Source organism: Pantoea phytostimulans, from assembly GCF_046118715.1.
GTDB classification, from domain to species: Bacteria; Pseudomonadota; Gammaproteobacteria; order Enterobacterales; family Enterobacteriaceae; genus Pantoea; species Pantoea phytostimulans.
The window spans coordinates 171,745-285,454 of sequence record NZ_CP173699.1; the positions used below are offsets into that span (position 1 = coordinate 171,745).

113 protein-coding genes, 1 pseudogene and 1 riboswitch (2 of these 115 running past the window's edge) are annotated in these 113,710 nt (G+C 50.7%); of the genes and pseudogenes, 62 read left to right on the forward strand and 52 right to left on the reverse strand.

Annotation, left to right across the window (positions count from 1 at the left end; all coding sequences use genetic code 11):
- The 3 genes from ACF2G4_RS19290 to ACF2G4_RS19300 all read left to right on the forward strand — a co-directional run.
- Positions 1-43 carry the 3' portion of a diguanylate phosphodiesterase gene (locus ACF2G4_RS19290; protein WP_409076179.1) on the forward strand. 1,175 nt of this gene lie to the left of the window's left edge, so only the last 43 of its 1,218 coding nucleotides appear in the window; its start codon lies off the left edge, out of view; its stop codon occupies positions 41-43.
- 113 nt (positions 44-156) lie between these two features.
- A complete protein-coding gene (locus tag ACF2G4_RS19295) occupies positions 157-897 on the forward strand; it encodes a nitroreductase family protein (RefSeq protein WP_409076180.1) in 741 nt (246 codons plus the stop codon).
- A 191-nt stretch (positions 898-1,088) separates the two neighbouring features.
- Positions 1,089-1,775: a DJ-1/PfpI family protein gene (locus ACF2G4_RS19300; protein WP_409076181.1), complete on the forward strand. Its 687-nt coding sequence runs from the start codon at positions 1,089-1,091 to the stop codon at positions 1,773-1,775.
- Between the two features lie 72 nt (positions 1,776-1,847).
- Here ACF2G4_RS19300 and ACF2G4_RS19305 read toward each other — a convergent pair whose 3' ends face one another.
- A complete protein-coding gene (locus tag ACF2G4_RS19305; RefSeq protein WP_215848506.1) occupies positions 1,848-2,324 on the reverse strand; it encodes a GNAT family N-acetyltransferase in 477 nt (158 codons plus the stop codon).
- A gap of 177 nt (positions 2,325-2,501) precedes the next feature.
- Here ACF2G4_RS19305 and ACF2G4_RS19310 point away from each other — a divergent pair, with 177 nt between their 5' ends.
- The 3 genes from ACF2G4_RS19310 to ACF2G4_RS19320 all read left to right on the forward strand — a co-directional run bounded on the left by ACF2G4_RS19310 (position 2,502) and on the right by ACF2G4_RS19320 (position 4,410).
- Entirely contained in the window at positions 2,502-3,293 is a 792-nt protein-coding gene (locus ACF2G4_RS19310; RefSeq protein WP_409076182.1) for an MBL fold metallo-hydrolase, read from the forward strand.
- Between the two features lie 56 nt (positions 3,294-3,349).
- A complete protein-coding gene (locus ACF2G4_RS19315) occupies positions 3,350-3,901 on the forward strand; it encodes a GNAT family N-acetyltransferase (RefSeq protein ID WP_409076183.1) in 552 nt (183 codons plus the stop codon).
- A 344-nt stretch (positions 3,902-4,245) separates the two neighbouring features.
- Positions 4,246-4,410 (forward strand): general stress protein, encoded by a 165-nt coding sequence (locus tag ACF2G4_RS19320; RefSeq protein ID WP_215848509.1) that lies wholly within the window; start codon positions 4,246-4,248, stop codon positions 4,408-4,410.
- A gap of 711 nt (positions 4,411-5,121) precedes the next feature.
- Here ACF2G4_RS19320 and ACF2G4_RS19325 read toward each other — a convergent pair.
- The 7 genes from ACF2G4_RS19325 to ACF2G4_RS19355 form a co-directional block, all read right to left on the reverse strand.
- On the reverse strand, positions 5,122-5,853 hold the full coding sequence (locus ACF2G4_RS19325) for a YoaK family protein (RefSeq protein ID WP_215848707.1): 732 nt from the start codon (positions 5,851-5,853) through the stop codon (positions 5,122-5,124).
- Positions 5,854-6,139: 286 nt separating this feature from the next.
- The gene (locus tag ACF2G4_RS19330; protein ID WP_409076184.1) at positions 6,140-6,448 is read right to left on the reverse strand and encodes a LysR substrate-binding domain-containing protein; all 309 of its coding nucleotides are present in this window, start codon (positions 6,446-6,448) and stop codon (positions 6,140-6,142) included.
- A gap of 81 nt (positions 6,449-6,529) precedes the next feature.
- Positions 6,530-6,859, reverse strand: a complete 330-nt coding sequence (locus tag ACF2G4_RS19335; protein ID WP_243079302.1) for a DHCW motif cupin fold protein — start codon at positions 6,857-6,859, stop codon at positions 6,530-6,532.
- Between the two features lie 368 nt (positions 6,860-7,227).
- Positions 7,228-7,701, reverse strand: coding sequence for a MarR family winged helix-turn-helix transcriptional regulator (locus ACF2G4_RS19340; RefSeq protein WP_409076185.1), 474 nt, complete (start codon positions 7,699-7,701; stop codon positions 7,228-7,230).
- A gap of 578 nt (positions 7,702-8,279) precedes the next feature.
- On the reverse strand, positions 8,280-9,299 hold the full coding sequence (locus ACF2G4_RS19345) for an ABC transporter substrate-binding protein (RefSeq protein WP_409076186.1): 1,020 nt from the start codon (positions 9,297-9,299) through the stop codon (positions 8,280-8,282).
- Between the two features lie 10 nt (positions 9,300-9,309).
- Positions 9,310-11,427 carry a TonB-dependent receptor gene (locus ACF2G4_RS19350; protein ID WP_409076187.1) on the reverse strand — a complete coding sequence of 706 codons (2,118 nt, stop codon included), beginning with the start codon at positions 11,425-11,427 and terminating at the stop codon, positions 9,310-9,312.
- A 191-nt stretch (positions 11,428-11,618) separates the two neighbouring features.
- On the reverse strand, positions 11,619-12,221 hold the full coding sequence (locus ACF2G4_RS19355) for a helix-turn-helix transcriptional regulator (protein WP_243079298.1): 603 nt from the start codon (positions 12,219-12,221) through the stop codon (positions 11,619-11,621).
- Between the two features lie 43 nt (positions 12,222-12,264).
- On the opposite strand from ACF2G4_RS19355, the gene ACF2G4_RS19360 reads away from it, so the two are divergent.
- The 3 genes from ACF2G4_RS19360 (at position 12,265) to ACF2G4_RS19370 (ending at position 14,317) form a co-directional block, all read left to right on the forward strand.
- A complete protein-coding gene (locus ACF2G4_RS19360; RefSeq protein WP_409076188.1) occupies positions 12,265-12,960 on the forward strand; it encodes a B3/4 domain-containing protein in 696 nt (231 codons plus the stop codon).
- A gap of 13 nt (positions 12,961-12,973) precedes the next feature.
- On the forward strand, positions 12,974-13,864 hold the full coding sequence (locus ACF2G4_RS19365) for a dihydrodipicolinate synthase family protein (RefSeq protein WP_409076189.1): 891 nt from the start codon (positions 12,974-12,976) through the stop codon (positions 13,862-13,864).
- A 126-nt stretch (positions 13,865-13,990) separates the two neighbouring features.
- A complete protein-coding gene (locus ACF2G4_RS19370; RefSeq protein WP_409076190.1) occupies positions 13,991-14,317 on the forward strand; it encodes a hypothetical protein in 327 nt (108 codons plus the stop codon).
- A 69-nt stretch (positions 14,318-14,386) separates the two neighbouring features.
- On the opposite strand, the gene ACF2G4_RS19375 is transcribed toward ACF2G4_RS19370, so the two are convergent.
- Genes ACF2G4_RS19375 through ACF2G4_RS19385 form a run of 3 tightly spaced genes read right to left on the reverse strand, consistent with a single transcriptional unit; the run spans position 14,387 to position 15,593 of the window.
- The gene (locus tag ACF2G4_RS19375) at positions 14,387-14,902 is read right to left on the reverse strand and encodes a DUF4865 family protein (protein WP_409076191.1); all 516 of its coding nucleotides are present in this window, start codon (positions 14,900-14,902) and stop codon (positions 14,387-14,389) included.
- Positions 14,899-15,288, reverse strand: a complete 390-nt coding sequence (locus tag ACF2G4_RS19380) for a tautomerase family protein (protein WP_409076192.1) — start codon at positions 15,286-15,288, stop codon at positions 14,899-14,901. The genes ACF2G4_RS19375 and ACF2G4_RS19380 overlap by 4 nt, the downstream gene beginning before the upstream one ends.
- Complete coding sequence (locus ACF2G4_RS19385; protein ID WP_215848516.1) at positions 15,288-15,593, reverse strand: carboxymuconolactone decarboxylase family protein; 306 nt, start codon at positions 15,591-15,593, stop codon at positions 15,288-15,290. The genes ACF2G4_RS19380 and ACF2G4_RS19385 overlap by 1 nt, the downstream gene beginning before the upstream one ends.
- 100 nt (positions 15,594-15,693) lie before the next feature.
- On the opposite strand from ACF2G4_RS19385, the gene ACF2G4_RS19390 reads away from it, so the two are divergent.
- Both ACF2G4_RS19390 and ACF2G4_RS19395 read left to right on the forward strand, forming a co-directional pair.
- Positions 15,694-16,593 carry a LysR substrate-binding domain-containing protein gene (locus ACF2G4_RS19390; protein ID WP_409076193.1) on the forward strand — a complete coding sequence of 300 codons (900 nt, stop codon included), beginning with the start codon at positions 15,694-15,696 and terminating at the stop codon, positions 16,591-16,593.
- A 207-nt stretch (positions 16,594-16,800) separates the two neighbouring features.
- Positions 16,801-21,426: an ATP-dependent helicase gene (locus tag ACF2G4_RS19395; RefSeq protein WP_409076194.1), complete on the forward strand. Its 4,626-nt coding sequence runs from the start codon at positions 16,801-16,803 to the stop codon at positions 21,424-21,426.
- Here ACF2G4_RS19395 and ACF2G4_RS19400 read toward each other — a convergent pair.
- Complete coding sequence (locus ACF2G4_RS19400; protein WP_243079291.1) at positions 21,410-22,324, reverse strand: LysR family transcriptional regulator; 915 nt, start codon at positions 22,322-22,324, stop codon at positions 21,410-21,412. The two genes, ACF2G4_RS19395 and ACF2G4_RS19400, sit on opposite strands and share 17 nt — an antisense overlap.
- A 95-nt stretch (positions 22,325-22,419) precedes the next feature.
- Here ACF2G4_RS19400 and ACF2G4_RS19405 point away from each other — a divergent pair, with 95 nt between their 5' ends.
- On the forward strand, positions 22,420-23,283 hold the full coding sequence (locus tag ACF2G4_RS19405; protein ID WP_409076195.1) for an oxidoreductase: 864 nt from the start codon (positions 22,420-22,422) through the stop codon (positions 23,281-23,283).
- A gap of 158 nt (positions 23,284-23,441) precedes the next feature.
- Here ACF2G4_RS19405 and ACF2G4_RS19410 read toward each other — a convergent pair whose 3' ends face one another.
- The 3 genes from ACF2G4_RS19410 to ACF2G4_RS19420 all read right to left on the reverse strand — a co-directional run bounded on the left by ACF2G4_RS19410 (position 23,442) and on the right by ACF2G4_RS19420 (position 25,618).
- Entirely contained in the window at positions 23,442-23,789 is a 348-nt protein-coding gene (locus ACF2G4_RS19410) for a hypothetical protein (RefSeq protein WP_215848519.1), read from the reverse strand.
- Between the two features lie 46 nt (positions 23,790-23,835).
- Positions 23,836-24,003 carry a hypothetical protein gene (locus ACF2G4_RS19415; RefSeq protein WP_215848520.1) on the reverse strand — a complete coding sequence of 56 codons (168 nt, stop codon included), beginning with the start codon at positions 24,001-24,003 and terminating at the stop codon, positions 23,836-23,838.
- A 163-nt stretch (positions 24,004-24,166) separates the two neighbouring features.
- Positions 24,167-25,618 (reverse strand): sugar porter family MFS transporter, encoded by a 1,452-nt coding sequence (locus ACF2G4_RS19420; protein ID WP_409076196.1) that lies wholly within the window; start codon positions 25,616-25,618, stop codon positions 24,167-24,169.
- 340 nt (positions 25,619-25,958) lie between these two features.
- Between ACF2G4_RS19420 and ACF2G4_RS19425 the strand changes: the two genes are divergently transcribed.
- Positions 25,959-26,687 carry an SLC13 family permease gene (locus tag ACF2G4_RS19425; protein ID WP_409076197.1) on the forward strand — a complete coding sequence of 243 codons (729 nt, stop codon included), beginning with the start codon at positions 25,959-25,961 and terminating at the stop codon, positions 26,685-26,687.
- A gap of 102 nt (positions 26,688-26,789) precedes the next feature.
- Here ACF2G4_RS19425 and ACF2G4_RS19430 read toward each other — a convergent pair whose 3' ends face one another.
- The 4 genes from ACF2G4_RS19430 to ACF2G4_RS19445 form a co-directional block, all read right to left on the reverse strand.
- On the reverse strand, positions 26,790-28,838 hold the full coding sequence (locus ACF2G4_RS19430; protein WP_409076198.1) for an FUSC family protein: 2,049 nt from the start codon (positions 28,836-28,838) through the stop codon (positions 26,790-26,792).
- Between the two features lie 669 nt (positions 28,839-29,507).
- Positions 29,508-30,479, reverse strand: coding sequence for a ParB family protein (locus ACF2G4_RS19435; RefSeq protein ID WP_409076199.1), 972 nt, complete (start codon positions 30,477-30,479; stop codon positions 29,508-29,510).
- 7 nt (positions 30,480-30,486) lie between these two features.
- The gene (locus ACF2G4_RS19440; RefSeq protein WP_409076200.1) at positions 30,487-31,686 is read right to left on the reverse strand and encodes an AAA family ATPase; all 1,200 of its coding nucleotides are present in this window, start codon (positions 31,684-31,686) and stop codon (positions 30,487-30,489) included.
- A gap of 1,708 nt (positions 31,687-33,394) precedes the next feature.
- Positions 33,395-34,324, reverse strand: coding sequence for a RepB family plasmid replication initiator protein (locus tag ACF2G4_RS19445; RefSeq protein ID WP_215848526.1), 930 nt, complete (start codon positions 34,322-34,324; stop codon positions 33,395-33,397).
- Between the two features lie 451 nt (positions 34,325-34,775).
- On the opposite strand from ACF2G4_RS19445, the gene ACF2G4_RS19450 reads away from it, so the two are divergent.
- Positions 34,776-36,146, forward strand: coding sequence for an aldehyde dehydrogenase family protein (locus tag ACF2G4_RS19450; RefSeq protein ID WP_409076201.1), 1,371 nt, complete (start codon positions 34,776-34,778; stop codon positions 36,144-36,146).
- Between the two features lie 4 nt (positions 36,147-36,150).
- Here the strand turns inward: ACF2G4_RS19450 and ACF2G4_RS19455 are convergent, their stop codons facing one another.
- Together ACF2G4_RS19455 and ACF2G4_RS19460 are read right to left on the reverse strand one after the other, a co-directional pair.
- On the reverse strand, positions 36,151-37,332 hold the full coding sequence (locus ACF2G4_RS19455; RefSeq protein WP_409076202.1) for an NAD(P)/FAD-dependent oxidoreductase: 1,182 nt from the start codon (positions 37,330-37,332) through the stop codon (positions 36,151-36,153).
- Positions 37,333-37,608: 276 nt separating this feature from the next.
- Positions 37,609-38,157 (reverse strand): helix-turn-helix domain-containing protein, encoded by a 549-nt coding sequence (locus ACF2G4_RS19460; RefSeq protein ID WP_409076203.1) that lies wholly within the window; start codon positions 38,155-38,157, stop codon positions 37,609-37,611.
- A gap of 102 nt (positions 38,158-38,259) precedes the next feature.
- Between ACF2G4_RS19460 and ACF2G4_RS19465 the strand changes: the two genes are divergently transcribed.
- From ACF2G4_RS19465 to ACF2G4_RS19545, 17 genes are all read left to right on the forward strand, one after another.
- Positions 38,260-38,925, forward strand: a complete 666-nt coding sequence (locus tag ACF2G4_RS19465) for an AzlC family ABC transporter permease (RefSeq protein WP_409076204.1) — start codon at positions 38,260-38,262, stop codon at positions 38,923-38,925.
- A complete protein-coding gene (locus ACF2G4_RS19470; protein WP_215848530.1) occupies positions 38,922-39,245 on the forward strand; it encodes an AzlD domain-containing protein in 324 nt (107 codons plus the stop codon). Before ACF2G4_RS19465 ends, ACF2G4_RS19470 begins: the two co-directional genes overlap by 4 nt.
- 94 nt (positions 39,246-39,339) lie before the next feature.
- The gene (locus ACF2G4_RS19475) at positions 39,340-40,248 is read left to right on the forward strand and encodes an alpha/beta hydrolase (RefSeq protein ID WP_409076205.1); all 909 of its coding nucleotides are present in this window, start codon (positions 39,340-39,342) and stop codon (positions 40,246-40,248) included.
- A 99-nt stretch (positions 40,249-40,347) separates the two neighbouring features.
- Positions 40,348-40,953, forward strand: coding sequence for a TetR/AcrR family transcriptional regulator (locus tag ACF2G4_RS19480; RefSeq protein WP_215848532.1), 606 nt, complete (start codon positions 40,348-40,350; stop codon positions 40,951-40,953).
- Positions 40,954-41,296: 343 nt separating this feature from the next.
- Positions 41,297-41,818 (forward strand): fimbrial protein, encoded by a 522-nt coding sequence (locus ACF2G4_RS19485; protein WP_332626933.1) that lies wholly within the window; start codon positions 41,297-41,299, stop codon positions 41,816-41,818.
- Between the two features lie 84 nt (positions 41,819-41,902).
- Positions 41,903-42,589, forward strand: a complete 687-nt coding sequence (locus ACF2G4_RS19490; protein WP_332626934.1) for a molecular chaperone — start codon at positions 41,903-41,905, stop codon at positions 42,587-42,589.
- A gap of 137 nt (positions 42,590-42,726) precedes the next feature.
- Positions 42,727-45,273, forward strand: coding sequence for a fimbria/pilus outer membrane usher protein (locus tag ACF2G4_RS19495; protein WP_409076206.1), 2,547 nt, complete (start codon positions 42,727-42,729; stop codon positions 45,271-45,273).
- A gap of 10 nt (positions 45,274-45,283) precedes the next feature.
- Positions 45,284-46,243 (forward strand): fimbrial protein, encoded by a 960-nt coding sequence (locus tag ACF2G4_RS19500; protein WP_409076207.1) that lies wholly within the window; start codon positions 45,284-45,286, stop codon positions 46,241-46,243.
- 340 nt (positions 46,244-46,583) lie between these two features.
- Positions 46,584-47,771, forward strand: coding sequence for a M20 family metallopeptidase (locus tag ACF2G4_RS19505; RefSeq protein WP_243079278.1), 1,188 nt, complete (start codon positions 46,584-46,586; stop codon positions 47,769-47,771).
- A gap of 20 nt (positions 47,772-47,791) precedes the next feature.
- The gene (locus tag ACF2G4_RS19510; RefSeq protein WP_243079277.1) at positions 47,792-48,640 is read left to right on the forward strand and encodes a transporter substrate-binding domain-containing protein; all 849 of its coding nucleotides are present in this window, start codon (positions 47,792-47,794) and stop codon (positions 48,638-48,640) included.
- 6 nt (positions 48,641-48,646) lie between these two features.
- Positions 48,647-49,372 carry an ABC transporter permease subunit gene (locus ACF2G4_RS19515; protein WP_332626937.1) on the forward strand — a complete coding sequence of 242 codons (726 nt, stop codon included), beginning with the start codon at positions 48,647-48,649 and terminating at the stop codon, positions 49,370-49,372.
- A gap of 9 nt (positions 49,373-49,381) precedes the next feature.
- The gene (locus tag ACF2G4_RS19520) at positions 49,382-50,068 is read left to right on the forward strand and encodes an ABC transporter permease (protein WP_243079275.1); all 687 of its coding nucleotides are present in this window, start codon (positions 49,382-49,384) and stop codon (positions 50,066-50,068) included.
- Positions 50,065-50,844 carry an ABC transporter ATP-binding protein gene (locus ACF2G4_RS19525; protein WP_243079274.1) on the forward strand — a complete coding sequence of 260 codons (780 nt, stop codon included), beginning with the start codon at positions 50,065-50,067 and terminating at the stop codon, positions 50,842-50,844. Before ACF2G4_RS19520 ends, ACF2G4_RS19525 begins: the two co-directional genes overlap by 4 nt.
- A 100-nt stretch (positions 50,845-50,944) precedes the next feature.
- A riboswitch (TPP riboswitch) is annotated at positions 50,945-51,064 on the forward strand.
- Positions 51,065-51,205: 141 nt separating this feature from the next.
- Positions 51,206-52,135 carry an FAD-dependent oxidoreductase gene (locus ACF2G4_RS19530; RefSeq protein ID WP_409076208.1) on the forward strand — a complete coding sequence of 310 codons (930 nt, stop codon included), beginning with the start codon at positions 51,206-51,208 and terminating at the stop codon, positions 52,133-52,135.
- Positions 52,135-52,332 carry a sulfur carrier protein ThiS gene (gene thiS / locus ACF2G4_RS19535; protein ID WP_215848542.1) on the forward strand — a complete coding sequence of 66 codons (198 nt, stop codon included), beginning with the start codon at positions 52,135-52,137 and terminating at the stop codon, positions 52,330-52,332. Before ACF2G4_RS19530 ends, thiS begins: the two co-directional genes overlap by 1 nt.
- A 2-nt stretch (positions 52,333-52,334) precedes the next feature.
- Positions 52,335-53,093 (forward strand): thiazole synthase, encoded by a 759-nt coding sequence (locus tag ACF2G4_RS19540; protein ID WP_409076209.1) that lies wholly within the window; start codon positions 52,335-52,337, stop codon positions 53,091-53,093.
- Positions 53,094-53,102: 9 nt separating this feature from the next.
- On the forward strand, positions 53,103-54,071 hold the full coding sequence (locus tag ACF2G4_RS19545; protein ID WP_409076210.1) for a ThiF family adenylyltransferase: 969 nt from the start codon (positions 53,103-53,105) through the stop codon (positions 54,069-54,071).
- 428 nt (positions 54,072-54,499) lie between these two features.
- Here the strand turns inward: ACF2G4_RS19545 and ACF2G4_RS19550 are convergent, their stop codons facing one another.
- Both ACF2G4_RS19550 and ACF2G4_RS19555 read right to left on the reverse strand, forming a co-directional pair.
- Positions 54,500-54,913: an ASCH domain-containing protein gene (locus tag ACF2G4_RS19550; protein WP_215848545.1), complete on the reverse strand. Its 414-nt coding sequence runs from the start codon at positions 54,911-54,913 to the stop codon at positions 54,500-54,502.
- A 75-nt stretch (positions 54,914-54,988) separates the two neighbouring features.
- Positions 54,989-55,543, reverse strand: a complete 555-nt coding sequence (locus ACF2G4_RS19555) for a DsbA family protein (RefSeq protein ID WP_409076211.1) — start codon at positions 55,541-55,543, stop codon at positions 54,989-54,991.
- Positions 55,544-55,867: 324 nt separating this feature from the next.
- Between ACF2G4_RS19555 and ACF2G4_RS19560 the strand changes: the two genes are divergently transcribed.
- The 4 genes from ACF2G4_RS19560 (at position 55,868) to ACF2G4_RS19575 (ending at position 58,552) form a co-directional block, all read left to right on the forward strand.
- The gene (locus ACF2G4_RS19560) at positions 55,868-56,137 is read left to right on the forward strand and encodes a hypothetical protein (protein ID WP_215848547.1); all 270 of its coding nucleotides are present in this window, start codon (positions 55,868-55,870) and stop codon (positions 56,135-56,137) included.
- A 129-nt stretch (positions 56,138-56,266) separates the two neighbouring features.
- Positions 56,267-56,851, forward strand: coding sequence for a flavin reductase family protein (locus ACF2G4_RS19565; protein ID WP_409076212.1), 585 nt, complete (start codon positions 56,267-56,269; stop codon positions 56,849-56,851).
- A gap of 13 nt (positions 56,852-56,864) precedes the next feature.
- Positions 56,865-57,881: an NAD(P)-dependent alcohol dehydrogenase gene (locus ACF2G4_RS19570; protein ID WP_409075993.1), complete on the forward strand. Its 1,017-nt coding sequence runs from the start codon at positions 56,865-56,867 to the stop codon at positions 57,879-57,881.
- 137 nt (positions 57,882-58,018) lie between these two features.
- Positions 58,019-58,552: a sterol desaturase family protein gene (locus tag ACF2G4_RS19575; protein ID WP_409075994.1), complete on the forward strand. Its 534-nt coding sequence runs from the start codon at positions 58,019-58,021 to the stop codon at positions 58,550-58,552.
- Here ACF2G4_RS19575 and crtB read toward each other — a convergent pair.
- The 6 genes from crtB to ACF2G4_RS19605 form a co-directional block, all read right to left on the reverse strand.
- Positions 58,491-59,420 (reverse strand): 15-cis-phytoene synthase CrtB, encoded by a 930-nt coding sequence (gene crtB, locus ACF2G4_RS19580; protein ID WP_409075995.1) that lies wholly within the window; start codon positions 59,418-59,420, stop codon positions 58,491-58,493. The two genes, ACF2G4_RS19575 and crtB, sit on opposite strands and share 62 nt — an antisense overlap.
- Positions 59,417-60,895, reverse strand: coding sequence for a phytoene desaturase (locus tag ACF2G4_RS19585; RefSeq protein ID WP_409075996.1), 1,479 nt, complete (start codon positions 60,893-60,895; stop codon positions 59,417-59,419). The genes crtB and ACF2G4_RS19585 overlap by 4 nt, the downstream gene beginning before the upstream one ends.
- Positions 60,892-62,058 carry a lycopene beta-cyclase CrtY gene (gene crtY, locus ACF2G4_RS19590; RefSeq protein ID WP_243079268.1) on the reverse strand — a complete coding sequence of 389 codons (1,167 nt, stop codon included), beginning with the start codon at positions 62,056-62,058 and terminating at the stop codon, positions 60,892-60,894. The genes ACF2G4_RS19585 and crtY overlap by 4 nt, the downstream gene beginning before the upstream one ends.
- On the reverse strand, positions 62,042-63,349 hold the full coding sequence (locus ACF2G4_RS19595) for a glycosyltransferase (protein WP_409075997.1): 1,308 nt from the start codon (positions 63,347-63,349) through the stop codon (positions 62,042-62,044). Before ACF2G4_RS19595 ends, crtY begins: the two co-directional genes overlap by 17 nt.
- Positions 63,350-63,358: 9 nt before the next feature.
- On the reverse strand, positions 63,359-64,267 hold the full coding sequence (locus ACF2G4_RS19600; RefSeq protein WP_409075998.1) for a polyprenyl synthetase family protein: 909 nt from the start codon (positions 64,265-64,267) through the stop codon (positions 63,359-63,361).
- Between the two features lie 228 nt (positions 64,268-64,495).
- Entirely contained in the window at positions 64,496-65,044 is a 549-nt protein-coding gene (locus tag ACF2G4_RS19605) for a YtfJ family protein (protein ID WP_243079266.1), read from the reverse strand.
- Between the two features lie 150 nt (positions 65,045-65,194).
- On the opposite strand from ACF2G4_RS19605, the gene ACF2G4_RS19610 reads away from it, so the two are divergent.
- Entirely contained in the window at positions 65,195-65,425 is a 231-nt protein-coding gene (locus ACF2G4_RS19610; RefSeq protein WP_332626944.1) for a hypothetical protein, read from the forward strand.
- Positions 65,426-65,464: 39 nt separating this feature from the next.
- Here ACF2G4_RS19610 and ACF2G4_RS19615 read toward each other — a convergent pair whose 3' ends face one another.
- From ACF2G4_RS19615 to ACF2G4_RS19655, 9 genes are all read right to left on the reverse strand, one after another.
- Entirely contained in the window at positions 65,465-66,736 is a 1,272-nt protein-coding gene (locus ACF2G4_RS19615) for an OprD family outer membrane porin (RefSeq protein ID WP_409075999.1), read from the reverse strand.
- Positions 66,737-66,822: 86 nt separating this feature from the next.
- Positions 66,823-68,217 carry an FAD-binding oxidoreductase gene (locus ACF2G4_RS19620; protein ID WP_332626946.1) on the reverse strand — a complete coding sequence of 465 codons (1,395 nt, stop codon included), beginning with the start codon at positions 68,215-68,217 and terminating at the stop codon, positions 66,823-66,825.
- A gap of 23 nt (positions 68,218-68,240) precedes the next feature.
- Positions 68,241-69,041, reverse strand: a complete 801-nt coding sequence (locus tag ACF2G4_RS19625; protein ID WP_215848559.1) for an ABC transporter permease — start codon at positions 69,039-69,041, stop codon at positions 68,241-68,243.
- Positions 69,038-69,880 (reverse strand): ABC transporter ATP-binding protein, encoded by an 843-nt coding sequence (locus tag ACF2G4_RS19630; RefSeq protein WP_243079261.1) that lies wholly within the window; start codon positions 69,878-69,880, stop codon positions 69,038-69,040. Before ACF2G4_RS19630 ends, ACF2G4_RS19625 begins: the two co-directional genes overlap by 4 nt.
- On the reverse strand, positions 69,877-70,848 hold the full coding sequence (locus ACF2G4_RS19635; protein ID WP_409076000.1) for an ABC transporter substrate-binding protein: 972 nt from the start codon (positions 70,846-70,848) through the stop codon (positions 69,877-69,879). Before ACF2G4_RS19635 ends, ACF2G4_RS19630 begins: the two co-directional genes overlap by 4 nt.
- 13 nt (positions 70,849-70,861) lie before the next feature.
- Positions 70,862-71,737, reverse strand: coding sequence for a creatininase family protein (locus ACF2G4_RS19640; RefSeq protein WP_332626947.1), 876 nt, complete (start codon positions 71,735-71,737; stop codon positions 70,862-70,864).
- 14 nt (positions 71,738-71,751) lie between these two features.
- The gene (locus ACF2G4_RS19645; RefSeq protein ID WP_215848563.1) at positions 71,752-72,204 is read right to left on the reverse strand and encodes a RidA family protein; all 453 of its coding nucleotides are present in this window, start codon (positions 72,202-72,204) and stop codon (positions 71,752-71,754) included.
- The gene (locus ACF2G4_RS19650; protein ID WP_409076001.1) at positions 72,194-73,420 is read right to left on the reverse strand and encodes an amidohydrolase family protein; all 1,227 of its coding nucleotides are present in this window, start codon (positions 73,418-73,420) and stop codon (positions 72,194-72,196) included. Before ACF2G4_RS19650 ends, ACF2G4_RS19645 begins: the two co-directional genes overlap by 11 nt.
- Positions 73,417-74,376: a PDR/VanB family oxidoreductase gene (locus ACF2G4_RS19655; protein ID WP_332626949.1), complete on the reverse strand. Its 960-nt coding sequence runs from the start codon at positions 74,374-74,376 to the stop codon at positions 73,417-73,419. Before ACF2G4_RS19655 ends, ACF2G4_RS19650 begins: the two co-directional genes overlap by 4 nt.
- A gap of 148 nt (positions 74,377-74,524) precedes the next feature.
- On the opposite strand from ACF2G4_RS19655, the gene ACF2G4_RS19660 reads away from it, so the two are divergent.
- Complete coding sequence (locus tag ACF2G4_RS19660) at positions 74,525-75,475, forward strand: LysR family transcriptional regulator (RefSeq protein WP_409076002.1); 951 nt, start codon at positions 74,525-74,527, stop codon at positions 75,473-75,475.
- A gap of 11 nt (positions 75,476-75,486) precedes the next feature.
- Here the strand turns inward: ACF2G4_RS19660 and ACF2G4_RS19665 are convergent, their stop codons facing one another.
- The 3 genes from ACF2G4_RS19665 to ACF2G4_RS19675 all read right to left on the reverse strand — a co-directional run bounded on the left by ACF2G4_RS19665 (position 75,487) and on the right by ACF2G4_RS19675 (position 78,517).
- The gene (locus ACF2G4_RS19665; protein WP_409076003.1) at positions 75,487-76,164 is read right to left on the reverse strand and encodes a pirin family protein; all 678 of its coding nucleotides are present in this window, start codon (positions 76,162-76,164) and stop codon (positions 75,487-75,489) included.
- Positions 76,165-76,300: 136 nt separating this feature from the next.
- Entirely contained in the window at positions 76,301-78,031 is a 1,731-nt protein-coding gene (locus tag ACF2G4_RS19670; RefSeq protein ID WP_409076004.1) for a DUF2534 family protein, read from the reverse strand.
- A 66-nt stretch (positions 78,032-78,097) separates the two neighbouring features.
- The gene (locus ACF2G4_RS19675) at positions 78,098-78,517 is read right to left on the reverse strand and encodes a DUF2946 domain-containing protein (protein WP_409076005.1); all 420 of its coding nucleotides are present in this window, start codon (positions 78,515-78,517) and stop codon (positions 78,098-78,100) included.
- Positions 78,518-78,761: 244 nt separating this feature from the next.
- On the opposite strand from ACF2G4_RS19675, the gene ACF2G4_RS19680 reads away from it, so the two are divergent.
- Positions 78,762-79,703 (forward strand): D-2-hydroxyacid dehydrogenase, encoded by a 942-nt coding sequence (locus tag ACF2G4_RS19680; RefSeq protein WP_409076006.1) that lies wholly within the window; start codon positions 78,762-78,764, stop codon positions 79,701-79,703.
- A gap of 60 nt (positions 79,704-79,763) precedes the next feature.
- Entirely contained in the window at positions 79,764-80,105 is a 342-nt protein-coding gene (locus ACF2G4_RS19685) for a cupin domain-containing protein (protein ID WP_243079252.1), read from the forward strand.
- Between the two features lie 25 nt (positions 80,106-80,130).
- Here the strand turns inward: ACF2G4_RS19685 and ACF2G4_RS19690 are convergent, their stop codons facing one another.
- Complete coding sequence (locus tag ACF2G4_RS19690; protein WP_409076007.1) at positions 80,131-81,336, reverse strand: CynX/NimT family MFS transporter; 1,206 nt, start codon at positions 81,334-81,336, stop codon at positions 80,131-80,133.
- 319 nt (positions 81,337-81,655) lie between these two features.
- Between ACF2G4_RS19690 and ACF2G4_RS19695 the strand changes: the two genes are divergently transcribed.
- The 3 genes from ACF2G4_RS19695 (at position 81,656) to ACF2G4_RS19705 (ending at position 84,127) form a co-directional block, all read left to right on the forward strand.
- Positions 81,656-82,141, forward strand: coding sequence for a heme-binding protein (locus ACF2G4_RS19695; protein ID WP_243079250.1), 486 nt, complete (start codon positions 81,656-81,658; stop codon positions 82,139-82,141).
- Positions 82,142-82,225: 84 nt separating this feature from the next.
- Positions 82,226-83,521: a sensor histidine kinase gene (locus ACF2G4_RS19700; protein ID WP_409076008.1), complete on the forward strand. Its 1,296-nt coding sequence runs from the start codon at positions 82,226-82,228 to the stop codon at positions 83,519-83,521.
- Positions 83,522-83,524: 3 nt separating this feature from the next.
- Complete coding sequence (locus tag ACF2G4_RS19705; protein WP_252515531.1) at positions 83,525-84,127, forward strand: response regulator transcription factor; 603 nt, start codon at positions 83,525-83,527, stop codon at positions 84,125-84,127.
- Here the strand turns inward: ACF2G4_RS19705 and ACF2G4_RS19710 are convergent, their stop codons facing one another.
- The 3 genes from ACF2G4_RS19710 to ACF2G4_RS19720 form a co-directional block, all read right to left on the reverse strand.
- A complete protein-coding gene (locus tag ACF2G4_RS19710) occupies positions 84,128-84,298 on the reverse strand; it encodes a hypothetical protein (protein ID WP_215848572.1) in 171 nt (56 codons plus the stop codon).
- 112 nt (positions 84,299-84,410) lie between these two features.
- Positions 84,411-84,584: a GhoT/OrtT family toxin gene (locus ACF2G4_RS19715; protein WP_409076213.1), complete on the reverse strand. Its 174-nt coding sequence runs from the start codon at positions 84,582-84,584 to the stop codon at positions 84,411-84,413.
- A 308-nt stretch (positions 84,585-84,892) separates the two neighbouring features.
- Positions 84,893-86,107 (reverse strand): zinc-dependent alcohol dehydrogenase, encoded by a 1,215-nt coding sequence (locus ACF2G4_RS19720; RefSeq protein WP_332626955.1) that lies wholly within the window; start codon positions 86,105-86,107, stop codon positions 84,893-84,895.
- A gap of 438 nt (positions 86,108-86,545) precedes the next feature.
- On the opposite strand from ACF2G4_RS19720, the gene fdhF reads away from it, so the two are divergent.
- Genes fdhF through ACF2G4_RS19740 form a run of 4 tightly spaced genes read left to right on the forward strand, consistent with a single transcriptional unit; the run spans position 86,546 to position 92,301 of the window.
- Complete coding sequence (gene fdhF / locus ACF2G4_RS19725) at positions 86,546-89,518, forward strand: formate dehydrogenase subunit alpha (RefSeq protein WP_409076009.1); 2,973 nt, start codon at positions 86,546-86,548, stop codon at positions 89,516-89,518.
- Entirely contained in the window at positions 89,518-90,003 is a 486-nt protein-coding gene (locus tag ACF2G4_RS19730; protein WP_409076010.1) for a DUF1641 domain-containing protein, read from the forward strand. Before fdhF ends, ACF2G4_RS19730 begins: the two co-directional genes overlap by 1 nt.
- The gene (locus ACF2G4_RS19735; RefSeq protein ID WP_409076011.1) at positions 89,996-91,375 is read left to right on the forward strand and encodes a cytochrome ubiquinol oxidase subunit I; all 1,380 of its coding nucleotides are present in this window, start codon (positions 89,996-89,998) and stop codon (positions 91,373-91,375) included. The genes ACF2G4_RS19730 and ACF2G4_RS19735 overlap by 8 nt, the downstream gene beginning before the upstream one ends.
- A complete protein-coding gene (locus ACF2G4_RS19740; RefSeq protein ID WP_243079243.1) occupies positions 91,372-92,301 on the forward strand; it encodes a cytochrome d ubiquinol oxidase subunit II in 930 nt (309 codons plus the stop codon). Before ACF2G4_RS19735 ends, ACF2G4_RS19740 begins: the two co-directional genes overlap by 4 nt.
- Before the next feature lie 13 nt (positions 92,302-92,314).
- On the opposite strand, the gene ACF2G4_RS19745 is transcribed toward ACF2G4_RS19740, so the two are convergent.
- On the reverse strand, positions 92,315-92,503 hold the full coding sequence (locus ACF2G4_RS19745; protein WP_409076012.1) for a hypothetical protein: 189 nt from the start codon (positions 92,501-92,503) through the stop codon (positions 92,315-92,317).
- Between the two features lie 26 nt (positions 92,504-92,529).
- Between ACF2G4_RS19745 and ACF2G4_RS19750 the strand changes: the two genes are divergently transcribed.
- The gene (locus tag ACF2G4_RS19750) at positions 92,530-94,176 is read left to right on the forward strand and encodes a dihydroxyacetone kinase subunit DhaK (protein ID WP_409076013.1); all 1,647 of its coding nucleotides are present in this window, start codon (positions 92,530-92,532) and stop codon (positions 94,174-94,176) included.
- A 43-nt stretch (positions 94,177-94,219) separates the two neighbouring features.
- Here ACF2G4_RS19750 and ACF2G4_RS19755 read toward each other — a convergent pair whose 3' ends face one another.
- A complete protein-coding gene (locus ACF2G4_RS19755; RefSeq protein ID WP_215848577.1) occupies positions 94,220-95,098 on the reverse strand; it encodes a LysR family transcriptional regulator in 879 nt (292 codons plus the stop codon).
- Between the two features lie 122 nt (positions 95,099-95,220).
- Here ACF2G4_RS19755 and ACF2G4_RS19760 point away from each other — a divergent pair, with 122 nt between their 5' ends.
- Complete coding sequence (locus tag ACF2G4_RS19760) at positions 95,221-95,946, forward strand: pirin family protein (RefSeq protein WP_243079240.1); 726 nt, start codon at positions 95,221-95,223, stop codon at positions 95,944-95,946.
- A 238-nt stretch (positions 95,947-96,184) separates the two neighbouring features.
- On the opposite strand, the gene ACF2G4_RS19765 is transcribed toward ACF2G4_RS19760, so the two are convergent.
- Positions 96,185-96,394, reverse strand: a complete 210-nt coding sequence (locus ACF2G4_RS19765) for a CsbD family protein (protein WP_215848712.1) — start codon at positions 96,392-96,394, stop codon at positions 96,185-96,187.
- A 700-nt stretch (positions 96,395-97,094) separates the two neighbouring features.
- Between ACF2G4_RS19765 and ACF2G4_RS19770 the strand changes: the two genes are divergently transcribed.
- The 5 genes and pseudogenes from ACF2G4_RS19770 to ACF2G4_RS19790 all read left to right on the forward strand — a co-directional run.
- The gene (locus tag ACF2G4_RS19770) at positions 97,095-97,373 is read left to right on the forward strand and encodes a hypothetical protein (protein ID WP_409076014.1); all 279 of its coding nucleotides are present in this window, start codon (positions 97,095-97,097) and stop codon (positions 97,371-97,373) included.
- A gap of 228 nt (positions 97,374-97,601) precedes the next feature.
- A complete protein-coding gene (locus ACF2G4_RS19775) occupies positions 97,602-97,784 on the forward strand; it encodes a hypothetical protein (RefSeq protein WP_215848580.1) in 183 nt (60 codons plus the stop codon).
- Between the two features lie 486 nt (positions 97,785-98,270).
- Positions 98,271-99,938, forward strand: a complete 1,668-nt coding sequence (locus tag ACF2G4_RS19780) for a methyl-accepting chemotaxis protein (RefSeq protein ID WP_409076015.1) — start codon at positions 98,271-98,273, stop codon at positions 99,936-99,938.
- 492 nt (positions 99,939-100,430) lie between these two features.
- Positions 100,431-100,643 (forward strand): RNA chaperone/antiterminator CspA, encoded by a 213-nt coding sequence (gene cspA, locus ACF2G4_RS19785; RefSeq protein WP_215848581.1) that lies wholly within the window; start codon positions 100,431-100,433, stop codon positions 100,641-100,643.
- A 712-nt stretch (positions 100,644-101,355) separates the two neighbouring features.
- Positions 101,356-101,643 (forward strand): annotated as a pseudogene (locus tag ACF2G4_RS19790) (NAD(P)/FAD-dependent oxidoreductase); the annotation flags it as partial.
- A 114-nt stretch (positions 101,644-101,757) separates the two neighbouring features.
- Here ACF2G4_RS19790 and proP read toward each other — a convergent pair.
- Positions 101,758-103,233 (reverse strand): glycine betaine/L-proline transporter ProP, encoded by a 1,476-nt coding sequence (gene proP / locus ACF2G4_RS19795; RefSeq protein ID WP_215848583.1) that lies wholly within the window; start codon positions 103,231-103,233, stop codon positions 101,758-101,760.
- Between the two features lie 492 nt (positions 103,234-103,725).
- Between proP and ACF2G4_RS19800 the strand changes: the two genes are divergently transcribed.
- From ACF2G4_RS19800 to ACF2G4_RS19815, 4 genes are read left to right on the forward strand one after another with little or no spacing between them, the layout of a single operon-like run.
- Positions 103,726-104,745 (forward strand): isopenicillin N synthase family dioxygenase, encoded by a 1,020-nt coding sequence (locus ACF2G4_RS19800; protein WP_409076016.1) that lies wholly within the window; start codon positions 103,726-103,728, stop codon positions 104,743-104,745.
- A 17-nt stretch (positions 104,746-104,762) separates the two neighbouring features.
- Positions 104,763-105,563: a MetQ/NlpA family ABC transporter substrate-binding protein gene (locus tag ACF2G4_RS19805; RefSeq protein ID WP_409076017.1), complete on the forward strand. Its 801-nt coding sequence runs from the start codon at positions 104,763-104,765 to the stop codon at positions 105,561-105,563.
- Positions 105,556-106,344 carry a methionine ABC transporter ATP-binding protein gene (locus ACF2G4_RS19810; RefSeq protein WP_243079236.1) on the forward strand — a complete coding sequence of 263 codons (789 nt, stop codon included), beginning with the start codon at positions 105,556-105,558 and terminating at the stop codon, positions 106,342-106,344. The genes ACF2G4_RS19805 and ACF2G4_RS19810 overlap by 8 nt, the downstream gene beginning before the upstream one ends.
- Positions 106,332-107,000 (forward strand): methionine ABC transporter permease, encoded by a 669-nt coding sequence (locus ACF2G4_RS19815; protein ID WP_243079235.1) that lies wholly within the window; start codon positions 106,332-106,334, stop codon positions 106,998-107,000. The genes ACF2G4_RS19810 and ACF2G4_RS19815 overlap by 13 nt, the downstream gene beginning before the upstream one ends.
- Before the next feature lie 41 nt (positions 107,001-107,041).
- Here ACF2G4_RS19815 and ACF2G4_RS19820 read toward each other — a convergent pair whose 3' ends face one another.
- From ACF2G4_RS19820 to ACF2G4_RS19830, 3 genes are all read right to left on the reverse strand, one after another.
- The gene (locus ACF2G4_RS19820; protein ID WP_243079234.1) at positions 107,042-108,181 is read right to left on the reverse strand and encodes a major royal jelly family protein; all 1,140 of its coding nucleotides are present in this window, start codon (positions 108,179-108,181) and stop codon (positions 107,042-107,044) included.
- 78 nt (positions 108,182-108,259) lie between these two features.
- Positions 108,260-108,952, reverse strand: a complete 693-nt coding sequence (locus tag ACF2G4_RS19825) for an RraA family protein (protein ID WP_243079233.1) — start codon at positions 108,950-108,952, stop codon at positions 108,260-108,262.
- Between the two features lie 3 nt (positions 108,953-108,955).
- Entirely contained in the window at positions 108,956-109,933 is a 978-nt protein-coding gene (locus ACF2G4_RS19830; RefSeq protein WP_409076018.1) for a hydroxyacid dehydrogenase, read from the reverse strand.
- A gap of 494 nt (positions 109,934-110,427) precedes the next feature.
- Between ACF2G4_RS19830 and ACF2G4_RS19835 the strand changes: the two genes are divergently transcribed.
- The 5 genes in view from ACF2G4_RS19835 to ACF2G4_RS19855 are tightly spaced (at most 42 nt apart) and all read left to right on the forward strand, a layout consistent with a single transcriptional unit that may run on beyond the window.
- On the forward strand, positions 110,428-110,784 hold the full coding sequence (locus ACF2G4_RS19835) for a DoxX family protein (protein ID WP_243079231.1): 357 nt from the start codon (positions 110,428-110,430) through the stop codon (positions 110,782-110,784).
- A gap of 42 nt (positions 110,785-110,826) precedes the next feature.
- Entirely contained in the window at positions 110,827-111,297 is a 471-nt protein-coding gene (locus tag ACF2G4_RS19840) for a heme-binding protein (RefSeq protein ID WP_215848589.1), read from the forward strand.
- An 11-nt stretch (positions 111,298-111,308) separates the two neighbouring features.
- A complete protein-coding gene (locus ACF2G4_RS19845) occupies positions 111,309-111,959 on the forward strand; it encodes a sorbitol dehydrogenase family protein (protein ID WP_215848590.1) in 651 nt (216 codons plus the stop codon).
- Between the two features lie 24 nt (positions 111,960-111,983).
- Complete coding sequence (locus tag ACF2G4_RS19850; RefSeq protein ID WP_332626962.1) at positions 111,984-113,576, forward strand: GMC family oxidoreductase; 1,593 nt, start codon at positions 111,984-111,986, stop codon at positions 113,574-113,576.
- A gap of 4 nt (positions 113,577-113,580) precedes the next feature.
- A protein-coding gene (locus ACF2G4_RS19855; protein WP_409076019.1) for a c-type cytochrome crosses the window boundary here: on the forward strand, positions 113,581-113,710 show its start. 1,262 nt of this gene lie beyond the right edge of the window; 130 of the gene's 1,392 nt are visible here — the first part of the coding sequence; it begins with the start codon at positions 113,581-113,583; the stop codon falls past the right edge of the window.

Sequence of the window (113,710 nt, forward strand, 5' to 3'; positions counted from 1 at the left end):
TGGCGTTTCGCCGGTGAACTGGCCGATAATCAAAGATGAATAAACAGCCTGTTTACCCTGCCATGTGATAAGTGGACACGCACATCAAGCAAAAGGTGTTAAACGCCAAACTTTCAACATTGTATAGTTGTCGGCGTTTATAACCGGAGAAAAAAAATGAATCCCGTTTTTGATATTTTTACCAGCCATAAAAGTGAACGCAGCTTCACCGAACAATCCATTGATGAAGCTGCACTGGACCGTATCGTCGCATCTGCCTATCGTGCGCCAACTTCCGTCAATTCACAGCAGGTTTCACTGGTTATCTCTCGCAAGGCGGAATCCCGTGAAAAAATCGCCGCTATCGCAGGCGGTCAACCCTGGATTGCCAAGGCGCCGGTCTTTATTACTTTTGTGTTGGATATGCACAAGTCTGGCCAGGCGATGGCCGCCATCGATAAACAGCAAATTGCTCAGCAAAGTATCGAAAGCATCGTTTCAGGCGCCACTGACGTCGGCATCGCGTTAGGGGCGGTTATGGCAGCGGCTCGCGCGGAAGGATTAGGCATTGTGCCCATCGGCGGCATTCGCCGTGATCCAGAAGCGATGATCGATCTGCTTAAACTCCCGGCTCATACTTTCCCGGTGGTGGGTGTCGTGATTGGGCATGTTGATGTTCCAGCGCATCAGAAACCGCGCCTGCCTGTTGCCACTTTCCGTCATGAAGAAACATACCAATCTGCTGATTTAGCACAGCACATCTCAGACTACAATCAGGAAATGGTTGCACACTGGCAGAACATTGGACGCAACGACGGCGAAAGCTGGAGCGAAAGCGTCAGCGGTTACTACCAGAACATTTACTTCCCGAAAGTCTTATCCGCGCTGCTGAAACAAGGTTTTGGCAACGATAAATAATCGTCACTTTTCCCACTACGCGACTTTGTCGTGGTGGGAATTGCCCTTCCCCCTCTCGTTTCCTGCCTCTTTCAACGTCATAACACGAATTTGCATCACGCCACCCCTTTATCAGCTGAGCGACATTGTTGTATTAATGGCATTCAGGATTGCGCTTTACTGCCGACTCAGCCATTAAGGGATCATAAATAATGAAAATTGTTATTCCACTCTATCAAGGCGTCACGCAACTCGACTTTACCGGACCTCATCAATTTTTTAGCCGTCTACCCGAGACAGAAGTCATTGCTGCCTCGCTGGGAGGCGAGCCGATTAAGGCTGATAACCTGGTGTTCAGTGAACTGCAGGATCTGAGCCAGATTGAATCCTGCGATTTGCTGTGTGTACCCGGCGGCGGCGGCTGTTTGCTGGCGATAGCGAACAGCGACTATATGTCGCATATACAGCGTCTCGCTCAACAGGCTCGCTATATTACTTCGGTCTGCACCGGCGCATTGATTCTCGGCGCGGCGGGTTTGCTGAAAAATAAGCGGGCTGCCACCCATTGGGCCTGGCGTGAAAAGTTAGCCTGTTTTGGTGCAATTCCTGATGATGCGCGGGTGGTTAAGGATGGCAATGTTATTACTGGCGGCGGCGTAACAGCGGGAATTGATTTTGCGCTGGTGGTTATCGCTGAGATTTATGGTAAGGAAACGGCACAACGTATTCAGTTGGGTCTGGAATATGCGCCAGCACCGCCCTTTAATGCGGGACGACCAGAAACAGCGCCTGCTGAAGTTGCGGCTTCTATGCAACAACGGATGACAGAATCGAACCTTGAGCGCTGTTCCGATCCCCGACTACCTGCAGCGCTGCGCGATCGCTTATTAGGCCGCTAAGCGAAAGGGTTAAGGCGCTGCCGCTGTGGAGCCCCCCGGCTAAGGCGTTGTTATCCTTAAGAACAGCGCTTTTCATCGCGACAAATTGATGACCATGTCAGTGCATTTTAAGTGGGCTTGCGCCAGCCTGGAATAATAATGGCCTTCCTGCACAGCAACGAATCCGTGCTGCTCATAAAAAGAGACCGCATTGGGGGTGGATGAAAGAGTGAGATGCGATATTTGACGCTTCCTCGCCTCAACTTTGATCGCATTGATGATCAGGCTAGCCAGACCTTTGCCGGCGTAGTGCGGAAGCGTGAATATTGCCTCAACGCTATTGCTCGCAAGGTCAAGAAAACCCGTAGCCACAGGTGAACCTTCGACGCCATCTATCACAAAAAACGGATTGGCTGAAATCACCGATCTGAAGCTGGCAGGCATAGCGTCTGGCGTCCAGGCCGTTACAATGGCAGCGTCATAAACTTCTGCGCAGCCACGGCGAATGGCCAGATTTCTGATCTTCCAGAGAATTTCTGCTTCATTAGGTGATGCCCGCCTCACTTTCACAGCACTTTCCTTTCAAGATGTTTACGCATGAATTCTGTTGGCTCAGTAAACCATTAAAGCGAATCAAAATGCCACCGCAGAGAAAGAGCCGCTGGATTACCGCCTCTTTCTCCGACATTCACTCAACCTGTTTCTGACTTCTATAATCAATCTCAGCAAATAGATGAGGGTGTCTCAATGATCAAAGTATGCGCGACATGCGGTACATCTTATGAAGAGCAAGCAGTGAAAATAGAACGCTGCAAAATATGTGATGATGAGCGTCAGTATGTGCCCGCTACCGGACAAAAATGGGTACCGTTATCAGCCCTGCAAGAGAGCCATTCGAATAAATGGCAGTCACATGCAGAGAATTTATTGAGTATTAAAACTGTGCCCAATTTCGCTATTAATCAGCGAGCTTTTTTACTGAGGGCACCAGAGGGAAATGTGTTGTGGGATTGCATCGCGAACCTTGATCAGGCCACTAAAACGCTGGTGGATTCGCTGGGCGGAATCAGCGCCATTGCCATTTCCCATCCTCATTACTACACCACCATGCAAGAGTGGGCAGAGGCGTTTAACGCCCCCATCTACCTCCACGCCAGTGACAGTGAATGGATCATGCGTAACAGTGCTTTCATACGCCTTTGGCAAGGCAATGAACTGGAACTGATGCCCTCTGTAAAACTCCTACGTCTGGGAGGACACTTTGCCGGCGGCTGCGTGCTTCACTGGAACAGCGGCGATGGTATTCTGCTTGCGGGCGACATTGTTCAGGTCACGCCCGGCGCGGATGCCGTCTCGTTTATGTGGAGCTATCCCAATATGCTTCCGCTGCCCGCAGCAGTGGTGAGTGAAATGACACGCCGCCTTTCTGGCATCCAATTCAACCAACTTTATGGAGCATTTGAAGGGCAAGACATTCACGACAGTGCACACGATATTGTGCTGCGCTCAGGTGAAAAATATATTGCCTGTCTTCAGTAACCTGCCTTTAAGATAGCGTTAACGCAGCACGTAAATATCTGGCATAAGGAAAATGCATGCACCTTGATGACATCAGCTCAATCAGATTGCTCTATCGCCGCCTTACTCTTGATGACTGGCCGTTCTTTTTAGCGCTGAATCAGGACAGGTCGGTGATGAAATATATTTCAGACCCGCGCAGTGAAGATGAGATTAGAAAACATGCCTTTGATTGCCGAATAGCGGAGTGGCAAAAAGGGTGTGATCATTGGCTTTGCCTGTTGATGCATGAAAAAGCGTCAGGTTTGCCCGTTGGCGCAACAGGTTTTATTGATCGTGGTGAAGGCATTGCTGAAGTCGGTTTTGTCCTTTCCGCCGCGTTTCAGGGAAAAGGCTATGGCATTGAATCTCTAAAGGCCCTGATTGAATTTTCTTTCAAGCAGCATGATTTCAGAAAGCTGGTTGCCACCGTAACGGCAGGCAATGAAGCATCAAAAAGAACCTTAATAAAGGCAGGATTTCTCCAAGAAGGCACTTTGCGGCGCAACTATTATCTTGACGGAAAGTGGCAGGATGACTGGATATTTGGGCTGCTAAGGGAAGAGTATTTGGCTGAACATGAAAAGTAATATGAAGCGTGTACGCTGTTGATTTAAAATCATTTATTGCATATGCATCAACCAACACCATCACCTCACTGTTTTGAAGAAAAACAGTGAGGCAGACGCTGAATAATGTAGAACAGAATAAACGATAACATTCACGAAATATATAAAATTTCATTTAAAGAAACAAAAAGTAATAACACAATGAAAATAACTCGCTGTATAAAAATGCGATCGTTACGCAGGGTTTAAATTAATTTTCGCGCTACGCTTGCAGGCTTTTAAAGCTTGTCTATTATTAAGTCTGTACGACGCGCATGACCGAGTTAATACGGTTATGCAATATAAACTCTTGAGGAGAACATAATATGACTCAGCACAGAGGCGGATCAGGTAACTTTGCAGACGACCGTGAAAAAGCAAGCTCAGCCGGTAAGAAAGGCGGACAGCATAGCGGCGGCAATTTTAAAAATGACCGTGAAAAAGCGTCCGACGCAGGGAAGAAAGGCGGGCAAACCAGCCGCCGCAGTTAATAAGCCATGAATCATCTCGCTTATTATTAGAGGCAAAGGATTGCCTCACTCTTTGCTTGTTTTACTGAATAGATGACTCTTTGAGTGAATAGATAAATCCCTCCGCTAACTGATTGAATAATCATAACTACTTACATAATCAATGTCGCCGCCTCTCACGATAGCACAGCGCCTGACCTGTCTACGATTGATTTATTATTGAAAGAAATTCACGCATTCTGATCATCCACAATTACCTCCCGTTACACAACGATCTTAAATATTTCTCTATTAAAAACGGCTCTTCTGGTCTGTCAATCTCTCTTCCCTGCACGCTACGCCTCCGGCAGAAAATATTTCCCTCTCCTTTATTTCCGATTAATTTTAGCAGCACTCAATAAAGATGGTTTAAAGAGCAGTTACACCCTGTCATGGCGAAGTTATATTTATCGATCACACTTTGGCGGCAACCAGAGTTCTGAGGCAGGAAAACCGGACAGCTACATTTCGTTATTAATTAAAAAAAATATGCTCCGTGTTGATATTAACCCAATCAATGGAAGCTGAGCGTGGGTGACGCCTTTTTGGCAAACAGTGATTAATTTTGAGGTACTGAACGTGGATTACTCTGGATAGAACAAATTCGAGCTGGCAAGCGATCCTGATCTACGTTGAGTCATTCAACAAAAAGGCTTTCTGAAATAGCCAGAAAGCCTTTTTATCAGTACAACATCAATACAACTTTTTGCCGGCCGTTTGCAACGTTATTGCGATAGCGCTGGAAGCAATGATCATCAGAGAAACACCCAATACAATCATGGCATTGAAGCCAAACGACTTGAATAAAAGCAGCCCGACAATACAACCTGACAAAAACGAAAATATCGTCGTCAAATGCGTGTGCAATTGCTTCTGATAAAAACGACGATTGCTGGCATCTTCTCGTGAAATAAATGAAGTCAAATAGGAACCAAAAGCAATCCCGGCATCGGTTAAGGTTCCGGTAACGTGCGTTGAACGTACACGGCCATTTGAAAGTTGGGTTGAGGTTGAGTTGTGCACCCCCATCAAGAACCCTAATAGCACCAGTACTTCGCCGTTATAACTCGGCGAGTAGAATACGGTTTCAAAAACCGAGGCAGCAGTTAATGCCATTCCTTCAAAAAGAATAATCAGGCAATAAATGGTCCGCATTTTTCGCTGCTGCCCAGCAAACACAGCGAAGCGTGCCGTTGTACAACCAATGACAAACGCAGTTATCAGTACCGCTAAAAAAAGCAGGCTATGAAGATCTGAAGTAGAGACCTCAGACGAAATTTGTGAAGCGTTCCCCGTCATGTGTGAAGGAAAAAAACCAAAGGCACCGAGCGCCATTGCATTTAATATTCCCGCCGTCGTCGCCAGCACCAAAGCCAGATAGCGATCTTCAGTGTGCGATCTTACGCGCTTCTTTTTTATTAGCACATTATTCCCCGATAAGATTTTTGCGATGAAAAGGAAACAACTAATGTGTTGTAAGCATAATAAAGAATACAACCTTATGCGCAATGTGCTTGCTATTACAGAATACTCTTACTATTTAACTCTTTGATTTAGTGGTTATTTTAAATTTCATTCAGCTTACTTGTAGAAGTGTAAATATTCTACGCCCTTTTCTCATCCGTGCGCGTTTATGTGAAGTAAGTTATTTAAGTAGCGGCTAAGTTTAGAAACTAAATAAAGTGTCAAATAACAGCTTCCCATTTAGCCATTAATTCACCATCAACTCTCTGAGTCGTGCAAGAAGCCACTGAAGGGCAGGATCGTTGTCGCGCCGTTTGTGCCATAGCAAAGAAAGCGGAATATCTGGGCTTTTTACCGGGACGTCACTGCACACTAAACCGAAGGGTATCCATTCCGCCGCTAATCCATCAGGAACGGTGGCCAAGGCAGGCATCTGGGTGAGAATTAACGGTAGCGCAGAAAAGTGTGATGAGACATAACGCACCCGCCGCTGTAAGCCTTTCAGCGCCAGTTGTTGATCAATGGCGCTGTGGCTTGCGCCACGATACGAAACCAACAGGTGTTCATGGTCAGTAAAGGCTTGCAGTGAAAGAGGCGCTGTACGCGCCCTTAAATTTTTCTGTACGCGACTTACCGGCTAATCCACGATAAACAGCCTGGCACCAACAGACGTAGATGAACGGTGCGCCTCAGCATTATCAGCAACCTGATAACTGGTTCCTGGCGTCAATACAAACGTGCGGCCATCTTCCAGTTCAGTGTGTAGTTCGCCCTCAAGGCAAAAAAGAATATGACCTTTTACACACCAGTGATCGGCCAGATAACCCGGCGAATACTCCACGATGCGCACGCGAATATCATTAAAACGTTGGGTTCGCCATAAGGCGCTGCCCTTTTCACCCGGATGCACCTCAGCTTCAATTTCATTCCAGTTTGTGGTCCCAAACGGCAGGTTCTCAATTTTCATCCGTGTTCCTTATTTGGTTAGCTGCACCTGCTTATCGATTTTTGAACGGCGCGCATGAACGTTCATCCGTTCAGCACCTCAGACTGCACGAGATATTAAGAAAAAGGTTCTGAATCGACTTTACAGAAAAGCCTCTTAAATTTTCCCTAACCAAGGCGCGCGTTAAGCAGCAGTTTGAAATCGATATCACCAGCTGGAGAAGGGTCAGACTAATAATGTGCCAGTAATATGCACCTTCTAAATCTCTTTTTTGCATTCTAAAAAGCGAGTAACTGCCCGGCAAATGAGGGTGATAGCGTGCTTACTTGCAATGAATAATGAACACATCCCACGTCAATCTGACGTTTACTAACTTGGCCTTGGTATCTTTATTGCTCTTCAGCAGGCTCCTGTAACCCGCCTAACTTAATCAGCAGGCGTTTCAAGTCAGCAATATCCTGCACGTCCAGCCCTGCGTTCATCAACTTCTCGGCATTTTTTGCCTGCTCGATCATCCGCTCCATCATCATTTTGCCCTCTTCAGTCATTGTAACCAGCTTTCGACGACGATTAGCAGGATCAATCACCACGCTCAATAGCCCGCCTTTAGACATGCGTTCAATCACATATGTCCCGGTCGCTTTACCGAAACCGGCGCGGTGTCCCAACGTCTGCTGATCGCAGGTTGTCTCTTCTGCCAGCACAACCAGGATAGCGTACTGCAAGGCTGACAAGCCGGTATCGACGCTTTGGTTCCAGCACGTCGAAGAGTGTTGCCCCACGCGACGCACCAGATGCATTAATGAGGTATCGCCGTGTGGCCACCGCGGAGCAGCGAGGATTAAGTCAGGATTATTAGGCATTGACTAACGTGACTCCAAAAGCAGTAAATTACAGTTCGAACTGATACAGTTTTTACCGAAACTATAGGGTGGAGCGTGTTTCCAAAATAATGCGCATGGATAAGCATCTCAGGCGCTACAAGTGGCGTTCAGGTTCGCTTCGCGCTGAAACATGTGGATGTTCAAATGCATCTGATCATCTCAAAATGGGCACACGCAACGATTTATAGGGAAACACCCTAAAGTGTACAAGACGTTGCCGCCCTCGCCTCTAAGAATGCCTGCGGCGGCACGCATGTAAATTCCATATGTGATCCAGGCAGCATTGCCTGCGTCGATGAACGCAGCGCGATACGTGAGCCGTTTCAAAACGTGCGGGATATCGTATGTGGGGGGCGACCACAACCGCAAAACAGTTGCTCGCGCTGCACCGGCTCATCAAGAGCTGAAGCGGTTACAAACGGATGAGTAAGGGATGAAATGCCCACCCGGATAGGGTGGCTTTTGGCCGCTGAGATAAAAGCCTGAATCACCGCATCCTGCGCATGAACACGCGTGGTATTGAGCAATGCCTTTCTGCAATAAATGCGCGCCGGTTCTTATTCTGGCGGCAGCGCAGCAAGGATCCTTTTGGCGCCTTTTTCATCCAGCGGGTAATCATAAAATCGCTGATAGAAAGTTTGTGTGGCTTGAACAAGATTGAGGCCAGAAAAGAGCTCAGGATGCAGTATCTTCGCTGCCCACTGAATTTGCAGCGCCGCTTCGGTGCCATAACGATCCCACGGAAAAACACCGGCTGGATTTTGCAAGACCTGATGCTGTTTCACGGCTTTTAAACTCGCAAACAGCGATGCGTAGTCGGACTTCGCCCAATTTCCTGCGCCCTGACCAATGATGATCACATCAGGATCCCAGTGAATGACCTCCTCTGGCGACACCTCTTTCATGTTTCCTTTAATCTGCTCTGCGACATTTTGCCCACCCGCGAGTGTTATCCAGGTGTCGATCAACGTATCACGGCCATCCACTTTTAACGGATGTAAGGATTGGATATGCAGCACACGCGGGCGTTGATGAGCATTAAGCCCCGCCGTCTTTTTACTAATGAACGCAATTTGCTGGTCCAGATAACGATTGTAATCTTGCGCACGCTGCATAGCTTGCTGAGTGCCCACCACTTCAGCAGTGGTCAGTAAAGAACGCTTCATGCTCGCAAAATCATCGAAATTCATCATCAGCGTGGCAATGCCAGCCTGCCGATACGCGTCCGCCTGGGGATCATTAGCAGGAACAAAAATCGCATCAACTTGACGGGCTACCAGCGCTTCGCTAGAGAAATCCTTGCCATGCACCTGAAGAGCCTGGTTGAGCGAAGGTTGAACAGTAAACATCCAGGGACGATCGTTGGGATGATTCACGGTCGCGACAATGCGATCGCCTGCACCTAATGTCATTAACAGTGAATGATGCGCATACCAGGCATCGGCGATCCGTTGGGCCGGTTTCACTACTTCAACTTTATTTCCAGCATCATCGCTCAATGTTTTACTCAAAACGTTAGTGCTTACTAACGTCATTGATAGCGTGAGGCCAAGTGTTAACAACGTCTTGTGAAACATAATTTTCCTGTCAAAAATCCAACTGCATTGAAACCTGCATCATGCGCGGTTCTCCAAGCTGAGCACTTGCGTAACCTGCTCCGCTATAACCGTTTAAACCGCCCGGGACAATATTGGTCCAGTAATGCCGATTGGTCAGGTTGGTGATGTCAAAACGGAAAGTGGTGGCCGTATTAAAGAGTTGAGTGTGGTAGGCCGCACCTGCATCGAGCGTGGTGTAACTGCCCACCCAACTCTCATTCGCGTTATCTGTAGCGCGTCGCCCTACATAGTGAATGCCGCCATGAATATCTGAACCCACAAGCACCGGCAGATCCCACGCCGCAAACACGCTTGCGGCATACCGTGGCAGCCCGACAATCTGCTTGTTTTGCGTCGCCTCGCTGGCAGTACTGAGCAAACGAGGATCCAGCCAGGTCATGCCGCCATAAAGATGAACATTCTGCGTCACATCGCCATCGGCCATGAGTTCAATGCCGCGGTTGCGCTGTTCACCCGCCTGAGCGTAATTGCCGTCTTGCCCGGTATAAGCAAAAGGCCGTTTGATTTGGAATACCGCCGCCGTTAACAGCACGTCACCCAGCGCCAATTTGCTGCCTGCTTCGATTTGCTTGCTGCGATAAGGCGCAAGAATGTTACCGGCATTGTTGGCACCACTTGGTGCGGTATCGCCCTGCTGCAGGCTATCTGCATAAGAAACATACAAGGTGAGCGGATCGACAGGTTTAAACATCAAACTGGCGGAACCGCTGAATCCGTTATCAGATGACTCGCTGGTGCGAGCACCCGTTTTAGCGTAGTTAGCAGAACTCAACAGGCTTTCACTTCCCGCCAGCAACAGGCTCCATTGAGGATTAAAAGCGAGGTTATCACTGAGCAAAAAAGCATGCTGCGTTGCCGTCGCAGAGTGATAGCGCTGAGTAAAGTCGGGATAATCTGGTTCGCCAAAGGTGGCAGGATTAGCCAGTGAAGCACTTCCCAACGTCTGCGTTGCGCCATTCAGGGGATTCATATTCTTCCAGACGAATCCCCGTAATCCTGTTGAGATTTGATGGTGCAGCCAGCCGGTATCAACTTCACCATTAAGGTTAGCCATATAGCTATTAATGGTGAAACGACTGGCGGTCGCCGACGAGGTTGTGGTGGTGTAATGACCTGCGTTATCGGTAAAGGTGTTTGTTACCCCAGTAGATTCGCGATCGGCGATTTGACGTAATACGCCAATTTCGCCCTGCCAGTTACCATCAAAATCATGCTTCAGATGTGCGCTGGCAGTCAGCGTATGATTATTATCGCCAGCATAGTATTGCCCAAGACCGGCGCGCTTTGGATCCGGCGCAGCAGGAAACGAAAGTCCGTTACCCAAAGCAAATTTTCCCGGTAAGCCTTTGTCATAAAAATGGTAATAGCTGAAGTTAGTTTCTAAGACGGTTTGATCGGAAAGATTAGCGTCAACAGCCAGGCTAAAAAGCTGACGCCGCTTTTTGCTTCCGCTTACATAGCCGTTGCCTTCATCATCCAGCATATTAAGACGATACCGCAGACGATCGTTATCATCCAACGGTCCGCTAAAATCCCCTGAAAGCAGCCGACTGGTGCCGGTTCCTGCGCCAACAGTGACCGAATGTTGCGGTAAATGTGTGCCGCGTTTCGCAACAAAATTAAATAACCCCGCAGGATTTGACGGGCCATAAAGCGATCCGGCTAACCCATTCAACACTTCAAGATGATCAAATTGCTCTGCGGCGTAATCAGTGGTGGAAACCACATTCAGCCCATCGATCATACTATTTTGCACCACACTTCCCTGCATACCCCGTGTTTGCGGTCGTGCGCCGTCACCCTGAACGGATGGCATATAGCGATAGAGATCGCTGACACTTTTGAGCTGTTGTTGCTTCATTAATGCAGGTGCCACGGTTTGAACCGACCAAGGCGTATTACGTACCTCTTGTTGACCAAGATTGCCTAATGTCGCCTTTTTATTGATCGGGGAATGCGTGTTGTCTGCGGCGGCGCTCACAACAAGCGTCTCATCGGGAGCGGATTGTTCGGCGTGCGCATGATGCAGAGCGGTGAATATTGTCAGGCTGAGCGTGCTCAAAGTATAAAAAGTTAGCGGTTTCATTATGTATTTATGCAAATGGTGATAAAAAAAGAGCGATCAAGTAATTACGGTAAGTAACTAATTTCGTTATTAAATTTATTATATAACGCTAAAAGGGTTTCATGCACCGCTATATTTAAAAATACATAACGAATAATGCGCCTTAGTGAGCGCGCTATACATTCAAATGAGGAATAGCAGGAGAGATGACGTTACTTATGCAGTTCAGCCACTGTCATAAAAAATGTTACCGGCTGCTGGTTCGCACTTGAATAGGCGTGGGGTTGGTCTGTTTTTGCAACAGCAGAACATCCATGCTGAATGTTCAGTACATCATCACCTAAATCAAGCTGTAAAATGCCCGCTTTAACGTGCAGCAATTCGAGCGTGCCAGGTGGATGACCGGCTGAACTAAACCGTTCGCCGGGGAACATTTCCCAGCGCCACAACTCAATCATATCGGGCCCGCTTGTGCCTGCCAGCAACTGCGCGGAGCCACCTTTTTCACCAGACCATAAGGTTGGAATATCTTCTTTCTCAATTAAATAGGCATTGGGCGCATGCGTTACATTGACCAGATCTGCCACTGATAAACCCAAGGCAGCCGCAACTTTGCAGAGAATCGCGATACTGGGATTTGCCGCGCCTTTTTCTATTTCAACTAACATACCTTTGCTGACGCCTGCACGGCGCGACAGCTCATCCAGCGAGAGTTTTTGGCCTTTACGAAAGTTCTTGATGCTGAGGGAGACAGCCTGATTAACGCTGTTCATATCCGAACCCGCATCGGTCGTTATATTGACTTTTTTGGTCATTGGTCACTACTATGAGATAAATTAGTCACTGAGAGATTATCCAATGTTTAGCGTTTCCCCGTCAATCGACCCGGCTATTTCTGAGATCGCACCCGGTTTTAGGGCGCTTAGTGTGGTGGTGCAAGCGGCCCCACTCATCCATCCCGAGGTGGCGGAAAAAGCGCTGCGGCAGGCTTGTCTTGCAGCCAATAACGATGATTTTCCTTGGGCAGACGCCCACCTTTCCGCCTGGGCAGACGCGTTTAAACGGTTTGGTGCAAAACCCAAGCGCACACCTTGCTCTGCCGAAGCGCTACGTAAACGCGTATCACGCGATGGGAATCTGCCAGCTCTCGATCCGGTTGTGGATCTCTACAACGCGATCAGCATTAAATACGCGCTACCGGTCGGCGGCGAAAATTTCACTGCTTATACGAGCCAACCGCGCTTAAAGGTAGCTGATGGAACAGAACGTTTTGATACCGTAAAGGAAGGAGAGATCATATTTGAATCGCCTGAAGCGGGTGAAGTTATCTGGTGTGATGATAAAGGTGTAACGTGTCGCCGTTGGAACTGGCGTCAGGGTGTGAGAACCCGGCTTGATGCACATGCGCAGCAGATGTGGTTTATTTTAGAAAGTTTGCCTGCCATGCCGCTTGAAGCCCTGCATCGCGCAGGCGATGAATTGATCCATGGACTGGAACAGATGATGCCCGGCGTGCAGATCAATAAGCAGTTGATTGGATTCGATATCGTCTAATCAGGAGCAACCTATGTTTACCGGTATGAGCGCGTTTCCTCTCACGCCTCTCAATGAATCAAAGATTGATGAGCACGCTTACCTTAAAATAATTACGCGTTTAGTCGATGCAAAAGTTGATTCTATTTGCGTGCAAGGATCGACGGGAAGTTATGCCTATCTTACGCTGAAAGAGCGAGCACATTTGCTCAGGCTTGCCGTTGAGGAGGCTAACGGGATACCGGTAATGACCAGCATTGGCGCGTTGCGCACGCGCGACGTTTTAATCGCTGCAGAAAATGCGCAAAAAATGGGGGCTTCTGCGCTGCTTTTAGCGCCTGTTTCTTACCAAAAACTCACGCTGGATGAAGTCTTTTCCCTGTACGAAACGGTTGCAGGAGAGATTTCAGTGCCGTTGTGTATTTATGAAAGTCCCGGCACCACCCATTTTGATTTCAGCCCCTCTCTCTTGCTCAATCTTGCACGGCTTCCTAATGTGGCTTCCATTAAATTATTGGGCGGTTATCCCGAGAGTGAAAATTACCTCAATCGCATTACGAATTTAAAAAACGCGTTACCCACGCATGTTTCTCTCGGCATCAGCGGTGATGTTTTTGCCGCCCCAAGCCTCAGCGCAGGCTGCCAGATCTGGTATTCGGTTATTGGCGGGCTTTTTCCACGCGTTGCGATGAAAATTGCCCATTTGGCGATAACAGGTAAGGGTGATGAAGCCGCGCAGCAAAGTGCGAAACTTGCGCCACTTTGGGCGCTGTTTCGCCAATACGGCAGTTTACGCGTTGTGGCTTCCGCTGCGGCTATGTTGGGTCTTGCCGAAAACGGCTGCTTACCTTTACCACTCAAAACACTGCATGGCGATGTCTGCAAGGAAATCAGCGATGTGATTGAAAGTGTGCAGTTGTCTTAATTAAATGACGACCTAACGTAACGAAAAAAGGCTTATCCAACAGAGTTGCTTGTGGCAGGATATGCCCTCTTTTTGAAGCATCCTGCTCCTTTCCAAGTGGATGCGCGTTATAGAGTGCAGTTATACATGGTCGTCTCACAATTAAAAATTATCGTTCCCGCTTTGCTGATTATTGCGCTTATTGGCTGGTGGTTCATGCCGCATTACAGCGCAGAAGATAAAGCCTATTACGTCTCTGTTTTTTGCGCGATTAATCATGAGGATGAAACAGTGTTCCTCAGCGATATGTCTGGCGTGATTGAAGGCAGTAATTCAGATTACGCACTGCAAAAAATCCATTTCAATGCTGATTTAGGCAAAAAAGTGGTGAAAATCTGGCAGACCTTATCTCCGCAAGACCAAGCCCGCGCGGCACAGGACAACATCACCTGCCAGCGTCTGCTCAATGAGTAATTCGCCCCTGAGAAACGGGCCATACCCCTAGACGCTGTATCGGATCGGTTATCGCAGCGACAGCGGCGTTTAAATATTTTCACCCGCCACATAACCGATGCGATAGTTGTCCTCACCCGCTAACGGTGCAGTGGATGAAAAATCAACGTTCAGTAATTGCCAGCGGCTCACATCCCAGCCTGAAACTGTTCCCGCCGGTTTAATGACCGAAAGATCGCTGTGAGGAAGCACAGCCTGTTTGCTTATCGCGACGAAAGACGAAGCGCTGATGAGTGCGAGGTCTTTCGGTGCCTCCAGCGCTGTCCAGGTTTCAATTTTTGGCCAACCAAAATCGCGGGCTAACGCAGCAAATCCGGGACCTTGTATAAAGCGATGCATCGATTCGGCATCTTGCCAGAGGTAAAGCGGTGCGTAACGATTTTCAGAGACGGCTAACTCAGCGTCTTGTTTTCGCGCAAACAAATAGGCTTTGAAAATAAGCCCCCGAAAGCCCATTAGCCGAGCGCCATTTAGCGCAATACGTTGCTCAATGATTGTCATGTCATAATCAGCGGGCAAGCTGAAGCAATAGTGCATGATGATCATAACGCCTCCGGGCAATACATTTTGCCACCGCTGAAACTCCACTCTTCGGCGCGATTAAACTGGATAATTACCATTACGTTGTCAGGATGAATCTTAAGGCTGTCTTTCAGCTGCTCGCTGAGGAATGCATAAAAACGCTGCTTTTGTTCGCAGGTGCGCGGTTTACCCGCGACGATGTGAAAAAGAATAAAATCATCATTTCGCGTTCCGCTGAGATAATGCGCATCGTAGATTCGCCGTTGCGCCGCCAACACTTCAATCACCTGAAATCGATCCTTCTCGGGTACCGAAAATTCCTGCGTTAATGCGCGGTGAAGAATGTCTGATATCTGCTGTAAAGTGGCTTCACTCATGCCTTCACGCACGGTAATACGGGTAAATGGCATTAGCTTTTCTCCATAAAAGTGTTTAAGGCAGAAACCGCTGCGGGCCAGCCTGCATAAAAAGCCAGATGGGTAAACACCTCGGTTATCTCTTCTTCTGATAACCCGTTTTGACGTGCAAAGTCGATATGCCAACTCAGCTGCTTATCTCGGCCCTGCACGGTCAGCGCCGCCAGGGTAATCAAGCTACGCTCACGGGGTGAAAGTTCAGGGCGCGTCCAGATATCCTCAAACAGTATGTGTTGAGTCAGTTCAGCGAGTTTCGGTGCCGCCTGCGCCAGCGTTTCGCGGGTTAATGAGATTGCCATTCTTTCTTCTCCTTATGATTGATGGAACCAGTGTGGAGAAAGGCTATAATCCTGAATATCAAATTAATCAGCACATACAATCCCGCTTATAAGGACAATTGTGGAAAAAGTTCCCTCCAGCCTTGATACCGAGGCGCTGCGCAGTTTTGTTGCGGGCATCGACGCAGGAAGTTTTGCACTTGCCGCTCAACGCTTGTGCCGTTCAACTTCAGCAGTCAGCGCGCAATTAAAGAAGCTAGAGCAACAATGCGGAACCGCATTAACAATAAAGAAAGGTCGCCATCTCGAATTAACCGCCAGCGGGGAAATACTGTTGGGCTATGCACGCCGCCTTTTAACGCTCAATGATGAAGCGCTTCGTGCGGTCAAAGGTGAATTGCTGCAGGGCGAAATTCGCATTGGCATGCAGGAAGATTTTGGTGAATCGGTGATGCCTGGTGTATTGGGCCATTTCAGTCGCCAGCATTCAGGCGTGAAAATCACGGCGCGAATCGACAGAAATCAAATGCTAATCAATGCGTTCACCGCTAAAAGTCTGGATATGGCACTTATTTGGCAGCCGCCTGAACTCACAAATGACAACATGCTGATTGGGCAATGTCCGCTCGAATGGATCCACCATCCCGATGCAGATGTTGCCGGGTGGCTCAAAAGGGGCGAACCTTTGCCGCTGGTGGCATTTGAATCACCCTGCGTTATGCGTTCGCGAGCCACTTCCTGCCTTGATCGGGCGGGTATTCCGTGGCGTATCGTTTTTACCAGCCACAGTCTGAGCGGAATATGGGCTGCTGTGCAGGCGGGCTTAGGCATCACAGTGCGTACTCGTGCCGGATTGCCGGCCAATTTAGCAATCGGTACTGACCTTTTGCCTGCGCCGGGTTCATTGGGCATAACGGTTTTACGCGCAGAAAACCGCCATGATGAAGCGCTCACGTTGCTTCAACAGCTGATGGTGGATGCCGCACAACGGTTTACCCACGTTGGACGAACTTTCGCGTAATCCGTTCGCCCGAATGCAAATCTGGTCGGGCGAAGCGCAACGACGTTGACGCACAATAAAATCGGAGCCACGTAAGAATTAAGCCGCAGCCGCGATCCCGCTCCATTTTTCTCATTTATGCATACAATTAAACGTCTTAACCCGACCTCGATACTTTCATTAAGCACTCGGGGTTCAAAGCCACCAGCCGCTAAATGTGTGTATGTCATGCCAAAATCTGTCATTTCCAGCGATGCGCTTCATGCTTTTACACCCGCCACACAAAGATGGTTCGCCGCCGCTTTTACCGCACCCACGCCCGTACAACAGGCAGCATGGAAGGCGATCGCAACCGGTAAACATTGTCTGGTGATTGCGCCCACCGGTTCTGGCAAGACACTTGCAGCGTTCATGAAAGCGATTGATCTCCTGTTTCAAGAGCGTGCCGGGCAAGATAAGCGCGTGCGGGAAACAACGACGCGCATTTTGTACATTTCTCCCGTTAAAGCGTTGGCGGCAGATGTACGACGTAATTTAAGCTTGCCGCTGGAGGGCGTTTATGCGGAACGTCGCGCTTTAGGTGATCCCGAAACCTTGCTTAATGTCGGTATGCGTTCCGGCGATACGCCAGCGGGCGATCGCGCAAAGTTGCTGCGTCGCCCGCCCGACATTTTGATCACGACACCGGAATCGCTGTTTTTAATGCTGACTTCGCAAGCCAGAAACACGTTGCGCGGCGTAACCACAGTCATCATTGATGAAGTGCACGCGGTGGCCGGTTCGAAACGCGGTTCTCAGCTAGCGCTGAGTCTGGAACGCCTCGATCAATTGCTGCCCTCACCGGCACAACGCATCGGATTGTCAGCAACGGTTAAGCCGGAGGATCGCGTAGCCCACTTTCTTGGTGGCGCACAAGAGACACTCATCGTTAATCCTGCTTCCGAACGCACCTTAGAGATGAAAATTGTCGTACCCGTTGAAGATATGACAGATATCGCTGGCAGATCCGAGCAACCTTCAGAAACCACGTCAACGTCACGATCCATTTGGCCACACATCGAAACACAAATTTTAGAACAGGTAATGTCTCACCGGTCGACGCTGATTTTCGCTAATTCACGCGGTCTGGCTGAAAAGTTAACGGCACGACTGAATGAACGCTATGCCTCTCAGCTTAACAGTCCGCCGCCTTTGCAAGCGCCTCAGCATTACGACTCCTTTGCGGGTGGAACAGAAAAGCGTGCTGATGGCGCAACGGCATTAATCGCCCGTTCGCATCATGGTTCAGTTTCCAAAGAACAGCGCAGCGAAATTGAAGCTGCGCTAAAGGCCGGAGAATTGCGCTGCGTAGTAGCAACATCAAGTCTTGAGCTTGGCATCGATATGGGACCGGTTGATTTAGTGATTCAGGTCGGTGCGCCTTTCTCGGTGGCTAGTGCGCTACAACGCGTTGGCCGTGCCGGACATCAAGTTGGGGGAATCTCTTCTGGCATTATCTTTCCGCGTACCCGACGTGATGTAGTGGATGCCGCCGTTACCGTAAAAGCGATGCTTGAAGGCCAGCTGGATCCTATCGAACCGCCCAATAATCCTTTGGATATTCTGGCGCAACAAACGCTGGCAGCTGTGGCAATGGATTCACTTCACATAGATGCGTGGTTTGCTTTGGTGCGCAGAGCCGATCCTTTTCGTACTCTGCCACGCAATGTGTTTGATGCCACGCTTGATATGTTGGCCGGTAAATATCCTTCTGACGAATTTGCGCAGTTCCGCCCACGCTTAGTGTGGGATCGTGAAAGCGGCATATTATCTCCTCGACCCGGTGCGCAACACTTAGCGGTCACCAGTGGCGGCACCATTCCCGATCGCGGTATGTTCAGCGTGGTGTTACCCGAAGGCGAAGAGCAGTCAGGATCACGCCGCGTGGGTGAGTTGGATGAAGAGATGGTTTACGAGTCGCGGGTTAACGACATCATCACGTTAGGGGCAACCTCGTGGCGTATTCAACAGATCACCCACGATCAGGTCATCGTGTTTCCCGCGCCGGGCCGCTCTGCACGGTTGCCGTTCTGGCATGGGGAAGGTTTGAGGCGTTCCGCCGTATTAGGGGAAAGGATTGGCACTTTTTTACGCCAGATGGAAAACGCCCTTTTACATCACCCAGCGGAGGCTGAAAAGGCGCTCAGCGCTGTGGGTTTAAATGAAAATGCGGTGCGCAATACGCTTTCATTACTCGCTGAACAGCGCGAGAGCACTGGCGTATTGCCTACTGATCAAACATTAATTATTGAACGTTGCCGCGATGAAAGCGGTGACTGGCGCGTTATTTTACATTCGCCATGGGGACAACGCGTACATGCGCCTTGGGCACTGGCGATTGCAGAACGGATTCGGCGTCAAATGGGCATTGATCCTTCTGTGGTTGCCAGTGATGACGGCATCATTGCCTGCTTCCCGGACAGCGAAGGTCGTGTACCTGGCGTCGAGCTGTTCGTATTTGAACCTGACCTCTTGCAGCGCATAGTCACAACAAGCGTCGGCAGTTCGGCACTGTTTGCAGCACGTTTTCGCGAATGTGCTTCCCGCGCGTTGCTATTGCCCAGACGTAATCCTGGTAAACGTTCTCCACTCTGGCAGCAACGGCTGCGCGCAGGTCGACTGCTGCAGGTGGCACGTGAACACGATGACTTTCCCATTCTTATCGAGACTGCGCGGGAATGCTTACAAGACGTTTATGATCTTGCCGCACTGCATCATCTCATGGAAAAAGTGCAGCGCGGGAAGATCAGGTTTGTCGATGTAACCACTGACACGCCCTCACCTTTTGCCGCACCGCTGCTGTTTGGTTATGTTGCAGAGTTCATGTATGCAGGCGATGCGCCTTTAGCTGAACGCCATGCTTCATTACTCTCGCTTGACAGTAACTTGCTCGGAGAATTATTAGGCAAGGCAGATATGCGCGAACTGCTTGCCTCTTCGGTTATTGAACGCGTTGAACAGGAACTACAACGTACCGCTAAGGCGTATAAAGTCAGCGGCAAAGAAGGTATCGCCGATCTGTTACGCGAATTGGGGCCGTTATCACTGGCTGAAATTGAGGCGCGCTTCACCTCTGAAGATATTGATGAAGCCGCTGCCTCCCTTAAAAGTCTCGAAGAGGCGCAGCGTGTTATCAACGTAATAATCGCTGATCGATCACGTTGGGCAGCGATAGAAGATGCCGCTCGCTTACGTGATGCAATCGGCACGGCATTACCTGCGGGCATTCCTGTGGCTTTTCTCCAGCCGCTCGGAAAGCCACTTCGCGATCTGATTAATCGCTATGCGCGAACGCACGCCCTCTTTACCACCCGCGAAATTGCAGAACGTTTTGGCTTGGGTGTTGCGGTAGTAGACGAGGAACTGGAGCGCTTGTCTGAACAGGCGAAAGTACGGAAAGGTGACTTTGGCTTGCAGCGTGATGACTCACAGCAATGGGTCGCAGAAGAGATTTTTAAACGGCTGCGTCTGCGATCGTTGCGATCGGCCCGAGAAGCGACGCAACCGGTCGCGCATTCAGCTTGGGTCACAATGCTGCTTGAACGTCATGGACTGATCAATCAAGCAGCCGCCCAGTTTGGTGCCGATCACGCTGCTTTTTCTCACGGTGCTTACGAGGGGGTTAACGGTGTCGCGCGTGTGATTGAGCAACTTGCGGGCGTTGCGCTACCCGCTTCATTATGGGAATCGCAAATCCTGCGTGCACGCGTTCGCGATTATCAGCCTGCAATGCTCGACGAGCTGCTCGCTAACGGGGAAGTCATTTGGTGTGGTCATAAATCGCTGAGTTACAACGATGGCCTGATTTCCCTGCACCTGGCTGAGTATGCTGCCGAAACACTGCCTGCTTCCGTTCAGCAGTCAGAACTCGCGCCGCTACAACAAAGTATTGTTCATATGCTGTCTGAAGGGGGAGCATGGTTTGGCCGCGAAATATTGTTGCGGATGGAAACGAATGAACATGTCGGTCCAGAGCAGATTTACGCAGCGCTGTGGGAACTGGCATGGATGGGCTATATCACTACCGATACCTGGATTCCCGTACGCGCGCTTATCAGCTCACCTTCTGTGTCGCGTTCACGTCCTGCGCGCGCATTACGTAGTCGGCGTATGCACAATTTCAGCCTGAAATCGCCAGAACGAAGAAGCCCTCCCGCGAATTCAATCGCAGGGCGCTGGTCATTGATAAAAAGAGAAACGCTGCAACCCACGACACTGGCGCTGGCATTAGTTGAAAATATGCTTGATCGCTATGGCGTCATTACACGTGGTAGCGCGGTTTCGGAACAGATTCCCGGCGGATTCCCGGCCTTACAGCCTGTTTTACGCGGATTTGAAGATGCCGGACGACTGTTACGGGGGCGCTTTGTAGAGGGCTTAGGCGGCGCGCAATTTGCTGACAACCTCACGATTGAGCGATTACGTGAGCTGGCGAAAACGCCGTTTAACGAGCGTGCTACTGCCGCGCTGGCTGCAATGGATCCCGCGAATCCTTTTGGCGCAACGCTTAATTGGCCAATGCACGTTAGCGGAACACGCCCCACCCGGCGCAACGGTGCATTTGTGGTTATTGCGGGTGGCGAACTGCAGCTTTACCTGCCGCAAGGTGGGAAAGATCTGTTAACTTTTGCAACAGAGAGTCAGCCTCTTTCGCTCGCGATCAGTGCGCTAGGAACCGCATTAAAACGCGATAAACAGCTTCGTTTTACGCTGGAAACTGTCGATGGCGAACCCGCGGGCCTTTCACCGCAATTAGCCGCATTGCGTGCGGCAGGATTTTCCCGCGTACCAAACGGGTTCAGCTGGGAAGGTTAAGGTTCTTCTCGCGCACAAAATTGATAAAAGCTTGCAGTGGCGCCGGGATCAATCGACGGTCATTGTAGTAAAGATAAGGGCCTGAAAATTCCAACCACCAGGGTTGTAAAATGGCTTCCAGCTGGTTGCTTTCCAATGCGGGCTTAAGCCAGTCTTCAAACAGATAGAGAATGCCACCGCCGGCTATCGCTGTTTCAACCGCTAAATCCACCGCACCCCCCACGCTGACTACCAGCGGGCCACTGACCTTAACGCGAAGGCTTTCGCCATCACGCTCAAATTCCCAGTCTGGCATAACACCGCTGGCGTAACGTCCGCGCAGGCAGCGATGCTGTATTAAATCTCGTGGATGCTGAGGTCGCCCATGCCGATTCAGATAATCAGGTGAAGCCGCGGCGGCAAAACGTTGTCGACGCGCGCCAATCGGAACTATCACCACATCCTGTTCCAGCCGTTCTTCATAACGAATACCGGCATCACAACCATCACGGAAAACATCCTGAACGTTACTTTCAGCGATGATTTCAAGCTGGATATCCGGGAAGCGTTGCAGGAATTCCGGCACAAGAGCCGGTAAAACTAAACGCGAAGCGCTTACCGGGACATTGAGCCGTAGCGTGCCGCCCGGTGTATTACGGTAATCATTGAGCGCATCAAGCGCCGCGTCGACTTCACTCATTGCTGGCAATAAACGCACCATCAACGCCCTGCCCGCTTCCGTTAACACCACTGTGCGTGTTGTGCGGTGAAACAAACGAATGCCAAGTTGCTGTTCGGCACGTCTTACTGCATCGCTAAGTCGTGACGCATTACTGCCCGTAACGCGTGCTGCTTCCCGGAAACCACCAGCCTTAGCGACTTCAACTACAGCGTGAAGCAGTGCAATATCGAGTGGCATTGTGCGTAACTCCGTACAGTATGTCTTGATTTACCCGAATAGTTGCACAGCCATTCTCCCGATACAATTAAACGACATTCCATCAGGAGGTTTCCATGTTCCAACCCAAACTGACTTATCGCCTCGGCGACCGCGACGTTAATCGCTTAGGTTATGGCGCAATGCAATTAGCTGGCCCCGGCGTGTTTGGCCCGGTTAAAGATGAAGCGCGCGCCACGGAAGTGCTGCAAAACGCAATTGCAGCCGATGTGAACCATATCGATACCAGCGATTTTTACGGCCCGCATGAAACCAATAAGCTGATCAAAAAGGCGTTATATCCTTATCCTGACGATCTTTGCATCGTTACTAAAGTTGGCGCGCTACGCGATAACAAAGGCGGTTGGCTGCCGGCATTCACACCTGATGCTTTAACGCGTGCAGTGGAAGATAACTTACGCCACCTTGGCTTAGAGACGATGGAGGTGGTTAATCTGCGAAGTATGCTGGATGTTCACCAGCCTAAAGAGGGATCGCTTGAACCCCAGCTGGAGGCGTTGATGGCGCTGAAATCGCGTGGGCTTATTCGTCATATTGGTCTGAGTAACGTCACAGCAAAACAGGTTGCCGATGCGCAAAAAATGACGCCGATTGTCTGCGTACAAAATATGTATAACCTGGCGAATCGTCAGGACGATGCGCTGATCGATAGTCTGGCTGAGCAAGGTATCGCCTATGTTCCGTTTTTCCCATTAGGCGGCTTCTCACCATTGCAATCATCACAGCTGGAACAGGTTGCTGCCTATTTAAATGCCACCACGATGCAGATCGCGCTGGCGTGGTTGCTGCGTCGATCGCCCAATATTTTATTGATACCGGGTACGTCATCGCCACAGCATTTGCAGGAAAATCTGGCGAGCAGACACCTTGAACTCCCCGCAGAGGCGATGGAAAAGCTAAACGAAATGGGGAAAGGTTGACCAAAACAGCGAAACCCGCAGGTTGCGGGCTTCGGTAGAACGGGCATGTAACGACTAACGAGTGCTGTTTCTATTTGGTGAACCTCTTTGCGAGCGATAAACGCGTGATGAAGAGGTTATCAGTATGCGCTGGGCTTGAAGCTGTATTGAGTTCGGCTTTAACGCACTGAATCTTCATCGCTATCGTTTAGCTCGTGAAGCTGTATTTGGCGCGAAGGCGCGGATTCAAGCTGTTCACTGTAATCAGCACTCACGTCCGGTAAGCTTGTAAACTGTCCATCAACGAACAAGAAGCTTAGATGCTGCTCAATATCTTTTAGCATCGCTTCAACTGATTCAGCTTGATCACCCTTTTCATCATTACCATCAAGCTGCCAGTGAAACACCCCCGTCTCTTTGCTTGCACTGCCGATATCTATTACGTGCCCATCAATATTCTGCATGAGCAGACGCGGCTCACAATAAATCAGCATATAGGGCATTAGATCGCGTTTGTTCTCTGACATATTTTATCTCCAGTGGGGTCTGGGGAGGCATTTGCTCATCCTCACCTTATAAATAGTAGCGTATGCCATATATCGCCCAAAAAATGGCGTTTGCGGCAAGATATGTCCAGCATCCCCAATACGCTACGGGTTCACGCTGTGTTCTTAACTTAGGCAGGAAAGCCAATAGATAACCGGCAGAAGCGATAAGCGAAATAAAATAGAAAAACTTCATCGATTTCTCCTGAAAAATCCTTAACGCTTATCAGCATAGACAGCATTTTGAACTCTCGCATGCGTAGATGAATAATCGATGGCTTCCGTTACGCTTTAAATTTGCAGGACTTTATTTGATAAGAGCAGGCAGGCTGCGTGAATTACAGCCTGCCAGAGGGGGGTTAGTTTGCGTCAGCAGTTTGACTTTTTTCGCCAAACTTCTCTTTCATGTGTGCCTCGATCTCTTCCAGACTTTTACCGCGCGTCTCTGGCAGCATCGACACGACAAAGAAGAGTGAGCCGACATTGATCACGGCAAAAATAAAGAAGGTCGTGCTGCCCGCGTATTCCATTACGGGTGGGAAACCAAACGCAACCACAGCGTTAAAGATCCACTGAAGTGATACGGCTGCACCCGTTAATACGCCGCGAAGCTGCATCGGGAATAATTCCGACATGAGCAGCCAATAAACCGGCGCAACGAACATCTGCATAAAGAATAGAAACATTAAAATGCAGGCTAATGCGAGATAGCTTTGCGTGAGATTCGACGGTAAAAATGTCAACACAGCGCCTAACAAGATCTGAGCAGTAATAACAAAACTCAGGCCGGTAATCAGCATCTTACGACGTGCAAAACGGCTGACTGCCCAGATACCCGCAATCGACGCTATCACTGAGACCACACCATTACCGATAGTAGCTGCAATAGAGGCACTGGTGCCCATGCCGGTTGATTTCAAAATAATCGGTGTGTAATACATGAAGCCGTTAACGCCAGTAAACTGAATAACGAAACCTAGCCCCGCGCCAATAATCATTAATCTGATCACCCACTTCTCACGAATGAGTGTCATCGCACTTGGGCCATGTTCCGCAGCTTTGGCTTGCCTCTTCATCTCCGCCATTTCGTGGCGAACTTCACGCGGCGTTTCACGCAGATACTTCAATATCTTTTTCGCTTCTTTCAGCCGTCCTTCTGCTACCAACCAGTGTGGCGAAGCGGGAACAAAGAAGGTCCCGATAAACAGCAGCAATCCTGGCACCATCGCAATGGCTAGCATGTAGCGCCAAAGGAGTTCATCGTGCAGTAAATAGCTGAGCAATGTGCTGGCAACGTAAGCAATAAGCTGGCCCGTCACGATCATCAACTCATTACGACTCACCAGCGGTGCGCGTAATCTCGGCCCTGCAATCTCAGCAATAAACACCGGCACCGTTGATGAACCACCGCCGACTGCAATACCCAGCAAGAATCGCATCGCGACCATGACTGGAACGCTAGGAGCCAACGCGGTGCCCAGTGAACCCAGCACGAACAAAACAGCGAGGCTGCGCAGGGTAATACGACGCCCGAAGCGGTCGGAGAAAAAACCACTCAGAAAAGAACCAATGGCTGCGCCAAATACCAGCGACGAAGCCACTAAACCTTCAGTGAACGAATTGAGACCTAATCCTCCTTGATCGGGAGGTGAAGTCATGTAAGGCAGTGCGCCTGAAATAATTCCCGTGTCATAGCCAAAAGCCAGCGCGCCCATAGTGGCAACAAGTACCACTAAAAAAATGCGCTGACGGACGGTATCAGCAATTGTAGTTTCATCCTTCTCGGAAGAAACCGGCGTTTTCGTACTCATATAATCCCTGTAATCAAAAAGTTAAATATCCAGATGGTTAAATTTCATACGGAATGAAAATGAAACATTTTTACCATTAAGGTCAAAGAGTGTAGACGGTATTTAACGAATCGGGGGTTCGCAGGAACGTCTGCTGAAAGTTTATTTTTCCCAGCTAAACAGAGATAAAGGTTATTGAAAATGCGTCAGCGTCAGCGGTTTATTCATCACTACGTTGAGACATTCAAGGTACTGCAAATACCAGAAGATAAAACAGTTACTCACTTAACTTGTTAGTGATAATCATTATCACTTAATCTGTGGCTTGCTTTTCAAGGAATGGGAATGATACACGTGACTTATGACCTTCGTTGTCGCAGTCACTATCATATTGCTGACAACAGCTATTATTTACCTGTTTCCCGCGAAGCCTGTTCACCGGATCACACGCCCCGATACGTCTGCATTTACGGCAGCTGAATGGCGCTTAATGTTTATTACCGCTCTGACTTTATTACTCTGGATCACCGATGGCTGGCATGGTATTTCGCCAGCCTGGATTGGCTTAGCGGCTGCCTGTATTTGTCTGCTGCCGAAAGTAGGCTTCATTGATGGCAATGAGTTTGCCAACGGCGTTAATTTTCGCACCTGCCTTTATGTCGCCGCCATTCTCGGTGTTACCACTGTTGTGGTCGACTCTGGTTTAGGTGAGGCCATTGCCAATGGTTTACTTGCTATTACCCCCTTGGCACCGGATTCACCTTTTATCAGCTTTATATCGTTGAATGCGCTGACTAGCGCACTGAACTTTGTCGTCACGGCTAATGGTGTTCCGGCGATGTTTACCCCGATGGCGCAGCAATTCGCTGATGCTTCCGGCTTTTCGCTGACTACAGTGGTCATGATCAAGGTCTTTGCTTATGCCACGCCATTATTGCCTTATCAGGCATCACCGATTGTTGTCGCGATTGCTTTGGGAAAAGTGCCCGTACGTGATGGTGTGAAGTTATGTCTGCTAGTGGCAATCGTCAGTGCGCTAATTTTATTACCACTGAATTATCTGTGGTTTTTATTACTGGGCTACATCTAGTTTCTGAAGCGTATATTGTTGTCTGGCTAAAGGCGGGCATCAAAAAAGAGCCCATTACGCGCGTGATGGGCTCTTTTATTACTGATTTTTATCCGTTGTGACCTAAGCCGCTACTGGCCACCGTTCTTGTGGAAACAATGCCAGTCGTACATTGAATAAATGAAACAAGGGTTGATAAAGCTGAGGCGCAGCGTGTGACGCCCTCTCTAATGTTAGCAACATACGGTTGAGTTCCTGCAGTAATTCACCGTGTGGTTGGATTTGCAGAGATTTGAGTCGCTGCTTTAGGAACAGACTAAGTTCATGGAAAAAAGGATCAAGGGTGATGTTCTGCTCATTTATCACTTCCCGATATTTTACAAAGAAGTCATAGCAGTTAGCACCGAGCCAAGCCTCAGTGATCAAATTGCTGCCTGAAGTTAATAGTGGATCGGGATCAAGGCGTTTACGCGGCAGAATAATATTTACCTTATCCAGCATGCGCGCTACATATTGCTGACGCATTAGCATCGTTGCGTGACCTAACTTCATGGCCGATATAAATTGTAAAAGCTCAAGCACCCCTTTTCTCACCGCACGCTTTGCTGTCCACGAAGGCCGTTTGTTACGAATCATTGCTGTAATCACCACTGCAAATGCAATTCCTACCAGTGTTGAAAGCGCGGCATTCACTACAAGCAGTAAATCCGGCTTGAAGTGGTGGCTCATACCAATAAATCCAGGAATTTGCGTAGCGATGATTAAGCCAATCAGATTGGTAGCAGGGTTAGCAATCACTAATCCAAGCGCGATTAACCCCGGCGCGAGACAAATGACTAAGGCTTCAAAGGTCAGCGCTTCTGGGATCAGTACACAACAGTAAAGGATGCTAATGACGATTGCGAAAACAACGCCTTTTAAAAACAACCTCATTGGCGCTATTGGGCTATCCATAGCAGCAAAAAATGAACAAAGCACCGCTGCCATCATAGGTGCGGTAGCGCCATCAACCCAACCGCTGCCAATCCAAAACAGGCATGAAGCGAAAGTCGCAAAAAAGGCGGTAAAGGAAGAGAGCAGCAACATACCTTTGTCGACATGTTTGTGTTTACGAGCAACTTTACCTGCTTTGGCGTCGGGTGTGAGTTCGTTTACACGCTCGTCTACAGTCTGATAAGCATTAGCGATACGGACAAAGTTACCCAGCCTTTCAATCAAACCATTGAGTAAGATACTCTCCTCACTGCTTAATTTTTGATATTGCCAATCGCTTTTCAGCTTTCGTTGAACAGTTTCAAATTCATCTTTTAAAAGATGTGTCTTTTCAGGGTTTTCTTCTTCATTTAGCCACATCAAAAAATGGCTAAACGCGTCAGCAATATAATCAGGAAAAGCAATATTCAGTTCAGAAAGCTGACTGAGGCGAGCTTCAATGGCGGTCAGCGTTGGGATCATATAGGTCAAATGTTGATACTGTACGCTGACCAAACGAATTAAACGACGCGCTGCGTTACCTTCATAAACACAGTGCGTGATCAAGGTTTCGACATTAAGCGGATAGTTAGCCATTTGAATCAGGATCGCTTCGCGCTCAACCGATTTTTCTTGTGGCTGTGTAACGACCATCTGGATACAAAGCTTTTTGGCGTTCTGATACCAATCCTTTACGCTTCGCTCAAGCACGCTACCCATTGAAACAGGGAAAATGAGTCGATGGACCAAACTGCTGCAGACAATGGCGACAGTAATCTCTTCAATGCGTGATATCACTGTGTAGGTAATAGCATCTGGTGACGTAACATCCGGGAAACCCATGATGGCGGCACTATAACCGGCCAGCATGAAAACGTAACTTTTAGGCGTACGATCATGCAGCGAAAGATACAAACAGGTTGCCACCCATAAAGAAATACAGAAGCTAAACAACATGGGATCCAGCACGGTTGCAGGATAGATAAGCAGAATAAAGAGTCCACCCAGCAACGTACCCAAAAATCGAAAAATCGATTTCGATACGGTAGAGGCTGAATAGAGTTGTGAGGCAACATAGACGGTTGTTAAGGACCAGGCCGGTTTGTCCAGATTCAATTCCAATGCGACATAAAACGCTAAAAATGCGGCAAGACAGGTTTTACTTGAGAATAAAACCGCACTTTTCGAAAACCACTTCATAAGGGATTGTCACCTTTGCAAGGCATCTTTTCGCCGTATCCTGACAGAAGCAACTTGAGGTTTCATTTCAATTATTAATACAAATCGTTACCGTGCTAAGTATGTTGGATATTCATTGATTATCCTGCCTGCTGCCTGTTTTTCGTAGGTTAGATGCAGACTTATTCCTACTGGCTAGCGTATTAGTCAAATTTAGTGCCCGGGCTCGCCTTAACGTTTCTCTGTCAGTTAAACATCATTGCGATAGGGTAGATTGATGTCTCAATGGTTCATTCTATCGTGCATTTAATTCTTTTCTCTGTAGCCCAGTTATCGAAACTTTTGGCGATTTCAGGCTGAAATCGCCAAAAATAGTCGGATGGTCATGATTAAACCTATGCCGTGTTTACCACATTGCGCTAGTAGACATTATGCTTTGCAATGAAAAACCACCCCAAAGAATGCTAGCGAAATTTCACTGTGGTAAATTATGCAAGCTATTGAATTTATTATTAAGAACAGTGAAATAATGACAATAAAACTGGCGATTTCAGCCTGAAATTCCTGATGAAATTGGGGCTAACGTGAAGGACTGCCTTTGAATGGGATATAAAGAAAATAAACTTAAACGCCTAATACAGAAAAGTCCTGAAGGAAATCCCTTCAGGCCTTTTCACTTAAAATCACCTTTTAATTCGCTAAATACTTTTTCAATGTTTCAGAGATAACTTTGTCCAGCTCTTCCTGCAAATCTTTTGACTGCCGGTTAAACTCGTAGCTAAACATTCGACCACGCGTTTTTTTTCGTGCAAACCGATCTTTGTCAGCAAATGGCCACAAGCTTGTTGATGTCGTTTTATCTTTTTCAGGTTCTTTAACTAATGTCTGGCTGGCATTCCGAATCAATCGCAAGATATGATTTTTCACTTCATCTTCTGCCAGGCCTTCACGAGAACAGACAACATCAATCTCCATTGAGATATTATCAATTAACGTCTCAACAGACTGACCCGTTTCATTCAACTTATCTGCGGCTTGAAGCAACGCTTTGTAGTCGGGATAAGTCAGTTCTGAATGGTTTGGGAAAAGTGCTATTAAATCGGAGGGCACACTGGCAGCCTGTAATGCACGCGTGACTTTTGCCTGGGATAAACCCTGATTTTCTGCAATTTCCTTTTGAGAAAGTCCGCCATCCTTCAACGCCAGTAAGCGCATACCGACTTCACGCAGATTGTGTTCGCGAGCCGTTTGAATATCCTGTGCCAGCTTACGGGCTTCATCAGCAGTGATTTCGGCGTCGGTAACTAAAACCTCAAGACCGGTTCTGCAATGTATTGCAGCTGCACGACGACGAGACCCATCAAGGATCTCAATCTTCCCGCCTTGCATCACGCCAATAGCAGGAAAGAACTGCTGAAGTTTAATTGTGCGAATAATGTCTCGCAAAGAGTCAGGTGTTAATCCCGCCTGATCACGCCCATTGGTTTCCATTACCACAAACGTTTTATCTTCAACTTCGTTAGCAGGAATGCGCTCTGAACGAAACAATGCGCGTTTTCCTGTCGAAAGAACAAACGTTTGTGCATGTGTCTCTGACGTGTCCTCTGTTTCCAAAGGAGTCTGGCTGAAGGTTCGGCCAATAGTGATTCTTTTTGCGCTCATAGAAACCTCAGTTCAGGCGGATAAATTCAATACGGTCAAACACGGCTTTAGCAAAATCCTCTGCCGCAGATCGGGCATTTTTTAATGCTTCACTGCTTCCAACATACGTTGAAGGATTAGCCGAGATAACAGTGTCAAAAGATTCTCCACAACGCTCAAATCCATCGAGGCGGGGAAGGGCAGCATCTAACATATCACCGCCGAAAATCTCTTTTGCCAGGCTGTGACAAAGCTTGTGGTCAGCTTTGTTAGAAAGCTTGGACATAAAACCGATGTTTCCCTGGAGACGACAAGTCGCACCCGATTCTTCAATAATGCCAATCAGCTCCGGCAGACGCGTGAGGTATTTAAGTGTCGAATGAAAATCAACTTGTGCAGGAGGCACCGGCGTCATCAACAAATCAGAGGCTGCAATGGCATTTTTAAGAAATGCATCCAGATGAGGACCACTGTCTATAAAGATGAAGTCGTAATCCTTGGTCAATTTAGCAATAACGTTATCGTATAAAACAGAATGGATGTTCTGTCCCGGCAAATGTTCGGAACACAGTTCATCCCAGCGAGAAGCGATGAATGCATCATCAATCGACGCAGGCAATACATGCACGCCAGGAATTATTGAAGGAACAATAAATTCATTAACCAGTTCATCTCGACTTACGTTTTGCAGCATAGCCTGAGCAGCAGTGGCTTCTACCAAGCCTACTGAACGTTCATGATTCAAAAACATAGTGGCCGAGGATTGTGGATCGAGGTCAATGACAAGAATACGTAAGTCTTCAAACAGAAGGTGAGGATGGGCGCGCAGAGCATGTGCCAAAGAGACAGTAGAAACTGTTTTTGATACGCCACCTTTGAGATTACCGACAAACAAAGTGTAAGCATCAGAATGACGATCGCGATACTTTGGAACGCCACGATGGTGATAAATATCGATAATATTTTGAATCGACATCGCATATTTTACCGAGGAGCCGGCGGCACGTTTGTCGAATTGATAACCACTTTCTTCCATTTCGTTAACCGCGTAATCCACACTTGCACGCGTTAATTTAGGGAGCTTGGCAAGAGCCGCTTTTGCATAAACCTGATAATAGGTATTTTCGTGTAACTCTTGTTTTTGTGCCTGAATTTGTTCCGTAAGGCTTAACAGCATCCGTTCTGAACGCTGAGCGACCTTCATGACCTGCTTATCATCGTTAGCCATACTTGTTCCACACATGTAGGATTTGTGACTTTATACCGAAATCCTGCTCATGAGGCAATTAATAATCACAAAAGAAGAAATGTTAAGTGATAACACTTTTAACGTAAAATAGTGGTTTTACGTCATACGATGACTGCTAAAGTATGGGCCTGAACGCTTTTTAAACAGCGTGTTATGCTCATCCACTGTATTCAGTGGAAGTTAACTAGTGGGTTTAAACGCGTTTGAAATGTGACTACTGAGCGTCGCCAGGCAAGTTTCGATGACATTTACAGACAAAGATTCACTGTATTCAGTAAAAGCACGCGACAAGATAGTTGAGGTGTTCACTGTAATGAGTAAAAGCTAAACATTCACTGTAATCAGCTAAAACGTTCACTGTAATCAGCACGCCAGGAATTTTTAAACAACAGGAGAGGGCAAAGACATTGGATCGTTCACTGTAGTCAGTGAAGTAACGAAGTAAGAGCATTAGCGTGCGACGTAACGTCAGTAAAGAATCACCCTGCGTAAGCAGAAAAGAGAGCGAAGTAAACATTCACTATAATCAGTAGCAACACTTTGATCGAAACATCCCATCTCATACAGCCGCCAAAAACCCGCCCAACATTCACTGTAATCAGAATAAACAGAGCTCATGCTTGTTATGAACATTCACTGTAATCAGTAGATTTTGTTGGAGGACAGCCATAAACGTTCACTGTAATCAGCAAAACTGCCCGTAAAACCCTGAAGCATTCACTATAATCAGTAGGATCCGAACCGGGTTTACCGATCTCAACATTCACTGTAATCAGTAGAATAGGGGCAAACAGGATCAGAAGGATGTTTCTTAGCCACATATTCACTGTATTCAGAGTCGTCGATACAAGCGTAACAGAAAGATCTTCAGGTTTTGCGTGCGCTCTCGAACCAGGCACCGTTTAACATTCACTGTATTCAGTAAAATGCAGGGTTTGAATAACAGGGCGGTTAACGCGATAAGTCCGCTTTTACGTTTTCAGCAGCCAACATACTGCATCAAACCTCACATCAAAGATTCACTGTAATCAGCTGTTGTCGTCCTCTATTTTGAGGCGTTGAGTGATTAAAGCTGAATGGCTGACTTACAGATACCAGGCAAGACATTCACTGTAATCAGTAAAACCGAGGCAACGTTCACTGTAATCAGTAAAAAACGCTTAAAACATTCACTATAAGCAGTTAACGGCTCACCCTGTCACTTTTGTCACTGAATACAGTGAACACCCGAGCTAAATGCAGCTAAAATACCTATTCGCTTCTTTATTTTTATTAAATACACTTAATATTCAATAATTTAAGTTAACTACATTCACTATAATCAGCGCAATGTCTGCAAAGAAATATTCACTGTAATCAGAAAGAGTAAAACTGTGCCTTTAAACACGTCGGCTGTTCACTGTAATCAGTAGTAAGCGGGTTGCAGTGCTCATCATGAATCTCGTCATAAATAATGCTGGTACTTGCTAACTCGTAATTCATTGAATTAACAGTGTTAGTATTCTTTAGAAAGGAAAACGTAAAAAAAGCAGGCATCATGAAAATACTGAATACAGTGAACGTAACTGATTACAGTGAACATTGAGAATCACTGATTACAGTAAACGAACCGGAAAGATGCACTGTCACTTTTTGCACAAAAGTGACAGTGCCACGCGGGTTTTACTGATTACAGTGAAGGGCAGGGTTACTCTTCGAACTCGATGTCATCAAGTGCATCTATGCTTTCTAAGTTGCTAATGCCATCAAGCTTTGGTGTTCTGCTATGGATAATAAAAAACACAGAACGACCACGCTTAACCTCAGAATAATCGAGGTAGCCAATCTCTTTGAGCTGCTCCATTGCACGACGTACTACATGGTTTTGCGTTGTGGTTTTTGAGCCTAAATTAAGACGCATACGCAAACGTGCAAGTGAAATGGGAGCCGGGTTCGTTGGCAAGCTCTCAAGAAACGTATAGAGCGCCTGGGCGGACTCTTTACGCTTAAGACGTGAGATGGCCCTAAGTTGCAGTAAGACCTTGTGGTCGAAGTTATAGAGCTCAAATAGCTTAGGATCCGCTTGAATCCTCACGATATCTTTTTCACGATCGTAATAAGCTGATTGAACAAGGTGAGTATGATACGCCTTGCCGTTACCTTCAAAAGATAAAGTATTGGTCGCAATACGACGCAGAGAAGCATCAAGGCGCTTACGTAAAGCCGCTGAAGAGTTAGCCGAGGGGATACCACACATCTTAACAAAATCAATAAATGGTAGCGTTACGGTATCGCCTTTAGTGGGATAACGTGAAAATGACTGAATGATGCCGGCCCAGGTTTTAAAATCGTTATCCATATCCAGTCGAGCGCCGGTAATGGTAATCTTTTCATACCCTTCAGCTTTCACCAGTGACAGATTTTTTAACTCTTTAGTCGCGTCGGTGGAGGCCATTGCGCCAGATTTGCCGCGCGCTGTGGATTTCAGCGTCGGAACAAACAAACCAAGTCGCATTAAAGCAACAGGTTGGACAGTATTATTCTTGTTGGGATGAAGTTGTATAACTTCACCACTGTTTTTGGTTACCGACAGAAAAGGTTCTAGTAACGCTTTGTTTTCACTCTCTTTATCTGCCATAGCCTGAGATCTTCATTCTGTGGATGAAAGGGATCGCTTTCTGATTACAGTGAACATTAGCACTGATTACAGTGAACATTCTACTGTGCACAGTGAATAAAGTACTGATTATAGTGAACACTTTACTGATTACAGTGAACGCGATCACCTTCTCAGCCCTTGTCCCATGCGGCCTGCGACGATCGGGGATCTCTTAGGATCTATATAGGATCTCTTTATGATCGTTATTTAGGATCTACTCACTGTATAAGTGGATAACGTTGGAAATCCTAACCTTTCATCCGGCTTTATCTCAGATAAATAAAGATCTTTTCCAGACCAACATTAGCGTAAAGGGATTTCGCTTGGTTCACGATTTATAAACAACTTGCTCACTATTATTCATTTTTCATCAACACATCTGCGGCGTATGGTTATCGTCATGTACTGATTAAATAAATAACGAGGCACCATGACTGATTTTGCTATCTCTCGTAATCCCACTACCGGTGAGATCCTTGCACGTTACCCTATGCAAAATGCGGCTGAATTAGAGCAAGCATTAAATACCAGCGCTCAGGCTTATTCTCAATGGCGACACAGCAGCATGGAAACCCGCGTTGCGGTATTACGTCAATTGGCACAGCAAATTCGCCAACGTGAAAATGAGCTTGCACGCAGCGTAACATTAGAAATGGGGAAACCCATCACACAAGCGCGCGCAGAAGTGCTTAAGTGCGCCAATTTGTGCGACTGGTATGCAGAACATGGGCCAGCAATGTTGGCCGATCAACCCACTCACGTTCCTGATGCGTGGCAGACATTTCGCCCAATCGGCGTCATCCTTGCCGTCATGCCATGGAACTTCCCATTCTGGCAGGTTCTACGCGGCGCTGTGAGCATGTTGTTAGCGGGTAATACCTACATGCTAAAACATGCACCTAACGTCATGGGAAGCGCTACGTTGATGTCTGAGCTGTTTGATGCGACCGATCTTCCAAAAGGCGGTTTCAATCTCATCAATGTCGATAACGACGGCGTATCGGCTGCAATTAAAGACGACCGTATTGCCGCTGTTGCTGTAACAGGCAGCGTACGTGCAGGTGCAGCAATTGCATCGCAAGCTGGCGCGGCATTAAAGAAAACAGTGCTTGAGCTGGGTGGATCAGATCCTTTTATCGTATTAGCGGATGCTGACTTAGATGAAGCGGTGAATTCGGCGGTCATTGGTCGATATCAGAATACCGGGCAAGTCTGTATGGCGGCTAAACGGTTTATTGTCGAAGCATCCATTGCTGAAGCATTTGAATCACGTTTTACCGATGCCGTAAAAGCATTAACGTTGGGCGACCCTTTGGATGAAAAAACTTTCCTGGGTCCTATGGCGCGTGCTGATTTACGTGACGAACTGAATGAGCAAGTGCAGGCAACGATCCGTGAGGGTGCTCGTCTGGTGTTAGGGGGATCAAAGCTGGAAGGGCAGGGAAACTATTACGCGCCAACCATCTTGTCTGACGTCACCACGGAAATGACAGCCTTCAAGCAGGAGTTATTCGGGCCAGTCGCTGCGATTGCGGTGGCTCGCGATCCAGAGCATGCCTTACAAATCGCTAACGACAGCGAGTTTGGATTGAGTGCAACAGTTTGGACCAGCAATGATGACATTGCCGATCACATGACGCAGCATTTGGAAGTTGGCGCGGTATTTATCAATGGCAACGGTGCCTCTGATCCTCGCGTAACAATTGGTGGCGTAAAGAAAAGTGGATACGGTCGTGAACTGTCGCATTTCGGCGTGCATGAGTTCTGCAACATCCAGACTGTATGGAAAAATCGCCGCTAACGGATTACTGCGCTGCGGGTAAATAAGCTGGCGCAGCCGATCCCTTTGTTTCACTGCGTGGACGCAATAATCTGTCCGGCGCGAAATCAGTAAGCATATCTGAACGAGCGCCGGCGATTATTTCTTCAGCCACTAAACGACCTAAAAGCGGTGCAAGTGTCATACCGCTGTGGGTCGCCATCAGATAAACACGTTGAGCTGAAGTGACAAAACCCAGAGCAGGCAAGCCATCCGCAGGACGTGAGCGCTGACCCACTTCAATTCGCTCTATTCGGGCACCTTGCGCATTGGTAAACAGACGACGTAAACGCCGCAACATTTCAACGCCAATCATGCCATTCACATCAGCTGGCCGGGCAGGATCGGCGTGGTGGTCCAAATCCAGCGCCTGAAGCATCAATCGGCCGCCCCCATCGGGTCGCACGTTAAGTTCTGGGGTGATGATATTGCTATTGAGTTGGATGGGGAGCGGATTAGTGTGTGCGAGAAAGCTGCAGGCGGTTTTATCCGCACGATTCGCATCCGTCATACCCAGTTCAAGTCCCAGTTGCCCAATTAATTCCGATGACCATCGTCCGGTAGCTAAAACAAGGTGATCACCTTGCCATTCTTGGCCGTCAGACAGCGTCAACGTTACATTTTCTTCGGTTTCATCCAGGGTGATGACTTCGCGGTTGACGCATACCTCTACGTTTTTTTCGCGCAAATCAGCCAATAACCGTGCAACGAACAAACTGGGATAGATCAAACATTCAGACGAGAAATGCCAGGCTTGTTGAATGCGCGGATCGAGTTGTATTTCAGGTAAAGCTTGCAACAGGCTATGACGATCCACTACGCGAAAAGGGTACTTCAGCGCGGCAAGCTTTTCTGCCCGCAATTCTAATTGTTTAAGGGTGAAAGCATCAGCTGCCCACTCCCAGGTTCCGGTTTCGAGAAGCCACGGCGCGTTCGAGCCGCTTTCATGTTGTAGCCGTTTGTGTTCGTCAATCGCGCTGGCATTGAGATGGTGATAGCTTTGCGGGCTTTTGCCGTTAGCGTTGATCCATGCATAGCTAATCTGGCTGGTTCCACTGCCGGGTAAGCTTTTATCAAATACCGTAACCTGAGCACCTTGAATAGCCAGTGAACGCGCCACGGATAATCCCAGTACGCCTGCACCAATAACAGCAATACGCTGTGGCATCGTTGAACACCTCCCGAGAAGAAAACAGTGAGGCTGGCTCATCTGCATGTAAGCCAGCAGCCCTGAAGTGAGAAAATTAAGATCAACGATGCCGGGTTTCACGTCAACCCAACGCTGTAACAAAGGTCACACAGCTAAATCACGAACGCTTGGATCTTTCAGGCATCGGTCTTGTCAAACCAGGCGGAAAGCCGATCCGGCCGTCGGCATTCTTAAAAAGTGAATAAACGTCAGGACGTCGGCATTTGAAAGGCCATCGCAAGGTGGCTCTGTATTTTAAATGTGTTCCATCACCAGTACCGCTAAGGTATCGGGCTCCAGCGCGCGGAAGATATGTGCCTCATCACCCGGATAGCTGATGTAATCACCCACTTCCAGTTCAACCGGCGAATCAATGGGGCCAACTAAAGCTCGTCCTTGCGTCAGAATCAAATGCTCAACCGTATTCGGTGGATGCGGCTGAGACTGGCGTTCAGAACCAGGTTGGATATGCAGCAGATAGATATCGCGTCGCGCACCGGGTGGGCAAGTTGCTAATAAAACGGCCTGATAATCTGCATGTTCAGCCATCACGGTCGGCCCTTCGCCACGGCGAATCACCTGCATCCGATTCGCTTCAGGTTCCATCAAGCGGGCGAAGGGGATATTCAACGCTACGCAAAGCGACCATAACGTTTCAATGCTGGGATTACCATTGCCTGCTTCCAGTTGAGAAAGTGTAGATTTCGCAATTCCGGCTCGACGAGCGACTTCTGCCAGCGATAAGCCTGCACGCTGACGCTCACGGATTAAACCGTTGGCAATGATGCTAATGGGCGTCGTCACGTTTACTCCTGTTTGATAAATCGAACGTAACGTTCGTCTTGTAATGCTATTTACCCAGGTTCATTATAATGGATAAATCGTTCGTTATGAGATGAAATTATTATGTTGCCGCAAAAAGAGATAGTGGGAAAAGGCGTCGTAAAAGCTATTTTCCTGGTCTGTATTGCTGATGGGATTGTTGGCTTGAGTTACGGCTCGCTGGCAACTGCCGATGGGTTTCCGCTTTGGGTTCCCCTTGCGCTCTCTACCTTGGTACTGGCGGGAGCGTCAGAGTTTTTGTTTATTGGTATCGTCGCAAGCGGCGGGAGTCCCCTTACTGCGGCAGCGGCAGGGCTTCTGGTTAATGCACGCCATTTACCGTTTGGCATCGCGGTTAAAGATTTGGTAGGACGCGGTTCTCGTGGTCTGCTCGGCTGCCATATTATGAATGATGAAAGCGTAGTATTTGGCATTTCTCAGTCTCAGCCTGAACAGCGGCGAGCAGCATTTTGGATCTGCGGCATAGGTATTGGGTTAATCTGGCCGATCAGCGTAATGACCGGAGCCGCCATTGGTCAGTTCATTCCTGACATCTCCACCATCGGCCTGGATGCCGTATTTCCCACCATTCTGATTGCGTTGATCTTTCCGGCATTGCGTCAACGCCGTACCCGGCTTCCGGCTTCAGTAGGGGCAGTGTTATCGCTTGCCGCCACGCCATTTGTTCCCGCAGGCATGCCGGTACTGTTTTCGTTATTGGGCTTGCTCGCCTGGAGATCACGCAAATGAATCAGCACGGCTTGATCATCGCCGGAATTGCATTGCTGGCGGTTGGGACGTATTTAATCCGTTTTGCGGGCGTGAAGTTGGGCAATCGCTTAGCCATAACCGAGCGTACTCAAAGCCTGCTGGCTGATGCTGCAACGGTATTATTGTTAGCCGTTGCCGCCACCAGCACGCTATTCGAAGGACAACATTTTGCCGGAATGGCGCGCGTACTTGGCGTTCTGTTTGCCGTTTTTCTCGCCTGGCGCAAAGCCCCGCTGATTACGATTATTATCAGCGCTGCAGTGATGACGGCTCTATTACGTTACTTTGGCGTACCCTAATTCCCACACTGAACTCGGGATTTTGTCGCGGGGAAAATTATGCCAGGATGCATGAAAGTTAAATAATAGTTAATAATTTCAGGCACTCGATCTCATGTTTAACGCATTCTTTTCTCTGCGCTCAATCTACTCATCTTTGCTGTTAGCGCTGGTGGTGTTACTTCCTTCGACATCTTTGTTAGCCCGGCCTGAGCTCAAGCCGCTGGGCGAAAATATCGCTGACATGGGGTCAACTTATTATCAATTTCAGACGCATTTCTTCACCTCTGCTGATGGCGAGCGTCGCTATAAAGTCTGGATTGGCATTCCTAAAAAAGCCGCTCCCGCAGCAGGTTATCCGGTTCTGTATATGCTAGATGGCAACGCGGTAATGGCGCGCTTATCCGAGCCGATGTTAAAACAGATGAGCAGCGAAGCGCCGCCCGTGCTGGTGGCGGTAGGCTACGACACCAATCTCCCTTTTGACGTGGCCGCGCGCAGTTTTGACTACACACCGGCAGGCGAAAATCTTGAACAAGATCAGCGGATGCGAGGCAGAAAGGGCGGCGGAAGCGCTGAGTTTCGTCAGCTTCTTTTAAATGAAATCGTGCCGTATGTCGAAAAGCGAGCCCCCAGCAATCCTCTTAAACGCGGTATTTGGGGACACTCCTTCGGTGGCCTGTTTGTGCTTGATTCCTATTACAACACAACATGGTTTCACAACTACTTTGCTGCTGCGCCATCATTAGGTTGGGCAAACCAACGCATTATCGCGTTGGCTAAAGAAAGTGATCCGGCGCGCTTGCAGCACAAATCGCTTTATTTGATGGAAGGTGATGGCGTGACCGAACAACGTAAAGGCCACTCGAGTGATCTCAAGCACGAAGAGGGCCAATTAATGCAGATACTTGAACACAAAGGTGGAGATTTGCATCTGTCACGTTATCCAGGTCAAACGCACGGGCAAATATTACCGTCTTCCCTCACCGATACGCTGCGCATCATGTCGAATAATCAAAATTGAGGAGAGCAGAATCTTTATTGTCGCTACTCTCAGGCTTCACATCATCATGGTTTTCCTTTAGCTTATGGGAAATGATTGTTTCCTAAATAAGGTAAATTGATGCGTGACCCAACGACTCTCAAAGATCGGGGACGGCCTCGTGAATTCCAGTTGGAAGCGGTGCTGGATAGCGCCATGCTGGTGTTCCGTGAGAAAGGCTTTCATGCCACATCCATGAGCGATCTCAGTAAAGCGATGCAGCTTACCACTGGCAGCATCTACAAAGCTTTCAGCGATAAAAATCAGCTATTTACACAAGTCTTTTCCCGCTATCTGTCGCTGCGCAACAGCGATCTACGTAGCCGACTGGCAACGTGCGAAACAGGTTTATCACGTCTGGAAGCGCTATTGGTTTTTTATGTTGAATCGGTGCGAGATATAGAAGGGCAGCGCGGTTGTCTGGTTGCAGGTAGTGCTGTTGAACTGCAAACACTTGATAAAGATCTTGCTGACGCAGTCAGCGAAGCACTGATGCGTAATCTAAATAATATCCAGCTTCTAATTCAGCAAGGTCAGCAGGATGGATCAATCAACGCGGAGTTGAATGCGGATGCCACAGCTTCATTGATGCTGTGCATTGTGCTGGGCATGCGCGTAGCCGGAAAAATTCCCCAAACGCGTCCTGATGAAAGCATTGTGCCGTTGGCGTTAAAGATCCTTAACTAATGAAAGAGTGATCATTCCCTAAAAAACGATTGAGGAGAAAATCGATAGAGTGTGTTTCACAAGTACGACGACGTGAGTCACCATGCCCGACGGGCCTTATGGCCCTTCACGAGACCTTTTCTGAACCCACCACGCTGACCCCCGGCAAATTATCCCTGCCACGTATCATCCGTTTCCTACGCGACAAGAAGACCGGGCTGATTAATGTTTCCCGGGAAACCCTGCATCATGTTTTCAGCCCGGCAGCTGAGCGAACGGACATTTCTCTGCCGGCGATTGATTCACTTAGCACACCTCATTAAACAGCCTGGACTCCTCACAGTCGGGCATGGAGAGCAACACCATGAACAAGAACATTATCGCACTGGCCATCCTGGCAGGTGCCGCTTTCGCTTCTGCGGCAAACGCAGCAAGCGGCACTATCGACTTCACCGGCAGCGTGACGTCGGCTTCCTGTACCATCGACGCCGCGTCTCAAGCCCAGACCGTTGCCCTCGGTAACGTCGGTACCAGCGACTTCGGCGCGGCCGGCTCTACCTCAGGTAGCGGCAAAATCACCGTGGTGCTGAGCGCCTGTCCGGCCGCGGCAACCACCGCCGCAGTAAGCTTCGGCGGCCCGGCTGATCCTGTAAACAGCAACCTGCTGGCGCTGAGCCCGGCCTCTACCGCTAAAAACGTGGCCATTGCCCTGTTCGAAGATGACAGCACCACGGCTATTCCGCTGGCGTCCAAGTCTAAAACCTATCCGCTGAGCACCGCAGCCGACACCACCCTGACCTATTTCGCCAAGTATCAGTCAACGGCTGCCACCGTGACGGAAGGCTCGGCGAACGCCGCTGCTGACTTCACCGTGCTGTATAACTGATACCCCGGAACACGGATGTCATTAACCTGCCGCTCGCGGCGGGTTTTTTTGCCGGATTAACGATAAAAGAGTGAAGGAAAAAAGATGTCTCGCTTATTAACGGGCCTGTGTTTTTTGAGTCTTCTTGGTTTAGCCGCGCTGCAGTCCGCCCAGGCGGGCGTGATTATCGGTGGGACGCGCATTATTTATCATGCGGATAAAAAAGAGACCTCCATTTCGGTAAAGAACCCTGAAAAAACAGCACCCTTCCTGATTCAGTCATGGGTGGAAACCTATCCGGAAGCCACGGCAGACAAGCCCCCGTTTATTATTACGCCCCCGCTGTTTCGCCTCGATGCGGGCAAAGAAAACATTGTCCGCATTGTGCGCACGGGCGGAAGCTTACCGGAAGACCGGGAGTCAGTGTTCTGGGCAAACATCAAGTCTATTCCGGCGTCTGAAAGCACCGACACAAACCGCTTACTCATCTCCGTCAAGACCAAAATCAAACTGTTCTACCGTCCGTCCGCGCTGAAAGAGAATGCCGGCAGTGCCTATAAGAAGCTGGCGTTTGCCGTTCGCGGTGACAGGCTGGTTATCACGAATCCCACGCCCTATTACGTCTCGTTTAACAGCATCACCGTGGGCGGCACGCCACTGAAAGCGCCGGGCATGATCGCCCCGAAATCCGTCCTGGAGCTGCCGTTAATGAAGGCCAGAGGCGGTTCAGTCAGCTGGACAGCCATAAATGACTTTGGTGGTGTGACCGGCGCCGAGACGCGTCAGCTGTAATTAACCACCCCTCCTTTTAGCTAATCCTTACTCCGCCCGGCTGATTTTTCTGCCGGGCCTGAGCGGCTGCGCCTGAAAATCACCAAGCGGGAATATGAACGATGACCTCAAAGATAAAAAAATCAATAATAAAATCAATGCGTCACCCTATTAACAATACGTTTCAGGACGAAATTCAGGCGGTCAGCGGGTTGCCTTATTCGACAGTAGCCTGTTTTGTGGCTGCCGGTATTTTATCCGGCCTCTGTCTGGCGGCTTCACCCGCTGCCGCTGCAGACTATTTCGACCCTGCTGCGCTGGAATTAAAAGAGAGCAGCGCGGCCGAAAGTGACCTCAGGCAGTTTTCCACCGCTGGCGGGCAGTTGCCCGGCATCTATCTCGTCGATGTTTATCTCAACGGCAACCAGGTCGGCACCCGCGACGTCACGTTTGTCGACGACGGGGGCAGGCTGCTGCCCGAATTCACGCCCGCCGAATTAAGCGCGATGGGGGTGAAAAATGAAGCCTTCCCGTTGCTGAATCTGATGCGTCAGGACCAGGCGCTGAGCAACCTGGGTGAGCTTATCCCTGACGCCGACAGCCGCTTTGATTTCAGCCAGCAGCGCCTTGACGTGAGCATTCCGCAGGCGGCGCTGAACATTGAGGCCCGTAATGCTGTTAACCCTGCGTTGTGGGATCAGGGGCTGACCTCGGCCCGGCTGAACTACAGCTATAGCGGGGCCAACACTGACTACGGCACGGGCCGCAGCCGCAGTAACTTCTTCAATTTGCGCAGCGGCTTTAACGCCGGTGCCTGGCGCCTGCGTAACTATTCCACCTATACAGGCAGCGGGCAGAAGAGAGCCAGCTGGCAGAGTATCAGTACGTACGCACAACGTGACGTGCAGCCCTTAAAAGGCCAGCTGACCCTCGGCGACAGCGCCACGCCTGGCGAGGTGTTTGACAGCGTGCCGTTTAGGGGCGTGCAGCTGGTGTCTGACAACAATATGCTGCCCGACAGCCTGCGCGGTTTTGCTCCGGTTATCCGTGGCATTGCGCAGTCTAACGCGCAGGTGACAGTGCGCCAGAACGGTTACGTGATTTACCAGACTTACGTGGCGCCGGGTGCGTTCACCATTACTGACCTGTATCCGACCGCTTCGAGCGGGGATCTGGAAGTGGTTATCCGCGAAGCTGACGGTTCAGAGCGGGTCTCTCTGCAGCCCTTCTCCGCGGTGCCTATCATGCAGCGCGAAGGGCAGTTGAAATATGCCGCGACGGCGGGGCGCTACCGTACCGCTTACCTGAGCGGCAATACGCCGAATTTTGTACAGGGAACGGCAATTTATGGCCTGCCCCTGTCCAGCACGGTGTACGGCGGGGTGCAGGCGTCTGGCAACTATCAGTCAGCGGCGCTGGGACTGGGGCACAGCTTTGGTCACTGGGGCTCTGTCTCCATGGATGCAACGCAGGCACAGGCCACATTACGCGATGACTCCACGCACCGCGGCCAGTCTTTCCGCTTTCAATACGCCAAAGATATTGCCGCGACAGGCACCACCTTCACGCTGGCAGGTTATCGCTACTCCACGTCAGGCTTCTTCAGCATGCAGGAAGCGAACGAAGTGGACGTCCGCCAGGATGAGGTATGGCGTTTACGGTACAACAAACGCAGCCAGGCGATGCTCAACCTTAACCAGTCGCTTAGAGAGTACGGCAGCGTTTATATCTCTGCCTCGCAGCAGGACTACTGGCAGCAAACCGGCAGTGAGCGCAATATTTCAGCCGGCTATTATCTGACCCATGGCGGTGTTAACTACGGCTTGAACTATACCCTGTCTCGAACGCCGGGCTTGGGCAGCGAAGACCGCCAGCTGGCGTTCAGCGTGCAGATCCCGCTTGACCGGTTTATGGCGGGCAGCTGGGCACGCTATGGCCTGACCCGCAGTAAGAGCGGCGGCACCACGCACAATGCCGGCTTGAGTGGCACGGCGCTTGAAGATAACAACTTGAACTATAGGGTTCAGCAGCGCTATGACCGTCGCGGTCAGGGCTATGGTGGCGACCTGAGCGGCACCTATAAAGGTACCTACGGCGAAGTCAGCGCCGGTTATAACTACGCCAGCAATGCCCGCCAGGTGAACTATGGTGCACAGGGCTCGGTGGTGGTGCACCCGTACGGCGTCACGTTTGGTCAGGCCACCGGTGAGACGGCCGTGCTGGTCCGCGCGCCGGGCGCAGACGGCGTCAGGGTTGAAAACCACACCGGAGTGAAAACCGACTGGCGTGGCTACAGTGTGGTGCCTTACGCCTCAACCTACCGCCATAACCGCATTGCGCTTGATACCGGTACGTACGGCGAAGACATGGACATCGATACCGCCACGTCGTCGGTGGTGCCGACGAAGGGCGCGCTGGTGCTGGCCGATTTTAAAACCCGCACCGGCAGCCGCGTGCTGGTCAACCTTAACCGCAGCGCAGGACCGGTCCCGTTTGGCGCCATGGCGACCCTTGACGGCGACGCTGGCAACAGTGGGATCGTGGGAGATGGCGGCCAGGTATATCTGAGCGGCGTGCCGCTAAGCGGCAGGTTAAACGTGTCATGGGGCAGTGGCGCAACGCAGCAGTGCCAGGCCGCCTTCACCCTGCCTGCGCAAACAAAACAAACCGTCGCTGTGAAAATCGTCACTGCGCTCTGCGAATAAGGAGTTACCCATGACCACATCTGATAAAAAAGCGAAAGCATTGTTGCTCAGTCTGATCCTATCCCCATTATTTATTCTGTCTGAGTCGGCAATGGCAGCCTGTAATTGGGGAGCCGGGATATCCGCACCTGAGAACAAACCGCTCACCTTTGGCAGCGTGATGGTGCGGGCGGACGCTCCGGTGGGTACCGTTCTTGCCGTTGCCAGAACGGACGGTTATCACGGGTCGCAGGCTTTGTTTGTCTGCGATAGCGCCTACGCCATACAGGGGACGCTCTTAAGCTTTCCCACACTCAGTGCTTACGGGAATAATGTCTATAACACGAATATCCGTGGCGTGGGCCTTCGTATAGGGGAGCCTTCTACAAAATTCCCTACTTTGGATGATATGTCTCCTAACGAGAATTTTTATTTAGATGGAGAAGGTATAGTGGCACAGCTGGTCAAAACTGTGCCGGGTAGCGTCGGGGCCGGGCGGGTGATAGCGGGAACGCTCATAAAGTACGAAATTGTTTCCTACCCGGAGTTTCATGCTACGGCCTATCTGGGGAGCGACACCTATATCATTCCCGTTGCCTGCTCCATTAATAACACGGTCATTAACGTTAGGTTGGATAACGCTGTGGAAGCGGATTTCAGCGGCGTAGGCTCGGTTGCGAAACCCAAAGACTTTACTGTCGGGGTAAACTGCGCTTCGGGCACGCAGGTAAAAATGACTTTGGATGGAAAACTCGCGGGTCCGACAGGCGTACTGGCTCTCAACGCCGGTACGGACCAGGCGTCAGGCATAGGGATTCAGCTGCTTAAAGACGGCACGCCGGTGGATCTCGGTACCGAGCTGAACTTTGGCACCGCGACAATGACAGGGAATTTACTGCTACCGTTAACCGCGCGTTATTATCAGACGGCTGCTTCCATCGCTGGCGGAAAGACAAACGCCTCTGCCACGTTTACCATGACATATAATTAACGGCACGCAACGTATCGCCACCTCGCGTATCCAAACCCGTTGCTGGCGACTTTTTCACAACCTGAGCCAGCCTAATTGTTCAGTAACATAAGTAGTTAAATTTATGCGGCGAGATTAATTATTAATAATATTGTTTATCCGCCGCATTATTCTTCGATTCCCCATTCACTTACCCTATCTCATTGATTTTTAAGCTTGTAATCGGCTCGATTCTGCATTGCTTTATCTGACGTGCTGTGAATAAATAAACGGTCGCAAATTTCACAAAACGGCTTATAACCGCCTTAAATATTATCCTGTCCGCGGAAAACAACGCTGACACCTTATTATCGAGCCTGCTATGAATGAAGATAAAAAGCTGCTGGCCGAGGAAATCAACGCCAGAGTAAAAGAACTTGAATCCCATTTAGTGGCGATTCGTCGTGATATTCATGCACATCCCGAATTAGGTTTTGATACGGTTCGCACGGCCAATTTGGTCACGCAACAATTACTGGCTTTGGGTTTGCAGCCCAAAACCGGCGTAGGCAGAACCGGCGTGATGGTAGATATTCATGGCGCTGAGCCGGGCAAAGTCGTGCTGCTGCGTGCTGACATGGACGCACTACCGATTCAAGAACAAACGGGTTTGCCGTTCAGCAGCACCTATCCCGGAAAAATGCACGCCTGTGGTCACGATATTCATACCGCGACGCTGCTCGGCGTAGCCGCTATTTTGCCGCACTATCGTCAACAGCTAAAAGGCACGGTACGCCTGATTTTTCAGCCAGCAGAAGAGACGCCTGACAGCGGTGCAGAAGCGATGATTGCCGATGGTGCAGCCGAAGGCATTGACTGGGCGATTACGCTGCACAATAAACCAGAGCTGGCAGCCGGTGAAATCGCGTTAACGCGCGGTGCGAGCACCGCATCCAGCGATGAGTTTGACGTGACGGTTCATGGCGTTTCCACCCATGCGGCACGTCCACACATGGGCAGCGATCCCATCATCGCCACCGTGCATTTGATCAGCCAACTGCAGACCATCATTTCACGCGAGCGTGACCCCGCGCACTCCGCAGTGCTGACGATTGGTCATATTCAGGGCGGCGCCACGCATAATATTATTCCCGACAGCTGCCTGTTTCAGGGCACCATCCGCACCAAATCGCCACAAGTGCGTGCTGATATGGAAGCATCGTTCAAGCGGATGTGCGAAGGTGTCGCTTTGGCGCAAAACGTGCGGATTGAGGTCAACTATCAGCGCGGCGTTCCGCCATTAATGAACGATGACACATTGATCGATACGCTGGAAACCATTCTCTCGCATCAATTTGATAAGCCGATCATCGCAAAACCCAGCGCCAGCTTTGGCGCGGAAGATTTTTCACTGTTTACTGAACGCGTTCCGGGATGCCAGATTCATATTGGTTCTGCTACGCCTGGACGCGACGATCATCTGCATAACTCCGATTATCAACCGGATGAACGCAGTATTGCCGCCGGGACGCAGGCGTTAACACGCCTCGCGATTGACTTGCTCTCCTAATATAAAAAATTGAGGTTTAGATGATGATGCGTAAAGGCTTGTTTGCTGTCTCCCTGGGAATGGTTCTGCTGAGTACGTCAGCGCTTACGTATGCTAAAGATTTTGGTACGTTGAAATTTGCAACTGAAGCCGCGTATCCGCCGTTTAACCAAACTACGCCAAGCGGCAAAATTGTTGGTTATGAACCCGATATGGTGGCGGAGCTGGCAAAACGTGCGGGTTTCAAATATGAAATTATTGCGCAAAAATGGTCAGGTATGATTCCCGGCCTGATTGACGGTAAATATGATGCCGTCATTGATGCGGTCACTGTTACGCCTAAACGTGCCGAAGCGATCGATTTCACCCACGAATATACCGTCAGCATTTCCAGCTTTGTCACAGCAAAAACCTCACCTTTAGCTTCGTTGCCGGGCACCGGTACTGTGGTTGCCGCTGACGATGAAGCTGGCATGAAAAAGTCTATTGATGATTTGAAAGCCACCTTCAAAGGCAAAACCATTGCCGTGCAGGTCGCCACAATTCAGGCTGATTTCTTACAAAAGTATCTGGGCGACGTTGCGACAATTCGTACCTATCAAGCTGGCCCGGAAACTTTCGCCGACCTGATGAATGGCCGTGTTGATGCGGTTATGGCCTCGCGTACCAATCTTAATGCGTTTGTGAAAAAACACACCGACGCTATCAGCAGCAGCGGCTACGGTTTTACGGGTGGCGTGCTGGGAGCGGGTTCAGCAATTGGTTTGCGTAAAGGCAATGCCGAGCTGAAAGCGGCATTGGATGAGGCGCTGTTATCCATGATTAAAGACGGCACGCTGAGCAAACTCTCCATTAAATGGTTTGGCGAAGACGTCGCACCAAAAGCCTAATTGCCTATGTTTATGAATATTGATTGGCAAATACTTGGCTTCGGTGATGAAGGTTGGGGCGGCGTGTTGCTTAACGCCGCCACGGTTACTGTCACTGTTTCTCTGTGCGCCTGGTTTCTGGGCGCTATTTTAGGCAGTTTACTGTGCTGGATGCAGATCGCCGGTTCGCGCTGGCAACAGCGGCTGGCAGCGGGCTACATCACAGTATTTCGTGGTGTACCTGAGTTGCTGGTGATCTACCTGTTCTACTTTGGTGGACGTCAGGTGGTTTCTTCTGTTGGCACCGCGCTGGGTTTTCAGGGGCCGTTCGACGTTAATGGTTTTATCGCAGGCGCAATTGCAATTGGACTGATTTCCGGGGCTTATCAGAGCAGCGTATTTCGTGGCGCCTTTTACGCTATTCCAAAAGGCACGCTGGAAGCCGCAACGGTGACGGGCATGGGACGTCTGATGATGTTCCGTAGAATGATCGTGCCACAGGCGCTGCGCACCGCGCTTCCCGGCATGGGAAATCAGTGGCAATCGGTGATTAAAGAGTCGGCATTGGTGTCGGTAACCGGTTTGGTCGAAACCATGAATCAGGTTTCCACCGCCGCTAACTCAACGCAGATGTCCTTCTTCTTCTACAGCGTCGGGGCCGTGATTTACCTGATCATCACCACCTGTTCAGACTTGGTTTTCCGCTACGTGGAAAAATTTGCCCTGCGCGGCCAACAGCGCGCGAATCTTTAAGGAGCCCACGTGGATTTCACTTTCTTGCAGGAAACGCTACTGGCGTTGCTCAAAGGATTGCCGCTGACCATTAATTTGGCGGTTCTGTCCTTGCTCGGCGGCGCTATCCTGGCGCTGCTGCTTAATCTGCTGCGTCAAACGCACATCGGCAGTTACGTTTGCCGCTTCTACGTTTGGCTGTTTCGCGGCACACCGCTGCTGATCCAAATCTTTATGGTTTATTACGGCTTGGGCAGCTTACCCGCCATTCGTGAAAGTATTTTTTGGCCGTTGCTGCGCGATCCTTACTGGTGCGGATTACTGGCGCTGATCCTCAACGATGCGGCGTATACCTCAGAAATCTTGCGTGGCGGCTTGCGTGCCGTCAGCATACAGTCACTGGAAGCGGCAAAAGTTTCTGGCATGTCGTCGCATAAAATCTTCACTCGCATCACGCTACCCATTGCCATTCGCCAGGCATTACCGGCCTACAGCAATGAGATCATCTCAATGATCAAAGCCACTTCGCTGGTCAGCACTATCAGCCTGATGGAGATGACCGGTATTGCGGATTCCATTGTTTCGTCCACTTTCCGCGCACTGGAAGTGTTCCTGAGCGCCGCCGTGATTTATCTGCTGCTTACCATGCTGGTTAGCAAAGGCGTCTCGATGCTGGAACGACGTTTATCACCTTACTATTTTGGAGCGCGGTCATGACCAAACCCACGATTATGCTGAGTCATCTCAGAAAGAGTTACGCGGGCCATGAAGTGCTGCACGATATCAGCCTGACGGCACACGACGGTGATGTTATTTCGCTGATTGGCGCCAGTGGCTCCGGTAAAAGTACCTTGCTGCGTTGCATTCCTTTCCTGGAAGTGCCTCAGGCTGGTGAGATTTCGGTGGGCGATGAAATCGTCTCTATCGATAACACGGAGGAAAAGCTCAGCCGTGAGCAGCGTCGTCGCATCAAGCTGATGCGTATGCAGCTTGGCTTTGTGTTTCAAAGTTTTAATCTGTGGCCGCATAAAACCGTGATGCAAAATATTATTGAAGCGCCGGTGCATGTGCAAAAGCGCAGTCACAAAGAGGCGATTGAAGAAGCCGAAGCGTTGCTGCACAAAGTGGGATTGTATGCAAAGCGCGATGCCTGGCCTTCACAACTTTCGGGTGGGCAACAACAGCGCGTTGCGATTGCGCGTGCGCTGGCGCAGCAACCAAAAGCGATCCTGTTTGATGAACCGACTTCAGCACTCGATCCAGAACTGGTAGGAGAGGTGTTGCGCGTAATCCGCAGCCTGGCGGAAGAGGGGCGCACCATGATCATCGTGACCCATGAAATGGGTTTCGCCCGCGAAGTATCGAACAAAGCGGTGTTTCTGCATCAAGGAATCGTGGAGGAATCTGGCGCACCGGAGCAGGTATTCCTCGACCCTGTATCGCCACGTTGTCGCGCCTTTGTAAACAGCCATTTCCAGCGCAACGCGGGATAACGTTCTTTTATTTGATCACGTTCATTCAAGGATGAGTGACGTTTTTAATCAGGATTTCCTTCACGTGCCCTTGACGAATCCCCGTCCTTAAAATAAAACTAGAACCCGTCAGGGGAGTCTCGCCGAAGAGACTGAGAGGCTAATAGCGCAATGCGCGGCTTAGCGACCCTTAGAACCTGACCCAGTTGATACTGGCGTAGGAAGACCTGGATCTCAGTGCGTTGAGCTCCTTGCCGCAAGGGCCGATCCGCACTGCTCTCGCCTTTTTTCCTTTCATGTATCACGGGTCTTCGCTGTTAAACGACGAGGCCAATGTGATGAACTCTCCCAATGTAACTGCTTTACTCGCAGACTCCGCATCATGAGCCGCTGGTCGGTTTTAGGCAGCGGTGTGTCAGGTTTATGTGTCGCCACGCTGCTGGTCGAACAGGGTGAATCCGTCGAAGTGATCAGCAAAGAGGAATGTCTTCCGGCTTCGCATTGGGCTGGCGGCATGCTTGCACCTTGGTGCGAAGCTGAAAGCGCACCTCAAGCGGTTATCGATTGGGGACAGCATTCCGCTGCGTGGTGGTCAAAACGTGTTGATGGCGTTGAACATAACGGCACGTTAGTTATTGCGCCGCCGCGTGATAGCCTGGAACTGACGCGCTTCGCAAAAATGACGTCGGAGCATCAATGGGTTGCACCGGGCGAAATCGAACCTGCGTTGGAAAATCGCTTCGCACGCGGCTTGTTCTTTTCAGGCGAAGCGCACCTAAATCCACGTGATGCTATGCAGCAACTGCGCGCAAAATTGCTGCAGTCCAATGTCTCTTTTCATAACGGCGAACCCAGCGGAAAAATCATTGATTGTCGCGGCATCCACGCTGCCGAAGACCAGCCTGCACTGCGCGCTGTGCGCGGTGAAATGCTGATCCTGCAAACTGATGAAATTCAGTTCTCGCGCCCGGTTCGCCTGTTACACCCTCGATTCCCTTGCTATCTGGTGCCGCGAGCAGCAGGGCGCTTTATGCTGGGTGCCACCATGGTGGAAAGTCATGACGACAGCCCAATCAGCGCGCGCGCCATGATGGAATTGCTTAGCGCGGCGTACACCCTTCATCCGGCACTGGCTGAAGCTCGCATTGTTGAAAGCGGCACCGGTCTGCGTCCCGCCTATCGCGATAACCTGCCTGAGGTTCGCTACCAACACGGCATATTTTCCTTAAACGGTATGTATCGGCATGGTTTTTTGCTGGCACCCATTATGGCTGAAAAACTGATGCAGCAACTGGCCCAGGAGGTTTTGTAATGCGTATTCAACTTAATGGTCGTCCGATCGAAACGGAAGCCAACACCTTGGCAGAACTGCTTCAAGAACAGCAGATAGATGCCAGCTGCGTCGCCAGCGCCGTGGACGGTGAATTTGTACCGCGATCTCGCTACGACGCTCAGCACATCACCGCAGGTTGTCAGCTAGAAATTTTGTCACCGATGCAGGGAGGTTAAGTATGTTTTACGATTTCCAACCCCAGTCGCGATTTTTACTGGGAACCGCCGGTTATCCGTCGCCTGATGTGCTGGCGCAAGCGATTAGCGCATCGGGCACTGAAATTATTACGGTTAGCCTGCGCCGCGAGGGCAATGCAGGTGGTGCATTCCGTGAACTGTTGAAGTCGCTGAACACGCGAATTCTGCCTAACACTGCCGGTTGTCACACAGTCAAAGAGGCGGTAACCACCGCGCAAATGGCACGCGAACTCTTCAATACATCCTGGATAAAACTGGAGGTCATTGGGCATGCCGACACGCTGCAACCCGATCCTTTTGCCTTGGTCGAAGCCGCACGCATTCTTTGCGCCGACGGTTTCAACGTTTTCCCTTACACCACGGAAGATCTTATTGTTGGCGAAAAATTACTGGAAGCGGGCTGTGAATTATTGATGCCTTGGGGCGCGCCTATCGGTTCCGGTCAGGGATTACGCAATATCGAAGGATTGCGTTCTATGCGTGCCTGGTTCAAAGGCATTCCGTTGATCATTGATGCCGGCATTGGCGCGCCGAGCCAGGCGGCACAGGCGATGGAAATGGGTTTTGACGGGATCCTGCTCAATACGGCTGTGGCAAAAGCACGCGATCCGGTGCGTATGGCGGGTGCGTTTGCCTCAGCAATCCATGCTGGCCTGGAAGCGCAGCAGGCAGGGATGATGGAACGCCGCGACATGGCAGCCGCTTCTACACCCATTTTCGGTTTGGCCGAGTTCAGTTGAGGATAAAAGATGAGTCGTTATCAGCGGCAATCGATGCTGCCGGAAATAGGCGATGCCGGGCAGCAGCGTCTGGCAAGCGCACGCGTGCTGGTGGTTGGTGCGGGTGGCTTGGGATCAACACTACTGCCGCTGCTGGTGGGCGCAGGGGTAGGATTTATAAAGCTTTACGACGGTGACGTGGTTGAACTGCATAATCTTCACCGGCAAACGCTGTTTGGCATGGCAGATGTGGGTCAATCAAAAGCAGTATGCGCCCAGCGGGCGCTAGCGCAGCGCAATCCCGAATCGATTGTAGAAGCACATCCGCACACACTGCGCGCCAGTATGATAAGTCATGCGCTTGATGGCATCGATATTGTGATCGACGCGGCTGATAATTTCGCTATTACCTATCAACTCTCTGACGTCTGCTATCCGCGCCATATTCCGCTGGTCTGCGCCTCGGTACTGGGCCGAACAGGTTATGTCGGTAGCTTCTGTGCAGATGCACCGAGCTATCGGGCACTTTTCCCTCAGTTGCCTACTGCATCCGCTAACTGCAATACCGCGGGCGTAATGGGGCCAGCCGTGGCAACGCTTGGTGCATTACAGGCACAAATGGCGCTCAGCATCTTGCTGCAACTCAAGCCGTCGCCCCTCGGTTGTATGATTAAGTGCGATTTTGTCGAGTGGCACGTGAGGCAGTTCCGCTTTGATTATGCGGAGGAGCCGGCGCATCCCGGCGTGCCGTTTATCGACCTACAACTGCTTACGCCTGAAGATTGTATTATTGATTTGCGCAGTGTTATGGAAGCGCCAACCAGCATCGCTGACGACGTTCTGCGTCTGTTGCCTGATGAGCTCGCAGCCTGGCAGGCGCCTGAAAAACAGCGCATTGTACTGGTGTGTGCCAGCGGAATGCGTGCGGCTAAGGCTGCGCAGGCACTGGAGCAACGTGGGCATCGCCGATTAGCAATAATTGCAGCGAATCAATGTTAAACATTGCGTGAGTAATGCGTGCATTAAGACCTGCATTTATCAGTAGAGACGCATTTAGCCGTGAATGTTATTTTCCCAATAGGGAAAGCTCTCCCTCCGCTTTGTTACCGTTCATTGTCAATACGAAGAGTGGCAATGTTCTGTTGGTCGCGGATGAGTTCTAATAGCGGGCTGCCAGATAATGAAGATCGTGCATTGAAATTAATACTACTAACCATTATGCAAGCCAACATGGCGGTTAATGGTTATTGGTACGGCGTGCTCAATCCGCGCTGCTACTCGCTTTCAGGGAGGGCATTAGCCTAAGCCTCAGAATCACACATAAAAAGGGTCAATTAATGAGGTTTAGCGTAACGTGAAAGTTTGCATAACATCACACTTATTTTCTAAACCTCATCGTGTACTTTTATCAATCCTGATCGGTGAATTTATACCACTTCAGTTAATTGAAAGGTCTCAAATACCAGTTCCATCTCAGGATGAAAACTGCCTTCGTTTTGGAAAAAGCGCTGATGCTCTTGCTTCCAGTGATCAAGGCTGAGATCGCCTTCGCCTTCCAGCATCGCCATTTCAGGCGTTACGCGATCAAAACGTGTCAGGAACAAGCCGGTAGTGCGAATAACACAGACCGGCTGATTATTGCCGTTGAGGATAATACTGTAGCTGCCAGGCTGCGGTTTGTGGTCATCTGCGTTCCAGGATTGCAAAGAGCCGCAGCTGGCGACCTTTTTACCGGCGATCACTAATGTAGCAAGCTGATTAGCCAACTCGGCTGAATCGCCAAACGGCCAGGCAAGGGCGTTGGGATATTTGATTTTTAATTGTTCGAGCGTCAATGCCATCGCTGAATCCTTAAGTTTAGGGCGTTGAAATATGCGCCCATTATCAACAATCTTGGTGATAATGGGCAGCATTGATTAAGCCAGGATGCGTTTAGCCCAGTCAGTAATGTCATCACCGCTGCCGATATCGGGCTGCACCAAGCCGTTAATCATAAAAGTGGGTGAAACGTGGATGCCGTTCTGGCGTGCATATTTGCAATGCCATTTGATCTCGGTTTGCAGATCGGCGCGCGCGAATATCTCATACGCATCAATTCCGCTGTAATCTTTCAGGCGAGCAAGGATCTGATGAGGCGTAGCATCCATGTTAGGACCGCTACAATGATCGGTAAATTCAAATTCTTCCCGATGATCGGCAACGGCTTTCATCACTGCTTTTGCTGCTTCTTTACCCTGAAAAGAGGCCGCCAGAATGTAGCGCACAATCACGCCTGAAAAGAGATGCCAGGGCTGTGATTGTAAGCGAATTTTCAGTGTCATTTTCTCCTCACCCACTTCGCTCAGCAGCGCGTCAAATTTGTTAAAAGCGCGGACCGAGAAAGGGCAGGTAGGTTCCAGAAACACTTCAAAAATGTGGGGGCCGTGGCCCCAAACCAGCGGATCGGCAGAGAGTGTGGCATTCTGGCTCATGATTTTTCCTTTATTTAAGGGAGGATGAAAAGCAGACGTATCAACAAATCTTAGTCGTATCAGCCCGTTAAGTTTACTGCAGATCTGTTACAAGAATTTTAGCGCTCGCTTTATCGTGACTAAAAGTCAGGTTTAAAACAGGACAAAAGGCGTTAAAAATCGGTAAACTCAGCGGCTTTAAATTTATGCCTTTGCATCCCGGCGACAGCAGCCAGAAGCGTCTATAGTTATTGCCATACTTCTCTGCTTTTGCGTTGCAGGTTTTCTGCAGCGAATTTTTATGTTCATTTGCCCGGAGCCAATAAGCCTTAAAAGAGGTTAATTTTGCACACAGATCTGTCCTGGAAAACCCTCCATCACATCATTAATCAGACCATCGCTGACATGCTAGATGAACATCAAACATTGAACGTGTTGTCATTGCGCGCCAGGCTGCGTGAACTGGCAGAGATCGAAGATGATGAAACAATGGTGCTGTGTTACTGGCAGGCGAGCAAAATATTGATGCGATTACCCGCCACGGTAACAGCCAGCCAATTAATGAGCGCGGCGCGACATGCGTTTCGAACGCCGCTGAATCACGATCTGCTGTGATCTTATTTTCATGGGGCACGATGCGGCAAGTGGATGCGGCACAAAATCCGTTAATGTGACGCATTTACAGCAGTTTATGACCTGTTCTTCAGGTTATGCTTTACCTATTTCCGCATTAAAGGATGTTCCATGTCGCATTTCCGCCCGGTGGCGTTAGAACACGCCAGCCGTCTGCTTAATCACGGACCTACGATTCTTATTACCAGTCAAGATCCCACATCACAGCGCCGTAATGTCATGGCTGCGGCCTGGTCTACGCCGGTTGAGTTTACCCCGCCGCGCATCGCTATTGTGGTAGACAAAGCAACCTGGTCGCGTGAGCTGATCGAATCAGGTGGCGCCTTTGGCATTTGCGTGCCGGCAGCCGCATTCGTCGATCTCACGTATGCCGTGGGCAGCGTATCAGGACGCGATAAAGATAAATTCAGCGATTTTACTCTTCAGGCCATTAAGGGACCGCAACTTGGCATGCCATTACTGGAAGAGAGTTGTGTCGCCTGGCTTGAATGCCGTCTGCTGCCAGAAACAGAAGCGCAACAGGCGTATGACACTCTGTTTGGCGAAGTGGTCGCAGCGGCGGCTGACAGTCGAGTTTTCTTTGACGGGCGTTGGCATTTCGATGCTGACAACCGTGATTTACACACATTACACCATTTGGGTGGTGGGAAGTTCGTGACAGTAGCGAACACGCTTACGGCAAAAGCCGATTTCTAAACAGAGGTAATCTATGACAGTTAAAAGCTATGCTGCGATGCAAGCCGGTCAGGCACTTGAACGATACGACTACGATGCAGGCCCACTTGATGCAGAAGACGTTGAAGTTGAAGTGGAGTATTGCGGCGTATGCCATTCCGATTTATCGATGATCGATAACGAATGGGGCGCGTCTACGTATCCTTTGGTGGCGGGTCACGAAGTGATTGGTCGTGTTGTTGGGCTGGGTGACAGTGCAAAAAACAAGGGACTGAGCCTTGGTCAGCGTGTTGGCATTGGCTGGCTCGCAAAAAGCTGTCAGCACTGCGACGCGTGTATCAACGGCGAGCAGGTAAATTGCCAGCAGGGTAAAGTCTCTACGATCAGCAATCATGGTGGTTTTGCCAGTTCGCTGCGCGCTAACTGGCAATGGGCTATTCCGCTGCCAGAAAAACTGGACGTCGCAACTGCGGGACCTCTGCTGTGTGGCGGCATCACTGTATTCAAACCGTTGCTGATGCATAACGTCTCTGTTTCCAGCCGCGTAGGTGTGATCGGCATTGGTGGATTGGGCCATATCGCGATTAAAATTTTGCGTGCGATTGGAGCCGAAGTTACTGCATTCAGTTCATCAGCCAGCAAGACGCAGGCGATTCTGGACATGGGTGCGGATCATGTTGTGAACAGCCGCGATCCAGAAGCCTTAAAAGCGCTGGCAGGCCAGTTTGACCTGATTATCAGTACGGTGGCAGTTGACCTTGATTGGCAGCCATACTTTAATGCTCTGGCACCGAACGGCAAGTTCCACACCGTGGGTGCAGTAATGAAGCCATTCGAAGTGCCTGCTTTTAGTCTGATTACTGGCGACCATGCGGTGACGGGTTCGTCCACCGGATCGCCGGGTCAATTGCGTAAGCTGTTGAAACTGGCTGGACGCGCTAATATTGCGCCAACAGTGGAATACTTCCCCATGTCAAAAATCAACGACGCGCTGGATCACCTGCGTGCCGGTAAGGCCAATTATCGTATTGTCCTCAAAGCTGATTTTTAACGGCAGGCGCGCCTTTTGGCGCGCCAATTTCCGCTCTCTCCTCTGCTTTATCAATTCTCTGTTAAAATTGAACACGGCGATAAAATAGTGATATTGCGCACTCATGCCCATTGCAGGAAGCACCTACTGGAGAAACTATGCTGTGGATTTGGAATGCCTTGATTGTATTGGTTACTGTCGTAGGCATGGAAATTGCTGCCGCGCTGGCGCATAAATACATCATGCACGGCTGGGGTTGGGGTTGGCATCTGTCGCATCATGAGCCGCATAAAGGCTGGTTTGAGCTCAACGATCTTTACGCAGTTGCCTTTGCCGGCTTGGCAATTTTGCTGATTTATCTGGGAAGTGAAGGGATGTGGCCGCTGCAGTGGATTGGCGCGGGAATGACGCTGTACGGCATAATGTATTTCATTGTTCACGATGGGTTAGTGCATCAGCGCTGGCCGTTCCGCTATGTTCCACGCCGTGGCTACTTCAAACGTTTATATATGGCGCACCGCATGCATCATGCTGTGCGCGGTAAAGAGGGCTGCGTTTCGTTTGGTTTCCTCTATGCGCCGCCGCTGTCTAAATTGCAGGCGACGCTAAGAGAGCGGCACGGTAAAAAATCTAATGCGGACGCTGCCAAAGATGAGCAGGGCGTGGCGGCGAAGTCATCATCCGAGACATAACCGCCTGACCTGAAGCCGACACCAGCAACGCTAACTTTTCGGGCTTGCTGGTGGACTGGCGACGATCCCACGCCTTTTTGCCCGCCTGATTCACTTTGTCCCCAATTTTGCGATAAACCCCTTTTGCTGTCGCAATCGCCCAAGCTGAACGCAGTGGCAAGCCCGCTAATCCAGCGGTTGCCGAATGATAATAAGGTTCCGCTTCTTTGACTAAGCGCCTTGCGACCCGGCTTAATGCCTGACGATTTTCTGGAGCGGCATAGTTAATGCCGTTTAAACCCACTTGCTGCAACCACTGTTCGGGTAAATAACAGCGGCCGACTTGCGCATCATCAACTATGTCACGCGCAATATTAGTGAGCTGAAACGCCAGCCCCAAATCGCAGGCGCGATCCAACGTCGCGGCGTCTCGTACCCCCATAATCTGCGCCATCATCAATCCCACAACGCCCGCCACGTGATAGCAATAACGCAGCGTGTCATCGAATGTTTCATAGCGCACTTCACGTACATCCATGGCAAAGCCTTCGAGATGATCAAAAGCATAAGCAGGTAAAATATCGTGCGCCATTGCGACTTCCTGAAAAGCCGCAAAAGCGGGCTCATGCATTTGCGATCCGGCATAGGCTTGACGCGTTTTAACTTCAAGCTGGGCTAAACGTTGCTCTGGCGTTTGCAATGAGACGATGTCTGAAGCAAAGCCCAATTGCTGATCGTCAATCACATCGTCGCAATGACGACACCAGGAATAGAGCATTAATACGCTGCGACGGGTTTTGGTATCAAATAGCTTTGACGCGGTTGCAAAGCTTTTCGAGCCTACTTCCATGGTTTCCACCGCGTGGTCGAGTAATGACGGATTATTCATGCCAGATCCTCCAGCATTAACCCTGCGGTGGCTTTGGCCGACCCGATGACGCCAGGAATGCCTGCACCTGGATGCGTACCGGCACCCACCAAATAAAGATTATGCAAATGCTTATCGCGGTTGTGTGGGCGGAACCAGGCGCTTTGCGAAAGAATCGGCTCAACTGAAAACGCCGAACCTTGGTAAGCGTTTAATTCGTCGCGGAAGTCGAAAGGGGTGAACATGCGGTGCGTCACTAACTGGCTGCGCAGTCCCGGCATGTAGTGCTGCTCAAGGTAGTCAAAGATGCGATCGCGCAGGCGTGGGCCTTCTACCGACCAGTCGAGATTGGCTGTTCCCAGATGCGGTACCGGCGCTAACACGTAGTAACTGCCACAACCCGCTGGCGCAAGCGACGGATCGGTGACGCAAGGCGCATGAAGATAAAGCGAAAAATCCTCAGCCAAGCCGTCATGATTAAATATCTCATCAATCAATTCGCGATAGCGCGGGCCGAAACAGACGGTGTGATGCGCCAACTGATCGTGATGGTGATTTAAGCCGAAGTAGAGGACAAGCAGCGAGTTGCTCATGCGTTTGCCCTTAAGCGAACGGGCCTGCGCAGTTGAACCCGCATGCTCGCTGAGCAAGTCATTGTAGGTATGCACCACATCGGCATTCGACGCGACGGCACGTGTGGGGAATACGCGACCATCCTGCAAATGTACCGCTTTGACGTTTTCGCCTTCAGTTTCTAACCGGCTGACTTTTGCATTCAACGCGACTTCACCGCCCAAATCTTCGAACAATTTCACCATGCCATTGACCAGCGCGCCGGTGCCGCCGCGCGGGAACCAGACGCCCCATTCACGCTCAAGTGCATGAATCAACGTGTAAATCGAGGAAGTGGCAAAAGGATTCCCGCCTACCAGCAATGAGTGGAAGGAAAAAGCCTGCCGCAAATGTTCATCTTCGATATAGCTTGCGACTTTGCTGTAAACGCTGCGCCAGGCCTGCAAACGCGCAAGCTGCGGCGCGGCGCGGATCATGTCGCGGAAGGATAAAAACGGCACCGTCCCGAGTTTCAGATAACCTTCTTTAAAAACGGCGCGGGAGTAATCCAAAAACTGGCGATAACCTTCGACATCACGCGGATTAAATTGCGCTATCTGCTGCTCAAGCTGCGCTTGATCGTTGTCGTAATTAAAAATGTTGCCATTTTCCCAACACAAACGGTAAAACGGCGCGACCGGCAGCAGATCGACATACTCTTTCATCTGTTTGCCAGACAGCGTAAACAACTCTTCTATCGCGCTGGGATCGGTGATTACCGTTGGCCCGGCATCAAAAGTAAAACCGTGATCCTGATAAACGTAAGCGCGACCGCCAGGCTTGTCGCGCTGTTCAAGTAAAAGGGTAGGAATACCTGCCGCCTGAAGGCGAATAGCCAATGCGAGGCCACCAAAGCCTGCGCCAATTACTGCAGTTTTTTTCATCGTATCGCTCGTAGACGGGAAGGTGTAGTCAAAATAGCCTGCAAAGCTGCCACGACAGGGACCGGCGGTTTGCCACTAAGAATGCGTGCCATATCGGGCAAGGTTAATTTTCCCGCATAAAAGCGGGCAATAAGGCCATCCGGTAATCCGTAAAAACGCTGCATCACTTTCCAGCGCTGATCGGCCGGTCCAGCTAAAAACAACATGCGATTCAACATGCGAAAGAAACGCTGTTTCTGCCAGGCTTCGTGGGCAAAGTGGCGGATGAGATCCTGTAGCGATGAAGCGGAAAAGCGGCTGCTTGCAGCAATACGATCGGCCAGGGCGACAGCCAGCGGCAGGGAGTAACCGGTGGTGGGATGAAAAAGACCGGCACGTAATCCTGAACAGGCCAGCGGACGTTGCTGCCAAAATGCCTGGTGATCACCGGTCAGCGTAATGGGCAACGCGCCTTGCTCCTCGCGCATTAACCGGTCAAGCTGCCAACCCTGTTGCGCTGCGTAAGCGCTGATGTGCTGGCGCGCCTGCGGAGCGTTTAACGTCGCGTTATCGATGTAATGCGTATCTTCAATCAGCAATCGGGTTGCAGAGAGCGGCAAGGTATAAACAAAGCGATAGCCTTGCTGCTGGTCAACTGTGGCGTCCATGATGATTGGCGCCGTTAAGCCGTGCGGTTGCTTAAGCTGCCATTCCTGACCGACAAAAGCCTGAAAACCCACCAGCAGGGCGTCATCCGGCTGGTAGCCGCGCCCGTCAATCACCGCATCGGCGGTAATCATACGTCCATCTTCGAGTTGCACACTCACCGGCGTGATTGCCGTTACCTGAGTGTGCGTCAGCAAGTTGTCTCTAAATCGCTCATACAGCACGCGGGCAAAATGCTGTGAGGTAGCACAAAAATAGCCGCTGTTAAGACGGCGAGTGCGTTGCGGAAACCGCACGTGATAGTGCGTCCAGGAGTGGGCAATCAGCGGAGCGATCCAGCGATGCTGTTCCGGCGTGAGATCGTCGGCATGAAAGGACCAGGTATGATTGCCACCCGCTTGCTGTTCACTTTCAATCAGCAACAGCGAAAGTTCAGGATGCGTCTGCTGTAAGCGCAGTGCAATCAAGCCGTTTGCTAATCCAGCGCCAACAAAAATAAGGTCATAATGCGGTTGCATACAGGCTTCCTTTAAATGCGGGATGCAACACCGGACGGCGCGTGTTGACTGCCTGTTCAATAATGGCCGCCGCGGTTTCACTTCCGCCCGCCTGGCGCAGCGCGGGCTGTAACGTGCGCATGCGCTGACGATAGTGATCGTTACTCAGCAGCGAACGCAGTTGGCGCGCCATTGCATGGCTGGTGGTGAAGCGTGAAGCGCTTCGTCCAATGCCGTGATAAACAATGCGTGAGGCAACACCGGGCTGATCAAACGCCAGCGGCAACGCCAACAGCGGCGTGAGATGATTTACCGCATCCAACACAGTGTTGAGTCCGCCATGGCTAATCACCACTTGCGCTTGTGCCAGAGCCGCCGACTGATCGGCAAAATCCACGACGCGCGTATGGCTGTTATGCGCCAGCTTTTCCGCCTGAAAAGGTGAAAGGCGACCGCAATGCGCCAGCAGCAGCTGTGCATCCACTTCCTGACAGGCGCGCGCAATGGTTTTAAATAAGCCATAGCGGTGGCCTTGCAACGTGCCCAGCGAGGCAAAAATGCGCGGCTTGTCGTTATCATCAAAATAGTTTTCAGCGGATGAAGTGGATTGCGTAAGCGAGCGTAGCGGGCCGACGGCGTGGAAAGTCTCGGGCAGGGCGTAACGCGGGAAATCGAGCTCTGAGATCAACTGGCTGATTTGCGCCAGCGGGGATAAACATTCGTGCAGCTTATTTCGCGGCGTCAGGCCGAAATTGTTGGCATGTTGAGCAATCACGCGATCGTGACGGCGCATCAACCAGTCATATATTTTCTCGCTGGTGGCATAGCGCTCTTTGGCATAGTCATCATTTTTGTAATCAAACGGCATGACGGCCAACGGCAAATCGGCTTCACGATTCAGCGGTAATGCGCAGGCAACCGAAACGAAAGGCAACCCCAGCGCTTCTGCGGCTAAAGCACCGGCAGGTTCCATTTGATCAACGATCACACCATCAACCGCTAATGCAGTTAGCGCAGCAGGCAATTCCCGACACAACATATCGGTAGTACGGGCCATTTCAGTGATCAGGCGCAGCATGGAGGGGCCAAGAGGATGCGCCGCCAGTTTTAAGGTGTGCGCCAGGCTACCTGCGGGATGGCTAGTCAATCCAACAGGACGGAACTGAATAGCGGGCGTGCTAACTAAAGTCTGAACGTCAATTTGATTGATAAAGGTCACACGGTGGCCTCGCGCTATCAACGCGTGTGAGACATTTTGCAAGGCTTGCACATGGCTATAAAAAGGCGGCGAAACGACCGCGAAGTGACTCATGCAGCATCCTTAGCTGACAGCAGCGAGTTTTTTCTCGAACCAGCTTTGAATAAAATGTTGCGTGGCATAACCATTCTGGCAAGCCGCTTCAAGATGCTGATTGGCACGATGCAGATGATCGCGTAAACGATTCTCCACCGCTTTCGCGCCCAACATATTCACCAGCGTCGACTTCCCGGCATCTTTATTACAATCCTTGCCGGTATTCGTCATGCCATCGGCAAGATCATCAAGTAGCTGAAACGCCTGCCCAAGATCGAGTGAGAAGCGATGCAGCTTTTCACGCGCTTCTGAGGAAGCATTCGCAACGATTGATGCCATCTGCATCGAGGCGCAAAACAGGGTGCTGGTTTTGAATTGATTGGTCATCAAAATGGCATCCGCGTTGCGCGGTTTGTCACCCTCTGAGAGATCTTTAAATTGACCTTGCACCAAGCCTTGCAACCCAACAGCGTGAGACAATTCTGTCACCGCCTGATTCTTTGCATTGGCGGGTAAGCCTTCCGCGCAGGCGATCACACCAAAGGCTTTACTGAGCAGCGCAACCGCAGCCAAAATCGCCACATGTTCGCCAAACTGGCAATGAATAGTGGGTTGGCCGCGTCGCATTTGCGCATTATCCATGCAGGGCATGTCGTCGAGGATTAACGAGGCTGCATGAACCATTTCAATGGCGCAAGCCAGATCCAGCAGTCCACGATGACTCAGATCACAGCCCAAATCGCGTGCAGTTAACAGCAGAAGCATGGGGCGAATACGTTTACCGGGCGCTAAAGTGCCTTCGCGCATTGCCGCACCAACGCAATCGCGCTCACCGTCTACCGGTAAAAGTTCATCAAGACGCAGTTCAATATCGCTCAATAGCATTGAAATATCGCTGTGAGGATAATTGACCTGTTTTTCTGCACAAGCCGTCATTAAGGCTGTCCTTATTAGCAGATGAATGCACAGCAAGTCGAAACAAAGTCGATGCCATATTCATAGTATGTTTACTGCCACATTATGGTTGGCAGGTATTCAAGGCACGGTGGTCAAAAACCACATAATCAATATTAGTTGAGGATTAATAAAAGGTGGGGAATTCAGAAACATTCATCGATTCTTTACCAAAAATTTAACGTTTCTGAGCCGATGAAATGTGGCCAATTATCCGAGCAGCGTTCGCAATTCACTCATCACATGAATAACTTCCTGTGAGGTTAATGCGCCATCTTTTGCAAAGCGCACAATGCCATGTTGATCAACCACAATGACTGTTGAACCTTGCGGTTTAAGCTGCCATGTATGCTGCGCAACACCGCTGTTATCAATAATAAATTGCTGCCATGGGGTCGATTTCTTACTGGATTCAATACTGCGCACCACAAATATGCCACTGCCTGGCAGCACATCATCGGTATTGACGATAGTGGTGGTTTGGAAAGTGTTACGCGGTAAAGCGGCGTGTTCTAATGCGCTGATCAATCCTGCCGTTTGCTCCTTTGCCGATATCCTTCCTGCGACATGAATAATCAAACGCACTTTACCGGTCAGCGCCTGACTACGCCATTTTTGATAATTCAGTTTCCCTTGCTGCATTACCATTTCACCTTTATCGGCGATAAAGATTGAAGGCACCGGCTGGCCAAGCATCACGTTATGTGCGTTGGCTAATGAAGAAAATAGTGTCAGTGATATCAATGCAGAACGTAGCAAGTGAGCCTCTCATTTCTTGGATATTGATGGCTATCAGCGTAGCAACTTTTTGAATCGGCGGACGCTTTGTCGCTTAACACTGTTTCAGATCAATAAATGAACCGAGAAATAGCTCAAAAATGCCTTATTACCGAAAAAAAGGAGGCGAAAATGCGTAGCGGCTTGATGACGTTGAATGAGATGGCGCGCTATATCGGTGTTTCTTCACCGAGATTGGTCAGAGCAATGTGTAATCGCGGAACGCTGGCCGGCATTCCCTTACCCCAGGCAACGGAGTCGGCCCCTTTGGCTCAGCGACACTGGCGCCGCGAAGAGGTGCGACAATTTAAGCATGCGTTACAGCGCGCAAAGGCGGCGCAATATGATGAGGGGATCAACTAAAAACAGGGGAAGGCGAGATACAGCCTTCCCTTGATGGTGTTAGAAGTCGTATTGCAGTGACAAGCGATTCTGCCAGAAATCTGAGTCATACAGCGGCGAAGTCTGTACTCCGGCAAAATCGGTCAGGCTCAAACCTTTTAATACGCCGGTAAAGTTCCAGGTGAAATAAACCAGGTATTCTGACTGATTGATGCTGGAGGAGTCCGCAGCCGGTTTAAGATCCATAAAGGAATAACGCGAGCCAATCGACAGATTTTCATTCATGACGTAGTTCACGTCCGTTGACCACGCATTGCCACTGCCTAAATCCTGGGTGCTGGTAAAGAAGGGTTGTGCGAAGTAGGGGCCAGACGAGGTATTGTGCGCGTAAGGTGTCACCAGCGAACCATTATTCCAGCTGTCACCGCTGGCAGCGATGTGGTCATAGCCCAATTTCCAGCTCAGTGATGGCGTAAAGCTCAGCGCCAGCTGTGCACCGTAAGAGGTGCTGTTGACTTCGCCCGCCAGCGCTTTACCTTGGCTGGTGCCACGAATAACTTGCAGGCCAAAATCAGGCTGGAAGGTCGCTTCTTGCCAGCGTAAATGGCTTTCACCGAATACGATGCGAGAATAGTCCGCGTACTCTTCATACCAAAGTTGACCGCTTAAGGTTTTATCGTCCCATTGCGTAGCGCGTCCGCCGCCAATGCCCCACATGCCGTTGGTGCGTTCATCTACATCGGTATATGCGGTGCTGTCGAGAAACTGGTCGTCTCCCCACGGTTTATAACGCCAGACTTTGGTTGCATGCAGGAAGTTTTGCTTGTCGCCGTAATGCGCATCAACGCCGCGAAAAAGTATCGGCGTTATTCGCCAGTCATAATCACCGACAAAAGGAATATCGATGCGTTGATCGCCCACGGTTATTTTAAAGTCATCTTTCTGCCAGCTTAAATAAGCTTCACCGGCATTGGTTTGATTATCGCCAATATCACTAATGGTATGCGCTTCATCTGGATGATCAATTCCGCGTAAAAATATTCCGCTAACGCCCGCCCGGAAACCATAAAATGGGGCGGTTTCATATTTCAAACTGCCACCGTAACTCACAGTGTCCTGATTAAAACCTTTAGAGAAATAAGCATTGTGGGTTGAATAGTAAAGCGTGCGCAGGCTGCCGCTTACCGTGCCGCAGGTAAATATGTCGGTAAAGTTGTCAACGCCGCTGGTGCCATATTGGCAACTTGAGTCAATATTACTTTGCGTAGCGGCCATCGCTATGGAGGTGAACGGAAACAACAATGCCGCAAATGAAAGCGTTTTTAAATGCATTTTCCTGAACCTTTTCCTGTCTAAAATAGAGCAAAGCCCGCCCGTCTGCTTATTAATGCAGCAAGCGGTAGATTATTTATGATTAATTATACTGCGGTAACGCCGTTTATTTTAACGTCGGGCAGCGTCTCACGAACGTCCCAACCACGCAGTTTACCCGGATTAAGTAAATTATGCGGATCGAATGCGCGTTTCATTGCAACAACATCGGGGCGAATCATCCCTTGTTTACCCTCTTCAATATGCAGCACGTGAGGATTATTAATCTTCACGCCGTTATCGCGGTAAGTTTGCATTATATTGTTAAGACGATGTTCATCGCTATAACGCACCAAAGGTAAGCCGCTGCACGTTAGTGCGCCATTCATGTCGCGCAAAAATTCTATATGCGAAATGACCTCGCCATTTAAGCACTGCTCCATATCCAGCACCTGTTGCAGATAGTTGTCTGGTGCATAGGCGGTTTGCAGATAGGTCAGACTCTTATCGATCTTCAGTGCCTGTAAGGTCGTGTGATTCCAGCAATATTCGATCAGTGAATGGCCTTCATGCTGGTCATCGCTGTAACGCAGCACGGACTGTCCAGCATGCTGCGTTAATAAAGCGGGCAACAATGCGTCACTTTCACTGCCGACGACCGAAATCACCACATGCTTGCCTGATATTTGCTCAGGCGCGAGATCGGTAAAATAATCGGCGATAGGTGCTGCCATCACCGCAATTTGGCGTTTAACCAAGCCCGGTGAGCGGGCGAGCGCATCCGCAAACGCCATTGCGCTGGCGAAATCGCTGAAACTATCCAGCCGTTCGATCCAGTGATGGCAGGGCGCCAGCGCCAGTTCAATCTCCAGCACAATACCGTTGCTGCCGTACGCGTGATGCAACAGCATGGCTTCAGGCGCTTTCAGCGTGATAATCCGTGGCGTCTCTTCCATGGTCATTATTCGCACCGAGAGCACGTTGCCTGGTGCGGCCAGCGGACCGTAATTGATGGAGCCGACGCCGCCAAAGCCGCCGCCAAACAGACCGCCAAGCGTGGCTAAGCGCCAGGTTGATGGCATGCAGCGCAGTTCCCAACCAAACGGACGCGTATAGGCTTCGAGATCGCCAAGCCGAATACCCGCTTGTGCCCGCACGCTGCCTTTACCCATTTCCACCACCGCGTTCAGCTTCGTAATATCAACCATCACGCCGCCGTGGAGCGGAATCAGTTGACCGTAATTGCCCGTGCCGCCGCCGCGAATATTTAAAGGCAAACGTTGTGCAGCGCAGGCAGCTACCACCGCCGCCAGCTCTTCCTCATCACGCGGACGCACCGCCAGTTCGGCAAATTTATCGTCCAACAGATTTTTAAGGATTGGGCTGAACCAATGAAAGTCTCGCGACAGACGTTTTACCTTGGGGGCCTCTTTAATCCAATCGAGCGCAGGCAACGCCGCGACCACCGCAGACAGCGCGGATTGACGAACAGAATCAGACATTATGCATTCCTGTGGTAAGTAAATTAGCTGTGGCTGAGTTCGCTCTCATGCCAGGCGGCCAATACGCGACGCGTAAGCCATGACATCACGGCAAACAACAAAAACCCCGCCAGTGAAATCAATAACAGCGCAGCAAACATCAGCGGAATATTGAGTTGATAACCGGCCTGCAATATCTGATAAGCCAGACCCGTATCGGTGCCGCCGGTACCCGCGACAAATTCAGCCACAACCGCACCAATCAACGACAAACCGCTGGAGATGCGCAAGGCACCGAAGAAATAGGGCAACGCGGAAGGGATGCGCAGACGCAGCAGAATCTGCATACGCGAAGCGTGATTAAGCTGGAAATAGCTCAGCAACCCCGGCGAAACGCTACGCAAGCCTTGTGTGGTGTTGGAGATGATAGGGAAGACCGCCATCAAGGTGGCGCACACCACCAGCGACAAGGTGGTGTCTTTCACCCAGATGATGATCAATGGCGCAATCGCCACAATCGGCGTCACTTGTAAAAAAACAATGTAGGGGAAGAGCGCGGTCTCGATAAAACGGTTCTGCACCAGTAAAAAGGCGATCACCGAGCCAATAACTATGGCCACAGCAAACGAAATCACTGTGATCTTCATGGTGTAGAGCAGCGACATAAACAGCGAAGGGAAATTCTGCATCAGGCTCTGCGCCACCACCAGTGGCGAGGGCACCAAAAACACCGGTACTTGCAGAGCGGTGACCAGCCATTGCCATAGCAGTAATATTGCCACCGCCATCAACAGTGGATAAAACAGTTTTTGAAATGACTGGCGTGCAGCAAACGGGGTTTTCATGATTTGCTCTCCTGGCTGGCATTGAACAAGCCGCGCTGAAGCTGTTGGGCATACAGCGTGAATGGCTGGCTGACCCGGAATTCATCATCACGGGGGAAGGGCGCATCGATGGCAATGTCATCAACGACGCGACCAGGTCGCGCCGCCATCATGATGACTCGCTGCGACAGAAATACCGCCTCCTGAATCGAGTGAGTGACGAACACCACCGTCAAGTTTTGCTCTTGCCACAGTTGCAGCAGATCGCTATCAAGTTTGTTGCGGGTGATCTCATCCAAGGCGCCAAAGGGTTCATCCATTAGCAACACTTTGGGCCGCGTTACTAAACCGCGCGCAATGGAGACACGCATCTGCATACCGCCGGAAAGCTCACGCGGCAAAACGTGACCAAACTGGCTCAATCCCACTAACTCAAGGATTTCTTTCACCCGCGTGTCCGCTTCCGGGCGCGGCACACCGGCTAAATCCAGCGGCAAACGCACATTCTTATGCACGTTATTCCACGGCATCAGCGTCGCTTCCTGAAACACGAAAGAGAGCGGTAAATCTCGCTGCTTTTCTCGGCGGTCGCGGCGAAAAAGCATCAGCTTACCGTCGCTGGGTTCAATCAATCCGGCGATCATTTTCAGTAAGGTACTTTTGCCGCAGCCGGATGGCCCGAGCAGGGTGACAAATTCCCCCTGACGAATGGTCAAATCAACCGGCAGCAATGCACGCGTGCCGTTGGGATAAATCTTCTCAGCGGAGAGCACGTCAATCGCCGGCGGCGCGCTTGCACCGGGTAGTGTTACCGGCGCGTTGTCGCTGCTCATCAAGGTCAATCGGCTGGCTTTATTCATGGCATGACCTTGGCGTCTTGGATGAACGTCAGGTTGTAGCTTCCCTTAAACGGGACTTTCGCCGGATCGATCAGTTTATTCTCAACCAGCAGCTGATAGGTCTGTTTCAGACGCGATTCGGTCATGATACCGATGCCCTGAGTTTGCGCATCACCGCCGGTTAGCATCTGATATTTCTTCATCTGCGCGAGACTGAAAGCGATCTGGTCATCACCCATATTTGGGTTCTCTTTCTTGATCAGCACATTGCCCGCGCTGGGATCTTGCAGGTAGTTTTTCCAGCCCTGCATCGAGGCTTTAATAAAGGCCGCTACCACCTGCGGACGCTTCTCCACTGTTGATTTCATACAAACAATGCTGTTGCCGTACGGCGGATAACCCCACTCGCTGATCGGATAAACGTTGGCTTGTGCCCCGGCTTTTTGTACTGCAAAAGGTTCTGAGGTCAGATAGCCTTGCTGCACCAGCGTTTTATCGGCTAAGAACGGCTGAATACTAAAGGTATAAGGGCGGGCGCGGGCCGCTTTCAGGTTGAGCGCACTCTGCGCCCAAGGCCAGTAAGAGGTATACGCTTCTGAAGCCAGCAAAAAGGTTTTGCCTTGCAGATCGGCCTGACTTTTCACATCAGGATGGGTAATAAATACAATTGCCGAATGCTGAAAGGTGGTGGCAACCGGCATCGCTTCAACGCCAGATTGCCAGGATTGCAACGCCTGCATGTTATCGCTGATGATGCAGTCCGCCTGGCCTGCTGCCATCAACTGCATGGTATGCACTTGCGGCCCGCCCATTTTCAGGGTGACGTCTAATCCGGCATCGCGGTAAAGATTCTGCGCCTGCGCCTGATAAAAACCGCCATGCTCAGCTTGTGCATACCAGTTCGTCATAAATGTGAATTTTTCTGCGGCCATGCCCGGCGCGGAAAGGGCCACGGAAAGTGCTGCGACAAGGCTCAATGTTTTTTTCATACCCAATCCCCGATTATTGTTTTAACAGTGACGCTGCATCGTTATGGTCTAACACTTTGCCGTGCCAGTGCGCTTTTCCCCATGCAGGCGCTTCACGCGTTATCCACTGCATTTCATGTACTTCGGTGATCACTTTGGCCCAGCTCTCAGCCAGCGAATCGAGAATGGCTGCGCCTTGTTCGGGTGTAGACGGCAGCGGATCGCCAATCACGCCACTCGGGCCAAAATCGTAAGAAACCCAAGCCGCCATCGGTTTGGTGCTGGAAAGCGTTGGGCAAGGGAATTCAGGGGGATAATTGCTGACCGCTTTTTCCATCTGTACCGTTTCTGGTGCCAGCGCCAGCATCAATGCGGTTTCAGCATGGCCGGCGTGCATCGCCATTTGACGCTCTTTATCGTCCATAAAGCTTTCGGCGCAGTTTGGCACTTTGAAGGTGTCTTGCATGATGATGATCATATCGCCATGGCGCAGTCGCAGTTCGCGCGCCGCCATTTGCAGCGGTTGCGGCTGGCCACCATGTCCGTTGACCATCAGAAATTTGCGGAAACCGGCGCGATAAATCGATTCGCCGATCTCTAAAATAGTGTGCAGCAACGTTTCGCCGGTCAACGTTAAGGTGCCGGGAAAATGCAGGTGTTCGTCAGATTTACCGTAAGTAATGGGCGGAATGGCAAATGCCGGAATCGATGCGGGCAAGCGCGCTAACGCGTGACCCACCACACCAGACGAAATTACGCTGTCCACCGCGCAAGGCAGGTGCGGCCCGTGCTGTTCAATGGCACCGGTCGGCAACACAATCACGGTGTTTTCTTTATTCGGCAGTGCTGCGATGTCGGTCCAGCTGAGAAACGGCAAAAAGCGGTTGGCCGGAATGTAACCATTAAGCATTTCAAATCCTCGTGTTATTGCGGCAACCACGCCGTGGCTTCAACTTCAATCAGCACATCGGGGCTGGGTAGCATTTCACTGACCTGCACTACGGTAGAAACCGGTGCATCACTAAAAAACAGTTTCCGTACCCGGCTGTAATGCGGGAAGTGGTCGAGATTGCGGAAATATTGCACCAGCTTGAAAACGTCGCTCATCTGGCCACCGGCACTTTCGATGGTGGTGCGGATGCTCTCCAGCACGTACCAGCTTTGCGCCAGGATCGGTCCCTCTTTGGCATCGGTAGAGAACTCTCCGCTGCGACCCAAACGTTGCTGCGCAGCGGCAGGAATGTCGTCGTAGCCGCGAACAATCAATCCGCGTTGCGGATTAACCGGAATGATGCCGGAGAGAAAGATGTAATCACCCGCGCGTCGCCACGCGGCATAGTGGGCCAGCGGTTTACCCGCACCTTCATCAAGCGCCATCAACAGGTTCTCCAGCGGAAAGGGAATGAACGACGCCATTAACCAGTCGGTAGCGCTGGCGCTGGCGTAGTGGCCAGCTCGCGAGGTCGGCGTCGGGAAAAATCAATAAGTCATGCGTGAACACAGGCGCATTGGCGTGTAACGCAGTGCGGCGGCAGATCAACGCGGAAGCCTGATCAAAGGCGTCACTGAGTTGTGCGCTTAATAATCCGCTGAACAGCGTGTCGAGCGGGTCGTAACTGCCGAATGGACAAAAGGCGTCCTGCACATTGTCAGCGCCCAGCAGCAGCGGGATGTCTCGCGTCATCGCCTCTTTAATCAGGGTTAAACCGCGCTGGCGCGGCGTGCGGTCAGGCACCGCATCCTGCAATAGCAGATTGGTGGCTGGCAGGGCGATCAATGTGACGTTATGGTGTTTCAGGATATCGAGCGTGGCTTCGCCATCGGCCTGATGCGTTAACGCACAGCCGTGGCTACAGGTGATATGTCCGCTAAAAGGATGTTGTTGCAGATACGCTGCCAGCCAGCGCAAACCCTGAGCGCCTTCTGTTAGCTCCTCATCAATGTGCAGATCGATGTCGAGTTGCCAGCGTTCTGCTGCCTGCATCAACTGCAAGAAAGCCTGTGAATCCCAATTGCTACTATGAATAAACCCACCCAGCAAAGCGCCGCTACTGCCAGCAACCTGGCGGGCAATTTCCTCGGCATCCTCGGCATGCGCAAACAGCGGCAGAGGCACCAACGCTACGCGCTCAATGGTGCAAAGTGGATGCAGCAACTTGCCAACCACTTGCCAGGCAGGCGGAGCATCTGTTGTAAACCAATCGATGTGTGTGCGAAGTAAACCTACACCCGCTTCAACCGCCCACTGCAACGCCTGACTCGCACGTAGGTGAATATCCTCAGACGTCCAGCTGGCGCGATCCTGGTGCATCGCTTCAATCGCTGCCAGCAAGCCGGGACGCTGCGCCGGGCTGCGTTGTACGGTAAAAGTTTTATCCAGATGCGCGTGCGGTTCGATCAGCGGCGGCAGCACCAGCGCGCCATTCAGCGCAAGGTAATTGTCGCGAGAAACGGTGTCATCAGGCGTGATTTTTACGCCGCTATCCTGAAAGTGCAGCGTTGCACGCTGCGGCTGATTGCCCTGCATCGGCCAGCTTTCAGGTAAAAGCCAGCAGGGCAAACGTGCGCCGGTCACGCCGTTGAACGGGCTCATAAGTCCAACACCAACAGGGGAGAATGTGAACGTGAACAGCAGAGCACGATGCAGTCGTTGGCCGCTTTTTGCTTCATATTCAGGACATCGTCGCGATGATCGGGCTGACCCGCTATTACCCGCGTTACGCAGGTACCGCACATGCCTTGCTCACAGGAGAGATCGATCTCAATGCCTTCACGCTCAAGCACCTCGGCAATGCTTTCCTCTTGCTTGATCGTGAACCGTGCGCCGCTGGAGGCAATTTCAACATCAAAGCTATCGGTGTTAATCGGTTGAGTGACCGTGCTGGGCTTGAAGCGTTCGGTATAAAACTGGTCACTGTTCCAGCCATATTGCTGGCTGAGGCGCTGCAAATTTTGCATAAAACCTTCCGGGCCGCAGGCAACAATGACGCTGTTTTCAATAAACAGCAGATCATCGGGGATGTGCTGGCGCAAACTTTCGTTTTCACTGGAGAAGTGATAAACCACGCGATCGCCCAACGATTTCAGACGCGCAGAAAACGCCAGCTCATCACGATTTTTCAGGTAGAGATGCAAGGTGAAATCCGCCGCGCGAGCGGCCAGCGCTTCAGCCATCACCAGTAATGGTGTTAATCCAATGCCAGCCGCGAACAGCAGCGTGCGCGATGAAGTCGGTAACGGAAAATGATTGCGCGGCGCGGAAATGGTCAGGCTGTCGCCTTGATTCAGCTGATGATGCAGCCAATGCGAACCGCCGGTGCTGGCAGCATCGAGGCGGACGCATATTTGATATTCATCCTCTGCTTCAGCCGCAGAACAGAGTGAATACTGGCGCTTGCCGCAGAGCGGGATCGCGACATCAATGTGCGCGCCCGGCGTATAAGAGGGTAACGCCAGCGCATCGGCACGTTTGAGGGTCAATAACAGATTGCCTGTACCGTTGAACTGCTTTGCGATGACGGTGACGGCGAAAGTCTCTGCCTGCTTCATGGTAAACCTGTACGCGATAGGGCGCGTCGGCCTGCAATATCGCAGTGTGCGCCACTGTTTTTATCATGACTGCGATTATTATTTTGCCGCAGTGTGAGCGTCCATCTGTTAAATTCGCATGAAGCGTTGCAAAAAAGAGAGCACCCCTATGTTCGCGTTTTCCCGATTCCTGATTTATTTCACCGAAGTGGCCCGCCAAGGCTCGCTGCGCAAGGCTTCCGAGGTGTTGCACGTGTCGGCTTCATCCATAGATCGGCAGATTTTGCGGGTAGAAGAGCAATTGGAAATGCCTCTGTTTGAACGTCATCCATCAGGATTACGTATGACAGCGGCGGGTGAAATTTTGCTTAATGCCGCTAAGGGTTGGCAAAAAGAGTTTGGGCGCGTTTGCACCCAGCTGGATGATCTGCGCGGGCTACGGCATGGACATGTGCATATTGCGACGATTGATGCCATTAACCGCGGCTTTTTTTCGTCCATCTTGCAGCATATCCGGCAAGAATATCCGGGCATCTCTTTTACCCTGACCACCATGAGCAATATTCATATCGCCAATGCGCTAACTGCGGGTGATGCGGACTTTGGCATCATGCTGAATCCACAAAGTTCACGCGAGTTGCTGGTTAAATCTTTTGCGGATTTGCGGCTGGGCATTGTGGTGAACAGCCAGCATCCGTTGGCAGAGTTGGAATCGATCCGCTTTAGCCACTGCGATTCCTGGCCATTTATCGTGCCATCAGCACCGCTTATGCTGGCTGAACCGCTGGAAGCGCTGCTGAATACCTCGGGGATTACCTTGAACGAAGTAGGGCGAACCAACAATATTCATATGCTGCGTTCGCTGGTGCGTGATGATGTAGGCATCAGCATCATGTGTTGGCTGGATATTGTAGATGAGCATCGGCGCGGTGAACTGAAGTTCATTCCGCTGATTGATCCGATTTTGAAGCCGTTCACGCTGTCGCTGTGTGTTGCACCGCAGCGCCAACTTTCGATTGCTGCGTCAATGATGTTACGTGAGCTGGAGACGTTCTTTGCCATGATGCAAAACGAACAGGCGATAGCGGCGCAAGAGAAAGGGTCTCGCGCCATCACGTAACGCTGCCGGATTTACGCGGCGGTATCTGGCTTCACCAGGAAGCAGATTAAGGTGGCATCGCGTTCGCCAGTGATCTCGTTTATCTCATCAAGGTCGCTGGCCGCGTCACCACGTCCCAGACGCTGATCGCCAATGTTGATCACGCCTTCCAGCACGACGATATAGGCGATCAAACCCGGTTGCTTTGGCACTTCAAGCGTCTGCCCGCGCTCCAGCAACGCATCATAAATATAGGCATTCTGACGCAACTCCAGCGGAGCATCCGACGCTTCGGGGCCAGCGAGTTCAGTCCAGCCATTTGGCAACACACCCTGATCGCGCTCAAGTACCTGCGTCATGGCTTCACCGCCAGGCTGCGCGGGTTTAATCACCGCCTGCAACACTTCGGCCTCAAACAGCGGCACCGATTCTTCATAACGTACGCCTTCGCCAGCGTTCACCAGCATCACGCGTTTTGCGGAGAGTGACGTGCGCTCGCCATTACTGTCCTGATGCAGCATGGAACCGCGCCAGAGATAGGTGAAAACCTCTTCATCGCGATGTTCCTGCATCGGAATGCGGGCATCGAGTTTTAGCGTCATGAGATCAACGCTCACCAGCGGGCTAAGCGCTTCGCCCGGACGTTGACGACGCACGGTAAAAGGGCCGTATTCAAACAGTTGTTCAGGATTAGCACGCATGATGTTCATGGTTTGTCCTTAAAGATTGAGTCGATGGCAACGATCATAAACGATCCGCTGAAAATGAGAAGTCGTTGGTTTTGCTGAGCCCGGTCAACTTTTTTGAATGAGGTGTCGCCCGCCAATATGGCAGGCGACAGGCTCGCTATTTACCTTGCTCGTCGCTTTCGCCCAGGAAGAAATACCACAGCGGAATGGAGAACAGACCGGTAAACACGGTGGAGTAGAGCAGAATCATCATCGCCTGTGTGAGATACATCGTCAGCGACCAGTCGCTGAACGGAATGTGATACTGCTCAATCACACCGCTGATCATGGCGCGTGACATTACCGTGCCCACAATCAGGGCCAGCACCGTGACGCTGCGCAAAAAATAGCGCATCTCTTTACGCTTAACGGCGAAGCGTGATTGAATGATCGCCAGCGGCGACTGCTGATCCAGCGGCGTTTCGATTTTAGGTTGTGCTGCACGTTGCGCTTTACGCCAGCGCTGAATATCCAACAGGACAAAAGCCAGCAGGCTAAAGCCCATTACCGGCAAGGCATAACCCAATGCGAGAACCACAATCAGCGAGGCGCTTCGGGTATACAGCGGCAACGCCAGCCATGCGGAGGAGAGCGTTTGTGCTGGATTAAGCTGCGGCACCGCCGGACGACGTATCCACCACATGCGATAACCCAACACAATCATGCTGCACAGGCCCAACCCAAACAGCGCCAGAATCAACTGATTCGGTAAGCCAAACAGCACGCCCATATGCGCATCCACGCCCCACCGCGTCAGCTTGGCAATCAGCGGGAAAGAGGCGAATTCAACGTGATCAACGATGCTGAAATCGTTGGGGTTAACGGAAACGGAATCGACCTGGCTTGGCCAGCTGCGATCAATTTCGGTCACTGTCCAGGCTTGCTCAGCGTTTTTTGGCTGACGTAATTCTACTTTTGCCGCATTAATGCCTGCGCCACGTGCCGCATCGAGCACCCGATCCCAGTCAATATTCGGTTGATTAATTACGCGCGGGCTGGCCGCTTTTGTCGGCATTTTCATGCTGGACATATCCATGCCTTCCATCGCGCCATGATGTTCAGCATGAGGATCGGCCGGTGCTGCGGGTTCGCTGCTGTTCAGCGCGGTGATAACCTGCGGCGTTAGCCAGTTAAAATCGCTGCGCATTTTGTTGATGTTGTTGCCTGCCCACTGCGACCAGGTCAAACCGGTTACAGAGAAAAACACCAAGCCAAGCGACAACACCAAGCCCAGCGTGACGTGCCAGTGACGCGTCAGGGCAAAACCGCTTTTAGCTTTTTTAACCTGACGACGCGGCCGCGTACCTAGCCACAACACAATGCCGCCAAGCGCCGCTACCCATAACCAGGATGCCGCAAGTTCACTGTAGTTACGCCCAAAATCGCCCAACAGCAAGCTGCTGTGCATCTGATCAATCAAAGTGCGCAGCGGCAATACACCGCTGGTGCCAAACACCGTCATGTCACCTTTTACGTTAAGCGTATAAGGATCGATAAAGAGGGATCGCGATTCAGAAGGGCCAAGATTGGCTTGGGTAAATTGCACGCGCGTCGTGTCATTTTCACCCGGCGCCGGGCGTACCGCATAAATCCGCGCATTCTGTCCAGCACGATGGCGTGCAGCCTCAACTTGCTCAGACAAAGGTTTGGCTATGCCTTGTGGCTGAGTGGTTAAAGTATTGCTGTAGAGCGCATTTTCCAGTTGGGGCGTTAGCACGTATAAGGTGCCGGTTAAGGCCGCAACGAAGATAAACGGCGCGATAAACAAGCCGATATAAAAATGCAGGCGACGAAAAAGATTAAGCACCGCGCCGCGGGGTGCTGGGGAAAGTTCCCGTGATGACGACATAGCCATTCCACACTATTCAAAAGACAGGAGACACCTTCCGGCGCAAACGTGCGCAAGAAGAACAAGTCAAAAAGCAGTGAAGTTGAACGCAGAATGTGGCGGTGCGCGCGGGCGATGGATGCCAGTAACGCGTCGCAACAGCGGCTGAACAAGGGCAGGCGTCGGGGGCGCGCGGGAGATCACCAGCATCAGCCAGATCAGCGTGACAAACACCCACAACATCAACGGGACATGCACCAGCAAATCACAGTAACCGCAGGCGAAGCTTTCATCCATCGTCATTGCATAATCGGACATGGGCATATCGGTGTGATGATGCATCATCGACATATCGGCACGCATGGCTGACATGTCGTGCGTCATAACCATTTTGTCATGACGTTCTGCAAGGTTCTTCGACACCACGGGTGCAACAAACAACAGCAGCACGGCCAGTATCGCAATACAGGCAGTGAGTTGATGTTGCAGCCGCGCAGAAAAGGTCATAAGAGTGCATTTTACGTCAGAATTTAGAGGCGGCAGTGTAACGCGACATCATTAAAGGGGTTAAAAAAAGTGGCGCTATTGCCAAAAAAATTCGCACCTTTTGAACATATTCACTTTCGCGGCTGCCTCCATTAACCTAGTGGTTACTCGCGAAATACATATTAATAACATTGTCGTGTGAAAATGCGGGTCCACTTTGCTGGCTTTTGGTGTTGGCTAGTGAATAACGATAAAAGGACGAAAAATGAAAATTGTTACCCTCGATGGCGAAACGTTGCCGATCCCCCCAACGCCACCTGAATGGTGTAGCGACTGGCAATTTCGCGCGAATACTGCTGCTGAGAGTATTGTTGCAGCGCTGGCTGGCGCGACCATCGCCATCACCAACAAAGTCTCGCTGCAAGCGGAAACGCTGGCGCAACTTCCCGACCTTCGCTACATCTGCGTAGCGGCAACCGGTTATGACTGTATCGATCTCAACGCCTGTCGCGAGCGCGGTATTGTGGTCAGTAATGTGCCTGGGTATTCAACACGCAGCGTTTCAGAAGGCGTCATCGCGTTTATCTTCGCATTGCGCCGTCAGCTGGTGGATTACGTAAACAGCACACATCAGGCCTGGCCCAATTCACCCCATTTTTGTGTACACCGTCAGCCAATTTTAGATATTGCTGGCGCAACGCTGGGCATTGTCGGCAAAGGTGATATCGGCAAAGCAGTGGGACGTATGGCGACAGCATTAGGTATGAACGTGCTGTATGCCGAGCGCAAAGGCAGTGAGACGATACGCGAAGGTTATGTCAGCTTCGAGGAGATGTTAGCCAGCAGCGATGTGATTACGCTGCATTGCCCGCTGAGCGATCATACGCGCCATTTGATTGACCGCGAATCCCTGAGCAAAATGAAACCGCAGGCACTGCTGATCAACACCGCGCGAGGCGGATTGATCAACGAAGCCGATCTGGCGGCTGCCTTGCGCGACGCAACGATTGGTGGCGCCGCGCTGGATGTGCTGAGTAGCGAGCCGCCAGGACGTGATAACCCGCTGTTGCAAGCTGAACTCCCGACGCTGCTGCTGACGCCGCATATTGCCTGGGCAAGTCAAAGCGGCGTTCATAATTTACTGCAAGGTATTGCGGCTAATCTGGCGGGTTTCCAGCAGGGCGAGCCGGTCAACGTCGTCAGTTAAGAGGTTAACGTGGGCAGGCTTCACGCCTGTTCATCCCTTTTACTTCAACGAGTCATTGTCATGCTCACCAATCTTTTACACACGTTTCCCGAAGCGGCTAAAAAGGGGGCAGAGGAGACGTTTGAAACTATCCTCAGCCGACCCAACTTGTGCATTGAGCGTATCGTTTCCAGTGGGCAAGCCAGCCCGCCTGATTTTTGGTATTGCCAACAGCAAGGAGAATGGGTGATGGTGATTCAGGGGGCCGCCGGTTTGCAACTGGAAAATGAGCCGAACGAACGCGTCTTAAGGGCTGGCGATTTCGTGAATATTCCGGCCCAGTGCCGTCATCGCATTAACTGGACAAGTAGCGAGGAACTCACGGTGTGGCTGGCGGTGCATTACGAGATTCCGGCGGAATAGAATTTCCGCCGGATGGGATTGGGCCTTAGCTAATCTGCTTCGCGCTGCCCGCCAGCGGTGCGAGCAACATTTGCACGCAACTCAACGCCACCAGCACGCTAAACGGCAATGTCCAGTTACCGCTGTGCTCATGCAGTATGCCAAAAAATAGCGGTCCCAGCGCCGCCAATCCATAACCCACGCATTGCGCCATACCGGACAACTGTGAAGCCTGACGGTGATGGCGGGCGCGCAAGTTGAACAGCGAAAGAGAGAGCACCAGCGATGCGCCCGCGCCTAATCCTGCCAGTGTCAGCCAAACTATCGCTAACTGCGGATACAGCAGTAATCCCAGCATGCCAAAAAAGATCGCAGATGAAGCGATGAACGCAAGCAACCTGGCATCGCGCACGCGTTTCAGCGCCACCATACACCCTAAATTGGCCACAATTGCCACAGCCTGATACCAAAACAGCAGCCATCCGGCTTGCGCCTGGCTAAAACCGTGGGCTTGCGCATAGGGCGTAAACCAGTCGATCAAGGTGTAGAAAGCCAGAGATTGCAGCGCCATAAACAGCGCGACTTGCCAGCCGATAAGGGTTCGCCAGGGATTGCGAGTGGGCAGGTTTTCTGTGGATGCCGTTGATGTTGGCTGTTGATGACGATGGCGCAGCAGCGGCAACCAGACCAGGAGTGCAATCATTGCCGGCACCGCCCACACGCCCAGCGACAAGCGCCATCCAAGATCGGAGAGCGCGGTAAGCGGCACCGCAACACCCGATGCCAGGCTGGCGGTAATCGACATGGTTGCCGCATATAAACCAATATACTTGGCGGTGTGTTCGGTGAAGTCGCGCTTGATCAGGGGCGGTAACAACACATTGGCCGCCGCAATCCCTGCGCTTAATAACACGGTTCCTGACCAGAGCGCGGTTTCACTTTCGCTCCAGCGAACGATTGAACCCGCAGTAATTAAGCAGAGCGCGCCCCATAAGCTGCGCTCCAGGCCAATTCGCTGGCTCAGAAACGCCGCTACGGGCGCTAACACAGCAAACAGGATTAGCGGAATAAAGTTGAACAAGCCCGCAGCACTGGCGCTTAGGCCAAATGTCAGACGAATATCTTCCAGCACCGGCCCGACGGCGGTAATTGGCGCGCGCAGGTTGGCCGCGGTAAGTAATAAAACAAAGAGGAAAAATCCAGAACTCGAAATAACGGAGGAGGCTTTAGCCGGTGTTTGAACAGTCGTCATGATAAACATCACTAAGTGCAGCAAAGCTGCAGGTGGTGCGTTGGTTGACGTTAACGCTTACGCATCATATTTGATGTCTGCGCGCTACTTTAATGATGGATGTAGGTGGTGTAAAGCGTTGATAAAAAACAGAGAGAATAAAGCGACTTAACACTATTACGCGTTTGTGGTGAACCTGTTTTGATAAAAAAGCCATCATTACAGCAACCTAAAATAGCCGCCAGGTAGTTTTACCAGGCATTAAGGGTAATCACCCGAATGTTCAGCGTTGATTAAGGTGGGTAGAGTTATCACCCGCTTACTTTACTCAGGAACTGACATGAAAATCGCTTTAATTACACTCGCCTTTTTAGCTTCTGGTTCGGCCTATGCTGCTTCAAATAACGCAACGCTGATTGAAAAAAATATTTCGTTAAATCAGGCGAATAGTCTGGCAAGCGCAGCCATCGCCTCTTGTGCAGCACAACAATATAATGTGGCAGTAACGGTTGTTGATCGCGCGGGTATTGTTAAAGCAGTACAGCGCATGGACAATGCAGGCCCGCATACGGTAGAAGCCAGCCGCATGAAAGCGTTCACCGCGTTAAGCAGTAAAAACAGCAGCGGCAAGGTAATGGAAGCCGCACAGAAAAATCCAGGCGCAGCCAATATGACCGCGATTCCAGGTTATCTGCTACTGGCGGGCGGCGTGCCGGTGAAGAGCGGCGACCAGGTGATTGGCGCTATCGGAATTGGCGGTGCACCGGGCGGCCATCTTGATGAAACCTGTGCGCTCGAAGCATTGAAAAGCTTTGATGCGTCCTAAAACGTCATCTAAGGTTTAGGGCGATATCATTCGCCCTTTCTCTATCAGGAATTTTACGCATTGCGCCTGAGAAACATCGCTTTAATGAGTTGGCTCGTTCTAAGCATTTTGTCTGCCGGGCTGGCGGGTCTGTGGCAGATACAACAGCAATACGATCTGCGTAATGCTGAGTTTTACCGCATTCAACGTGCACTGAGCAATATCCTCACTCAAAACGAAACCTTCTTGCCACTGCTATCTGGTAATGAATCGCTGGCGGCACTGCAACACAAATTCCCTCAACTGCTGGCGATGGAAAAGACCCAAGGCCGTGCGCTTGACAGTCAGCGTGTCGAGCCCGCTCAGGCAGGGCGTTACTGGCTTTATAATCCTTATCAACAAACCCGCTTTTTAATTGAGCTGGAACCATTGATGCGCAATAAAACCGACTTTCTTTCGCTGCGTTTACTTTGGCAGCAGCAGCCAATGATTATCGAGGGCAGCGCGAAGACGAAAGCGTTTTGGCATTGGCAGCAAGCGTTGGCGCATCCGCTGCAACCCTTTGTTCTGGAAGCGGATGCCAATCCAGCCTGGCGACAGCTTTCCTGGCTGCCGCTGATTTCAGCGACGATGTTGTGGGGCATCATTGTGGCGGCTACGCTGGCCTTATTCAGCCAACGTCAGCAGCAGAAGCGAGCAGAGCAGCGCGCGCTCTATTATCAACATTCCCGCCTCAATGCGCTGGGTGAAATCACGGCTGGGATGGTGCATGAGATCAATCAGCCGCTTACCGCGATTCAAACCTATGTCCAGAGTGCACAGCGGCTGGTGGCGCGCGGGGAATATGGCATGCTGCCCCAGGCGCTGGAAGCCTCATTGCGCCAGACGCAGCGCATCAGTGAGCTGCTTAAACGTTTTCGTGACAATGTCTCCCAAAAAGAGATTTTGCTAGAAGCGGTTGATCTGAGTGTCATGTTAGCGCGCGTTGCGGCGTTGCTTGAGCGTGAGATGCGCGCGGCAGACATCACACTCAACAGCCAGTTTGCGCAGGATGCCTCATCGGTATTAGCCGATGCGCTGTGGCTGGAGCAAATCTTTCACAATCTCATGAGCAACGCCATTCAGGCGCAACAGAATAGCGCGCGAGGAACGATCCGCATCGAAAGTCGTCGCCTCCAGAATAAGATAGAAATCGTGCTGCATGACGGCGGGCCGGGATTCAGTCATGAAGCGTTACAGCAAGCTTTCATGCCGTTCTTCACCACGCGTCAGGAAGGCATTGGATTAGGCATGACATTGACCGAAACGCTCATCTTACGTATGAATGGAGATATCACCCTGAGCAACGATCCCGCCGGTGGTGCACGGGTTACGTTGCGACTACCGGCAGCAAGGAAATGAGTGATGGAAACAATTTACATTGTTGATGATGATGCATCGGTGCGTGAATCGCTGATGTTCCTGATGCAATCTATGGGCTGGGATTGTCAAAGTTTCGCCAGTATCGATGCTTTGATGCAGCAAAATAACACCGCTTTACACGGATGTTTGCTGCTTGATGTGCGTATGCCAGGGAAAAGTGGCTTAGCCTGGCTGGAAGAGGGTGAAATGCCGTTCCCGCTGCTGCCCATCATCGTGATGACTGGGCATGGCACTATCGACACGTGTCGACGCGCTTTCCATCACGGCGCGTTTGATTTCTTCACGAAACCCATTGATGTCGACGCGCTGATTGAGGTGATCAACCGCGCGCTACGTGAAAGCCAACGGCTTGCTGAGAACTGGCAACAGCAGCAGGTCTTGATTACGCGTTATGCCCAACTCAGCGTGCGGGAAAATGAAGTGTTGAATTTGCTGGTAGAAGGATTAACCAGTAAAGCGATCGCAAGAAAACTGGACCTATCGCCGCGAACGGTAGAAGCGCACCGGGCGGCGATTTTAACCAAGTCTGGTGCAAACAGCCTGGCGCAATTAATTCGCGATTATCAGCGGTTGCAAACTCAGTGATCAGTGGAATTCAGGCTCAGGAAAATGACCGCAATCGGTTTGATTAGGACTGGTATTTGGCTGACAGGTTTGTTGACGCGTTTCACCTTTAGGCACCGGTTTTTCGGGGCCCCACGGCGAACTGCAGGCGGTTAACGTGGTAATGAAGAAAATCAGGGTGAATAAACGCATATCCGCTCCTTGTTAGGATTTTGAGAGAGCAAACAAACGTCGGTGGTCTATAAAGCGTCCAGCAGACCAGAGGCGTATCGCCTAAGTGTGGTCAGTGAACAAATAATGTCAATTAAAACAGGGCAAACATTAACGCGACGGGAAAACTCATTGGCCAGGTTGCGCCGACCAGAAATGCGCTCAACAACTTAATGCTGAACTTATCTTTAGCGATAAAGAAGGTGATAAGCGCTGCGACAGAGGCCACCACGGCGTAAAAAATCAGCATATGTTGGTAAAGGGTCATCAATATCTCCGCAGCGTCGTAAGGGTTTTCGCTGCGCATGATGCTGATTTTCGTGATCCAGATCAAGTAAAAAGCCGCTTTTTCTCCCCATAAAACGCTGTTTCTCTCCGACCTGTAGCGTGAAAACTGTGATTTCAACGCTCAGGCGATTTCAGCCTGAAAGCGGCCCGGTAAAACGGCTTAAAACCCTTGCGCTACGCAGCGCTATCGAGAAAAAACCGCACGGCGAAAAGACATTCCACATTCGCGCGTCAGGGCATTGATAGCAAAAAAAAGAGCGCCCCAAGACGCTCATTCAGGCCAGCTCGCTAGGCTTGAGGCATCAGCTCCGTTTTAATCCATCCCGGCTCGCGCTTATCAAAGTGTTTATACGCATCAATCACATTGCTCAGCGGTTCAACATTGGTCAGAACACCAACGGGATCGATTACGCCACTGCGGGTGAGTTCCAGTAAATGTGGGATGATGGTGTGATGATTACAGTTCCCCATTTTCATTGTCAGGTTCTTGTTCATCGCTTTGCCAATAGGGAAAATTTCCGCCGTGGGAGGATAAACGCCAATAATGCTGAGGCGACCCGCTTTTTTCACGCTGGCAATGGCCCATTCCAGCGCTTGCGTCGGCGCATCACCCGGCACCCAGTTGCCCTCCTGCGGATGGGTTTCAGGTGCGACCTGTTCAACTTCTTGCTTAAATTTATCGGCTTTTTGTTCGGCCTCATCGCTGGCGGGGCCATGATGAGCATGTTGGCTATCAACACCCACCGCATCAATAACAGCGTCTGCACCGGTTCCGCCCGTTAGCTGTTTAATGACGGCAACCGGATCTTCACGCTCAAAGTTAACGGTGAATGCCCCCTGACGACGCGCCATTGCCAGACGATCAACATGACTATCAACGGCGATGACGCGTGCGGCGCCCATCAAAAAGGCGCTGGCGATGGTGAATTGCCCAACCGGGCCACAGCCAAATACCACAACGATATCGCCACGGCTGATATCTGCTAACTCCGCACCAAACCAGGCAGTAGGGAAGATGTCGCTGATCAAGATCGCTTGCTCGTCACTGACGCCGTCGGGAATTTTTACCAACGTATTCGCTGCATAAGGAATGCGGGCTTTTTCGGCCTGTAAGCCATTTACTGGGCCTGTGGCTTGCGGGCCACCGAAGAAACAGGTTCCGGCTTCTGGCCCGTTGGGATTTGCGTTGTCACACTGCGCGGTATGGCCAGCACGACAGGGCGGGCAAACGCCACACGACACCGTTGAACACACCACCACACGATCGCCGGGGGTGAAATTGCGGACTTCATCGCCAACGCTTTCCACAATACCTACGCCTTCATGCCCGAGAATGGTTCCCTGCTGCATATTGCTGAAGGTGCCACGAATAAAATGCAAATCAGTGCCACAGATAGCTGAAGCAGTTAATTTAATTACTGCATCACTGGGCTGCTCAATTTGAGGGTCAGGAACGGTATCCAGGCGAATATCACCTACCGCATGCCAGACTAATGCGCGCATATTTCCTCCAATCACGTTAAGAGATCGTCACGTATTAAAAATACCAAGTAAAGATTATAGAACTGATTCTGAATGCTATTTATCGAGGCAGAGAAATCTGAATAAAAATCAGGCTATTAATGGCGCAATTATTGTTAATAAATATTAATTTCTTGACCCTATGACTTACTAATATTTAACTATATGAAAATTAAGATTAAATATTATATAGCATTTAAGCGAGACGGAAATGAAATTAGGCGCGCCGTTCACTGAGTGGGTCAATTAACGAAGCGCGGCAATATGGCAGAATGGTTAATAACCGCTATCATCAAGGACATAACTTTACAATAAATATACCCGTCAGGCTTCAAGTTATACAGCGGTTAGCTGTGGCTCGAATAACCCAGGGTATACCTTGGCAGGATGCCAGGAGCAATGTCGGAAATGAGGCGGAAAATGAGTGAGCAGACTTGTACCATTATTTATAATGGCGAAGCGTTAAGCGGAGCCGCGAATCGACCTTTAATTGATTTTCTTGATGACCACGGAAAAAAATTACCTCACGTTTGTTATCACCCGGCTCTTCCCCCGCTGCAAACATGCGATGTCTGTTGGGTTGACGTGGATGGTGAACAGGTGCGCGGTTGTACGTTAACCACGCAAGACGGTATGCAAATCAGCAGTCAAACTGCCACCTCGCGTGCCGCGCAGGAAGAGGGGATGGATCGCATCCTTAATCGTCATGAGCTTTATTGTACCGTTTGTGAACACAACACCGGCGACTGCACCTTACACAATGCCGTCGCTGATATGCACATTCCGATTCAGTATTACCCTTATGAACGCAAACCCAGCGAGAAAGATCACTCCAATCCGTTTTATACCTACGACCCGGATCAATGCATTTTATGTGGGCGCTGCGTCGAAGCCTGCCAAAACGTAGAAGTGAATGAAACTTTATCCATCGATTACACTGCGGAGCATCCACGCGTGCTGTGGGATGGCGGAACGCAGATTGCGGGTTCCAGCTGTGTTAGCTGTGGACACTGCGTAACAGTTTGTCCCTGCAATGCTTTACTGGAAAAAACCATGCAGCCTGATGCCGGGCCTTTTACCGCCATGCCGCAAAAGGTAAAACGCCCGATGATTGATTTCGTTAAGGCGCTGGAAAAGAGCATCAGCATGGAACCGATCACGGCGATATCCGTGATTGATACCGCCTTGCGCAAAGCTGAAATCAAGAAAACCAAAACCGTTTGCACCTATTGCGGCGTTGGATGCAGCTTTGAAATGTGGACGCGCGATCGCCATATCCTAAAAATTCAGCCGGTAGCTGAAGCGCCTGCGAATGGCATTTCGACCTGCATCAAGGGCAAGTTTGGCTGGGATTTTGTTAACAGTCCGAAGCGTCTAACCACACCCCTGATACGTGAAGAAGGGCGTTTCCGTCCAGCCAGTTGGGATGAGGCGCTGGATCGCGTGGCGCAAGGATTGCGTGCCGTTGCCAACCAGCACGGCGGTGATGCCATTGGGTTTATCGGCTCAAGCAAGGCCAGCAACGAAGAAGCCTACCTGACACAAAAAATTGCCCGCCTGATCTTTGGCACCAACAACGTCGATAACTCTTCACGTTACTGCCAAAACCCTGCAACCCAAGGTCTGTTTCGGACGGTTGGATACGGAGGTGATGCGGGCAGTATCAAGGATTTACAGCTTACTGAATTGGTTGTGATTGTTGGCAGTAATCTGGCTGAAAACCATCCTGTTATCGCTTCCCATATTAAGCAGAGCCACAAGCACCAAGGCCAAAAGTTGCTGGTTGTTGATCCGCGCTGCCACGAAATGGCCGAGCGAGCCGATTGTTATCTGCGCGTGCGGCCTGGCACCGACATGGTATGGGCTTCAGCCATGGCGCGCTATATGTTTGACCACGGCTATGCCGATGACAAATTCCTGAGTGAACGGGTGATTCAGGTTGAGGAATATCGCGCCTCGCTTGCGCCTTTTACGCTTGAGTTTGCCAGCGATATTACCGGGCTAAGTGTTAAAGAATTGACCACCGCCGCAGAGATGATCGGTAACGCGGGCAGCGTCTGCCTGCTGTGGGCAATGGGAATTACCCAGCATAGCCATGGGGCAGATACCAGCACCGCGCTCTCTAACTTGCTGTTGGTGACAGGAAATTATGGTCGTCCCGGCACTGGCGGTTATCCAATGCGTGGCCACAACAATGTGCAGGGTGCCAGCGACTTTGGCTGCCTCAGCAATATCTATCCGGGCTATGACAAAGTCACGGATCATGCCGCGCGTGAAAAGTGGGCTAAAGCGTGGGGCGTTTCGCCTGAAGCGTTATCTGACAAGGTTGGTGCAGACAACTTCCAAATGGTGCAGGAAGCCTACGAGAAAAAAGTGCGGGCGATGTACATCATTGGCGAAGAGACCGCGTTCTCTGACGCGGATTCAACTAAAGTTCACCAAGCCTTTACACAGCTCGACTTTATGGTGGTGCAGGACATTTTCATGAGCCGTACCGCCGAATTTGCTGACGTGGTATTGCCAGGTTGCCCAAGCGTTGAGAAGGAGGGCACCTTTGTGAATACCGAACGGCGTATTCAACATTTCTCTCCGGCAATGCCGCCGCTGGGCGATAGCCGTCCCGACTGGCAAATTCTCACTGATTTAGCCGCCAGGCTGGGACATCCGTGGCGCTATCCTAATCCCGGCGCGATCATGGCAGAAACAGCCAGTATTGCGGAGATTTTCGCCGGGGTTAGCTATGAACAGCTGGTGGGCTGGCAATCACAACAGTGGCCGGTGAAGGCCGATGGCAGCAGTACACCGCTGCTCTATACCGAATCCTTCCATTTCCCGGATGGCAAAGCACGACTCTATCCACTGGAATGGCGTCCGCCGGAAGAGCGTGAAGATAGTGAGTACGATCTGCTACTGAACAATGGCCGCATGCTGGAGCATTTTCAGTCCACCAATCAGACTGGGCAAGGCGGCCGTATATCCTCGCTGTCACCGAACTGGTTTGTGGAAATTTCACCGCAACTTGCCGCTGAACGTCAGTTGAAAGAGGGAGATTGGGTTGCGATTACTTCGCGGCGCGGCACGCTTGAAGTACCGGTGGTGATCACCCAGCGGGTTCAGGGCAATGTGCTGTTTATCCCGATTCATCATGGTAAACCTGGCGTAAATGGTTTGACCGGCGATCATCACGATCCTGACGTGAACACGCCCGCCTATAAAGAAATTGCAGTAAAAATGCAGGCGCTGGATCATCCACCGCAACCGAACCCTCTGCCTCAGCATAATTTCCGTTATGGTCAGCGCACGCCGCTCGATCATTTGCCCGTAGAAGATAAATGGCAACAGACGGGTTATCAACAGCCACCCGCACACGTAAAACATCCGGAGAAATTTTAATGGCCGAACGCATGCAATACGATGTGCCGCCGACGCGCACCGAACCTACCGCAAAAGAATCGCTTAATACATTGCTGGAAAGCTTGCACCAACACGGCTTTTTACGTCTCGCCAACGATGTCGTAAAGGCCAACAGCGACATTGGTAAGATTTTGGTTGAAGGGCTGAATCGGCCCGGCTCGCAAAACGCCATTCAAAACCTCTCATTGTTAATGATGGCGTTAGGTACCATTCCGCCCGAACGCTTTAATCACATGATTTTGGCAATTCGGGCCGCGCTGATGGCGTTAAAACCCGCCAGCGAAGAGACGAAACAGCACTCAGCTGCACCGGGCTTGAAAGGTGTAATGTCTCTGCTGAATGACGAGGCGTTATGGCAAAGCCTGCGGCCTCTGTTTGCCGGAATGGAAGCGTTCTCTCAAGAGTTACAACGCGCAGAGGAGCCACCGGTCACCCGTTATAGCGGGAAATCGACCCGTGAGTGACGCTGATTGGGTGCTGCTGCTGTCACGCGGGCAGTTCGCATTGACAATGGGTATGCATATCACGCTGGCGGCATTAACGCTGGGTCTTGCCCCTTTTCTGGTCTGGTTTGAGGCTCGCTGGCTTTGGGGTAAACAGCCCGGCGCGCGCGAAGCGCTGCATTTTTGGTTAAAGATTTTCGCGCTGACGGTGGCGATTGGCGCGGTTTCTGGCGTGGTGATGGAATTTCAGTTTGGCACCAACTGGGCCCCCTTCTCTCAACGCGTAGGTGGAATCATCGGCCCGCTGATGTTTTATGAAGTGCTGGTGGCTTTCTTTTTGGAGTCGGGGCTGACTGGCGTGATGCTGTTTGGGATGGGGCGTATCCGCCCCGGTATTCATTTTATCGTTACCTGCATGGTGGCTCTTGGTGCCTTTATCAGTGCGTTTTGGATCCTGGCCGCTAATTCCTGGATGCAAACGCCGGTTGATTTTTCTCGCGATGATGCAGGTGTATTTCATGCTAACAGCGTTATGACTCTGCTTTCTGCACCCTCCTTTCCCTGGCGCTTTACGCATATGGTGTTGGCAACCTTGATTGCGGTGGCATTTATGATGGCAGGTGCAGCGGCATGGCGAATTCTGCACCGTCCAAAGGAAGCGGCAGCACGTATCATGTTGACCAGCGCCCTGACTTTTTGTCTATTTGCCGTGCCGCTGCAGCTGGTTATTGGCGATCTTCATGGTGAAAATACGCTGCGCTATCAGCCCGCCAAATTAGCCGCGATAGAAGGGAGCTGGAGATCACCTGCGCCGGGAGATGGAGAACCGCTGCGGCTGTTTGCGATACCCGATCAACAAATGCAGCGTAATCGTGCTGAAATCGCCGTTCCTAATCTGGGTTCGCTCTATTTGCGTCACAACTTAACCGGGCATATTAAAAGCCTGAGTGAATTTCCCACTGACACGCTGCCGCCGGTGTTGCCGGTGTTTTTTGCTTTTCGCGTCATGGTGGGATTAGGGGCGTTAATGCTGATCACCACCTGTGTCACTAACCTTCAGCGCTGGCGTAATAAGTTGCTCACGTCACGCCGCTTGTTGTGGTGGCTGGTGTTGATGTCGCCCAGCGGATTTGTCGCGATGCTGTCGGGTTGGCTGGTGACAGAACTGGGGCGTCAACCCTGGACCGTTTATGGTTTGTTGCGCACTGCGCAAAGTGTTTCATCGCTGTCCCTGAGCTTGACGCTTGCTTCGGTTATTGGCGTGCTGTTGATTTACAGTTTCAGTTTCGCTCTTGGGCTACGTTATCTGTTGCGTTACGTTAATGCGCCGCTGCCAAAGGAAACTGAGGTTGTTGCGAATAGCTTAACGACCTCTTCGGAGAGCGGACAATGAACTTAGCCGATCTCTGCGCCCTGACACTGTTATTTTCACTGCTGATGTATGTCTGGCTGGATGGCGCGGATCTTGGCGTCGGGATGCTTTTTTTCTGGTTTGACGATGAAGAACAGAAACAGCGCATGGTGCACAGTATTTTGCCGGTATGGGATGCCAATGAAACCTGGCTGGTGCTGGTAGCGGGTGGCCTGCTGGCACTGTTTCCTGCCGCTTACAGCAGTTTGTTTAGCGCACTCTATCTACCGGTTTTCATTATGTTACTTTGCCTGTTTCTGCGTGCGCTAGCACTGGAGTATCGTGCTCAGGCCGCTGGCGAACTGCGTCACTGGCTGGATAAATTGCTGCCGCTAAGCTCCGCACTGGCCGCTTTTTGTCAGGGTTGGTGCGCGGGCAAGGTGATGGAAGGGCAGAGTTTATTCGGCTTCAGCCTGTATGCCCTGTTGTCGGGCTTTGGCTTGATGGCTATTTATCTGATGTTAGGCTGCTGCTGGATCCGCTGGCGCATTGGGGAATCGGTTGAAGAGCGGGCAAACACGCTGGCATGGTTTTTTTGGGTGGTTGCACTGGTGCTGTTTTTGGCGCTGATCTTATTAAACCCCGATCCGTGGCAACAAACGTGGCATGGCTGGGGGAAAGCGATCTGTTTATTCATTGCGGCATTGTGGCTCATGTTGCTGATTGCGCTCTACCGATTGGGTCCAAAGTGGCAAATCGCCATAACGCTGGCTTTAATCGCCGCCGTAATGGCAGGCATTGCCTGGGGGATTTATCCGTGGCTCATTCCGCAACAGATTGATCTGCATAACAGTGCTGCGGATCAGGTTACACAAATTTTTGTGCTGACGGGTGTGGCTATCGTGATGCCGATAACCTTGATTTATCACACGTGGGCGTTTTGGGTTTTTCACGGCAAGGTTAAGTAAAGCGCCGCCGTTTTTAGCCTTGTTGATAAAGCGAAATGATGTCGTCCTGCATCGGCGATATCGCGCTACTTCTCACCCGTAAACGGCGCATTCCACGCCACCATTTCAGCATCAATGATGGCGACTTTAGGAATGATTTCGCCACTTTTAGCCCACGCGGTGGGTTTCCATGTGCAACACTTCCTTTTCGTGGAATCGACATCGAAACATTCAGATGAGGAATAAGTAATGACTAAATTCATGATGAATAAGAAAGAAGATCTGGTTGCTGATGCGCTGGATGGCATCATTTATGCCAATCCATGGCGCAATCTGGTGCGATTAGACGTCGATCCATGGATACGTATTGTGATGCGTAATGACTGGGATAAAAAAAAGGTGGCGCTGATCTCTGGCGGAGGATCAGGACATGAGCCTGCGCATGTTGGCTTCATCGGCAAAGGGATGTTAACCGCCGCAGTGTGCGGTGATCTGTTTGCTTCTCCCAGCGTCGAAGCGGTGTATAACGCCATCGTTAATCTCACCGGCGAGGCCGGATGTTTGTTGATCGTTAAAAATTATACTGGCGATCGCCTTAACTTCGGCCTGGCGGCAGAAAAAGCGCGTAAAGCAGGTTTTGATGTCAGCATGGTTATCGTTGGCGATGATATTGCGCTGCCTGAGAATCCACAGCCGCGTGGCGTGGCAGGAACCTTGCTGGTGCATAAAATTGCGGGTTTCGTCGCCGAGCGCGGAGATGATTTAGCCACCGTGACCAAAGCGGCGGAGGCGGCAAACCAAGCCATGTCAACGATGGGCGTTGCGATGTCGAGCTGCCATTTGCCAGGTGAAGATACCGACGAACGCGTGCCGGAAGGCAGCGTGGAAATGGGGTTGGGTATTCATGGTGAGCCGGGCGTTGAGGTGATTAAATCCCAGAGCAGCCAGCAGATTGCTAAACAGCTGTTGGAAAAAGTGCTGCAGGATCGTGACGCCGACAAGCCGCGCGTCTTGTTGGTGAACAATCTTGGCGGAATGTCAGCGCTGGAAATGAATCTCGTCACGCGCGATTTGATCGAATCACCGTTGAGCAACAGTGTGCAGTATCTGATTGGCCCTGCAGCAATGATGACGGCGCTGGATATGAAAGGCTATTCCGTCACCAGCCTTGAACTTTCGCCATTGTTTGAGGAGGCGATTTGCGCGCCCGTGGAAGCGGCTGGCTGGTGTAAAGCGGTCAAAGTTGAGGCTCTGAAACCGTATAAAGCTGAAAAGCAGGCGAGCGAAATTGCCTTCGAAGCTTCTGAAAACGCCCATGTCGCCCGCATTCTCAGCGCCGTTTGCGACACGCTGATCAAAAATGAAAGTGATCTGAACAAACTGGATGCTCAGGTGGGCGATGGTGACACCGGTTCGACCTTCGCCGCCGGTGCACGACACATTCTTGATGAGTGCAAAGAGCAGCACTTGCCGCTGAATACCTTGCCCGATCTGTTCGCAGTCATTGGCGAGCGACTGGCAAAAGTCATGGGCGGGTCCAGCGGTGTATTAATGGCCATTTTCTTTACCGCGGCGGGTCAGCAGCTGGCAGAAGGGAGCGCATTAGCGGAGGCTTTGCAGAAGGGGCTGGAAAAAATGAAGCATTATGGCGGTGCACAACTCGGCGACCGCACGTTAATAGATGCGCTACAACCGGCTATCGAAGCGATGATCGCAGGCAAGGATTTCAACGCCGTCGCGGATGCGGCACATAAAGGCGCGGAAAATACCGCCAGCATGACCAAAGCAAAAGCGGGGCGTTCTTCTTACCTCAATAGTGATAATTTGAAAGATGTACAAGATCCTGGTGCGGTGGCAATTGCGCGCGTATTTGCGGCGCTGAAAACCGTGAATTAACCTGCTCGCCACTCTCCCTGTTGTCGATCAAAATAGGGAGAGTTTACGCATTAAGCCTTTGTTGTAAGAACGACAGCAGCACCCGATTGACTTCACTTCTTTGTCGGTGCTGCGGGTAGACCGCATTCAAACAGAGTGAGTCGGGATGACAGGCATCTAACACCGACACCAACTCGCCGCGTTGCAATGCCGGGCCTACAATAAATTCGGGCAAAAGCACCAAGCCTAAACCAGAGATCGCCGCGTCGCACAGCACTTCACCGTTATTGCTCATCATCGGGCCTTGTACCGCCAGCACTTTCTTTTTCCCGTCGACCTTTAGCTCCCAACCGTTTTGGCCTTCCCTACCGTAACGCAGGCAGGCGTGTTGCAGTAGATCCTCAGGAACCTTGGGTTCACCTGCACGCTTCAAGTAAGCGGGACTGCAACAGATTACCCGCTTCAGCTCGCCAAGTTGACGGGCGATCAACGTTGAGTCGCTCAAGGTGCCAATGCGGATCGCCATATCAAAGCCTTCACCAATCACATCAACATAGCGATCGGCCAGTTCAACCTGAAATTGCAACGCGGAATGTTCAGCCAAAAAATCCGCGATTAACGGTGAAAGATGGCTCATGCCAAACGACATCGGCATGCTGATTCGAAATGTACCGTGTAACTCTTGACGTCGCTCAGAAACGGCTTGTTCTGCTTCCTGTATGTCATCAAGGATGCGTTGCGCGTGCTGGGCAAAGACTTTACCCGCATCCGTTACCGATAATTTTCGCGTATTACGTATCAACAAACGCGCGCCCAGTGAAGCCTCAAGCGCTGCCATGCGCCGACTGACATATTGTTTCGATAGCATGAGCTGGTCGGCCGCTGCCGTGAAATTTCCGGCGTTCATCACCGCCACATATATCCGAAGATCTTCGATTTGCATATTGTCCACTTAAAGGTGACAGTGATTCATATCAGAGCTAATTGTTGAGCAAATTAGTTTACGTATACTGCTTCTCTATCGGAAGGGCAAATCCACTTCCCCAAAAAATTTAGGAGCAGACCATGATCGAGCAAAGATTATCAGAACAACGCGGCTTAGGTGATCACGGCTGGTTGAAATCACGTCATACCTTCTCATTTGCGGGCTACCGTGATCCCAAACAGATGGGTTTTTCTGACCTTCTGGTGATTAACGATGATCAGGTGGCACCCGCTCGCGGTTTTGGCGCGCATCCTCACAGCAATATGGAGATCATCTCTTATGTGCTGAAAGGCGAGTTAGCACATAAAGATTCCATGGGTACCGGTTCGGTAATCGTTCCCGGTGACGTGCAATTGATGAGCGCCGGTAGCGGAGTCACGCACAGTGAATTCAACCATTCCAGCACCAATGGCGTCCATTTTTTGCAAATCTGGATTGTGCCAGCTGAAAACGGCACGCAGCCAGGTTACCAGCAAGTTTCTGTGCCTGAAGAGGATAAACGAGGCAAATTTAGCCTGATCGTCTCGCCAGAAGGGCAAGGCAACGCGTTAAGCGTGCGTCAGGATATGCGTATCTATGCCGGTTTGTTTAATGGTGATGAGCAGCAAACCGTGACGTTAGGTGAAGATCGTTACGCTTATATTCACGTGGCGCAGGGTTCTGTCACAGTGAACGGTATTCGCTTTAACGCAGGTGATGGTGCGCGGGTTCGTAATGAAACTTCGCTTAGTTTTACCGCCGGTGATAATGCTGAGGTGCTGCTGTTCGATTTGCGTCCCGTTGAAGTGAATCGTCCTGCACATTAATCGCTGACAAAAACAGCGCTTTTGAAAACGGTCAGAAATGGCCGTTTTTTTCGTTTTCACGCGGCCAACCTGCTCTTTTCTCACCAGAAGTCGGGCTTAACGCACGATGAATGATTAGAACAACGCAAAGACCCTTCGCGGGGTGCAGCCAGTACGATCGCGCGTTTCGGTAAGTAATAGGATTGTTGTTTTAAGTAGAGAAGGTGCCGGAAGGGGGAAACCGGCACCTTTGGCAGGCTTACCAGTGATATTTGTTTGAATCTTCCCAATCTTTTACTTCTTTCTCTGCACGATCTTTTTCATAACCGTAACGTTCCTGAATTTTTCCCACCAACTGATCACGCTTGCCTTCCACAACAGTCATGTCGTCATCAGTAAGATCGCCCCATTTCTCCTTAACTTTTCCTTTGAACTGTTTCCAGTTACCACCAATCCGATCTTCATTCATTTTCGCTTTCCTTAATAATGTTTCTTTTAATTTATTGCTTTGGCAGACAGCCGTTTCGGTGTCTGTAGCGCTAAGCCTGGCACAGCCAAATTTTTTTGCTGCTTCTGATTGTGAAGTACGCAGCATATTTGGAATTAATCCTTGTTGTGGAGCAAAGCCTCGATTTATCTTTAAAGAACACCCTCTTTCACGACTAAAGCATTTCACTCAGCGTATTTAATTAGTCAGCCATACTACAGACTTGCTTTACGAATAGATTTTGCGCTAGTACCTTCTTAAACTGAAAAGTACCGTTTGGCTTTTTTTTGAATCATTACCCGAAAAAACTTATGTACATTATTTGATAGGTTCTGATCGCGAAAAAAATCTTAATTCATTAGATTTTTGCAATTTAATTATTTATTAATTTATGTTAACACATTGATTTTAAAGAAATATTTTTGGTGTGCATAATTACGTCCGTATTATGGATAAGTAATGTTTAAGTTTGGTGACGGAGTTTGCGTTAATGATTTAATTCCAGAATGGATATAGTTTATATAAATTAACATTGCCTAAGGGGGAATTCCTAAATTCAAAAAAAGCGCGGTGGTTTAATAGTTGATGATAAAAAAAACAGATATGATTAATGAAAATTCAGTGTGTAATGACTTTTCTTATTTGATCCATTTACTACTTCAGCAAACTACTTGAGACTTTTATGCTTAAACCATCATTTTATTATTTGTTAAAAAACGCGATTACTGGCAACTGGGTAATTCATCAAGCGGGTTGTGTTAATCTGCCGGCAGATGTAAACAGGATTTTTATCGGCTCTTTATATACCAAGGGTCAGGCAGTAACGGTTGCTAAAATTCATCATCCTGATGCCACGCAGTGCCCGCTTTGTTTGAATAACTTTAACCATGCAAGAAAAAAGCAGGCTTTTGGGCTGACCAATTGTCCTACACCGATAAGGCATTTACCTGGCCAATATTAACTCAAATGAGCAAAAAGGGTGCTGCTCTGTACGATTTGCGCTCATCAGTACCCGCTCATTCGGCATCAATGTAGTAATTTCTACTTGTATGTTAGGTACTTTCGCCAGATGTTAAAAAACTTTAACGCAAGAAAACAGCCCTTGTTTAGGCGTTTCAGGACCGATTGTTTAGAATGAAATGGCAGCATGATGATAGGGATCAGACAGAATGTTCTGCGTGGAGTCGTCATGAGCAACATTTATTATCTTTATCCGAACAGAAAAGATATCGCCCGAAATGAATTAGATCCACTTGTAGAGCAGTTACAGCGGATAGCAGAGAAATATCATGATTACAGTTGCCTGCCAGACATCATTCGCAAATGCCTGGAAGATGCTTTGGGAGATCAGAAGCAGCGCAGCCAGTTATGATGAATCATCAGTGTCATTAACGCAGATGTTCAAAAGAAAAAACCTTCAGCAATGTGACTCAGAAAAACCTGCAGTGTGGGGGAAAGTGAGTCGCTGCAATGGGGTAATGCGTTAAAAGTGAAGCGCCTGAACGCGCAAAAGCATCATAATGCTGTTCCTGACAGGCCAAATCCCGCTCGCAGATTTGGTCTGTCAGAGCAGTTGCGCGCCCGTCTAACGCTATACGCGGATGACCATTCCCAAATCTTTTCTTCAACCGAAGTATTTGCTGCTATTTTCTTGCCGCGCTGTCTACAGCCAAACCTTCTCTTTTATGCCCGGTTATTACGCTCTATCAATCCTGCCTGGTGAGATAAAAGAGTCGCCGCACCTTACATCAGCACTTCCTCACCATAAGTAATAACTATTTGTCAGTGCCTGCCGATAACCCTTTGCGGAGGGTCACCTGCACGCAGGAAGATCGTATAAAAAAATTCAGGGGTAAACATGAACATCACACAGCGCCTCATACTGACATTTTCAGTGCTGTTTTTAGCCATTATTAGCCAGGCAGTACTTGCGATATATTTTCTGTCTGGCTTTCAGGATCGCTTCGAGTATGTCCAGATCAATACCATCTCCTCCATCAAGGATTTAGGTCAGCTGACTGAACAAAGTAATCAGCTCGCGCTTACGCTTTATCAACATCAGAGTCAGGCTGATAACAGCAAACTGCCCGCGATTGAAGATGAAATTCAGCAGCGTGTTGCCGGTCTGAAGACGCTGACGGATTACTATTTGAAGCACAACATCTCAAACGATGAAGATGAAAGGCTGACCCACATGGCTTTTGATAACCTTCATGTGATAGAGCAGCGACTGCCCGCCTTTATTACAGCCTCACGCGCGCATCAGGATGAACTCAGCCGCACCATTCTTGAGAGGAAAGAGGGCGTTGGTGATGCTATTCGCACACTGGTAACGGGCTATCAGAAGCAGTTAGCGCTGAATATCGCGATTGGGGAGGACCTTCGTGCAACGAACCATAGCATTTACAACACCCTTTTCTGGGGCACCATTGCCGGCGTCTGCGCCACGATTCTGGTGTTTGGTCTCTTTGCCGCATCCACGATTATCCGCATACGCAACAATCTCTCTGCTATCGGCAGCATCATGACGCATTCGAGTGATAACCTTGATCTTACGGTCAGTGCTGATGAAAGTCGTCGGGACGAAATCGGCAATATGGCACGCTCATTTAATGCCCTGATGAAGCGTGTCGCGGACGCGCTGGCGTCAGTTAATGCGGCGTCTCATTCAGTGGGTAGCGCCTCAGCACAGATTGCCGCAGGCAATGAAGATCTCTCCTCACGAACCGAGCAGCAAGCCGCCTCGCTGGAGCAAACAGCAGCCAGTATGACAGAGCTGAGTGAAACGGTGCGTCAGACGGCAGATAACACTCGCCAGGCCAGTTTGCTGGCAGTTAATGCTAATCAGTTGTCAGAAAAAAGTTCAGCGTCGCTGGATGCAATGCTGGTGACGATGAAAGATATACAAGGAAGCTCGCGTCGCGTTTCAGAGATTGTTGCGTTGATTGAAGGCATTGCATTTCAAACGAATATCCTGGCGCTGAATGCGGCAGTTGAAGCCGCTCGCGCGGGTGAACACGGCAAAGGTTTTGCGGTAGTCGCCGGCGAGGTCAGAAATCTTTCGCAGCGCTCGACCACGGCGGCAAGAGAAATTAAGCAGCTGATTAACGAATCATTCAAGCTAACTGAAACCGGTGCAGATCAGGCAAGCAACGTGGGCGAAAACATGTCGGTAATGAAAGACGCCATTCGCCAGGTTAGCGCGTTAGTTAATGAAATTGCGGCGGCAGCTCAAGAACAGAGCCAGGGAATCGAGCAAGTTCATAAAGCGGTAAACCAAATGGACGATGTGACTCAGCAAAACGCCGCGTTGGTGGAAGAAGCCTCCGCTGCGTCACAGTCACTTCAGGAACAGGCGGCCGCGCTGACCAGAATGGTTGGCGAGTTCCGCATTGATAACAGAGAAAGCAAACACGCCCTTGTGGGCAAATCGTCACTTGCTGAATCAGGCACAATACAGAAAGTGAAAAATTTGCTGCCTAAACCGAGTCAAAGCGCGGCTGAGAAAAACTGGCAAAGCTTTTAATCGGGTAGACATTGCGTAAGTAACAGGGCAGGGCGATTCAGGGAACCCTCTTCATCGCCCTGCTGAGTGCATGACGTTAAAACTGTCTGATTAAAAGACCGAGCAGAAAAACAGGCAGCGGATGAAATCGGCAGGAATAAATAAAAGGCAGGAAAATAATATTTCAAGCGTGACGGTTCATTAGCGAGGCGGGATATTTTAATCGCGGTAACGTTGTACTCATGAGAAAGTTTCTTCTCGCTATCTCATTCAGCAAGCCCTGTGAAAATAATTAAAATAAGGCATTGCTAAATCTTCTGAACAATGGCTTAATAGCTCCATCGGTTTGTAATACAGACCTTATGAAAGCAGTTTTAGTAAAGCAGTCCTCAGTTAAAGTGATATCCAGCGATACCCTTCTTCGAGAGCCTCCTCCTAAGTGCCAAGTAAGTAATTCTCTGCACAACAGACCATCTTCGCCGCATTAGTGGCTCAAAAATTAAGGAAGTATCTATGTCTGGTAAAATGACTGGTTTAGTAAAATGGTTTGACGCAGGTAAAGGTTTTGGCTTTATCACTCCTCAGGATGGCAGCAAGGATGTATTCGTACACTTCTCCGCCATTCAGAGCAACGATTTCAAAACTTTAGATGAAGGCCAGCGCGTTGAATTCACCATCGAAAGTGGTGCTAAAGGCCCATCAGCGGCAAACGTCGTAGCAATCTAATTTGCATCTTCAGGTACGTTTACAACAGCGATGAAGGCAACAGCCTGAGCAGATAAAATACCTGATGATTAAAAAACCCGCCTCGAGCGGGTTTTTTTATGCCTGTATTTCCCCTCTGTTTTGCCCGCCCACAACATATTGAACTCGGCCTGAAAGTAGGCGCGTGCAAAGTAGAGCCGCTCATTATTCTAAAAAATAGAAATCATTATATTTAAATTTGTATAATTAATGGTCAAATAAAAATTTAATATTTACGCAATATGAAAAATGCGGATTTATATCGATTGCGGTAAATATATTCTGATAATCAAACCGACGTTATTGATCGCTCATCTTAATTCTTTACCCATATTTACCAGAACTGACAATGGATATCGCTTACAGCGCTTCGGTTTCACAAAAGCCGTATTGCGATGTGGCACAACACACCTGGTAAAAAGGTAGCAGGCTAATAATAACGATAGCAATAACGGTTAAATCTGACGCCGTGTTTGATGAGAGAATCCTTTTGCCCCTTCAAGAGCTAAGCCATTGCGAGTGCCGGAGATAAGCGCCGGGTGGGGTACGCGTTTTATAAAGGTCGCCTATCGGCGGCCTTTTTTCGTTAAAGTGAATCCCAGAAGATTGTCGCTTAACGCGGCAATTCGCCTGACTCTTCGATGCTACAAACCCGCATTTAGCGAGCAATTATCCCTTCAGCGCACTCTTCTTATCAGCTAAATCTTCTCTTAATGAGGATGCAATGAATAATCTGCAAGCCGAATGGCCTGCTTTCCAGCGTGCGGAAATCGCTGAAGCCTGGGCAGAAGCCATTGATGTAACGCCAGATTCCAATCCGGTTATCGGACCCGTTGCCCGGCTTTCGGGCTTAACGCTGGCAACAGGATTTTCAGGTCATGGATTTGGCACTTCGCCTGCAGCAGGGCAGTTGGCGGCAGATCTTGTGATGAACCACACGCCGATTATTGATCCGTATCCTTACCGTTTTGATCGCTTTTAACTAAGAAGGGTTGATGCTCTACGTAATAAAGCCGATGTTGATGGTGTGTCGAGAGAGGGGCTAATCTCGCATTAAAAAGCCGGGATTATCCCGGCTTGCTTAGTGATTAACGCATTATTTTGACGGTGCCGGAACCGGCTTCGATTTACTGTTCCGCAAACGTAACTTATCAATCAGCTTATGTGCTTCTGCTTTCGTGGCCACAGCAGGCGAAGAGCCTTTCAGTGGCTGACGTGCTGTTTCGCGTACTGTCAGGATAGTCACCAGGCCGATGACGCCTGCACCCATCATATAGTAAGCAGGCATCATCACGTTGTGGGTGGTGTCCACTAACCAGGCGGTAATCAGCGGTGTGGTACCACCAAACAGTGAAACGGAAAGGTTAAAGCCGATTGCCAGCGCACTGTAACGAATATCGGTGGTAAACAGCGCAGGCAGCGTTGAAGGCATGGTGCCGCTAAAGCAGGTGTGCAATACCCCCAGAATCAGCAGGCCAGCAAAAACCGCCCACATGTTGCCGGTGCCGAGCAGCATAAAGCTGGGAATCGACAACAGGATTAAACCTACGGCACCAAATCCAATCACCGGGCGACGGCCAATTTTGTCGGTCCAGCGACCCCATAACAAGGTCAGCGGCATCATCACAAACATCGCTACCATTACCAGCAGTAAACCGCTCATCTCGTTCATACCCAGCACACCCGTCAGGTAGCTCGGCATGTAGGAAGTCAACATGTAGTTGGACACGTTAAACAGCAGTACCAGACCAATACATTTCATCATCGGCGCGCGGTATTTGCTCAGCATCTGCATCAAAGTAAGACGCGGCTTGCTCTGCTCCAGCGCTTCCTGTTTTTCCATGTGCTGCTGGAATGCGGGTGTTTCTTCCAGTTTCAGGCGTACATACAGGCCGAACAAGCCCAACGGTGCGGCGATAAAGAACGGGACACGCCAGCCCCACGACATCATGGCGTCATTAGAGAGCAGCAGCGTCATGGCCGTCACCAGGCTCGCGCCGAGCAGGTAACCGGCGATAGTACCGAACTCAAGAAAACTGCCCATAAAGCCACGGCGGTTATCAGTGGAGTATTCCGCTATAAAGGTCGCTGCTCCGCCATATTCACCCCCGGTAGAAAAGCCCTGAATGAGTCGGGCTACCAGCAGCAGAATCGGCGCCATGATACCGATGGAGGAGTACGCGGGAATGAGCCCGATACAGAATGTCCCGATCGACATCATGATCATCGTCATCGCCAGCACTTTCTGCCGTCCAATACGGTCGCCAAGCGGCCCAAAGACCAGGCCGCCAATGGGGCGTACCAGGAAGGCGGCGGCAAATGTACCGAAGGTCGCGATCAGCTGCACCGCGTTGTTGGCATCCGGGAAAAAGACTTTCCCGATGATCACTGCCAGATAACTATAAACACCGAAATCGAACCACTCCATGGCATTACCTAAGGCAGCCGCACCGACAGCACGTTTCAGCATACCGTTATCAATGACGGTGATGTCATCAACGGTCAGTTCTTTCTGCTTCTTATTCCAGAAGTGTTTTTTCGGATGTTCAGATGATTGGTTTTTGGTGGTCATATTCTCCTCATACAGCTTAATTGAGGGAGTCTTATAGCTTTCGCAGCCGCAAATATGATCGAGAAGAACGAAGGAAATGAAAGCTATAAGAAGCCCAAATTGTGGGTAAGTGAAGCGGTAAGCACCTCAGCCGCCCAACCTTAGACTATAATTGTCAGTTTTTGCAAGTTTATAGCCGGAATAACCGCAATTGTTGACAAATCCAGCAGGGCACGCCGTATTAATGGCGGATCACACCTTCAAACATTTTGTTACGCATTAATAATGGCTTATTCATTCTCATCTTTATTTTTCCAATAACGCAATACTCTGTTTAATCCCACAATCAATCCCTACTCAGGATTATTACTTTAATTAAAAGATTATAAAAATCAGTAACCTAACAATTCGCGTTATTTCCGGTAATGGCATATCGATAGCAGGATAACTTAGTAGTGAACCAGACAAGCCAATGGCAATGTTGTGTCATTACGGTCAGGCAGGATGTTAATCATGCAGTCGCTAAATAAAGTGCAGCTTCCGATTATTGATTTCGCGAAATTACAAGGCGATGAAGAACAGCGCCAATTATTAATAAATGAATTAGGTCACGCCGCTCGTGAAGTGGGTTTTTTCTATCTTATTAACCATGGTATTAATCAGGTTTTATTAGATGACGTGCAGCGCGTGGCAAAGGCTTTTTTTGCTTTGCCATTAGATGAAAAACGCAAAGTTAAAATGGCTAACTCTCCACATTTTCGTGGTTATAACCTCGCGGGTGCAGAAATAACCCGCAATCAACCCGACCATCGAGAGCAATTTGATATTGGTGCTGAACGAGAGGCGCTGCCTCTCTCAGATGACGCACCCGCCTGGCAACGCTTGCAAGGCCCCAATCAATGGCCCGACGCGTTGCCAGCGTTGAAAACGTTGTTAACGCGCTGGCAACAGGAAATGACTCACGTTGCTCTTGAGCTTCTCCGCGCCTTTGCCGAAGCGCTGCAATTACCCCGTAATGCTTTCGATAACCTTTACGGGCGTTATCCCAACGAGCACATCAAACTCATTCGCTATCCTGGCCGTGCAGATGATCAATCACGTCAGGGGGTTGGCGCACACAAGGACTCCGGCTTTTTGACTTTGCTGCTTCAGGACGATCAGCCCGGATTAGAGGTTGAAGTTAATCCCGGAGAATGGATTGCCGCCTCGCCGTTGCCTGGATCTTTTGTGGTGAATATTGGTGAATTACTGGAGCTTGCTACCAACGGTTATCTGCGTGCCACCGTGCACCGCGTGGTATCGCCACAAGCGCAGCGCGAACGCCTTTCCATTGCCTTCTTTCTGGGTGCACAGCTTGATGCGGTGGTGCCGCTTTACCCGCTTCCAGAATCGCTTTCGCAATTAGCGCAGGGGCCGAGCAGCGATCCTCAAAATCCTTTACTGCGTGATGTGGGCTGGAATTACCTCAAAGGACGCCTGCGCTCGCACCCCGAAGTTGCACAACGTTTTTATCCTGAATACGCCCAACAATAATGACACTGAGAAAAATCATGAAGAAAACGCTATTAGGCCTGGCTGGACTGTCGTTGCTGATTGCACAAAACCTCTACGCTGCACCGTTGCGCGTGGCCGCTGATGCGGTACCGCATGCCGAAATACTGGAGTACGTTAAAACGCTCGATCCCAAACTTGATTTAAAAATCGTCGAGTTAAGCGGTGGGATCAATGCCAACGAACTGCTGGCATCGGGTGATGTGGACGCAAACTATTTCCAGCATCTGCCGTATTTAAAAGATCAGGAAAAAGCGTTGGGTAAAACGTTCGACGTGGTGGCCAGTGTGCATATCGAGCCGCTCGGCATCTATTCCCGCAAAGTAAAAAGCCTGGATGCGCTGCCAGAAGGGGCGACGATTGCCGTGCCAAACAACACCACTAACCTGAGCCGCGCATTGTGGTTATTGCAGGATAAAGGCGTGCTGCGTCTTAACGCCAGCGGTGAAGTCGGTACCACCTTGGTAACACCGAAAGATATCTCAGAAAACCCCAAAAAAATTAAAATTGTAGAGATTGAATCGCCGCAGCTGCCGCGTTCTCTTGATGATGTCGATGCGGCCATTATCAACGGCAACTACGCCTTAGAAGCGGGATTGTCACCGGCGAAAGATGCGCTGGGACTGGAATCAGCGAAGCACAATCCTTACGCCAATCTGTTGGTCACTACGCCGCAGCTGGCAAAAGATCCGCGCGTGATTGAGTTGGCAAAAGATCTGACCTCGCCGCAGGTGGCAGACTTTATCCGCAAAAACTACAACGGGTCGGTGATTCCGGTTGCGGATGCCGCGCATGATTAAAATCGAACAGGTCAGCAAATACTATACCGGCGCAGCTGCGCCGGCTTTAGCTGAAATCTCGCTGGACATTCAGGACGGTTCAATTTTTGGCATTATCGGACGAAGCGGGGCGGGTAAAAGTACCTTGTTACGTTGTTTGAATTTGCTGGAGCGTCCGTCAACCGGTTCGATAGCGATTGATGGCCAGGAGATATCAACGCTCTCGCTTGCTCAGCTCAGACGTCAGCGCCAGCAAATGGGCATGATTTTCCAACACTTCAATTTGCTGCACTCGCGTAATGTTCACGACAACATCGATTTGCCGCTGGAGATTGCCGGACTTCCGGTAAAACAACGGCGCGCGCGCGTGGCTGCATTGTTAGAACTGGTGGGGCTGGAAAGTTTTGCTAACGCCTGGCCTTCGCAGTTGTCGGGCGGCCAGAAACAGCGTGTCGGCATCGCGCGTGCGCTGGCCGTTCAACCGCGCTATTTGCTGTGTGACGAAGCCACCAGCGCGCTGGATCCAGAAACGACCGTGACGATTCTGGATTTGCTGGCCTCTATTCAACATCAGCTCAACATCACGATTGTGCTGATCACCCATGAAATGTCGGTAGTAAAGCGGATATGTGATAGCGCAGCCTTGCTCGAAAAAGGAAGGCTGATAGAAAGCGGCACGCTGGCGCAAATCATGCAGCGTGAAGAGAGCCGTTTACGAGATTTATTACTGAAGGAAGGTGAAGCCGATCGTGCCTTCCTCGCCAAATATCTGCCTGCGGAGTTAACCCGATGCGTAGCGTAAACTGGGATCGCTTTCAGGATTTACTGCTGACAGCCAGCTATGAAACGCTCTACATGGTTTTTTTTGCCGCGCTATTTACCGTTGCCATTGGCTTGCCGGTGGGCGTACTGCTTTTCCTAACGCGACAGGATGGGATATTGCCGCATCGCGCCGTTGCCCTGACGCTGAACACGCTGGTTAACATCGGACGCGCCTTGCCATTTGTGGTGTTGTTGATTGCGCTGATCCCGGTTACCCGATTGCTGGTAGGCACCACTTTAGGCAGCACCGCCGCCATCGTGCCGATCACTTTGGGTGCGTTTCCCTTTTTTGCGCGCATTGTTGAAAATGCCTTGGATGAGGTTGATCGCGGGCGCATAGAAGCGGTGATCTCAATGGGCGGCAATCTCTGGCACATCGTGAGCCGCGTCTTGTTACCTGAAGCGCTGCCTGCCTTGGTGGCGGGAATGACGCTGACCATCGTAATGCTGATTGGCTTCTCAGCCATGGCGGGTGTGGTAGGCGGCGGAGGATTAGGCGACTTAGCCATTCGCTACGGCTATCAACGCTTCGATAACCGGATCATGGCGGCGACCCTCATCGTGCTGCTGATTATGGTGCAGATCATTCAAAAACTTGGCGATCGACTAGTACGTTCATTAGCCTATCGCCGTTAAATCAGGCATTAAAAAACCCCACCGTGGTGGGGTTTCACCGCTTAATGATGATCGCGATCGGCGGGCGCAATCGGCAGCGCTAACTTATACATTTTGACCGGATACTCAACGGTCGACGCTTTGCCGCCGGTGGTGGCTGGCGTGCGGTTAATCTGTGCGGCAGGCATCCACAATGCGCCTTTGGTAATCCACATGGCATCAACCCAAACCAATCGGGGATCGCTGATAACCGTGCTGATTTTCCCTTCCGGCGTAATGCGCTTGATGCTACGCGTATTCAATTCAGAAGCGTAGATATTGCCTTCCGCGTCAATCGCTGTGCCGCCGGTCGTCCAGGTATCCACGACTTTATGCGCCTGTTTCGCCACCGTTGCTGCGGGCAGTGTGGCATCGTCAAGATAACGGGTTTCGATACGCGCCAGCGGCCCAGGAATGGCCTGGAACCACAACCATTTACCGTCAGGTGAAACCTCTAACTGATCGATACCCACGCGTTTCTCTTTGCCGCTGGGGAGATAAAGCTTTTTACCGTCGGCGTAAAGCGGCAAGTGATCAATCGCCAGAGGATGATCGTCCAGCACCCGGTGCGCCTGGCCGGTTTTTAGGTTCAACACCACCAATCCCGGCGCGCCTGGATCGGTGATATAGGCGAAATCGCCATTAAAACGAACGTCATCAAGATAGCTGGTGGCTTTCAATACGGGCGGTTTAATCACCCAGCTCGCCACGACCTGCTTCGTTTTAATGTCGATTTTGACCAACTTGGCACCGCCAGTAACGGCTTGTGCACCGGTGCCAATGCCTTTATTCCCCGCATCCATCGCCCAGAGATAACCCTCCGGGCCAAAGCGTGCGGCGTTCACGTGCAGGAAATGATGCTCAGGATCTTTCTCATCCCAGCGATTCCACGCTTCATCAGGAAACGGCGTAAGTTTACCGTTTTGACCGACTTCCACCAGTTGCGGGCCGGCGCCTTCGGATTGGGTTAACGAAGCGAATATCCGACCATCCTGACTGACAGTAACGCCATTCCAGACGTGATTAGAGGTTGCGACCTGCTGGAGTCGCGCATCTTCCTGGGTCGGTAATGTCGTGGGCAGCACATCCTGAGCAAGTACCGGCTGGCTGAGCCATAATCCGACGGTTAACACGGGCAACGCGTTGCATAGTAATCTCCGCATGGGTAAATCTCCTGTAGTTGCAGTGGGGCGTTGAGGGTTAAGAAGCCTTGTCGCAGTAAAAAACGGGTTTTTAGGCGATTACACTGGGCAGCCTTTGGCACGCAGGATGGCATTAAAGCGTTCAGGATCGGATGTGCCAGATTGATTGCTGGCACGAATTTTAGCTTCACGCAGGGCATGTGCTTCTACACGCGGCAGCAAGGTGGTGAGCTGATCGTACGGAATGGCAATCACACCGTCGGCATCACCCACAATTAAATCGCCTGGCGAAACCACTAAACCGGCGCAGCTCACCCGTGAATTGACTTCTCCTGGCCCCTCTTTCGACGGACCACGCAACGTATTACCCCGCGCCCAAACCGCAATACCGCCTTCAGCCCACTCATTCAGATCGCGTATTGCACCATCAATAACAAAACCGGCGATTTTGCGCGTTTGCGCCGAGGTGCGCATCAGACCACCTATCAAGGCCTGCGTCAGATCGCCTGCGCCTTCGACGACAATAACGTCGCCCGGCTGCGCCATCTCAATGGCTTTGTGAATCATCAGGTTGTCGCCCGGACGCACCTTTACCGTTAATGCCGGACCGCATAGCACTAAATTCGCATCGTTATGATAGGCGGTTAGCCCCATTGCACCGGTGCTGCGACCCATGCAATCACCAATGTTCGGCACCGGCAGTTTACGGAAGGCATCAACCAGGGCGGCGTCCGCTTGTGGGCCGCGTTCGCCAATGAAATAGCCAGCAGGCCAGTCGCTACGATGTGTCATGATTTACTCCTTGTTGAGAACGTGCGGATTTACACAGGCAGCCGCATTAATTTGCTGTGCATCCAGCCAGGCCAGACATTGATGCGCCGCGCTGTAGGCCACTGCATCCAGCGCCTGCGGAGTGGAACCGCCAATGTGTGGTGTGATAATCAGTTGGGGAAGTTCGCGAAACGGGTGATCGGCCGCCAGCGGTTCACTGGCCACGGTGTCCAGCGCGGCGGCCCGCAGTTGACCCTTTTTCAGTGCCTCACACAGCGCCACTTCGTCCACCAGCTCGCCACGGGCGGTATTGATCAAAATGGCACCGTGCGGCAGACGCGCCAGCGTTTGTGCATTGATCATGTTGCGCGTTTTATCATTCACCGGACAATGCAGGCTCAGCACATCAGAACAGGCCAGCAGCTGATCCAGCGTGGCGCACTGCGTCACAGCGGTTGCCCCATTTTCAGCCTTAACGCCCGGATCAAAAAAAGCCACCTGCATGCCGAGAGCTTGCGCAGCGCGGGCAACGCGGCGACCAATCTCACCAAATCCGGCTAAACCCAGGTTTTTGCCGTGCAGCTCTTCACCGTCGCCGCTGCGTGTCCAGCGTCCGGCATTCACTTCGTGTTGAAAATAGGGCAAGCGACGCGCGGCATTGAGCATCAGCGCAAGGGTTAATTCAGCGACGGATTGCGCGTTGGTTGCGGGCGTGGTTAATACCGGAATGCCACGCTCGCTGGCGGCGGCAACATCAATATTGGTTACGCCAACTCCATGTTTGCAAATTACTTTCAGCGAAGCACAGGCGTTGATCGCTTTAGCCGTTAAATTAACGGTGCGCGAAATCACGGCATCGTAAGGCACGTTGGCCATGCGCTGTTCCACTTCCTGTGCATCGTTGGGATTGTCGAGGTAATCCACCTGACAACCCGCTTCAGCCAGCAGCGTAACGCCACCTTGGCCGAGCGCGCTGGTGGTGACCAAAAACCGATAAGCCATGTTGTCTCTCCCGAATAGATTTACCTCATCCTGGCAGCTTCAAACGATAAAAAGTATTCCCATTTACTTATCAATATATTCCCCACGGGAATAGGTTGGGGCAGCGAAGGGCTTACGCGTCGCTTCATCGCGCTTGATGTATTGGCTAAACAGCATTGAAAGGCACTGGCGACGCGAGGTCGATCGATTTGTTAAAAATTTAGCAGCGGATTCAAGCGGCTTTGATCCTGATTTTAACATCCAAATTTTTTGTGACTTTCTTCAAATAAAACCGAAGTCATAAAATCTGAGGAAAATATTTTACTCTTTTTCTCAGCAGGTTATGCGTTAGGTTAAGCATCGCCGCCAGCGAAAAACGGTTATATGACCGTTAACGCACAAGGTGGATTAAACGAATTGCACAGACTCATTCGTGCATAAATTTAACAACTTTGCATCAAATTGGTCACGTCATGAAATGTTCAAACGATCTTTTAAATGCAGTGTGCCGGGTCATGGCCGTGGGGCTGTTTTTTACGTCTGGCCTCGACAAAATTTCGCACTACAGCGACAACCTGCAACAGATGGCAGACAACCAGGTGCCAGGTTTCTTCTTGCCGCTGGTGATTCTGCTTGAAGTCGGCGGAGGCGCCGCCATTGCACTGGGTTTTCTTACCCGCTTTACCTCGGTCTTCATGGCGATCTTCTCCGTCGTGGCGGGGTTTCTGTTTTATCAGGGATTCAGCCATGCCCATTTGATGGTGTGGCTGAAAAACATCTCCTGCGCCGCCGCATTCCTGCTGCTTTATCTCAACGGCAGCGGCAAATGGAGCCTCGATTACCTTATCCAACGCCGCTTCGCCAGATCCTGACCAGGCGCGCTTAATTTCCCTTTCTACTTCGCAGGTGAATGTATGAAATCGCTAGCATTGCTGTGCGGCGGGCTGCTTTGTGCTGTCGCTCACGCCGCACAACCTATTACGCAAATATCAACCCTGAATCACCAACAGGCGCAACAGCTGATCGGCAAAGCCGAACAGATTATTCGCAGCCATAACCTGGGCGGTGTTGTCACCGTGGTTGATGCGGCGGGGCAAACGCTGAGTTACGACCGATTGGATGGCGCAACGCTGGCTAACAGTGAACTGGCACCGAAGAAAGCGCATGCCGCGGTTGCGTTTGGTGTGCCGACTGAAAGCTTCCAGCAAAAAGTGGTGGCCGGTAATGTCGCGCTGCTGGGCAATCCGGCGGTGGTTCCGCTGCCAGGCGGCGAGCCGGTGATCATTCAGGGCGTGCTGGTGGGTGCGATTGGTGTCAGTACGCCAGACGGCAACGTGGATGCAGAAGCAGCGAAAGGTGCCCTCAGCGTCCTGAACGCCGGATAGCGGAGATCGAAATGGACAGACGGCATTTTTTACAGCTAATGGTGGCGGCTCCGGTGATCTTGTCGATGCCGCTGAACGCCGAAATGATCGCCTCCGAGCCAGATAGCCACGTCGCGCAACTGCAACGTGTCAGTGAATTACTCACCGGACGGCGTGGCCTTGATGCCAATATTACGGCGCGGCTGGGGGCGTTACTGTGTCAGCAGGATAAAAACTTTCCGGCTCATCTTACCCGGCTGTTCTCTAACCTAACGACGTTGAAAAGTGACGATCGCGAGCGGTTGGTGGCGAGCCTGGACGATCAGGATGTTAAAACGGCGCTCAGCATCGTTTCACCTTGGTATCTCGGCTACACCGGTCAACCCTCCACCGTGAAAGCGGTGGACGATGCGCATTTCGTTACTTTTCTTTCCGCACTGATGTATGAGCCCACCCGCAATCACACCCTTCGGCCCAGCTATGCGCGTTCGGGCCAGGATTACTGGGCCGAGGTGCCGGCTGGCGTAACGGCCCCTGCGATGCCCGCCGCGATTCGTGACTGGGGCGATCGCTCGCCCGCCGCAGCGAATCACATTCGAGAGCCGGAAGCGCCGTGGTTATTAATGGTACAGGGAAAAGCCAGCACGCTGGCAGAAGCCGAAGCGATGATTGCCAAACAATAAGAACAGACAAAACCAGGAATAAAGATGCGTGAATTTGATGCTGATGTCGTGATTATCGGCTCGGGAGCCTTGGGCGCAAATGCAGCCTACCAGCTGGTTAAAGCCGGGAAATCAGTGATTATGTTAGAAGCGGGGCCGTACATTCCTCGCTGGAAAGTGGTAGAGAATTACCGCAACGGCGCCAGTAAACGCAACTGGTGTGCGCCGTATCCCAATTTGCCTTGGGCACCAAACAGCTATACCGACGGTTACGTTGAGGCACAGGGTGACGACGATTTTCAGTATGTCACCAGCACCCTGCGGGTGGCAGGCGGCAGTACACGGCATTGGGCCTCGGCCTGCTGGCGATTACTGCCCAATGATTTCAAGCTGAAAAGCGTCTATGGCGTCGGGCGTGACTGGCCTTTTGAATACAGCGAACTGGAACCCTGGTATGTAAAAGCCGAGCGCGAAGTCGGCGTGGTGGGCACCGCTGATGAAGATCAAAGCGGGCAAGGGCGCGGTCACTATCCGCCTCGATCCGCAGCCTATCCGCTGCCGCCTGAAGCCAAGCCTTATATGGTGCAGCGCATGCAGGCCAAACTTGGCCCGATGGGTTATCAGGTGATCCACGAGCCGCATGGTCGCGTTTCACGCCCTTATGATGGACGTCCCGCCTGCGCAGGGAATAACAATTGCGAACCGATCTGCCCGATTGGCGCGATGTATTCCGGCGATATGCACGTTGATAAAGCGGTGGCGCTGGGCGCGCAACTGCGTACTGAATGCGTAGCCTGGAAATTTGAGCAGGGCGCAAAAAACAGTATTGAGGCGCTGCATTATCGCAAGCCAGATGGCAGCAATACCCGATTAACCGCGAAAGTGTTTATCGTTGCGGCGCATGGCCTTGAAACGCCGAAGCTGCTGCTGATGAACGAGTTAGCCAACAGCTCCGATCAGGTTGGCCGTAATCTGATGGATCACACCGGTTTAAGCCTGACGTTTCTCGCTGATGAGCCACTGTGGACTGGGCGCGGTTCGGTGCAACACGGCACTATCGCTAATCGTCGCGATGAACCGAGCCGCGCACAGCACTCTGCTATTCGCTATTCACTGCGTAATTTAGTGCCCAACGTGGATGTCACCGCTCCGCTGCTGAAGCAAGGCTTAATGGGCAAAGCGCTGGATGACGCCATTTTTGACCGCGCCTCACGCATCATGAATATCAGCACCATGAGTGAAACCCTACCGGTTCCCACTAACCGCGTCGTGCCCAATTACGACCGCAGGGATGCCATCGGCTTGCCGATGTTAAAGGTCAATTACCAGCTCGACAGCTACGTGCGCGGCATGCGCCCTCAGGCTTACCACGATTTCGCTAACTTCCTACAGGCATTCAACGGTGAGGTTATTGAAGCGCCAACCGGCTGGCGTAATCAGTATCACATCATGGGTACCACCATCATGGGCGACGATGCCAAAAACTCGGTGGTCAACAGCGAGTGCCGCAGCTGGGATCATCCCAATCTGTTTCTGGCCACCACCGGCGTAATGCCGACGTCGGCAACGGTCAACCCAACGCTAACAGGTATCGCGCTGGCACTTCGCCTTGCCGATACCATTATTCGGGAGATCTGACGCGATGAAACAGGTCATCTACGCGCTTTTCCCGGTCTGTTCACTGCTTTTCAGCGCTGCCAACCTGGCCGACGCCACGCAAACGTTGATTCAGCGCGGTGAGTATTTGGCGATTGCAGGTGATTGCTCGGCTT

Excerpts from the sequence above, each read along its gene's own strand:
- ACF2G4_RS19405 (WP_409076195.1), top strand. The coding sequence starts at position 22,420 with ATGTTCCAACCCAAACTGACTTATCGCCTCGGCGACCGCGACGTTAAT.
- ACF2G4_RS19565 (WP_409076212.1), top strand. The coding sequence starts at position 56,267 with ATGTCGCATTTCCGCCCGGTGGCGTTAGAACACGCCAGCCGTCTGCTT.
- ACF2G4_RS19650 (WP_409076001.1), bottom strand. The coding sequence starts at position 73,420 with ATGAGCCCGTTCAACGGCGTGACCGGCGCACGTTTGCCCTGCTGGCTT.
- ACF2G4_RS19600 (WP_409075998.1), bottom strand. The coding sequence starts at position 64,267 with ATGACGGCTTGTGCAGAAAAACAGGTCAATTATCCTCACAGCGATATT.
- ACF2G4_RS19845 (WP_215848590.1), top strand. The coding sequence starts at position 111,309 with ATGGACAGACGGCATTTTTTACAGCTAATGGTGGCGGCTCCGGTGATC.
- ACF2G4_RS19350 (WP_409076187.1), bottom strand. The coding sequence starts at position 11,427 with ATGAAACCGCTAACTTTTTATACTTTGAGCACGCTCAGCCTGACAATA.
- ACF2G4_RS19340 (WP_409076185.1), bottom strand. The coding sequence starts at position 7,701 with ATGCCTAATAATCCTGACTTAATCCTCGCTGCTCCGCGGTGGCCACAC.
- ACF2G4_RS19375 (WP_409076191.1), bottom strand. The coding sequence starts at position 14,902 with ATGATCATCATGCACTATTGCTTCAGCTTGCCCGCTGATTATGACATG.
- ACF2G4_RS19715 (WP_409076213.1), bottom strand. The coding sequence starts at position 84,584 with ATGACCCTTTACCAACATATGCTGATTTTTTACGCCGTGGTGGCCTCT.
- ACF2G4_RS19820 (WP_243079234.1), bottom strand. The coding sequence starts at position 108,181 with ATGCGGAGATTACTATGCAACGCGTTGCCCGTGTTAACCGTCGGATTA.
- ACF2G4_RS19660 (WP_409076002.1), top strand. The coding sequence starts at position 74,525 with ATGTTCGCGTTTTCCCGATTCCTGATTTATTTCACCGAAGTGGCCCGC.
- ACF2G4_RS19615 (WP_409075999.1), bottom strand. The coding sequence starts at position 66,736 with ATGCATTTAAAAACGCTTTCATTTGCGGCATTGTTGTTTCCGTTCACC.
- thiS (WP_215848542.1), top strand. The coding sequence starts at position 52,135 with ATGCGTATTCAACTTAATGGTCGTCCGATCGAAACGGAAGCCAACACC.
- ACF2G4_RS19815 (WP_243079235.1), top strand. The coding sequence starts at position 106,332 with ATGCGTAGCGTAAACTGGGATCGCTTTCAGGATTTACTGCTGACAGCC.
- ACF2G4_RS19730 (WP_409076010.1), top strand. The coding sequence starts at position 89,518 with ATGGCCGAACGCATGCAATACGATGTGCCGCCGACGCGCACCGAACCT.
- ACF2G4_RS19515 (WP_332626937.1), top strand. The coding sequence starts at position 48,647 with ATGTTTATGAATATTGATTGGCAAATACTTGGCTTCGGTGATGAAGGT.
- ACF2G4_RS19740 (WP_243079243.1), top strand. The coding sequence starts at position 91,372 with ATGAACTTAGCCGATCTCTGCGCCCTGACACTGTTATTTTCACTGCTG.
- ACF2G4_RS19400 (WP_243079291.1), bottom strand. The coding sequence starts at position 22,324 with ATGCCACTCGATATTGCACTGCTTCACGCTGTAGTTGAAGTCGCTAAG.
- ACF2G4_RS19835 (WP_243079231.1), top strand. The coding sequence starts at position 110,428 with ATGGCCGTGGGGCTGTTTTTTACGTCTGGCCTCGACAAAATTTCGCAC.
- ACF2G4_RS19440 (WP_409076200.1), bottom strand. The coding sequence starts at position 31,686 with ATGGCTAACGATGATAAGCAGGTCATGAAGGTCGCTCAGCGTTCAGAA.
- ACF2G4_RS19355 (WP_243079298.1), bottom strand. The coding sequence starts at position 12,221 with ATGACCAAAAAAGTCAATATAACGACCGATGCGGGTTCGGATATGAAC.
- ACF2G4_RS19595 (WP_409075997.1), bottom strand. The coding sequence starts at position 63,349 with ATGAGTCACTTCGCGGTCGTTTCGCCGCCTTTTTATAGCCATGTGCAA.
- ACF2G4_RS19585 (WP_409075996.1), bottom strand. The coding sequence starts at position 60,895 with ATGAAAAAAACTGCAGTAATTGGCGCAGGCTTTGGTGGCCTCGCATTG.
- ACF2G4_RS19315 (WP_409076183.1), top strand. The coding sequence starts at position 3,350 with ATGCACCTTGATGACATCAGCTCAATCAGATTGCTCTATCGCCGCCTT.
- fdhF (WP_409076009.1), top strand. The coding sequence starts at position 86,546 with ATGAGTGAGCAGACTTGTACCATTATTTATAATGGCGAAGCGTTAAGC.
- crtY (WP_243079268.1), bottom strand. The coding sequence starts at position 62,058 with ATGCAACCGCATTATGACCTTATTTTTGTTGGCGCTGGATTAGCAAAC.
- ACF2G4_RS19295 (WP_409076180.1), top strand. The coding sequence starts at position 157 with ATGAATCCCGTTTTTGATATTTTTACCAGCCATAAAAGTGAACGCAGC.
- ACF2G4_RS19705 (WP_252515531.1), top strand. The coding sequence starts at position 83,525 with ATGGAAACAATTTACATTGTTGATGATGATGCATCGGTGCGTGAATCG.
- ACF2G4_RS19490 (WP_332626934.1), top strand. The coding sequence starts at position 41,903 with ATGTCTCGCTTATTAACGGGCCTGTGTTTTTTGAGTCTTCTTGGTTTA.
- ACF2G4_RS19505 (WP_243079278.1), top strand. The coding sequence starts at position 46,584 with ATGAATGAAGATAAAAAGCTGCTGGCCGAGGAAATCAACGCCAGAGTA.
- crtB (WP_409075995.1), bottom strand. The coding sequence starts at position 59,420 with ATGAATAATCCGTCATTACTCGACCACGCGGTGGAAACCATGGAAGTA.
- ACF2G4_RS19655 (WP_332626949.1), bottom strand. The coding sequence starts at position 74,376 with ATGAAGCAGGCAGAGACTTTCGCCGTCACCGTCATCGCAAAGCAGTTC.
- ACF2G4_RS19365 (WP_409076189.1), top strand. The coding sequence starts at position 12,974 with ATGTTTACCGGTATGAGCGCGTTTCCTCTCACGCCTCTCAATGAATCA.
- ACF2G4_RS19695 (WP_243079250.1), top strand. The coding sequence starts at position 81,656 with ATGAAAATCGCTTTAATTACACTCGCCTTTTTAGCTTCTGGTTCGGCC.
- ACF2G4_RS19530 (WP_409076208.1), top strand. The coding sequence starts at position 51,206 with ATGAGCCGCTGGTCGGTTTTAGGCAGCGGTGTGTCAGGTTTATGTGTC.
- ACF2G4_RS19760 (WP_243079240.1), top strand. The coding sequence starts at position 95,221 with ATGATCGAGCAAAGATTATCAGAACAACGCGGCTTAGGTGATCACGGC.
- ACF2G4_RS19475 (WP_409076205.1), top strand. The coding sequence starts at position 39,340 with ATGTTTAACGCATTCTTTTCTCTGCGCTCAATCTACTCATCTTTGCTG.
- ACF2G4_RS19480 (WP_215848532.1), top strand. The coding sequence starts at position 40,348 with ATGCGTGACCCAACGACTCTCAAAGATCGGGGACGGCCTCGTGAATTC.
- ACF2G4_RS19555 (WP_409076211.1), bottom strand. The coding sequence starts at position 55,543 with ATGAGCCAGAATGCCACACTCTCTGCCGATCCGCTGGTTTGGGGCCAC.
- ACF2G4_RS19445 (WP_215848526.1), bottom strand. The coding sequence starts at position 34,324 with ATGGCAGATAAAGAGAGTGAAAACAAAGCGTTACTAGAACCTTTTCTG.
- ACF2G4_RS19415 (WP_215848520.1), bottom strand. The coding sequence starts at position 24,003 with ATGAAGTTTTTCTATTTTATTTCGCTTATCGCTTCTGCCGGTTATCTA.
- ACF2G4_RS19455 (WP_409076202.1), bottom strand. The coding sequence starts at position 37,332 with ATGCCACAGCGTATTGCTGTTATTGGTGCAGGCGTACTGGGATTATCC.
- ACF2G4_RS19380 (WP_409076192.1), bottom strand. The coding sequence starts at position 15,288 with ATGCCATTTACCCGTATTACCGTGCGTGAAGGCATGAGTGAAGCCACT.
- ACF2G4_RS19335 (WP_243079302.1), bottom strand. The coding sequence starts at position 6,859 with ATGAAAATTGAGAACCTGCCGTTTGGGACCACAAACTGGAATGAAATT.
- ACF2G4_RS19625 (WP_215848559.1), bottom strand. The coding sequence starts at position 69,041 with ATGAAAACCCCGTTTGCTGCACGCCAGTCATTTCAAAAACTGTTTTAT.
- ACF2G4_RS19495 (WP_409076206.1), top strand. The coding sequence starts at position 42,727 with ATGCGTCACCCTATTAACAATACGTTTCAGGACGAAATTCAGGCGGTC.
- ACF2G4_RS19610 (WP_332626944.1), top strand. The coding sequence starts at position 65,195 with ATGCGTAGCGGCTTGATGACGTTGAATGAGATGGCGCGCTATATCGGT.
- ACF2G4_RS19630 (WP_243079261.1), bottom strand. The coding sequence starts at position 69,880 with ATGAATAAAGCCAGCCGATTGACCTTGATGAGCAGCGACAACGCGCCG.
- ACF2G4_RS19675 (WP_409076005.1), bottom strand. The coding sequence starts at position 78,517 with ATGACCTTTTCTGCGCGGCTGCAACATCAACTCACTGCCTGTATTGCG.
- ACF2G4_RS19465 (WP_409076204.1), top strand. The coding sequence starts at position 38,260 with ATGTTGCCGCAAAAAGAGATAGTGGGAAAAGGCGTCGTAAAAGCTATT.
- ACF2G4_RS19540 (WP_409076209.1), top strand. The coding sequence starts at position 52,335 with ATGTTTTACGATTTCCAACCCCAGTCGCGATTTTTACTGGGAACCGCC.
- ACF2G4_RS19810 (WP_243079236.1), top strand. The coding sequence starts at position 105,556 with ATGATTAAAATCGAACAGGTCAGCAAATACTATACCGGCGCAGCTGCG.
- ACF2G4_RS19635 (WP_409076000.1), bottom strand. The coding sequence starts at position 70,848 with ATGAAAAAAACATTGAGCCTTGTCGCAGCACTTTCCGTGGCCCTTTCC.
- ACF2G4_RS19450 (WP_409076201.1), top strand. The coding sequence starts at position 34,776 with ATGACTGATTTTGCTATCTCTCGTAATCCCACTACCGGTGAGATCCTT.
- ACF2G4_RS19525 (WP_243079274.1), top strand. The coding sequence starts at position 50,065 with ATGACCAAACCCACGATTATGCTGAGTCATCTCAGAAAGAGTTACGCG.
- ACF2G4_RS19425 (WP_409076197.1), top strand. The coding sequence starts at position 25,959 with ATGACCTTCGTTGTCGCAGTCACTATCATATTGCTGACAACAGCTATT.
- ACF2G4_RS19780 (WP_409076015.1), top strand. The coding sequence starts at position 98,271 with ATGAACATCACACAGCGCCTCATACTGACATTTTCAGTGCTGTTTTTA.
- ACF2G4_RS19775 (WP_215848580.1), top strand. The coding sequence starts at position 97,602 with ATGAGCAACATTTATTATCTTTATCCGAACAGAAAAGATATCGCCCGA.
- ACF2G4_RS19645 (WP_215848563.1), bottom strand. The coding sequence starts at position 72,204 with ATGGCGCTTGATGAAGGTGCGGGTAAACCGCTGGCCCACTATGCCGCG.
- ACF2G4_RS19360 (WP_409076188.1), top strand. The coding sequence starts at position 12,265 with ATGTTTAGCGTTTCCCCGTCAATCGACCCGGCTATTTCTGAGATCGCA.
- ACF2G4_RS19830 (WP_409076018.1), bottom strand. The coding sequence starts at position 109,933 with ATGGCTTATCGGTTTTTGGTCACCACCAGCGCGCTCGGCCAAGGTGGC.
- ACF2G4_RS19685 (WP_243079252.1), top strand. The coding sequence starts at position 79,764 with ATGCTCACCAATCTTTTACACACGTTTCCCGAAGCGGCTAAAAAGGGG.
- ACF2G4_RS19430 (WP_409076198.1), bottom strand. The coding sequence starts at position 28,838 with ATGAAGTGGTTTTCGAAAAGTGCGGTTTTATTCTCAAGTAAAACCTGT.
- ACF2G4_RS19370 (WP_409076190.1), top strand. The coding sequence starts at position 13,991 with ATGGTCGTCTCACAATTAAAAATTATCGTTCCCGCTTTGCTGATTATT.
- ACF2G4_RS19575 (WP_409075994.1), top strand. The coding sequence starts at position 58,019 with ATGCTGTGGATTTGGAATGCCTTGATTGTATTGGTTACTGTCGTAGGC.
- ACF2G4_RS19310 (WP_409076182.1), top strand. The coding sequence starts at position 2,502 with ATGATCAAAGTATGCGCGACATGCGGTACATCTTATGAAGAGCAAGCA.
- ACF2G4_RS19550 (WP_215848545.1), bottom strand. The coding sequence starts at position 54,913 with ATGGCATTGACGCTCGAACAATTAAAAATCAAATATCCCAACGCCCTT.
- ACF2G4_RS19470 (WP_215848530.1), top strand. The coding sequence starts at position 38,922 with ATGAATCAGCACGGCTTGATCATCGCCGGAATTGCATTGCTGGCGGTT.
- ACF2G4_RS19840 (WP_215848589.1), top strand. The coding sequence starts at position 110,827 with ATGAAATCGCTAGCATTGCTGTGCGGCGGGCTGCTTTGTGCTGTCGCT.
- ACF2G4_RS19850 (WP_332626962.1), top strand. The coding sequence starts at position 111,984 with ATGCGTGAATTTGATGCTGATGTCGTGATTATCGGCTCGGGAGCCTTG.
- ACF2G4_RS19345 (WP_409076186.1), bottom strand. The coding sequence starts at position 9,299 with ATGTTTCACAAGACGTTGTTAACACTTGGCCTCACGCTATCAATGACG.
- ACF2G4_RS19395 (WP_409076194.1), top strand. The coding sequence starts at position 16,801 with ATGCCAAAATCTGTCATTTCCAGCGATGCGCTTCATGCTTTTACACCC.
- ACF2G4_RS19545 (WP_409076210.1), top strand. The coding sequence starts at position 53,103 with ATGAGTCGTTATCAGCGGCAATCGATGCTGCCGGAAATAGGCGATGCC.
- ACF2G4_RS19800 (WP_409076016.1), top strand. The coding sequence starts at position 103,726 with ATGCAGTCGCTAAATAAAGTGCAGCTTCCGATTATTGATTTCGCGAAA.
- cspA (WP_215848581.1), top strand. The coding sequence starts at position 100,431 with ATGTCTGGTAAAATGACTGGTTTAGTAAAATGGTTTGACGCAGGTAAA.
- ACF2G4_RS19435 (WP_409076199.1), bottom strand. The coding sequence starts at position 30,479 with ATGAGCGCAAAAAGAATCACTATTGGCCGAACCTTCAGCCAGACTCCT.
- ACF2G4_RS19690 (WP_409076007.1), bottom strand. The coding sequence starts at position 81,336 with ATGACGACTGTTCAAACACCGGCTAAAGCCTCCTCCGTTATTTCGAGT.
- ACF2G4_RS19700 (WP_409076008.1), top strand. The coding sequence starts at position 82,226 with ATGAGTTGGCTCGTTCTAAGCATTTTGTCTGCCGGGCTGGCGGGTCTG.
- ACF2G4_RS19300 (WP_409076181.1), top strand. The coding sequence starts at position 1,089 with ATGAAAATTGTTATTCCACTCTATCAAGGCGTCACGCAACTCGACTTT.
- ACF2G4_RS19710 (WP_215848572.1), bottom strand. The coding sequence starts at position 84,298 with ATGCGTTTATTCACCCTGATTTTCTTCATTACCACGTTAACCGCCTGC.
- ACF2G4_RS19665 (WP_409076003.1), bottom strand. The coding sequence starts at position 76,164 with ATGAACATCATGCGTGCTAATCCTGAACAACTGTTTGAATACGGCCCT.
- ACF2G4_RS19570 (WP_409075993.1), top strand. The coding sequence starts at position 56,865 with ATGACAGTTAAAAGCTATGCTGCGATGCAAGCCGGTCAGGCACTTGAA.
- ACF2G4_RS19500 (WP_409076207.1), top strand. The coding sequence starts at position 45,284 with ATGACCACATCTGATAAAAAAGCGAAAGCATTGTTGCTCAGTCTGATC.
- ACF2G4_RS19680 (WP_409076006.1), top strand. The coding sequence starts at position 78,762 with ATGAAAATTGTTACCCTCGATGGCGAAACGTTGCCGATCCCCCCAACG.
- ACF2G4_RS19420 (WP_409076196.1), bottom strand. The coding sequence starts at position 25,618 with ATGAGTACGAAAACGCCGGTTTCTTCCGAGAAGGATGAAACTACAATT.
- ACF2G4_RS19620 (WP_332626946.1), bottom strand. The coding sequence starts at position 68,217 with ATGTCTGATTCTGTTCGTCAATCCGCGCTGTCTGCGGTGGTCGCGGCG.
- ACF2G4_RS19385 (WP_215848516.1), bottom strand. The coding sequence starts at position 15,593 with ATGGCAATCTCATTAACCCGCGAAACGCTGGCGCAGGCGGCACCGAAA.
- ACF2G4_RS19765 (WP_215848712.1), bottom strand. The coding sequence starts at position 96,394 with ATGAATGAAGATCGGATTGGTGGTAACTGGAAACAGTTCAAAGGAAAA.
- ACF2G4_RS19320 (WP_215848509.1), top strand. The coding sequence starts at position 4,246 with ATGACTCAGCACAGAGGCGGATCAGGTAACTTTGCAGACGACCGTGAA.
- ACF2G4_RS19750 (WP_409076013.1), top strand. The coding sequence starts at position 92,530 with ATGACTAAATTCATGATGAATAAGAAAGAAGATCTGGTTGCTGATGCG.
- ACF2G4_RS19640 (WP_332626947.1), bottom strand. The coding sequence starts at position 71,737 with ATGCTTAATGGTTACATTCCGGCCAACCGCTTTTTGCCGTTTCTCAGC.
- ACF2G4_RS19770 (WP_409076014.1), top strand. The coding sequence starts at position 97,095 with ATGCTTAAACCATCATTTTATTATTTGTTAAAAAACGCGATTACTGGC.
- ACF2G4_RS19825 (WP_243079233.1), bottom strand. The coding sequence starts at position 108,952 with ATGACACATCGTAGCGACTGGCCTGCTGGCTATTTCATTGGCGAACGC.
- ACF2G4_RS19485 (WP_332626933.1), top strand. The coding sequence starts at position 41,297 with ATGAACAAGAACATTATCGCACTGGCCATCCTGGCAGGTGCCGCTTTC.
- ACF2G4_RS19670 (WP_409076004.1), bottom strand. The coding sequence starts at position 78,031 with ATGTCGTCATCACGGGAACTTTCCCCAGCACCCCGCGGCGCGGTGCTT.
- ACF2G4_RS19805 (WP_409076017.1), top strand. The coding sequence starts at position 104,763 with ATGAAGAAAACGCTATTAGGCCTGGCTGGACTGTCGTTGCTGATTGCA.
- ACF2G4_RS19755 (WP_215848577.1), bottom strand. The coding sequence starts at position 95,098 with ATGCAAATCGAAGATCTTCGGATATATGTGGCGGTGATGAACGCCGGA.
- ACF2G4_RS19510 (WP_243079277.1), top strand. The coding sequence starts at position 47,792 with ATGATGATGCGTAAAGGCTTGTTTGCTGTCTCCCTGGGAATGGTTCTG.
- proP (WP_215848583.1), bottom strand. The coding sequence starts at position 103,233 with ATGACCACCAAAAACCAATCATCTGAACATCCGAAAAAACACTTCTGG.
- ACF2G4_RS19745 (WP_409076012.1), bottom strand. The coding sequence starts at position 92,503 with ATGTCGATTCCACGAAAAGGAAGTGTTGCACATGGAAACCCACCGCGT.
- ACF2G4_RS19410 (WP_215848519.1), bottom strand. The coding sequence starts at position 23,789 with ATGTCAGAGAACAAACGCGATCTAATGCCCTATATGCTGATTTATTGT.
- ACF2G4_RS19720 (WP_332626955.1), bottom strand. The coding sequence starts at position 86,107 with ATGCGCGCATTAGTCTGGCATGCGGTAGGTGATATTCGCCTGGATACC.